The sequence below is a fragment of the Bifidobacterium vespertilionis genome (genome assembly GCF_008698145.1).
GTDB classification, from domain to species: domain Bacteria; phylum Actinomycetota; class Actinomycetes; order Actinomycetales; family Bifidobacteriaceae; genus Bifidobacterium; species Bifidobacterium vespertilionis.
This window is the reverse complement of the sequence record NZ_RZNZ01000003.1, coordinates 1-115,343: the sequence shown is the minus strand read 5'-3', so window position 1 is coordinate 115,343 and position 115,343 is coordinate 1. Positions and strand designations below refer to the sequence as shown.

Here is a 115,343-nt window from a genome sequence, read left to right as displayed (position 1 = left end):
CTGCAAGCCTTGTTAACACGCTGGAGGGTGAACGGATGGTGAGGGAGGGCAATCCTCCGCAGGAACGGCACAACCTGATGCCCGGTGGTGGCGGGAAGCTTCGATGTATACCACACATTGGCCATGCATGGCGGCATTGACACGAAAAATAATTTGACAAATCTCAAGTTTCGCGTGTGTAATCTATTACGGCATTTGTTTTGGCAACAAGGAGGACAGCATGTGGGATCTCTTCGACGAGTCCGACGATGACGCGCTGTCCCAGCTGTGGGGACTGTTCCGACCGGACGGGGATTTGTCCTGGCAGCACAAGGCGTTGTGCGCCCAGACCGACCCGGAGGCGTTCTTCCCCGAGAAGGGCGGCTCCACGCGCGACGCCAAGCGCATCTGCGCGCAGTGCGAGGTGCGTGAGCAGTGCCTCCAGTGGGCCATCGACCATGACGAGCGGTTCGGCATCTGGGGTGGCATGAGCGAGCGCGAACGACGGCGCTACAAGAAGGCGCAGGCCGGGCGCACCGCGTGAGGCGCGCGTCGTGACGCGCCGTGGGGCGGGACGCGCTGCGACCACGGGCTGTGCTTAGACTGGAACCATGACTTTTGAGACCTCCCCGGACGTAAGTGTGCAGCAGATCCTGACGAATGCGCTTGCGGCCCGGCCCCGCGGCGTGCGTCAGGACGTCGACGAGACGGTGGCCGCCATCGTGACCGTGGAATCGGACCGACGCTATCTTGCGGCTACCATCGGCGCGCTGCTGGCCGGGCGCATGCTGCCGGGCGTCATCGTTGTGGCCGACTGCTCCGGCGATACCCCGAACCCCGTGTATTCCACCATGGAGGTCGTGCGCCCCGGATCCGGACGCGTGGATCATTTCCCGGACGTCGCCACCGTGCAGGTCCAGCTTGTGCCGGTCGAATCGGCCTCGTCCTTCGGCGACGCCGTCGGCAAGTCGCTGCGCTATGCCCGTCTGTCCGAGCGGACCGAATGCCTGTGGCTGCTGCACGACGACTCCCGGCCCAAGGACGAGGGCTGCCTCGAAACGCTGGTGGAGGCGCATCGCAACGTGCCCACCGCATCGGTGATCGGAGCCAAGCAGGTCGGCTGGGACGGCGTCGCACTGCACAACGTGGGCTACTACGCCGCCCCGCATCATCATGTGGCCAGCCTCGTCGTGGACGGCGAACCCGATCAGGAGCAGTACGACGGCCGCCAGGACGTGTTCGCCGTGTCCCTCGCGGGCGCGCTGGTTTCGCTGGAGACATGGAAGGCGTTGGGAGGAACGGACGGATGGTTCACCTCCCTGGGGGAGTCCAAGGACTTCTGCCGTCGCGTCTGCCTGTCGGGCGGGCGCGTGATCGTGGTTCCCAAGGCGGTCATCGCGCATCGGCGCGCCCGGCTCGACGGCATCCGCACCCGCGTGGGCGATCCCGTGGACGGTGACGACGCCGCCAACACCTACCCCGCGCGCATCCTCGCCGCCCAGCGGTACGCGGCCACCGGCCGGCACCGGGTGGTTTGGCCCCTTGACTGGCTGTGGCTCCTCATCGCCGCGTTCGGCCGGTTCTTCATCCTGCTGTTCGGCAAAAAGCCGTACGAGGCCTTCTGCGAGCTCGCTTTGCCGTGGCGCGCGCTGGCCGGTCTGCCCCGCGCGTTCAGGGCGCGCGGCCGCGTGTCCCGCCAGACCACCACCGCGATCGGTAAGCTCGGCGTGCTTGTGGCCAACCGCCAGCAGATGGCCCGATGGCGCGAGCGCACGAGGGCATTCGAATCGCAGCGTTTCGTCACGCTGCTCAGCCCGCTCGCCAAGGCGCATCTGACCCGCCAGTGGCGTGTGCGCGCCACATGGGCGGCGGTCATGGCCCTGGCGCTCGCCGTGGGCATGATCATCCTGCGCTGGGACGTGCTGCGCGGCCTGTTCGCCGGCGGTGTTCTGGCGTCGCCCCAGCTGCTGCCCACTGGAGCATCCTTCCGCCAGCTGATCGATGCGGCCACCATCCCCTATACATACGCGTTGGGCACCGGGGTCGCCGGACCGCCCACGCCGTTCCTGCTCGTGCTCGCCGGCGTCAGCGTGCTAACCGGCGGCCATGTGGCGGCCGCCATGGCCCTGATCTACCTGATGGCGGCCCCGCTGTCCGCGCTGTCGTTCTGGGCCCTTGCCGGCGTCTTCACGCGCTCCAACCCCGTGCGCGTGGTGTGCGGCGTGCTGTGGGGCGTGCTGGCCGGTGCCATGGGCCTGTACCATTCCGGCAACCTGGCCATGCTCGTGGTCATGATCTTCCTGCCGGCCGCCTTCGCCTTCACATTCCGCGCAACGGCCATGTACCTCACCGAGGATCCGATCAGGCCCGTGCCGTCCGTGCAGCGGGCCGCGCTGGCCTCCCTGTGCTTCATTCCCGTGGTGGATGCCGAGCCGCAGATGCTGCTGCCGCTGGTACTGGTGTTCCTCGCCTTCCTGATCCTGGTGCGCCGGCACCGGCCCACGTTGCTGCTCATCCCCGTGCCCGCCGCGTTCACGCTGGCGCCCACGCTCGTCAATGTGGCGCACCGGGCCGTTGAGGGCCAGTGGCGCGAGCTGTTCGCGGACGTGATGCTGCCGAGTTCGGACCTGACCGGGGAGCCGGCGGCGCTCAGCCTTGCGGATGTGACGGCCCGCTCGATGGGGCTGGAATCCGCCGCGGGCTGGGAGGGCATCACCGACCCGACGCGCATGGTGGCCGCACTCGCCGTCGCCTGCGCGCTCGTGCTCGCCGTGGTGTCCGTGATCGCGCTGTTCATGCCCTCCTCGCTGCGCATGTCGCGCATGATGTGGGTCGTCATGGTGGCCGGCGCCGCCCTGTCGCTGACCTCGACGCGCGTGGCCGTGGGACTCGATGCCGATGGCGCTGTGGCCGGCTCGGCGCTGCCCGGGTTCGCGATGATGATGATGGGCGTGATCTCCTGCGTGTGCCAGGTGGCGGGCGCGGCCGTCAAGCGGTTCAATCCGCTCGCCGGCATGCCCATGTCCCGCCGACTGGCGGGCGGCGAGGCGAACCATGCGAACGTCACCACCGTGCATGCCGCCTCCCTGCCCCGGGTGGGCCGCATGCTGCTGACCCTGCTGCTGGTGTGCTGCGCCGGCATCTGGGGCGTGCTGGGCGTGCAGCGCACGGTGGCGGATGGGGGAGTCTCGGCCACCAGCGCCTCCCTGCCCATGGTCGCGGTCGATTATCTGGAACAGGATCCCTCGCATCGCATTCTGGCGATCAGCGCGCAGTCGTCCGCCACGGTCGATTTCACGGTGATGCGCACCGAGCGCGGGGACATCGTCGACGCCAGCCCCGCCGCATGGGCCATGCGCGTCTCCGGCCGGCAGGACGACGCCACGAACGCCATGGCCAAGGCCGCCGCCCAGCTGCTGGCCAATGGGGACACCGACGCGATCCAAACCCTGAGCGGGCTTGGATTGGGCGGCGTGTTCGTCGTCCCCGCCTCCGGCGATGTGACGAACGATCAGGCGTACGATGCGCTGGTGTCCAATCTGACGGCCAGCGAGGGCACGCAGAACGTGGTGAGCAATCCGACCGGCACCTATTTCCGACTGACCGTCAGCGACGTCGCCTCGCAGGGCGTGAACCTTGACGGCGAAGCACATGCGCGGGCCAACACCTGGCGATGGGTGTGGCTGTGGAGCGTGGGCGTGATCGTGGTGCTGTACTGTCTGGTGGCCATTCCCAGTATCCGCAGGCGAGAGCAGGAGCAGGCATGAACATGAACGAGAGACCAGTCAATTCCGGCCTGACCGCCGGCAAGATCGCAACGGGCGCCATCACGCTGGTGGCGCTTGTGGCGCTGCTCGTGGGCATGATCGTGGTGCGGCCGCTGCCGTCGGGCGTGGATGCGGCCGCGGCCGATTCATCGGTCATCCGCCAGAGCGTCGGCCAGCGCGTGAGCGTGAACTACTGCCCTGCCCGCATGACGCTGGCGGACAACACGCAGTACGGTGACAGCGCCTACCAGACCAGCGAGGGCGACATCGCCTCGTCGTCGCGCTATGCGGCCTTCGGATCGGTCTACAGTTCCGTGCTCACCGGTCTGACCGGCGACGACAAGGGCGAGCTGGAGGATAAGGATCCCGCCGACGACGCCGCGGTCCATCTGCTTGCCGGCAACGCCGATGGCGGCGCGATCGTGCAGACCACGCAGCTGCTCGACGCCAACAACGGCACCGGCGTCTCCTCGGCCACCGCGTCGTGGGCATCCAGCGGCGATCTGCGCGGCATCGCGGCATCCGGATGCGTGGATGCGGGATTGGATCACTCCTTCCTGCTGCCCGCCACGCAGACCGGCTGGACGCAGCGTCTGGTGATCGCCAATGCCACCGCCAAGGCCACCACCGTGAACGTGCAGGCGTGGGGCACCTCGTCCTCCGACCGTCTGTCCCTGGCCGTCGCCGGGACGGTTTCCGTGGCGGCGAACGGTGAGTCCACCGTGGATCTGTCCGCCGCCGCCCCCGGGCAGGACGCCCTGTTCGTCACGGTGTCCAGCCGTGACACCCCGGTCAGCGCCGTGGTGCGCGTCGTCGCCATGAACGGGCTCAATCCCCAGGGCAACGATTACGTGACCGCATCCGGTCAGGCCGACCAGCGCATCGCCCTTCCCGGCGTCAAGGGGGCGCAGGGCGTGAAGGCGCTGCTGTTCGGCCGCTCGGACGCATCCGTCACGCTTTCGTGGATCACGCCCACGGGCTTGGCCACCGCGCAGGAGACGAGGATCGATGCCAACAAGGTGCAGTCCGTGGATGCGGGGGCGCCGCCGGCCGACGCGATCGGTCTCGCCGTCACCGCCGATCAGGCCGTGAACGCCTCTCTGGTGGTGACGATGAACGGCGACGGCGGCCAGTCCGATTTCGCCGTCGTACCGGGGATCGCCCGTGCCGTCTCCAGTGCGGTCGCCGTGCCCGATCAGGTGGACGCCACGGTGAATCTGGTCAACTGGAACCGCGAGGCGTCCTCCGTGAAGGTCTCGGCCTTCGATGCCGACGGCAAGCTGCTAGGGACCAAGCAGGTGGATCTGACGGTCAACGGCGCCGCATCCCTGTCCGCCGAGGATCTGGGTCAGGGCGTGGCGGCGATCAAGGTGGACGACGAGGGCCAGTCCGTCAGCTGGAATGTCACGTTGGGTCGCAAGGACCTCGCGGACAGGAAGGTGGGGGCGATCGCCGCGCTTGGACCGAGGGCACTGACGCCGCTGCGTGCCACGATCGGCGCCGATCCCGCGCTGGGCGTCATCGGCTGAAGCGGGATCGGCCCGAACTGATCTGGGATCGGTCCGGGATCGGCTCAGAATCGATTCGGGCCCAGCGTGCAGGGGTCACAGCCCCCAGTCGGGGTCGATCTCCTCGGGACGACGTCCGTAATGCTCGGCGATGCAGGACACCAGCTCGTCGCGGATGATGAACTGCAATTCGGTGCGGTCGCGCGTCTGCATCTGAATGGGCAGACGGTAGAGCACGATGCGCGGCGGGATGCCGTGCTCGGCGGGGAACACCTTGCTCAGGAGCCTGGGCTCGTCCTCCCAGGGCAGCGGATCCGATGGCGGCACGTCCTCCACCGCGAACTGGACCGGCTTGAGCAGCTCGGGCCAGGCCTGCCCCAGACGCTTGAGCTGGGAGGCCACCAGATCGTCGAACATGCCCGAACGGGTGCGATACCGCGGCAGACGCGTGCCGAACATCGGCCTGCGCGGGCCCCTGCCATGGCGGTTGCGGTACACGCCGCCCATCCAGGGCGGCTTCGGTGACGTTATCCTCATGGGCCTTACCCTAGCCGCGAGGGGAAACAAGGGGCCGTGCCTTGCGGATGGTACGATCATCTCAGATACAACGCAAACGTACGCCATCCGTTCAGGGAGGTTCAATGGCCGCCGTCATCGCCGATTCATGGACAGAGCTCGATCTGGATGCCATGGGGCGGTGCGCGCGTGCCGTCGGCTTCGATCTGGACAACACGCTGGCCCGCTCGAAGATGCCCATGCACAATGACATGGCCGCAGCGCTGGCCGAGCTCACCAACCTGACGCAGGTGGCCGTGATCTCGGGCGGTCGCTACGAGTTGTTCGTCCGTCAGATCCTCACCGTTGAGGCGTTCACCGATCGGGCCCATTTTCCCAATCTGCACCTCATGCCCACCAGCGGCACGCGGTACTACCGGTACCGCGACGGCGCGTGGCACTGCGAGTACGAGCACGATCTGAGCGAGGAGGACCGCCGGGCCGCCATGGAGTCCCTGGAACGCCATGCCCGCGAGCTTGGCGTGTGGGAGGAGCACACGTGGGGCGAGCGGATCGAGGATCGCGGCAGCCAGATCACGTTCTCCGCACTGGGGCAGCAGGCCCCGGTGGATGCCAAGGAGGCGTGGGATCCGGACAATGCCAAGAAGAACGCGCTGCGCGTGGCCGTGGCCGCGGACCTGCCCCATCTGTTCGTGCGTTCGGGCGGCGCGACCAGCGTGGACGTGTCCGCCCGTGGCATCGACAAGGGATACGCGGTGCGCGAACTGGCTGCGATGCTGGGCATGGATGTGGGGGAGATGATCTTCGTGGGGGACCGCATGGATCCCGATGGCAACGATTACCCGGCCGCGCAGGCGGGCGTGATGCCGGTCCGCGTGAAGGGTCCGGAGGAGACGCTTGAGGTGGTCAGGCGGCTGATCGGCGTCATGCGCGGCATGGCTGCGGACGGGGGCGTGACCCCGGATTCGGCGGCGTAGGCCATGTCCGGCGGGGAGGATGCCAGCGGGCTGCTGGGGGCGGTCCGTGCGTGGGGCCGCGAGGCGATTGATCTTCTCCTGCCGCGTGGGTGCGCCGGCTGCGACGCGCCGGATGAGACGCTGTGCCCCTCCTGCCGTGCGCTGTTCGGCGATTATCGACGATGGACGCTGTCCGGCCAAGGTGTGCCCTGCTTCGCCTGCGCGGACTACCGCGCGGCGGCACGGGCCGCGATTCTGGGTTGGAAGGACCACGACGATGTGGAGTTGGACCGCGTATTCGCCCCCTGCATGGCCGATCTGGTCCGTGTGAGCGGCGTGGCGGGCATGCTGCGTGCCCCGGATGCCCGCGTGCTGGTGGTGCCGGCCCCGTCATCCGCATCGTCGCTGCGCAGACGCGGCAGGGCACATGTGAGGCCGTTGACGGACGCCGTTGTGGCCGAACTGACGGGCGAAGGCGTGCGGGTCCGGTCAGCGGATGCCCTGCGAGTCAAAGGCGTGCGATCGAAATCCGTGGAAACGAGAGGCATCCGGGGCCGTATGAACCGATTGGACGGGCGCATCGGCGTATCCCCGCGCGCGGGCGTGGCTGGGACGACCGTGCTGCTGGTCGACGACATCGTGACCACCGGAGCCACCCTGTCCCGCTGCGTGGACGCGATCCGGACGGCCGGCGGACGGGTGGCGGCCGCCTTCGCGCTCGCGCACACCCCTCCGCCCGGGCTCGGGGTCAGTGGTATTTCGGCAGCGTGATCTCGAAATCGGCGCCGCGCACGTCGTCCACCACCTTCACCGTGCCGCCGTGCAGCTGAGCGGCCCAGCGCGAGATGGACAGACCAAGCCCGGTGCCGCCCGATTCGGTCCCCGGGCCGGTCTTGCCCTTCACGAAGCGGCGGAAGATGTCCGATCGGGCTTCGGGCTCGATCTGCGAGCCGAAGTTCACCACGTTGGTTACCACCGTGCCGTTGTCCTCGTCCTCGCGCGCCTCGATCAGCACCGCGGTGCCGTCGGGGGAGTGCTTGAGCGCGTTGCCGATGATGTTCGTGAACAGCTGGCGCAAACGGTCCTGATCGCCCTCCATGATGATGCCCTGCGGGATGTTCATGTGGATGGTGTGCGCGTGGCCCGCGTCCGCGATCTCCAACGGTTCCACGGTCTCGTCGATGAAATCCGCGAAGTCGAACGATTCGATGTTGAGGCTCGCCGCGCCCGCCTCCATGCGGCTCAGATCCAGCAGGAAGGCGATGAGGTCGCTCAGACGGTGGGTCTGGTTGAGGATGCCCTCCAGATTGGCGGGCGTGGGCTCGGTCACCCCGTCGGCCATGTTCTCCACCATGGCCTGCAGAGCGGAGACCGGGGTGCGCAGTTCGTGGCTCACGTTGGCCACCATGTCCCGTCGCATCTGATCGGCGTGCTGCAGCTCGCCGGCCATTTCGTTGAATGATCGCGCGAGCTGGCCGATCTCGTCGTTGCGCGCGGTCGCGGCGTCGTCCACGCGGACCGTGTAGTCGCCGTCCGCCATGACCTTCGCCACATCGCGGATCTGGCGCAGCGGGGCGGTCATGCCCCGGGAGAAGAGGTAGGTGATGCCCAGAGCCACCAGCAGCGTCAGCGGCATGGCAAGCCAGCCGCTCCAGCCCACCTTGAGCAGGATCCACGCCATGATGAAGGCGATGGCGGTGGCGATGACGATGAGCAGGCTCAATTCGGTCTTGAGCGAAGAAAACCTCCCGATCGGACGCTCGTCGCGATGACGGGTGCCTGATCGGGAGGCTGCATGCTGATTGGGGGTTTCGTTCGACATGCTCACGATGTTCGCTCGAGACCCCGACGGAGGTTTGCCTGGCGGAGGGCTACCTGTCCGTATCCACCGGGGGTTCGAACGCATAACCCACGCCGTGCACGGTGCGGATCATCTCCGAGCCGAGCTTGTGACGCAGTGCTTTGACGTGCGAATCGACCGTGCGCGTGCCGGAGGCGTCCACCCAGTCCCACACCTCCTCGAGGAGCTTCTCGCGGGTGAGCACCGACTTGGGCTTGCGCGCCAGCGTGGCGAGCAGATCGAACTCGGTGGGGGTGAGGTGCACCTCCTCGCCGTTGACCGTGACCAGACGCTGGGCCGGATCGATCACCAGGGACCCGAAGTCGAGCAGCTTCTCGTTCTCCGCGTTCTTGGCGATCATCTTGGCGCGCTCCACGCGGCGCAGCAGCGCCTTGCAGCGGGCGATGAGCTCGCGCATGGAGAACGGCTTGGTCATGTAGTCGTCCGCGCCGGCGCCAAGGCCGATCACCTTGTCCGCTTCGTCGTCGCGGGCGGTGAGGATCAACACCGGCACCGGGCGTTCGGCCACGATGCGCTTGGTCGCCTCCAGCCCATCCATCACCGGCAGCATGATGTCCATGATGACCAGATCCGGTTTGAGCTGCGAGGCCGCCTGGACCGCGCTGGCCCCATCGGAGGCCACGCGCGCGGTCCAGCCCTCGGCGGTGAGACGCTGGGCGACGGCGGTCGCCAGCGTCGGTTCGTCCTCCACCACGAGCACGGTATGCGACTCGTGGTGGGCGTTCGCGTTATTGATCATTCCTGAATGCCTTATCTGTCCGGGCGCCCCAACGGGGCGTCGTGTCACTTCGCTGGCTTCAAGAATAGTGCTCCCAGCGCGGGAACCGTGAGTTTCACCGACCAATCGCGCGAATGATACTCACCCTTGACCGCTTCGATGTCCGCATTGTGGATGCCGGAGCCGCCATACTTGGCGTCATCCGTGTTGAACGCCTCAACCCACTTGCCGCCGCTGGGCAGCGGGACCTGATAGTCCTGCCACGCGGTGCCGGCGAAGTTGACCACCGCCACGAGCTGCTCGCCGCCCTTGCCGATGCGCAGGAAGCTCAGCGTGTCGTGCTCGTTGTCGTCGGAGGTGAGCCACTGGAATCCGGCGGGATCAAAGTCCTGGCTCCACAGGGCCGGGTTGTTGCGGTAGAACTCGTTGAGATCGGCCACCAGACGCTGCACGCCCTTGTGGTCGTCCCAGTCCAGGCAATCCCAGTCGATGGACGTGCTGTAGTTCCATTCTCCCCACTGGGCGAGCTCGTTGCCCATGAACGTGAGCTTCTTGCCCGGATGCGCCCACTGGTAGGCGAACAGGTTGCGCACGCCGGCGTACTTCTGCCATCCGTCGCCCGGCATCTTGCCATAGACCGAGCCCTTGCCGTAGACGACCTCGTCGTGGCTGATCGGCAGGACGTAGTGCTCGGAGTAGGCGTACACCATGGAGAAGGTGATCTCGTTGTGGTGGTACTGGCGGTTGATCGGCGTCTCGTGCAGGTACTCGAGCGTGTCGTGCATCCATCCCATGTTCCACTTGAGGCCGAAGCCCAGGCCGCCGGCGTCGGTGGGGGCGGTGACGCCCTGCCATGCGGTGGACTCCTCGGCGATCATCATGATGCCCGGGTTGTTCTTGTAGGCGGTGGCGGTGGCCTCCTTGAGGAAGGCGATCGCCTCCAGGTTCTCGCGGCCGCCGTAGATGTTCGGATGCCACTGGCCCGGTTCGCGGCTGTAGTCCAGATACAGCATGGAGGAGACCGCGTCCACGCGCAGGGCGTCGATGTGGTACTCGTCCAGCCAGAAGCTGGCGTTGGCGACCAGGAAGTTGCGCACCTCGTTGCGGCCGAAGTTGAACACGTACGTGCCCCAGTCCGGGTGCTCGCCGCGCTGCGGATCCGGGTCCTCGTACAGCGGGGTGCCATCGAAGCGGCCCAGCGCGAAGTCGTCCTTGGGGAAGTGTGCGGGCACCCAGTCCATGATCACGCCGATGCCGGCCTGATGGAAGGCGTCCACGAGGGTCTTGAAGTCGTCCGGGGTGCCGAAGCGGGAGTCCGCGGCGTAATAGCCTGTGACCTGGTAACCCCACGAGCCGGTGAACGGGTGCTCCTCGAGCGGCATGAACTCCACGTGCGTGAAGCCCATTTTCTTGACGTACGCGACGAGCTCGTCGGCCATGTCCAGATAGGTCAGTCCCTGCTTCCAGCTGCCCGCGTGCACCTCGTAGATCGAGACGGGGCCGGCATGCGGGTCGGTGGCCCGGCGGTGATCCATCCAGGCGTCGTCCTTCCATTCGTGCGTGGACTCCACCACCACGGAGGCGGTTGCCGGCGGGATCTCGTGGGACCGCTCCATCGGATCGGCCTTCTGCTTCCACTCGTTGTTGGCGTTGAGGATCTCGTACTTGTAACGCGCGCCGTTGCCCACGCCGGGGACGAACAGCTCCCAGATGCCGGACGAGCCCAGCTCGCGCATGGCGTGGCGGCGACCGTTCCAGTCGTTGAAGTCGCCCACCACGCGCACGGCCTTGGCGTTGGGCGCCCACACGGAGAAGGCCGTGCCGGTCACGTCGCCCATCGGGTCGCTGATGTGGCGCACATGCGCGCCCAGCGCCTCCCACAGGCGCTCGTGGCGGCCTTCGCCGAACAGATACATGTCCAGGTCGCCCACCGTGGGCAGGTAGCGGTACGGATCGTCCTCGGTGGTGCTCTTGCCGTCGCCGTAGTCGGCGAAGACGCGATAGTCGGGGACGGCCCAGCCGCCGTCGGTCTTCTTGGCGGGAAGGACCGTGGAGAAGATGCCGTTGTACTCGTGGTAGGTGGCGTAGTCGCCGTCGGGGGTCACGATGATCACCGACTTGGCGAGGGGACGGAGGACCCTGACGGTCACCTGGCCGGCATCGTTGCCGTCCATAAGGTGTCCGCCCAGCACCTCGTGCGGGTTGTAGTGTTTCGCGTTGCTCACCTGATCGAGGACGGCGTAGTCCACGGCGAGCGGATTGGTGTTGGCAGGATGAATTGTTGTGCTCATATGTTGAGTCTACAACGTCCACGCCTGTGATCAGACCACCTCGCGAGCCGTGTCCGGCTGTTTTTTGCACCTGCCGCGCGTTCCCCGGAGGTCCCCTCGAAAGTCCCCGCGAAAGTCCAAGGGGAATGGCATAATTATTCGAGTTTTTGCGTGCATTGCTATACCGGCGTGACTTACATTTAGCGGAGGGCTCATGGATTACAAAGTCGGCGATATGGTCGTCTATCCTCGACACGGCGCGGCGAAGGTGGAGGCCATCACCGAGCGGACGGTCAAGGGGGTGACCAGGGAGTACCTGCAGCTGTCGGTGCTCTCGTCCGACGGTCTGGTGATCAACGTGCCCGTCGAGAACGCCAAGAAGGTGGGCGTCAGGGACATCGTGGACGCCAACGAGGTGGCCAAGGTCTTCGAGATCCTGCGCACCCCCATCGTCGAGAAGGAAATGAACTGGTCCCGCCGCTACAAGCTGAACGTCGAGAAGATCGCCACCGGTGACGTCAACAAGATCGCCGAGGTGGTGCGCGATCTGGCCCAGCGCGATGTGGACGAGCACGGCCTGTCCGCCGGCGAGAAGCGCATGCTCACCAAGGCCCGCAGCATCCTGACCTCCGAGATCGCCCTGTCCGAGAATCTGGACGAGGAGACCGCCCAGCGCCTGCTGGACGTGAATCTGGGATATGAGGAGCCTCAGCCCGGCGATGAGAAGCACCATACGGCCGCTCCGGAGGAGCCTGCGGCCGAAACGCTGGCGCGCATCGCGAGCTCCAAGAAGAAGAAATGAGCATGGACGGCGTGCGCGTTGGGCAGGGGTTCGACGCGCATCGCTTCGCCTCGCCCGGATCCGGGCGAGAACTGTGGCTGGCCGGTCTTGAGTGGCCCGGCCAGGGTGAAGGCGTCGAGGGGGATTCTGATGGCGATGTGGCCGTCCACGCCCTGATCGACGCGCTGCTGTCCGCCGCCGGATTGGGGGACATCGGCGGCCTGTTCGGCGTGGGGAAGAGTTCCCAGGGGGCGGGCCAGCATGGCATTCCCATGCTGGAACGGACCGTCGCGCATGTGCGTGCGAATGGGTTCGAGCCGCAGTCGGCATCCGTGGTAATCATCGGCAACCGTCCCAAGATCGGGCCGCATCGTGCCCAGGCGCAGGAGTCGCTGTCCCGGGCCGCCGGCTGTCCGGTGACCGTCACGGCCACCACCACCGATGGCATGGGCTTCACCGGTGCGGGGGAGGGCATCGCCGCCATCGCCAATGCCTTGGTGCTCATGCGATCTGATCGCTGATCTTCCTCGCGCGTTTTTCTCGCGCGACAAACTGGGCGGATCTGGTCATCCGTGTCTCAAACCACCACCGTTTCGGCAATTGGCGGCGATTCGAGACATGATCGGGCATCTCTGCGTCTCAAATCGCATCCATAACCAAGAATGGTGGCGATTCGAGACACAGGAGCACGCCTGCAAGTCTCAAATCACCCCCAATACTCAATATGGTGGCGATTCGAGACACGGGCAGTCGGAATGCTGTCTCGAATCGCCCCCAATTCGGTAATTGGTAGCGGATTGAGACACAGAGGCCGACACGGAGGCCGTCCACGAGTCTCAAACCACCCCCAAAACTCAATATGGTGGCGACTTGAGACGCACGCGGACCGTATGCGTCTCAAATCGCCACCATAAATCGGCCGCCATCAGTCACGGTCACTCGGTGGGCGCGGGCCGGGGCGGATCAGCGCCGCAGGGCCGCCACACCCCGGGCCACCGCCCAGAACAGCGTGGAGATCGTCACGATCACGAAGCTCGGGGGAGCGGGGAACATCGCGGACAGCACCAAGCCTCCCCAGATCGAGGCCAGGCAGATGAGCGTGGCCGTAACCATCGCGGCGAACGGCGAGGCTGTCACGATGTTCGCCGTCGCGGCGGGCGTGATCACCAGCGCGAAGATGAGCAGGGTGCCCACCGCGGGCACGGCGATCGTGATCACACCGGCCATCATCGCCATGAACACCAGATTCATCGCGCCCACCGGCACGCCCTTTGCCCGTGCCACCTGCTCGTCGAGCGAGCTGAACAGCAGCGGGCGGTAGACGATGGCGAGCACGGCGATCAGCATCAGATCGAAGATCGCGAACCCCTTGATCTGCGCGTCGGTGATGGTCAGGATGGACCCGAACAGGATCGACTGCATCTGCTGCGAGGCCTGCGAGGACAGGCGGGCGAAGAACAGACCCATGCCGGTGGCGAAGGCGAGCACGGTGCCCGTGGCGATCTCGCGCTGCGAGGCCCGCTTGCCCAGTGCGCCGATGATCAGCGCGCCGCCGAGGGCGAAGGCGCCAAGACCCGCGGAGACGGGCAGGCCGAGCAGGACCGCTCCGGTTGCGCCGGGCAGTCCGATGTGGGCCAGCGCGTGGGCGGCGAATGTGGAATGCCGCGCGATGGTGAAATACCCCATCACGCCGGCCGCCAGGGCGATGCATACGCCGGCGACGAACGCGTTGACCATAAACGGGGCCGTGACGGTCTCCATCCATTCGGGATCGAAAGCGAAGTGGATCATGCGCGGGCCTCCTTGGCGTTCGGGTTGCTGTTCGCGGCGTTCGTGGCGCCCGCGGCGTTCTGGGCGGACTGCGTGCCGTGATGGTGCGCGTGGTCGTGGAATTCGGCCACTTCGGCCGCGTCGTGCGTGTCCGGTACCACGCCGTCGCGCTCGTCCATGGCGTTCGGGGTGACGAACATGTCGCCCTGCGGCGTGGTGACCACCTGGACCTTCGTGCCGTACAGATGGGTGAGCAGCGTCGAGTCGAGCACGGCGTCCATGGCCGCGTAGTGCGGGTGCCCGTCGAGCAGGTAGACCGCGCCGGTGAGGATGGGCAGCAGCATGTTGAGGTCGTGGGCCACCACCTGGATGGTCATGCCCAGTTCGCGGTTGAGCCGGGCAAGCACGTGGACCACCGAACGCTGGCTGGCCAGATCGAGGTTGGCGAGCGGCTCGTCCAGCATGAGCAGTTCGGGGTCGCAGGCGAGGGCCTGTGCGATCGCTACACGCTGCCTCTGGCCGCCGGACAGCTGGCTCAGCCGCTGCGAGGCCCTGTCCGCCACGCCCACGAATTCAAGCGCCTCGTGCGCCTTGGCCCGCTGCGCCTTGGTGATCGGATGGATGCCGAAGCGCGTGCCGGTGATCCCCAGCAGCACGGACTGCTCGGCCGTCAGGTTGGAATCGATGTCGTCGGTGTAGCTCTGCGGCACGTAGCCGATGCGCGCGTTCGCCTTGCCCGCCGGCTCTCCCAGCACGGTCACGCTGCCTTCGGCGAGGGGCAGCAGCCCCAGCTCCACCTGCATCATGGTGGTTTTTCCGGTGCCGTTGGTGCCCACGATGGCCGTGACGGTCCCCTTGCTGATGGTGAACGTGCCGTTGCGCCATATGGTCCGTCCGCCGCGTGCGACCGCCGCATGGTCGAACACGATGCCTGCCGTCATTGCGATGCTCCTTACGTCCTGCGTGTCGATGTCCTGCATGTCGTGCCGGCATATCCTCATGCCGGTTTCTCTGACGGGGATTGTGGCAGATGGTGATGACAACCGTTATCAGTTATGAACGACTAATGAGAATGCGCGCGCCGGATGCAAAAAGCCCGCCCCGAAGGCGGGACGGGCTGGATAGCATGCAGCGAGGTTTTGCTGCGTGGCTTGGCTGCGCGGTCTTACTGCGCGCTCGAGGAGGACGGCGACTCTGATGCCGTGGCGGAGCTGCGCGGGCCCGGATCGGGCGGGGTGTCCTGCGTGCCCTTGGTCTGCTCGACCTGATCCATCGTCTCGTCGAAGGTCTTGACCAGCGCGGTGATCCAATCGGTCAGCGTGGCGTAGTCCTCCGGCATCTGCTCGGTCACGTCCACCACGGCCACGTCGGACTTGTGGGCCACGCCGGTGATCATGTTCGTGGCATCGGAAGACTCCTGCGGGTTGTTGACCAGCAGGCTGGCCTCCTGCGACTCCAGGACCTTCTGCATTTCGGTCAGATCGGACGGCGCGGGCTCGCTGCCGTTGGCCGCGGCCTGAGCGAATCCCTTCGGCGTCACGTCCTTCATGCCCAGATCCGCAAGCAGGTAGTAGGCCACGGATTCGGTGGCCGCATAGGTGGCGCCCTTATGGGCGGTCGAAAAGTCTCCCATCGCCGTTTCCAGCGCCTTCTCCTGGGTCTGCCACTTGGACAGCTGCTCGTCGAAGTAGTCGCGATGGTCGGGCCGCAGCTTGGAGAAGGTGTCCGCGAGGTCCTGCGCCACGGCGTTGCGCGCGTCCTTGGAGAACCACAGATGCGGATTGTCGCCGTCGGCGGCGCCCACGTTGCCGGCCGCGGTCACCAGGGCGGTCTGCTTGGTCACGGATTTGGTGGCCCAAGCGTCGTAGCCGGCGCCGTTGGCCACCACCACCTGCGCCTTGGACAGCTTGGCGATGTCCGATCCCTGCGCCTCGAAGTCATGCGCCTCCACGTTGCTCGAGGAGAGGATGGAGGTCACGTCCACGTAGTCGCCGCCGATCTGCTTGGCCAGCGATCCCCACTGGTTGATGGAGGCGACCACGCTGATCGGTTCGCTGGACGCGCTCGTCTCTCCCGCGGACGACGTGGACGGCTCCGTGGTGGGCGATGCGGTCGATCCGCCGGTCCCGCATCCGGCCACAAGACCCAAGGCGATGATGCCGGCGAGTGCGGCGGCATGCCGGCCGATGCGACGCAGTGCTGTCTTCATATGCGGTTCCTTTGCGATGGTCCCTATGGAACGGGGATGTCCGGCGTTCCTCATTGACTGTATTTCACGATAGCCTAAGACGCACGGCAACGCGAATGGGAGATGCAGCATGTCTTTGAAACTCGACGGCAAACTGACGGCGGCGAAGATCAAATCCGATCTTGCCGAACGTGTGGAGCGGCTCAAGGCCAAGGGCATGACGCCCGGTCTGGGCACCCTGCTCGTGGGCGCCGATCCGGGTTCCATGAAGTACGTGGCCGGCAAGCACGCCGACTGCGGTGAGGTGGGCATCGCCTCGATCCGCCGCGAGCTGCCCGCGGACGCGAGCTTCGCGGACATCGCCGCCGCCGTGCGCGATCTCAACGAGGATCCGGCCTGCACCGGGTACATCGTGCAGCTGCCGCTGCCCGAGGGCATCGATGAGAACGCGATCATCGATCTGATCGATCCGAGGAAGGACGCCGACGGCATGCACCCGTACAACCTCGGCGAGCTGGTGCTGCACCCGCATGGCGAGATCACGACTCCGCTGCCGTGCACGCCGAACGGCATCCTCACATTGCTGGACCACTACGACATCGATCTGGCGGGCAAGGAGGTGTGCGTGCTGGGCCGTGGCATCACCGTGGGCCGCACGATCGGCCTGCTGCTTTCGCGCAGGGAGGTCAACGCCACGGTCACGCTGTGCCATACGCGCACGGTGAACATCGAGGAGCACATGCGCCGCGCCGATGTGATCGTGGCCGCCATGGGGTCCGCCGGGTTCGTCAAGCCAGAATTCGTCAAGCCGGGCGCCGTGCTGGTGGATGTGGGTGTCAGCCGCGTGTGGGACGAGGAGGCCGGCCGGTGCCGGATCAAGGGCGACGTGGACAAGGCCTGCTACGAGGTGGCTTCCGCGTACACCCCGAACCCCGGCGGCGTGGGGCCGATGACCCGCGCGATGCTGCTGAGCAACGTGGTGGGCATCGCCGAGCGCCAGGCGGCCTGACGGCGTCCCATAAGCCCTGACACGCCCATCCGCAACGCCCGTCGCATTCCGGGCGTGTCGCGCAGGAACGTTTGGGCACGCCCTCGGGTAATCTTGAATTTTGCATGCGCGAAGGCGTATGCGCATAACTGAATATCGAGTAATATCCATCCAACTATTGAGAAACCATATATCTACATGGCAGAGAACAACACTGAGGTCACCAAGGTCGCGATCAACGATATCGGCACCGAAGAGGACTTCATCAAGGCAGTCGATTCCACCATCAAGAACTTCGATGATGGTGATCTGGTCGAGGGTACCGTCGTCAAGATCGATCACGACGAGGTCCTCCTGGATATCGGCTACAAGACCGAGGGTGTGATCCCCTCCCGCGAGCTTTCCATCAAGAAGGACGTCGATCCGGACGAGGTCGTCGAGGTCGGCGACACCATCGAGGCCCTTGTCGTCACCAAGGAGGACAAGGAAGGCCGTCTGATTCTTTCCAAGAAGCGTGCTCAGTACGAGCGTGCCTGGGGCGAGATCGAGAAGATCAAGGACGCCGACGGCGTTGTTGAGGGCACCGTCATCGAAGCCGTCAAGGGCGGCCTCATCGTCGACATCGGCCTGCGCGGCTTCCTGCCGGCCTCCCTCGTGGAGATGCGTCGTGTCCGCGACCTGTCCCCGTACATCGGCCAGAAGATCAAGGCCAAGATCCTGGAGCTGGACAAGAACCGCAACAACGTGGTCCTGTCCCGCCGCCAGTACCTCGAGGAGACCCAGTCCGAGGTCCGCGAGACCTTCCTGTCCCAGCTCAAGAAGGGCCAGATCCGTGAGGGCGTGGTGTCCTCCATCGTCAACTTCGGCGCCTTCGTCGATCTTGGCGGCGTTGACGGCCTGATCCACGTCTCCGAGCTGTCTTGGAAGCACATCGACCACCCGTCCGAGGTCGTCAAGGTTGGCGACAAGGTCACCGTCGAGGTGCTGGACGTCGATCTGGACCGCGAGCGCATCTCCCTGTCGCTCAAGGCCACCCAGGAGGATCCGTGGCAGCGCTTCGCCCGCACCCACGTCCCCGGCCAGATCGTCAAGGGCAAGGTCACCAAGATCGTGCAGTTCGGCGTGTTCATCTCCGTCGAGGACGGCATCGAGGGCCTGGTGCACATCTCCGAGCTCGCCAACCGTCACGTCGAGAACCCGGAGACCGTCGTCAAGCCGGGCGAAGAGGTGTTCGTCAAGGTGATCGACGTCGATCTCGATCGTCGCCGTATCTCCCTGTCCCTCAAGCAGGCCAACGACTCCGTCGACCCGAACTCCGAGGACTTCGATCCGGCCATCTACGGCATGCCGGCCGAGTACGACGAGCAGGGCAACTACAAGTACCCCGAAGGCTTCGACCCGGAGACCAACGAGTGGATCCCCGGCTTCGAGAAGCAGCGCGAGGAGTGGGAGTCCCAGTACGCCGCGGCCCACGATCTGTGGGAGCAGCACAAGGCCTTCGTGGCCAAGGAGCTGGAGAACGCCGCCGCCTCCGCCGCCGAGGATGGCCAGGCTCCGAAGGAAGAGAAGGTCGAGGAGGTTTCCTCCAACTACTCTTCCGAGAACACCTCCACCGGCACCCTCGCCGATTCCGATCAGCTCGCCGCCCTGCGCGACCAGCTGCTCGGCCAGAACAAGTGAGTCCTACTCGCTGACTGACTGAAATGGGGGCTCCGATCCATTGGGTCGGAGCCCCCATTCGTATTGTGTGATCCGTCATCCTGAGCGCTGAGCCGTGAAGCGAACGCCGGCGACGGTCCGGCACAGCCGGACATAGCGGAGTCGGTCCCGTCATCCTGAGCGCAGCGCGTAGCGCGGAGTCGAAGGATCCTTAACCTTCTGCACTATGACTATATGTGTAATGGCCAAGGATCCTTCGCTTCGCCCTGCCAGGCTTCGCTCAGGATGACGGTGTGATTGCATTGTCATCCTGAGCGAAGCACCGTGTCCCCAGGCGGCCTTCCCCGCCAAACTGGGCACGTTGGGACACGATGCGAGATGCAACTACTCACAGACTTACGGCGACGGTCCGCGAATCCGAAGATACGGGCTGCGCAGACCGATTCCTGCTCTTCACAGCGCTATCGGGCCGAAATTCGCCCAAAAATCGGTCCGATAGCGCTGCGAATCGCGAATTTCGGTCCGTACAGCCCATAATGTTGCGCTCATGTCACCGAAGCGTGCCACCGGAATGCATCAGAGTGCGACGCCTGCACCCGCAAAATGGACAATCCGATGAGGGCGGATCTAAACAAGACTCAGATGGATCCAGGAGGAGCCCAAACAGGCACATGTTGGAACGCACGGGCCAACGGCAGCTGGCGTGGGTCGGATAATGGCATGATCGTTCCAACCTGTACCGTGGTTTTCTCAGCTTGGAAGAAATCTGCAGATTGGAAGCCCAATCGAGGCTGGTAGATGCAGATTTCTTCCAATCGGCGATTGTAAGGGCGCAGGTTGGAACGCATACGAATGGTCAATGCGTAATGGCCAAGGATCCTTCGGCTTCGCTCAGGATGAGAGAGAATAAGCTCAGGACGAGGAAGAATCGACGATCACTCCTCATTCGTGTGCAACTGCGCGAGATATTCATCCCAATGGTCGGCTGCGGGAATCCGTCGCAGCGATCGCGAGGATGCTAGGGAAACCAATGCCAGCAGGATGAATGCGGCGCTCGTCATCATGGCGCCGATCACGCCCGTCCCGGTCAAAAGCCCGCTGGCCATGGCCGGTGTGACCACCGATGCCAATGAGATCGACACGTTGAGGGCGCCGAAGATGCGGCCCTGCATGTTCTCCGGCGTCATCGCGGACAGGAAGCTCTGCAGGCCGGTGACCAATACCGGTGACAGCATGGCCATGAGCAGCAGCATCGCCACGTAGCCCTGCCATTGGTTCACCAGCCCAGCCACGAACACCGCCGCGGCGAGCACAAGCGTGACAAGCATGATCGATCTGCCCAGCGGCAGATGCAGACGTTCCACCAGTGGGTTGATGAGCATCGCACCCGACAGTCCTCCGAGGCCGGTGGCCATGGACAGGGATGCGATGATGACCGCAGGGGCATGGGCAAGGGTCATTCCGTACGTGAGCGAGGGGAAAATGACACCCGATCCGAGCGAGACCAGTAGCAGGAATAGGGCAGTGGCCCTGTAGGTGCCGTCCACAATGATCAGGCTGAAGCCCTTCCATGATTCCCGCAGGATGTTATCCGAGTCATCATCCGAATCTGAATCATCATTTGCATTCTCATCCTCGTCATCACGATACCTTGCGTCGGACGGTTTCAGCGCGAGGCACAGTAGTAGGAAGGCGGATCCTTCGCCCATCACGCCGAGCAGAAACGGGACCGAAGCCACGGAGAACTGCAGAATCACGCCGCCGATCGCCGGTCCGAGCAATACGGTCGCATACCGCAGCCCCTGCATGACGGTCATGGCCCGGTACATGCGGTTCGTCGAGACGATGGAGCGGATGAAGGCGCCCTCTGCGTTCATCGAAACCGTGGAGAACGTTGCGCTGACAATGGCCAGCGCCATCCAGACGGGAACGGCTGTGATGTTGAAGACGACCAGCAGGAACAGCAGCAGATCGTTGAGCGTTTCCTCCAACTGGCTGATGCGCATGATCCGCAGTCGGTCGAACCGGTCGACGATGGGACCGGAGACGAACATGACGATCATGCCGACCAGCGCCTCCGCCGTCGCGATCGCCGTCATCGAGGCGAGTGAGTCGGTCATGTTCAGATACACGACCGGCAGCGCGAAGACAACCACCGACGATCCAAGCGACGAAAGCCCGGACGCAGTGGCCAGCGTGGCGAACGGTCGATTGACGCGCAGGGATTGCATGAGTTTGCGCAGCATCGTTATTCCTTAATCAAAGATAGTTTTTCAGCATAAAATTTAATTGCTTGATTAATTCTGAATTGTCCATTTTTTCAAAAGTAATTTTATCATCATGAGATAGCCCACAATCCCTGTAATTCCAATGGTTTTAGATATGATTAAGGGCATGCCCGCCACAATCGACGTATATTCGCGTATCTGAGTAACGGTCAATGGAGGTCAAGCTCATGGCCATCGCCGTGGACTCGTGACCGGGTTGACCAATCAGGCTTCCACCGATGGGGCGTTCGGCAGCAGCGGGCATAACGGCGAGACAGCCGAGCGGTTTCTTGCATGGTGGGGAGACGAGCAGATGGCCTTCTACGGGAAGGAAGCCTTTCGATAACATCGATAACAGGATCCGGGCAAATCATCCGGATAAAAGAGAACCCCCAGTGCATCACGGCTCAGTCGAAGACCGTCCGGAGAGGCCCTTTGGGGGATTTCATGGAATATGATAACGGGTTATGAGCCGACAGTCAAACCCAGCAGCCGATTTCCTCTCACAGACTCCCCGGAAGGGCAGTCCACAGGAGAGGGCGTTACGCTCGTGCATCACCGACGAACGGCTCTCATCCTATGACTCCGAAGCACGGAGACGTTCATGCCCGGCTTTGCGACTGTACCTGTGGGATCATGACATGGCCAGCGCGTGCATGGGCGACATCGCCATCCTTGAAGTCGCCTTGCGCAACCACATGGATCGGCAGCTGTCCCTCATCGCCTTGGAGCAGGCCGGCACCGAGGACTGGTACATGGCGGGGCTGCGTTTCGACGACCGTACTCAGCGTCAGATCCGTGAGGCATGGGGCCATCTCACCATCCAGCAGAAGAAATGGCACACGCATGGCCATCTCGTCGCGGCGTTGACGTTCGGGTTCTGGCGCAATCTGCTGGAGAACGGCGGCGCAATCCATGCTCGTTGGCCGGACGAGGGCAGCGCCGATTACGAGAACGACCTCTGGCGCAAAGGCATCGTCAAGTCCTTCCCCGGCGGCCGTCGGCACGCAGCGGACGCGAACGCCAAGTGGACAAGAAACTACGCGCTGAACATTGTCAAGACCGTGCATGCCCTGCGCAACCGGGTCGCCCACCACGAGCCGCTCGTCAACGGCGTCCCGCTGCCGGGCGAGAACCGGCGCATCACACTGGCGGACGCGGTGCGGGCCTGTTTCGACCTGGCGATGATTCTGGACCTGAACCTGTACTCGTGGCTGATGGACAACAGCAAGATGAAACTCGTGCTCGAACACGAGCCACGGTCTATCGAGTAGACGGCGGATGTCACCAATCCCGCAAGCCAGGAGCCGGAAGACAAAGGCCCAAGGATCATGAATGAGGTAGTGCACGGGATTCGCCAGTAAGGCCGGATAGTGCGGCGATGCGGGAGATAAACGTGCGAATTGCCGGGATGGCATCGAGCGGATAGAGCAGCCCGTAGTGCATGATGACCGGTTCGGGCCAGTCCACGGCTACGTTGACGAGCTGTGGGTGAATGCCGGCCCACATCGGTTTGGAGATGAGCAGGTCGCCGGATTCGGCGCAGTCGTTGAACGTGTCAAGGTCGTAGTGGTCGATGTCGATCAGATCGATGGCAGGGCATTGTTCCAACAAGTCCCGAGCCGTGTCGTTGGCGCCGCGATGGCGCTTGAGGATGCGGATGCGCGTGCCTTCGAGGTCTTTCAATGTGAGTCGTGCGCGTCTCGCCAGCGTGTGGTTGCGTGGCACGGCCACGCACAGCGGCTCGGAATCGAGGGCGAGGGTGCTGTATGTGTCGTTCCAATAGCCGGTGTCGAACGCCGTGGAGATCAGGTCGATGTTTTCGCCGAGATGGGTGATGATGTCGTTGATGGCTTCGGAGTCGTCGGGTATCGACACCAGTTCCAGGCGGATGTCGGTGTGCTTGCCGGCGTCGCGTTGCCATAGGTCGAGGATACGGCGGCCGGGACGCAGGATGGAAACGCCAAGACGAACGGTGGCGATGCCGTCGGTGCCGCGTTGCTGCGCACGGCGCAGGATCTCCTCGCATTGGCGCACAATCATCCGCGCGTCCTCGACGAACTCTCGGCCGGCTTTGGTGAGTTGCACGCCGCTGCGCGATCGGTCGAACAGCGTCAGGCCGTATTCCCTTTCGAACGTATTGACCTGTTTGGCCACCGCCGGCGTGGAAATATGCAGGCGATGGCCGGTCTTGGCGAAGCTGCCGGTCTGCGCGGCGGCGATCACCGCGTCCAGTCTTCTGTCGTACATTGCGACCTCCATAAACCAAAGGTTTATAGGATGTAAACCATAAGTATTTATAAACCGCTGTTTTACTGTTGTCTTGAAGAATACCATAGCTACTGCAATAACCAAACGGAAACATGTAAACAATGGGATATAGGTGAGTATGACATCAATCAACGAATCCGCAGCCCTCGGCCTCGTGTGCGAAGACGAAAGCCTCGAGCGTGAAACCCGTCGCGCATCGCGTCGCTCGGCCCGCTACAGCGCCGGGCTGACCACTTTCGCCACTTCGCTGGCGTTCTTCCTGACCGGTATGGACACCATGATTGTCAACGTGGCACTGCCGACCATCACCGCCGACCTTGGCGGCAATATGGCGTTGCAGCAGTGGATGATCGACGGGTACACGCTGCTGTTCGCCTCGCTGCTGCTGCTCGCCGGCAGTCTGTCTGACAAGTTCGGTGCCAAGCGCATGTTCTTCTTCGGCACGGCATTGTTCGGAGCGGCGTCCCTGCTGAGCACCTTCGCGTGGACCATGCTGGTGCTCATCGTCGGCCGTTGCCTGATGGGCGTGGCCGCAGCCCTGATCCTGCCGGCGTCGATGGCCTTGATTAACGAGGCCAATCCCGATCCGCGCCGCCGTGCGTTCGCCCTCGGCCTGTGGGGCGCCGGCTCGGCTTCGGCATCCGCGTTCGGCCCACTGTTCGGCGGTTTGCTCACACCAATCCACTGGAACCTGATTTTCGCGGTCAACGTGCCGTTCTGCCTGATTGTGCTCGCTCTTGCACCGAAGGTTGCACCATCGCCCACCCGTGCCATCTCGTTCGACTGGCTCGGCCAGACGCTCGCGCTGATTGGCCTCGCCTCGCTGGTGGCCGGCGTCATCGAAATCGGTTCCCTGGGCATCTCCTCGCCGGTGACGCTCGCGCTGCTGTCTGTCGGCGTCGCCGCACTCGTGCTGTTCGTGATCGCACAAGCCAAGGTCGGGCATCCGATGGTGCCGCTGAACCTGTTCCGCAACGACGGCATGCGCATCTCGCTGATCGTGGGCTTCATCATGATCTTCAACTGGTTCGGCATGGTCTTCATCTCCACCCTGTTCCTGCAAAGCGAGCAGGGCATGAGCCCGTTCGCCGCCGGGCTGGTGTTCATTCCCTCCGCGGTGGTCATGGTGGTCACCAACGTGTTCAGCGGGCAGGTCATCAACTCGATGGGCACCCGGTTCACCGTGTCCATTGGACTGATTGCCATGGCCGTTGGGTTCCTTGCCGCGGTGCTGGTGCCGGCTCCAATGCCCGCATGGGTGATCGCCGTCGCCCTGAGCGTCGTCGGCCTTGGCGGCGCACTGGTCACGCCGGCACTGTCCGGACTGGTGCTGGTGAGCGTGGAGCAGAAGCAGGCGGGTATAGCCAGCGCGGTGTTCAACACGTTCCGTCAGGTCGGTGGCGCGATCGGCGTGGCCGTGTTCGGTGTGGTCGCCACCTTCACACCCTCGCTTGACAGCTCCCTGCGCGCCGTGTTCATCGCGGCCGCCCTGCTGCTCATCTGCGCATTCGCCTACGCTCGGCTGCGCTGGGCTGAGCGCTGACTTCGGGTGTCCCGTTCATGGCGATATCCGCCACACTTGAACGACAGTCGTTGGAGACGGGTCGATTATTCCGCATTCGGCTCCAATTAGGGTGAATGGGGAGAGCGGGTCAAGTTCTCTTCAATCACCTGTTCGGAGAAGATCGTCATCATGAAGGGCGGTGATGCTAACAGAGCATCTGGAGCAGTGTTTCGACGCGCCGAGTGTTTAAGCTGTTTCGATGGTCTGGGACGCTAACATTTTGCTAACAATGACCGTCACGATTTACCAATCCGGGTGGTCTGAACAAAGAAACTCAAAACTCAAGAACGGCATAATTCCAACGGTTTCAAGGTGAGCCAAGACCGGCGGCCCGAGCCAAGAACCCCCGATCCTAACAGGATGTCGCAGGTTCAAATCCTGTCAGCCCGACCGAAAGCCCTACTCCCGCTTGGAAAGCAGGGCTTTTTTAGATATTATGATGCCACTCCTACCGTTTAGAAGTGAGTGCGGCATACATGCTGACGTATGCGAATGGCGGAATTCAGCCATTCCCAGACCGGCATCGGAAAGCGGTTCGGGTTGGCGTGGTTCGCAATGGCCCCTGATTATGTTAATAGATCCTCGCAGGAGTTCGAAAATGCCTCTGATTGCGCAGTTAGGCGCAGGGATCGCCATCCTGAATGCAGCGGAAGGATCCTTCGCCATTTCATATGGAGCCATGGTGAGGAAGGTTTAGGATCAGAGGAACGGAAATACGGGCTGGGTGGGCCGAAATCCACGATTCGCAGCACTACTGGGCCGTTTTTCGGCCGATTTGCGGCCCGATAGTGCTGTGAAGAGCCGGAATCGGTCTGTCCAGCCCGTATTTTGCAGTTCAGGCGGGGTGGGAAGCGGGGTGGGGCCCTTCCATCCCTTGATCCTGGGCACAGCCGGGCCAACGAGTTGAAGAATTCTTAACCATAAGCGCGAATGGTCAATGCGCAATGATGAAGGATCCTTCGACTTCGCCCTGACGGGCTCCGCTCAGGATGACGTAGATTGCTTTGTCATCCTGAGCGGAGCGTAGCGGAGTCGAAGGATCCTTCGCCCTCCGCTCAGGATGACAAATGGGGGACTCAGGATGACGAAGGACGGCAGAGGAAGTGGCACAATGGCCGTGTGATGATGATTCGAATCGGACTGACGGGCGGCATCGCCGCGGGCAAGAGCACGGTGGCGGCACGGCTGAGGGAGCTTGGCGCCGCGCACATCGATTATGATGCGATCGCGCATCGGATCACCGCGCCCGGGGGAACGGCGCTGCCGGCGATCGCGCGGGCGTTCGGCCCGGAAGCCCTCAATGCCGACGGTTCGCTCAATCGCGCGTGGATGGCCGAGCATGTGTTCGGCGCCGGGGCCGCGCCGGATGCGCGCGAACGGCTGGATGCGATCGAGCATCCGCTGATCTACGATGAGGCGCGTTGGGATGAGGCCAATGCCGTGGCCGGCGCGGAACGCAACGATGGTGAGGCGGACAAGGAGCGTCCCCTGGTGGTGGTGCACGACGTGCCTCTGCTGGCCGAGGTGATGGAGACGCTGCCGTTCGACTTCGACCATGTGGTGACCGTGGAGGCCCCGGAGGATGTGCGCGTGGCCCGCATGGAGGACAGCCGCGGCATGACGCGGCAGGAGGCGCTTGATCGGATCCGCCACCAGTCCAGCCGCGAGGAGCGCGAGGAGATCGCCGATGAGGTGATCGACTCGACACAGCCTCTCGAACAAATGTTCGCACAGGTTGATAGGCTGTACGCATCGTGGATCAACGAATGCGTCAGGGAGGCGTGATGGGCTTCAACATCGAGCGTACGAACAAGCCGTTCGTCGTCAAGTCGCCGTACAAGCCGTCGGGCGACCAGCCGCAGGCCATCGAGGAGCTGGCCACCAGGCTGGAGAACGGCGAGAACGACGTGGTGCTCATGGGTGCCACCGGCACCGGCAAGACGGCCACCACCGCATGGCTCATCGAGCGACTGCAGCGACCCACGCTCATCATCGAGCCCAACAAAACGCTGGCCGCCCAGCTGTGCGCCGAGTTCCGCGAGCTCATGCCGGACAACGCCGTGAGCTACTTCGTGTCCTACTACGACTACTACCAGCCCGAGGCCTACATCCCGCAGACGGACACGTACATCGAGAAGGACTCGAACATCAACGACGACGTGGAGCGCCTGCGCCACGCCGCCACCGCCAACCTGCTCACCCGTCGCGACTGCGTGGTGGTGGCCACCGTCTCGTGCATCTACGGCCTGGGCACACCGGAGGAGTACGCCGGGCGCATGCTGCTGCTCAGGGAGGGCATGCAGATCGACCGCGACCAGCTGCTGCGCAAGTTCATCAGCATGCAGTACAAGCGCAACGACATCGCCTTCACGCGCGGCACGTTCCGCGTGCGCGGGGACACCGTGGAGATCATCCCGGTGTACGAGGAGCTTGCCGTGCGCATCGAGTTCTTCGGCGACGAGATCGACCGCATCTCCACGCTGCATCCGCTGACCGGCGACGAGATCGCGCACGAAAGCCAGGTGCACATCTTCCCCGCCTCGCACTATGTGGCCGGACCCGAGCGCATGGAACGGGCCCTGAAGACCATCAAGGAGGAACTGGATCAGCGCACGGCCGAACTGCGCAAGCAGGGCAAGGAGCTGGAGGCCCAGAGACTCACCATGCGCACCACATACGACCTCGAGATGCTCACGCAGGTGGGCGTGTGCTCGGGCGTGGAGAACTATTCGCGGCATTTCGACGGCCGTGCGCCCGGCACCCCGCCGCACACGCTGCTGGACTTCTTCCCGGACGACTTCCTGCTGGTCATCGACGAGTCGCACGTCACCGTCCCGCAGATCGGCGCCATGTACGAGGGTGACGCATCCCGCAAGCGCACGCTGGTGGAGCACGGCTTCCGTCTTCCGTCCGCCATGGACAACCGCCCGCTCAAATGGCCGGAGTTCCTTGATCGCGTGGGACAGACCGTCTACCTGTCCGCCACGCCCGGCGACTACGAGCTGGGACTGTCGGACGGGGTGGTGGAGCAGATCATCCGCCCCACCGGCCTGCTGGACCCGAAGGTGGAGGTCCGTCCGGTGGAGGGGCAGATCGACGATCTGCTCGCGGAGATCAAGGACCGCGTGGCCAGGAACGAGCGCGCACTGGTCACCACGCTCACCAAGAAGATGGCCGAGGATCTCACGGCCTATCTGGTGGAGCGGGACATCAAGGTGGAGTATCTGCATTCGGATGTGGACACTCTGCGGCGCGTGGAGCTGCTGCGCGAACTGCGCGAGGGCAAGATCGACGTGATCGTGGGCATCAACCTGCTGCGCGAGGGTCTGGATCTGCCCGAGGTTTCGCTGGTGGCGATCCTCGACGCGGACAAGGAGGGCTTCCTGCGCTCCTACCGCTCGCTCATCCAGACCATCGGCCGCGCGGCCCGAAACGTGTCCGGAACCGTGATCATGTACGCGGACGAGGTCACCGACGCCATGCACAAGGCCATCGACGAGACCGAGCGACGCCGTGCCAAGCAGATCGCCTACAACAAAGAGCACGGCATCGATCCCAAGCCGCTCATCAAGAAGATCAGCGACGTCAACGACATGCTCGCCAAGGAGGATGTGGACACCCAGACGCTGCTCGCCGGCGGCTACCGCAATGCGGGCAAGGCCGGCAACACGCATCTGGGCGTGCCCGCGGCCAATGCGGCCGAGGCGGACAAGCGCCATGAGGAGATCCTCAAGGCCGGTCTGCCCGCGCAGGATCTGGCGGATCTGATCCGCCAGCTGAGCGAGCAGATGCACACCGCCGCCGAGCAGCTCCAGTTCGAGCTCGCCGCGCGTCTGAGGGACGAGATCCGCGATCTCAAGAAGGAGCTGCGTCAGATGGCCAAGGCGCAGGAGTAGGCAAGGGGCCGTCCGCCATTCGCCGAGGATGCCGGAGCGTTCGGACGTCGCAACGCCGGGGATGGTCCGCAAATCCACGGCGGATGGCCCGAAACAATGGCGTCATCGCCTTTTCCTATGCTGGTGCATATGGCTGAAACCCCCCTTGCATTTGAAATCGGCACCTTTGTGGTGCTTGGCATATTTTTTGTGGTCGATTTGCTGATCATCGGCCGCCGTCCGCACATCCCCTCCACGAAGGAGTGCGTGCAGCACATCGGCTTCTTCGTGGTGATGGCGCTCATCTTCGGCGGCTGCATCTGGTTCTTCGCCGGCTCCAAGCCGGCCATCGAGTTCTACTCCGGATGGCTGACCGAATACTCGCTGAGCATCGACAACCTGTTCGTGTTCGTCATCATCATGTCCAACTTCGCCGTTCCGAAGATCTACCAGAAGTACGTGCTGTCCGTGGGCATCACCGTCGCGCTGATCCTGCGCGGCTGCTTCATCCTTGTGGGCGCGGCCATCATCGAGCGCTTCACCTGGGTGTTCTTCCTGTTCGGCGCCTTCCTCATCTACACCGCCATCGGTCTGGTCAAGGGCGATGACGAGGACGAGGAATACAAGGAGAACGGCGTGATCCGCGCGCTGCGCAAGGTCGTCAAGATCTCCGACGAGTACGATGGCGAGAAGCTCAGGACCACGAAGGGCGGCGTGCGCTACTGGACGCCGATGCTGATCGTGTTCCTGGCCATCGGCACCACCGACGTGATGTTCGCCTTCGACTCCATCCCGGCCATTTTCGGCCTGACCAAGGATCCGTTCCTGGTGTTCACGTCGAACGTGTTCGCCCTGCTGGGCCTGCAGCAGCTCTACTTCCTCCTCGGCGCCCTGCTGGACAAGCTCGTCTACCTGCCTCTGGGACTTGCGGTGGTGCTTGGCTTCATCGGCGTCAAGCTGATCATGGAGGCCCTGCACGCCAACTCGCTGCCGTTCATCAACGGCGGCCAGCCCGTCACCGCCGTGCCGGAGATCCCCACGTGGCTTTCCCTTGCGGTGATCGTGGTGGCGATCGGCTCCGCGGCCATCGCATCCGTCCTTAAGATGAAATCCATGGAAACGAAGGATGACGCGAAGGCGCAGGTCGAGGCCAAGTAGCCCGACTACGTTGTCGCATCGGGGCGTCCCAGCCTAGGCGGGACGCCCTTTTTCATGTCCCGCTTGGAATGTGAGCGCTCACAACACGCTTGTGGGGCGGATCTCGACCACGTCCCCTAAAACTAGTACACTGTCCCTTGGCAATTGAGAGGGTTGTGAAAACCCGATATCAACCAACTACAAGATAGGCAGGCATTCATGCGCAAAGCCAAGATCGTAGATACCATCGGTCCCGCTACCGAATCGCTCGAAGGCATCACCAAGCTCGTTAAGGCCGGTATGGACGTCGCTCGTCTGAACCGCTCCCACGGTACGCCGGAGGACCACCTGCGCGTCTACAACAACGTGCGCGAGGCCTCCAAGGCCGAGGGTCGCAACGTGGCCGTGCTGGTCGATCTGCAGGGCCCGAAGATCCGCTGCGGCTGGTTCAAGAAGAACGCCGAGGGCGAGGACAAGGTCCAGCTTCAGGAGGGCCAGGAGTTCATCATCACCACCGATGACATCGAGGGCGACGAGCACATCACCTCCACCACCTTCAAGGGCCTGCCCGGCGATTGCCACCCCGGCGACCCGATCCTGATCGACGACGGCAAGGTCCGCCTGGAGGTCACCAAGGTCGAGGGCAACAACGTGCACACCAAGGTCGTCGTGGCCGGCCCGGTCTCCTCCCACAAGGGCATCAACCTGCCCGGCGTGGCCGTGAGCCTGCCCGCCCTGACCGAGAAGGACGAGAACGATCTGCGCTGGGCCATCCGCACCGGCGCCGACATCATCGCCATGTCCTTCGTCCGCTTCGCGACCGACATCGACCGCGCCCACGAGATCATGGACGAGGAAGGCCGTCGCATCCCGATCGTCGCCAAGATCGAGAAGCCGCAGGCCCTCGCCAACCTCGAGGACATCGTCAAGGCCTTCGACGGCATCATGGCCGCCCGTGGCGACATGGCCGTCGAGTGCCCGCTCGAGGAGGTCCCGCTGGCCACCAAGCGCATCATCGAGCTGTCCCGTCACTACGCCAAGCCGGTGATCGTGGCCACCGAGGTGCTCGGCTCCATGGTTCACTCCCCGGTGCCCACCCGCGCCGAGGCCTCCGACTGCGCCAACGCCGTGCTTGACGGCGCCGACGCCACCATGACCTCCAACGAGACCGCTGTCGGCGAGTACCCGGACGTCACCGTCGCCACCATGTCCCGCATCTCCAACTTCGCCACTGAGCACGGCTTCGAGCGCATCCCGGAGCTGAAGAACCTCGACATGTCCTCCACCGGCGCCGTTTCCTCCGCCGCCGTGGACCTGGCCGAGAAGCTCAACGCCAAGGCCATCGTCGCCTTCACCCAGACCGGTTCCACCGTGCACCGCGTCTCCCGTGAGCGTCCGGCCGCCCCGATCTACGCCCTGACCACCAACGAGCACACCTACCACTGGCTGGCTCTGAGCTGGGGCACCGAGGCCTTCCTGCTGGACAAGGACTACCACGAGCTGTCCCGCAAGGACCTCATGGCCTTCACCGACCAGACCCTGAAGGCCGCTGGCAAGGTCGAGGACGGCGACAAGATCGTGATCCTGAGCTCTGCCCAGGGCGATCACGAGCCCGGCCGCACCGACTCCATCTACGTGCACACCGTCGGCACCGCCGAGTGAGCCCAAGGCTCGTAGATTGAGCGTGTAGCGTCGAATACGCTTAGCGCGAAGAAGAACCCCGCTTGGAGCGATCTCCGAGCGGGGTTCTTCTGTATGCGCGGTATATGCGATGTTCGATGCGCGATCTATGCGACGCGCGATATGCGCGCGGGGAATAACGGGGTCGTCACTCGCCGAGCGTGCGCAGGCCTGCATGGGCGCGCAGGATGGCAATCATCGACTTGGCGTCGCAGATTGTGCCGTTGAGCACCATCTGGTAGGCGTCATCCATCGGCACCAGCCGCACGTTGAAACGCGGGCTTTCGGGACCGATGGAATTCTCCCCGACAACGGGCGTGAGGCCGGAGGCGTAGAACAGGCAGGTGTGCTGCGTGGAGTATCCGGGCGTGTTGAAGAAGCGGGAGAACTGCGCGTAGTGCTTCGCCTCGAAGCCGGCCTCCTCGCGCAACTTGCGGATCGCCACGTCCAGCGGACGCTCGCTCGGCGTGTTGGCATGGCCCGCCGGCAGTTCGAGCGTCCAGCGGTGGTTGGCGATGCGGTACTGCTCGATCAGCGGCACCTTGCCGTCGTCGGTGACGGCGAGAATCGCGACCGTGTCCCCGTTGTTCTCGTGGATGAAATAGCGCTCGAAGGCCCCCACCTGAGCGGATTCGAAGGCGACGTGATCGACATTGAAATAGTGGGTTTCCACAATCTGGTCCCGCGAGACCTCCTTGACGGGGGAGGGACGCCACGGATCGAAGGGGCGGAAAGTCTTGTCTGCCATGAGAAACTCCTTTGGTTGGACAGAGAGCATTGGAGTACAACGCTTACTTCATTGTAAGCCGCATTGGAACAAACCGCCGTGTCGCGGTGGAAGCGGTCTGAACGGTATGGTATATTCTCACGGAGCACCGAAAAGGCCCTCGTATCCCAATTGGTAGAGGAAGCAGCCTCAAAATCTGCGTAGTGTGGGTTCGAGTCCCACCGAGGGCACTTCGTGATCCACGCTGTAGGCGACGGCGGTGCATGCCAGCGCCAGTGGATCCCCGGAAACAGGAAAGGGGCAGTCGTGGCAGACAATATGAACGACTATGAGGATGATTCCACCCGTCGCAAGGTTGTGGTGGCCGAGGACGAGGCGCTGATCCGCATGGACATCGTCGAGGCGCTCAACGATTCCGGCTATGACGTTGTGGGACAGGCGGCCAACGGCGACGAGGCGGTCGACCTCGCCCGCGAGCTCAAGCCCGATGTGGTGGTCATGGATGTCAAGATGCCCGGCAAGGACGGCATCACCGCCGCCACGGAGATCGCCAAGGAGAACATCGCCCCCGTGGTGATGCTCACCGCGTTCTCCCAGCGCAGCCTCGCCGAGAAGGCCGCGGACGCCGGCGCCATGGCGTACGTCGTCAAGCCCTTCGTGCCGGAAAAGCTGCTGCCCGCCCTTGAGGTGGCCATCTCCCGCTTCGATCAGATCAACGCCCTGAAGGACGAGGTCACGGACATGAAGGCCCGCTTCGAGGCCCGCAAGCGCGTGGACCGCGCCAAGGGCCTGCTCATGGAGAACATGGGCCTGACCGAATCCGAGGCGTTCCGCTGGATCCAGAAGACCTCCATGGATCGTCGTCTGACCATGCAGGAAGTGGCGGACGCCGTCATCGCCCAGGTCGAGGGCGATCGCTGACGCATATGACCAACGAATCGGCCGATCGCGGAACCCTACTGGTCGTCGACGGCCATTCGTTGGCGTTCCGCGCATTTTATGCGCTTCCCGTGGAGAACTTCTCCACATCATCCGGTCAGGCCACCAACGCGGTGTGGGGCTTCGCGACCATGCTCATGCAGGTCATCGGCGCGGAGCATCCCACCCATCTGGCCGTGGCCTTCGACGTCAAGGGCGGCACCTTCCGCAACGAGCTGCTGCCCCAGTACAAGGGCACCCGCGACGCCGCGCCCGAGGAGCTGCTCACTCAGCTGCCTCTGATCCAGCGCATGCTTACGGCCTTGGGCGTCACCTACATTGAAAAGCCCGGCTATGAGGGCGATGACGTCATCGGCACCTTGGCCCGCATGGGGGATGCGGCCGGGTTCCGCACCTTCGTACTCTCCGGCGATCGCGACGCCTTCCAGCTCATCGATGACAACGTGACCGTGCTGTACCCCGGCCACCATTTCAAGGACCTCAAGCATATGACCGCCGAGGCCATCGAGGAGAAGTACCACGTCAGCCCCAGACAGTACCCCGATCTGGCGGCCCTGCGCGGTGAGACCGCGGACAACATCCCCGGCGTTCCCGGCGTGGGCGACGGCTTCGCGGCCAAGTGGATCAACCTGTACGGCTCCCTGGACGGCGTGATCGAGCACGCCGAGGACATCGGCGGCAAGAAGGGCGAGGCCCTGCGCGCCAATCTGGATCAGGTGCGCCTGAACCGCCGCGTCAACGCGCTCGTCACCGATCTCGATCTGGGCGTGACGGTGGGCGATCTCACCTTCGGCAGGCCTGATGCGAACGCCGTGGACGCCCTGTTCCGCGAGCTTGAATTCGGCGAACGCACCCGCACCCGCGTGCTCAAGGCGTTCAACAACGGCGAAATGCCGGCGTTGGATGCCACTGCGGAGCAGTCGGCGGACGAGGATGAGACCGTCATCGAACCCGAACTGGACGGGGGAGTGGATTCCCCGGAGGCGCTGTCCGTTTGGCTGGACGGGCATATGGCCGGGTTGCATGAGCCGGCCGGCGCGGACCTTGCCGCCGAGGGCGACGACGCCACGTTCACCGTGCCCGCAGACGCCCGTTGCGCAGGAAGCATCGCGCAGGCGTGGACCTTGGCTGCGATCGGATCGGCCAAGCCGGGGCGTGAGACGCTGGACGAGGTGGCGGTCATGGCCCCGGACGGCCATGCGATCGTCGCCGGCCGGGATCTGCTCACGGATCACGCCTTCGCCAAAGCCCTGTTCGACTTCATCGATGGCCACATCGGCTCGGCCATCGTGCACGGCTACAAGGAGCACCGGCACATGCTCGCCGCGGCGGGCGTGGCCGATCTGCCGGCCCCGCTGTTCGATACCAAGCTCGCCGGCTATCTGATCCACCCCGACTTCCACGCCGATACGATCGAACAGGCCGCCGAGCACTTCTTGGACCTTCAGGTGGAAGCCGACGAAGCCGAGCAGGGCGAACTGGATCTGGGCGCCTCCGGGGCCGATCAGGGCGATGCGGACGGCGAACGGGACGGCCGGAACGCGGCGATCACGCGTGCCCTTGGCCTCACCCGCCGGCTTGCCGCCCATCTGGCCCCGATCATCGACCAGCGCAGCCAGTACGGCCTGCTCACGGCCATCGAACTGCCCATCTCGCAGGTGCTGCAGCGCATGGAATCCGTGGGTGCGGCCATCGATCTGGGACGTCTCACCGGCATGCGCGACACCTTCGCCGCGGACGCCCTGCAGGCTCAGGAGATCGCCTGGAACGCCGCCGGCAGGCAGGTCAACCTGCAGAGCCCCAAGCAGCTGCAGCAGGTGCTGTTCGAGGACATGGGCCTCAAACCCACCAAACGCACCAAATCCGGCTCGTACACCACGAACGCGGCCACCCTGCAGGACCTGTACGCCAAGTCCGTGAACAATGATCGCGCGAACGACTTTCTGGGCGCGCTTCTGAGGCACCGGGAGACGAACAAGCTCAAGCAGATCGTCACCTCGCTCATCGACACGGTCAATCCGGCCGACCAGCGCATCCACACCACGTTCGAGCAGACCGTGGCTGCCACCGGACGTCTGAGCTCGGTGGACCCGAACCTGCAGAACATCCCCAACCGCAACGCGGCCGGACGCGAGATCCGGTCGGCATTCGTGCCGGGCGAGGGCTTCGAGGCGCTGCTGAGCTCCGACTACTCGCAGGTGGAGCTGCGCATCATGGCCGATCTGTCCGGCGACGAGGCGCTGATCGAGGCGTTCAAGTCCGGCATGGATTTCCACAAGTACGTGGCGAGCCTGGTCTACCAGCAGCCCATCGGGGAGATCACGCCGGACCAGCGCAGCCACGTCAAGGCGATGAGCTACGGACTGGCCTACGGCCTGAGCACCTATGGGCTCGCCCAGCAGCTCAAGATCAGTCCGGCAGCCGCGGACGTGCTCAAGGACAAGTACTTCGCCACGTTCGGCAAGGTGCACGACTACCTCGAGTCGCTGGTTGCCCAGGCCCGGCGCGATGGCTACACCGAGACGATGTTCGGCCGCCGCCGCTACTTCCCGGGGCTCAAGTCCCCGAACCGCAACGTGCGCGACGCGGCCGAGCGCGGCGCCCTCAACGCGCCCATCCAGGGCTCCGCGGCGGACATCATGAAGATCGCCATGATCCGCGCCGACCAGGCCCTGCGCGAGGCCGGCGTGAGGAGCCGGATCATCCTGCAGATCCACGACGAACTCGTGGTCGAGGTGGCCCATGGCGAGGCCGAGCAGGTCACCGAACTCGTGCGCGACGCCATGGAGCACGCGGTCACGCTCGCCGTGCCGCTGGATGTGTCCACGGGCATCGGATCGGACTGGCAGCTCGCCGCGCACTGAGCTGCGGTCGGATGCGCTCGCCGGGTCCGCCGCTACACTGGGATCAGTGATCGCCTGCCGAACAAGGAGGAATCGATGCCGAATCTCAAACGCGTGGTGGACACGCTCGAACGTCTATATCCGCTGCGCTATGCCGAATCGTGGGACGAGCCCGGACTGATCGTGGGCGCATTGGACGCGCCCGTGAGTCGCATCTGCTGCGCGGTGGACCCCACGTCCGCCGTCGTGGACGAGGCGATCGAACGCGGGGCCGACCTGCTGATCTGCCATCATCCGCTGTTCTTCCGGTCCGTCCATCAGGTCAGCGGCCTTGGCTTCCGCGGTGACATCGTCAACCGTCTGGCCGAGCACCGCTGCGCGCTGTGGGTGGGGCACACCAACGCCGATTCGGCCTACCGTGGCGTGGCATGGGCTGCGGCCGACCTGTTCGGACTTCTGGACCATCATCCGCTCGAACCCATCGCCGATCCCGCCGCCGAGCACGAGGTGGGGCTGGGCCGCGTGGGCGAGTTGCCCGAGCCGATGCCGCTCATCGACTTCGCCCGCCGTGTGGGCCGCGTATTGCCCCATACCGAGCTTGGCGTGCAGGTGTGCGGCGATCTGGGCGCGCCGGTCCGCCGCGTGGCCCTGCTGCCCGGTTCCGGCGATTCGATGTTCGATCAGGTGCGTGCGGCGGGGGCCGACGTGTACGTGACCAGCGACCTGCGGCACCACCCGGTCACCGACGCGATCGAGCAGGCCAAATATGAGGCCCGCATGCGCGCGGCCGGCATCGCCTTGGGCGGCGAATCCGGCGAAGCGGTTGTCCGCCCCGCATTCATCAACACCCCGCATTCCGCCATCGAATCCCTCTGGTTCCGCTATGCCGTGGAGGACATCCCGGCCGCCGTGCTGGCGGACACGGGCGAGACCGTTTCAATCGAGCGCATCGAGCGCAACACCGATCCGTGGACGGTGAGCATCCATGAGTGAGTCCAACATGCATGAATCCGATATGACCGCCTCCTTCGCACTCAGCGCCAGTTCCGACGGCATCGACATGAACGCCCCTGCGCGCATCGTTGAACGCGAGACCGTGTGGCGCGGCGTGGTGTTCGACGTGGAGGACATGCAGATCGACCTCAAGCGCAACGACGGCGGGGCGACGCGCGTCCGCCGCCAGGTGACCCGGCACAGGCCGTGCGTTGTCATGCTCGTGCACGACGTGCCGCGCGATCTCTACCTCATGGAGCGCGAATACCGCGCCGGCTCCGACATGTTCGCCTACGGGCTGCCGGCCGGGCTGATGGACGCGGGGGAAGGCGTGGAGCAGGCCGCCCTGCGCGAGCTCGCCGAGGAGACCGGCGTGGTGCCGGACGGTCCCGACGACCTGCGCATCGACCATGTGGGGGCGTTTTACTCCTCGGAGGGCATGAGCGACGAGCTCGCCAACATCATGGTGCTCCACCTGTCCCGCTGGCACGAGGTGGACCGCCATTTCGACCCGGACGAGCATGTGGAATCCGCGTGGGTGACGTTCGACGACCTCATGGCAGTGGGGGTCACTTCGTCGAACTCGCAGGTGGCCATGCTGCACGAGGCGCTTCGCCGCGCGAGGAACGCCTGAAGTTCCGGTACGGTAATCGTTTGATTCAATCAATGTTAACCGGAAGTGACCCGGACGACCTAGGACGGTGAGATACTTAAATTATGCAGATCAGACCTGGATCGATGTATCCGCTCGGTTCCAACTACGATGGCGCCGGCGTGAATTTCGCTCTCTTCTCGCAGGTTGCGGAGAAGGTTGAGCTGTGCCTCTTCGACGATGACGGCGGCAACGAGCGCCGCATCCAAATGACCGAGCAGAACTCTTACGTGTGGCACAACTATGTGCCCGGGCTGCAGCCGGGACAGCTGTACGGCTACCGCGTGTACGGACCCTACGATCCAGACCGCGGCCTGAGGTGCAACCCGAACAAGCTCCTGCTCGATCCCTACGCCAAGGCCATCTCCGGCATGACCGACGGCGACGAAAGCCTGTTCTCCTACTGGTTCAAGAGTCCCGACGACACGCATGCCATGAACAATCTGGACTCGGCGGCCCACATGATGAAGTCGGCGGTCATCAACCCCTACTTCGACTGGGGCAACGACCAGCACCCGCACATCCCGTACCACGATTCGGTGATCTACGAGGCGCACGTGCGCGGCATGACCAACCTCAACGACCGCGTGCCCCCGGAGATCCGCGGCACCTACGCGGGCCTCGCGTACCCCACCGTGATCGAATACCTCAAGAAGCTGGGCGTCACCGCCATCGAGCTCATGCCCATCCACCAGTTCGTCAACGACTCCTTCCTGCAGGAAAAGGGACTGAGCAACTACTGGGGATACAACACCATCGGCTTCTTCGCCCCGCACAACGGCTACTCCAGCTCCGGCGAACACGGCGAGCAGGTCAACGAGTTCAAGTCCATGGTCAAGGCCTACCATCAGGCTGGCATGGAGGTCATCCTCGACGTGGTGTACAACCACACCGCCGAGGGCAACCACATGGGCCCCACGCTGAGCTTCAAGGGCATCGACAACCAGCAGTACTACCGTCTAGTGGACAACAGCCCCCGCCACTACTTCGACACCACCGGCACCGGCAACTCGCTGCTCATGCGCTCGCCGCACGCCCTGCAGCTCATCACCGACTCCCTGCGCTACTGGGTCACGGAGATGCACGTGGATGGCTTCCGATTCGATCTGGCCGCCACGCTGGCCCGCCAGTTCCAGGAGGTCGACAAGCTGTCCGCGTTCTTCGACATCGTGGAGCAGGACCCGGTCATCAGCCGCGTCAAGCTGATCGCCGAGCCGTGGGATCTGGGCTCCGGCGGCTACCAGGTGGGCGGCTTCCCGTCCAGCTGGTCCGAATGGAATGGCCGCTACCGCGACTGCGTGCGCGACTTCTGGCGTTCCCAGCCGTCCACGCTGCCCGAATTCGCCAGCCGTCTGCTCGGCAGCTCCGACCTGTATCAGGTCAACGGCCGCCGCCCGGTCGCGTCGGTGAACTTCATCACCGCGCACGACGGCTTTACGCTCAACGATCTGGTGAGCTACAACGACAAGCACAACGACGCCAACGGCGAGGGCAACCGCGACGGCGAAAGCCACAACCGCTCTTGGAACTGCGGCGTGGAAGGCCCCACCAAGATCCACGACGTGACCGAGCTGCGCGCCCGCCAATGCCGCAACTTCATGGCCACGCTGCTCCTGAGCCAGGGCATCCCCATGATCTGCGGCGGCGACGAGATCCGGCGCACCCAGCAGGGCAACAACAACGCCTACTGCCAGGACAACGAGATCTCGTGGACGAACTGGAACATGAGTCCCGAGCAGTCGCAGATGTGGGACTTCACGCAGAAGCTCATCCACCTGCGCCTGAAGCACCCTGTGCTGCACCGCCGCCGGTTCTTCACCGGCCGCGAGGCGGGCGACACGTCCGACTTCGTGCCCCAGGTGGAGTGGTTCGACCACACCGGCTCGATCATGGACCGCACCGACTGGGCGAACACCCACGCCCTGACCGTGATGGTCTACCTCAACGGCCAGGACATCCCCGAAAAGGACTGGTTCGGCACGTCGATGGTGGACAACAACTTCCTGCTCATCTTCAACGCGTACTACGAGCCGATCATCTTCACGCTGCCGGAAGAGCGCTACGGGCGCAAGTGGCAGCTGGTGGTGGACACGTACAACCCGGATGGCCCGGAGCTGCGTTATGAGGCCGGATTCGCCATCACCGCCCAGCCGCGCAGCCTGCTGCTGCTCATGAGCGCCGAGAAGCCGGAGCGTCCGAAGGACTTCTGATCCCTTCGAGTCTCGCCTCGGATTCGGACTTTGGATTTGAGATGAATGGGGGCCGGTTTGGTTATTCGCCAAACCGGCCCCCATTCACGTTGCGGCCACTGTAACCGCTGTGGTCGCCGTGATCAGGCCAGCGCCTTCTCGATGGCGTCCACAAAATAGTCTAGGTCGTCCGGCTTGCGGGAGGTGATGAGCTTCCAGCCGTTCGCGTCGTCCACGGTCAGCGGCTTGTCCTCGTAGTGGCCGCCGGCGTTCTCGATGTCGGCCTGGATGTAGCGGCACGGGGAGGCGGTCTTGCCGGCCATGAGCCCGGCGTTCACCAGCAGCCAGGCGCCGTGGCAGATCGCGGCGATCGGCTTGCCTTCGTGCGCGAACTCCTGCGTCAGGGCGATCGCGTCCTCGTTCACGCGGATGCGATCCACGTTGCAGGTGCCGCCGGGCACCACGAGCAGGTCGTAGTCGGCCGCCTGCACGTCCGCCAGACGCGCGTCCGGCGTCAGGGTCTCGCCCTCGTAGCGGTCGTGCGACACGGTCTCGCATGGGTCGAGCGTGGTGGCGGCGAGCGTCACCTGCGCGCCCGTGGCCTTCAGATCACGCAGCGGACGGGTTAGCTCCGTCTCCTCGATGCCCCAGTTGTTCACGATGATCAGCACCTTGGCGTTTTCGACGGCCATGGATTGCTCCTTCCGATGTCGTTGAACGTCGCATAATTGCGTTCGCTACCATTATGCGCGCAGTATGGGAAGACCGTTCAGGCCACGAAACGCAGGTAGGTCCTGTCGTCGAACGAATCCAAACCGTTTGAGAATCCCTTGGTGGAAGGGTATTCACGGATCAATTCGGGATCATCCCTGCGCAGCCGTTCCAGCTCCTGCTCCGACTCGGCCAGCGTGGGGCGCAGCAGGGGATAGCCGTCCGAGGCGAGCACAATCTCGTCCCCGGGCTTGACCGGTACCGTGCGGACCGGATATGTGGGGTCGGTGAACCCGTCGAACACGAAGTAGCCGTATGCGCCGCGCCGATTGGCGAACTGCGATTGCAGGCGCAGGAATGGCAGGATCATCGCGCGCGACGGGTCCGTGCCGGGCTCGCTTGGGCCTTTACCGTCCAGGCTACCGTTGTTGTCGCCGTTGCCGGTGCCATCGCCAGCCCGCAGACGAAGGGCCTGCGCCGTGAACGATCGCAGCTCGCCCAGCAGCTCGTCCACGCGCTTGACCGTGGGCGTTTGCACGCCGTTGACCATGATCTGGCAATCGCCGAACAACCATGCCTCGCCATGGGCGGCGCTGAGCACCACCGCATTAGCCTGCAACCGTTCCAGCGGATTGTGCGCGAAAAAACTCTCTCCCAGCGAATGCGCGCTATATGCGGCCCGGAACCGCGCATCCACCGCGCGCTGGACATCCCGCATGCCCGAGTCGGGGGCTAGGCCGGCCAGCGTTCCGATCAGCAGATCCTTCGCCACCACGCCTGTGGACGGCTGCCACGGATGTCGCTCGCTCTTGCTGGTCACCCCATCCACAACGGCCACGAAGCCATCCGTGACCAGCAGCCCGTCCTCGTTCAACGACTGGTCCGAGCGCTTGCCGCGGCAGTATTGCTCGATGATTTGCATGGTGCGCCTCCTGCGGTTCGACTGTTCCCATGGTATTGCCATTCTTCGCGCGGGGTTGGAAATACCGTCGGCTGGAACATGGGATGGAGTTACGGGCTGCGCGGTCCGAATTCGACGATTCGCAGCACTATCGGGTCGTTTTTCGGCGGTTTGGTTGATCGGGCTGGGATTGGTTCATCGTGACGGTCATCGTTACCATCTCGTTACTGTCCTTGTCGCATGCGGGAGGGGAGGAGCGTCGGCGTGTCGCAAAAAAAACGAATTGCACCGACAACAGTGTTCCCGACCAAAATGCAGTTGGGACTCTGGAGAAACCATAACTATGGACGCCTTGCACGAAGCGCCTTCACTCTTGACTGGCTGCGAATCCAGTCGGCGGCTTTCGGGTCGATGACGCGGGCGATCTAATCGAGATTCGCGCACTGCCCGTCGAGATATCGGTTCTCGTCCGTGAGGTTGTCGAGCACCGTATGCTCTTGGTGCGATAGCCGGTTGCGCAGGTCGTGCATTGTCTTGACGTGATTTTCGAATACGGCGCGCTTGTGCGATGGGTAGTTCGGCATGCCGCCGTTCGCCGGATCCCGCAAAGCTCTCCACACGGTCTGTTCCAGTCTGGAGGAGAGCAGGAAACACCATGAGCCGAGCGACATGTCGGCGATCACGCGTCCGGGCGTGACCGGTTTGCCTGAATGCCGTATCTGCCGCTCGATCTCCGTAACCGAGGTTTCGAACCGTCTTGTCTTGGGCGAGTTGAACCGGAACCTTGTGTCGTCCTTGTACCATTTCTCGTGCCCGCAGGCTCTGGCGAGGCGCTCGGACATGAAATTGCGCAGTAGCACCTCCACGTGAGCGATGTCTTCGAGCAAGGCCTTGGAGATCCGTCCGTTCCATACGTACAGGTCGATCACGTCGCAATCGGTCGTCTGAGCGGAGTGCACGTACGTGCTCATGCGTTCGGTCGAGAACCATCGTTGCAGGTTTTCAAGCGTGACGGGTTGACTTTCAGGACTCATGGCGGCTACACTGCTAGCGAATGCCCCGGAACGTCACTCATGCGAAGCATCATGAAACCCCGGGGATTTTTCTTTTCTGCACGGCCAATTGAGGTTAAAGTCAGCGGTCATCGTTACCGAATCGTTACCACAGCGGCCTTCCGTCTCGAACGGTGAAACCCAAATTCCATGCGGGAGTAGGGTTCTCTGTCGGGCTAGCCGGATTTGAACCGGCGACATCCTTTTTGATAATTGTTGCTGTTTCTTTTATTCAGATTCTCAAGAGTTTCCTCTTTATTTAAAATCCATGGAAACAACAACTTTCCCTTGTGCGTGAGAAGATACAATATAACGAATGGCTTCTTTTGTGTCCTTGACGGAATAGATTTTGTCTATATAAGGTAACAATTTGCCGGTTTCTGCCAGCTCTTTTGCATAAGACAAATAATCTTTTTGAGGCATAATAGGTCCAGCAAAATAAGAAAAATTCCTTGATATAAAGGAAAGGAGGAATGCTTTGCTTACTTGTTTCACATTTCCTCCCACACCTACGAAAATCCCGTTTGGTTTTAAAAGTCGTTTATAGTCTTTCATGGAATTGCAACCATTCACTCCTATAATTGCATCAAACTTTGTCTGCACTTTCGTAAAATCTTCTTTTTTGTAGTCGATTACGTAATCGCACCCCATCTGTTTGGCTAGTTCAAGATTGCGGGTGCTGCATACACCAGTTACGTTTGCGCCCATACTTTTGGCTAATTGCACCGCATATAAACCGACGCCGCCCGAAGAGCCGTAAATCATAACTTGCTGGCCTGCTCTTACATTCCCTTTGCGAAGTGCGCCTAACGCGGTTTCAAAAGAAATGGAAATAGCAGATGCCTGTTCAAAAGTCATATTTTGAGGTTTTACGCAAACATGGTCTTTATCCATAAGAGCATATTCCGCAAAACCGCCTTTAGGGAATGCGCCTGCCGTTTTTCCGTATACACTATCTCCAACTTTCACATGGGTGATATTTTCCCCGACTTCGACAACTACGCCTGCAATCTCTGCGCCGATTGGAGAACCTGCGAAGCCCATTAGAGCGGAAATTATTTGCGTTGAGAAAGAAACTTTTGAACTTAATGTTTTAAACCGTTCATAATCTGTGATACTTAAAGCGCAAGCCTTTACAGAAATAAGAACTTGATTGTCCTTTGGAGTAGGTTTATCTATTTCTTTTATTTGCAGTACATCCAAATCTCCGGTCTTCGTATAAATTAATGCCTTCATTTTTTACTTCTTTCTGAAATACATGTTCAATCGTGTGGCATCCTGTGATCAAGACAGGCGCGTACTGAGCCGCCCAATGTCCGGCGCCATGCCGGTGCGGCATATCCTTGCGATTGATCGTGCCGCTCGGAATATGCCGTCCTATGGCAGCGGCTCCTCATACGTGCTTGCTGAAATCTTCGGTACCGGGATACATGAACTCATAGATGAGCGCTCCGTCACGGTGCAAGGTCTCTTTGCCGCCTTCGGTGACGGTCAGGTCTCCGGTCGCCTCGTAACGGACATAGCTGGGGTCCAGCCCCTTGAGCTTCAGCATCAGCACGGCCGGTGCCGGCATCTTGCGCGCCTTGGCGTTCTGGGATTCCAGCACCTTGCGCTCCTCGAGCTCATATTCAATGTGCTTGCCGTTCACGTCGAACGTGTATTTGGAGCGCCTGGGATAGTATTTGCCGCTGTCCGGATCCCGGTACTTCTCGATGAGCTGGTAATTGACATCCTTGGTGTTTTCGAAGACGATGTTGCCGTCCTTGTCTTGCAGGAACGCAATCGGGAAACGCTGGTAGCCGTATTTCTTGCTGGCCACCATGTCGAAGACCAGCAGCGAATGGTCCTCGAAGTTGTGACGGGCCCAGAGCCAGTTGTTCCACAAGCTCCAGAACAGCGCGCTGCCCCACTGATGGTCGTGGTAGCCGCGCCCATGCACCTCATGCGGCACGCCATCCAACGTAACGGTGCCGGTCACCTCTCCCCGGGGGACGACGCAGAGCCACGTGTAATAATCGTCGCCGAACTCGAAGTAGGAGGTTCCGGGACGATACGGCTTGGACTGGCTTTTCAATGTGATGTCCACGCCGAATCCGTCATCCGACGAATCGACAAGGATCCGATAGGTTTCCATGTCACCTTGGAAAAGATTGCTCCCCAGCCGCACGTCGCAGGCCTCCTTGGCGAAACGGCACTGTTCCGGCCGGAACGCCGGATGCTTCTCGTAAGTCCTACCGTCCTTGGTCACCACCCTGGCCGTAAGGTGCGGACTATCCACACTCTCCTTGGTCCTCATGTTGTCTTTAGGGAAGAACTGGACGACCACGGAACTGCCATCGTCCAGAATCGCGTCGAAATACCACCATTCCCAATGGCCACGAGCGCTGGTATCACGTCGCCCATCCTCCCATTGCTCGACCTTGTCCGGGTTGATACCAAGCTTCACGAAGTCTTCCTTGGTGTCCATCAGTCGCACATCCGTCATGTCAGTCGTACCTTTCATCGATATTGTCCGTCGGTTTCCGGCGTCGCGTCCACCGCCGTATGCGAGCGGTCTCATGCCTATAAGTGAGACGATTCATATCGTCCACTATCAAGGCTATGGTCCGGCGATCGTGCCGACGTCACAGTGACTGAGCCAATAATCGGCGATCTGACTCACTGGTGAAGATATCCCATCGGCGATTCATGGAATACTGGTTGAGACGATATGTTTCATACGATTCTCAACGAAGGGAGACATCGTGAGCCGGGGCTCTATGGAAAATGATCGCGTGCGCAGGCAGATCACCGAAGCCCTGTTCGCCCTGATGGAACGCAGACGATTTTCCGCCATCACCGTCACCGACATTGTCGCGGAGGCCGGGGTCGCCCGCGCTTCCTACTACCGCAATTTCAAATCAAAGGAGGACGTCATCAACGCATGGATGAGCGACCTGCACGACAGCATCCAGCCCTCCGACACCAAACCGAGGGAATACGACGTATTCGCCCGCGCCAACATCGCCAACGGGTTCGAGCGCTCGCTCACCCGATTCCTGACCGCCAAATCCTACATTCTCACACTGTATCGCAACGGGTTCGCCAGCCTAATCCAGGACACGATTAACGGATACGTACGAGGGATGGCCGGACGGGCACCCATGGGATCCATCGGCCAATACCGACTCTACTTTGTCGCCGGCGCCATGTTCAACATCCTCATCAAGTGGCTCGAGGGAGGTGCCGTCGAATCTCCGCGCGCCATCGCCCAAGCCTGCGCCGACTGGCTAGCGCTCGGTGTCTCCGACAAACCGTTCTGACTGCATTCCGTAAGCCGAACGTCATAACCGGCGATGGTCTGTGGTCATTGTTATCCAGTGTTACCATCAGCCTGTTCGAGGAAATATGACAAAGCCCCACATCCCAAGCGGGAGTAGGGCTTTTGGTCGGGCTAGCCGGATTTGAACCCGCGACATCCTGTTTGGGCGGGCGTTCGATTGGCTTGTCCGGCTGGATTTGAGTGGGCTGATTTTCGTTGGAATCAAGCCGATTCCGGGTTTTGGGAAGTTTGGTTGACCGGACTGGGATTGGTTCATCGTGACGGTCGTCGTTACCATCTCGTTACCGTCCTTGTCGCATGCGGGAGGGAAGGGGTGTCGGCGTGTCGCAAATGACTTGGATCGCATCCGACAAGGAAGTGGTATGTTCGATGCCGCATGTCAGTACAGCTGGTCGTGCGATCCGGTGCGAGTCAGCACAAGTTGCAGCTCATTGCGTTCGATGCGGTAGATGAGCAACCAGTCTCCCTCGATGTGGATCTCCCGATATCCTTTCCAGTTGTTGACCAACGCATGATCACGATACTTGGTCGACAGCAGGTCACGGTCCTCGGTCATCAACGCTTCGACGGCGCGTCGTAGTTTGTCCGGGTCGTAGTGCTTCTTCAACAGTCCTTTGAAGTCCTTCTTGAACTGCGTGGTGCGGAAGACGGATCTAAGCATCCATCAGATCCTTCATCAGAGTATCCACGTCTGGGAACGCGGAGCCCTCCCGGTCGTCGGCCTGACGACGTGCCTCCATGTTCAACGGGTTCTCCCTCGTGGCGCGGAACGGCATGCCATTGTCGGTCAATGATTGACGCAGGAACATATTTAACGCTGTCGACAGGTCCAAGCCCATCGACTCATATAGTTCCTTCGCCTGCTGTTTGACCTGCGGGTCCGTGCGGAAACTGATTGTCGCGGTATCGGCCATCGCAAGACTCCTTACCAAAACAATGCTGATGTATGAACATTGTAACACATATAGTATGTGTGAATCACATTGCGGATTGATTTCCGGGACATGCGGCGGCTAGACTGCTAGCGAATGCCCCGGAACGTCACTCATGCGAAACATCATGAAACCCCGGGGATTGTTCTTTCCTGCACAACCAATTGCGGCCTAGGTCTGCGGTCATCGTTACCGAATCGTTACCACAGCGGCCTTTCGCCTCGAACGGCGAAGCCGCAAATCCCAAGCGGGAGTAAGGTTTTGTGGTCGGGACAGCGGGATTTGAACCCGCGACATCCTGCTCCCAAAGCAGGCGCGCTACCAAGCTGCGCTATGTCCCGTATGCGCCACCGCAGTGGATTGGAATCCACTGCTGACAAGAGCACAAATAAATAATCTAACATCGGGCCCGGACGTGCGATGGTGACCGGAGTGGTTGGCATCCGTACGCCGTCATGTGCATCGCCGTCGCGCGCGGATAGAATGGGGCCGACGTCGAAGAGCGACATGCGATGACGACAATAAGGCAATGCACAACAGGGAAGCGGCGGTTATGGAGATCAGCGACGAGCGCATAGATGAGGGCGCGCCCTTTGACTGGGGCAGAACGTCGGAGGATTATGCGAAGTACCGGGACATCTATCCACCAGAATTCTATGGGTGGATCCTTGCGCGCGGGCTGTGCCGCGACGGTCAGGATGTGCTCGATCTTGGAACCGGGACGGGCGTGCTGCCGCGGAACATGTACCGCTATGGCGCGCACTGGACCGGCGCCGATATCTCCGAGAACCAGATCGAGCAGGCGAGGAGGCTGTCCAAGGGCATGGACATCAGGTATCTGGCCGCGCCCGCGGAACGCCTGGATTTCCCGGACGGGTCGTTCGACGTGATCACGGCGTGCCAGTGCTTCTGGTATTTCGATCATGACGCCATCCATGAGAACCTGCATCGGATGCTCAGGCCGGGCGGACGGATTCTGGTGCTCTACATGGCCTGGCTGCCGGATGCGGATCCGATCGCCGGGGCGAGCGAGCGGCTTGTGCTCAAGTACAGTCCGCACTGGAGCGGCGAGGGGGAGCGCATGAGGCCGATCGAGATTCCCGAGTGCTACGGGGAGGGGTTCAGTCTGACCTACCATGACGAACGTCTGGTGAAGGTGCCGTTCACGCGTGAAAGCTGGAACGGGCGGGTGAAGACGTGCCGGGGCATCGGAGCCTCGCTTCCGGCGGATCGGATCGCCGCATGGGAGCGCGAGCACAGGCGGCTGCTGAAGGACATCGCCCCCGAGTCGTTCGACGTGCTCCACTACATGGCCATGGCGGAGCTGAGCAGGCGCTGATCGCCCGTACTCAAACTCGTGGCATAAAACAGTCCCTCCGCCGCCAATCCGGTATAGAATCGGGGTGCCGCAGCCGTCCATGTACCGCAGGCCGGCATGCGAAACCGGAGGGAGGAGCCGAATCATGGGACGTCATCAGCGGGCGGAGACCTCCGGGCTCATTTCCTTCCTGGTGTGCGCGGTGGTGTGCGCCATCGCCATGAAGCTGTATGTGGAGTATGCGCCGGCCATCTGGCAGGTGTCCCGGCGGCTGCTCACCGTGTCGTCCGGCATGGTGACGGCATGCGGCGTGGTGTCGTTCGCCATCGGATACGCCCGCCATTCGCGTTCGTGGAATCTGGATCACGGCTGGCTGGTGCCGGTGCGCCGCGCGGTGGAGGTGCTGGCGCTGTCAGTGGTGTACGCCTCCACCATCTTCCTGTGCGATTTCGCGATCATGGGCGTCATCAGCTCCATGATGGGATCGTTCAACGACTACTTGCCATGGATCACCGCGGGCATCGCCGGCGTGGTGGGCTATTTCACCTTTGTGCAGGCCGATCTCATGAACGCGAAGACCATCGCCTCGCTGCTGCCGTTCTTCGTGCTCTCCGGCGTCACCACGGCGGGTCTGACCACGGACGATCCATACTGGTACAACAACAACTTTTCGCAGCTGGGGGACCGCACCACCTTCGCGGCGCGCATGTTCAACTCCACACTCATTCTGGCGGGCGTGTGCATCATCATCGTGAGCTACTTCGCGGTCTCCGAGCTCATCACCACGCACCGGCTGCGCGTGCGCTGGCAGCAGGACCATGTGGACGCGCTGCCCGATGTGGGCCGGGCGGGGGATCGGGAGGCGCGCGCCGGCCGGCCCGTGGACGACATCAGCCATTTCCGGCTGCGGATGGTGCTGCTCATGGGCTTCCTCACGCTCGCCGGGCTGTTTTTCATCGGCATCGGCACGTTCCGGTACACGCCGCATCCCCACACGCACGATTTCTTCGCGCGCGGCCTGCCGCCGATCATGTGCGTGCTGCTGATCGTGCTGCCGTGGCTCGCCCCGCAGCTGTCCAAGGCCATGTTCGTGATCGGCGATCTGGCGATCGGCGTGTGCGGTGTGGCCGGGCTGATCTGGCTCAAAGGCGACAACACGCTCACCAACGTGGAGGCGCTGTCCGGCCTGGTGTTCCTGGGATGGTTCATCGTCTTCGCCCGTCAGATCGCGGCGATCGAGGCCGATCGTGTGGCCGCCCAGCTCGTGTACGCGCAGCTGCATGCCAACGTGGGCGTGGGGGCTGCCGTTCCAAAGATGGCGACGGCGGCCGCGGCTGATGTCGACAAGGTCACGGGACTGGAGTCCCGTTTGCCGGCGGACCGGTGATGTGGTCCATGCCGCTGATGATGTGAACGCAAACGTTTTGATCAGTACATGATCAACATGGTCTCTGGCATCGTTTGCGCCGCCTGAAATGTGGTATTCGTAACAAAAATCAGATTATTGTCCAATGTGAATCGATTTACATCATGTTGCCCCGCCTGTAAGGTGTATTCTCTTAAACGCCATAATGTTTGCGCAAACATCCGGATCGTCGCTCAAGAGACAACGCCGTCCCCGGAATGCGCAGGAGGAAGGAAGAAACATGACCGCACAAACGGTGATGGACAGGAAGGCTGCCGGGACGACCGCCGTCTCCACCGCATCCGCACCTGAGACGAAGGAACCCACCTACGGCGTGAACAACGCCGATCAGCCCAAGCTGCCGCTGCGCCTGGGCTTCGGACTGCTCGTGGGACCGGCCTGCTGGATGCTCGCCTACGTGGGCGTCTCCGCCACGCTGCTGCCCGCCAAGCTGCAGTTCTTCGCGCCCGACCAGAAGGTGGCGCTCATCCCGCTGTTCTCCACCATCGCCATGGTGGCCGCCACGATCTCCAACATCATCGCCGGCGCCCTGTCCGACATCACCCGCACCCGCTTCGGCAGCCGCACCCCGTGGATCGTGTGCGCCTCCTTCGCCTGCGCGATCATGTTCGTCTGGCTGGCCTTCTCCTCCACGTGGCCCATGCTGCTGGTCACCTGGACCCTGTACAACGTGGCCCTCAACTGCGTCACCGCCCCCATGATCGCCCAGCTGTCCGACCGCATCGCCCCGCGTTGGCGCGGTACGATCTCCTCCTTCTGGGGCATCGGCATGGCCATCGGCAACTACGGCTCCGGCCTGATCGCCGCCCGCTTCATCGCCAGCAACGACGCGGCCACCACCGGCGTACTCATCTTCGCCGTGATCGCCGCCGTGGGTGGCGTCATCTCCCCGATCATCATGCGCGAGCCCGGCAACAAGGACGTCGTCCGCGCCAAGTTCGACCACGACGCCATCAAGCAGTACTTCATGTTCCCCACGCGCAACTGCCGCGACTACTACCTCGCCCTCGCCGGCAAGATGCTCATGGTCACCGGCCAGTACGTGATCGTGGGCTACCAGCTGTACATCTTCTCCGACTACATGAAGCTTGATTCCGATGCCCAGACCGCCGCGATCTCCACCATGTCGCTCATCCTCATGATCACCGGCATCGTGTTCTGCGTGATCGCCGGCCCGCTGTCCGACCGCTTCCACCGCATCAAGGCCCCCGTGGCCATCACCACGATCATGCTGGGCGTGGGCGCGTTCTTCCCGTTCTTCGACGCCGAACCGTGGACCATGTTCGCCTACGCGCTGATCGCCGGCATCGGCATGGGCGCCTACAACGCCGTCGACCAGGCGCTCAACGTGGCTGTGCTGCCCGATCCGAAGACCGCCGCCAAGGACCTCGGCATCATCAACATGGCCAATACGCTCGGCCAGGTGTTCGGCCCGGCCATCGCCGGCCTGGTGATCTCCACCATCGGCTACCGCGCGATGTTCCCGGTCGAGACCGCGATCTGCGTGATCGGCGGCCTGCTGATTCTCGCCGTCAAGCGCGTGAAGTGATCTGCTCGCGCTAGTGCGAGAAAGCCCTCGGAGACGATTGTTTCCGAGGGCTTTGCTATGCGATCACGCCGGCCAGTTCGAGTGCCGTGCGCACGAACAGGATCACCAGCACCAGCACGATAACCGGCCGCACGATCCGCGTGCCGTCCTTGAGCACCAATCCGGCGCCCACGTAATGGCCCGCCATGCCGAATACGCCGGCCACGCAGCCCACCAGCCACCACATCTGCCCGCTGAGCGCGAAGGTGATGATGGATGCGATGTTGGCGGACAGATTCCAGATCTTCATGTCCCCGGAGGCGTCCTTCAGACCCATGCCGGCGACCGTAGTGAACGCAAGCAGGGTGAACGTGCCCGACCCGGGGCCGTAGAAGCCGTTGTACAAGCCGCACGCCAGCGAGCATGCCGCCACCAGCAGCCACCGGCGGTTCCATGGCATTTCGCGCTCCTTGGCGGCGAGGTTCTTGCGCCGCATCACCACCACGGCCACAACGGGCAACAGCACCAGCAGCACGTACCGTAGCACGCCCTCCGGCACCAGCAGCGTGATGCGCGCACCGCCCACACTGCCCAGAAAGCCGAACAGCGCGGCCGGCAGGGCCAGAGCCACATTGACGAAGCCGTTGCGCCAAAGCCTCACCGTGGAGGCGGTGGAGCCGATCGCCGCGGACAGCTGGTTCGTGGCGATGGCCAGATGCGGCGGCACGCCGGCGATCAGATACGAGGGCAGCGTGATGAGCCCGCCTCCGCCGGCAACGGCGTCCACCACACCGCCGAGCAGCACCAGCGGACAGACGATGGCCAAGGTCATCCATAGAGAAGGCAACGTAGTCAAATCCATGCGCCTCAGGGTATGAATGCCGTGTTACATGCCATCGGCCCCGTCCGCATGGCGGTTTTCGGGGGAAGGCGTGGGCTCAGATCCGCTCGCCGCGGGCGGCCCAATGGCGTTCCTGCGCGGCCTGCGGATCCTCGCGCATGAGTTCAGCCGGATACTTGCGCTTGGTCTTCTCCAACTTGGCGAGGATGATCTCGTCCATGTCCACGCCCAGGCTGTCCGCCATCATGATGCAGTAGGTGAGTACGTCCGCCAGCTCCTCCTGCACATGCCCGCTGTCCAGTGCGGGGGCCTGCGGCGTCCACTGGTAGCATTCCAGCAGCTCCGCGCCTTCGATGATGATGGATTTGGCCAGATTCTCCGGGGTGTGGAACCGGTCCCAGTCCCGTTGCGCGCTGAAATCCCTCACCGCTTGGATCGTCGATTCGCTGATCATTGTGAAATGCCCTCCCCGCGAAGGAATGTGTCGATGAGACGCCTTACGGAATCACTATATGGCCTTCCTAGGGCGGATGTGACCGGTCTTGCAAAGCTACTTGACCTTCCGAGGGCGGATGCATATGGGCATAAGCGCTGTATTGCCCCATATTTCCCCAGTAAATGTATGTTTTCGCGTGTTTTTGTCATGATGCGATGCCCTCGGAAGGCCAATTAGGTTCCCGCAGGAGCCTGAATCCGCCCTCGGAAGGCCAACAAGCATGCGGAAGTGGCCTGTTCGGCTCCGTCTTCATGTGAAATGTCCTGCGCGCGGGGCCGGGCGGGACTGTACCATGCTGAATATGACTACAACGAGTAATGCGAATGAACCCCTGTGGGACGCGCCGGTGGCGGCTGGCCCCCTCAATGCCACGGTCATGATTCCCGGCAGCAAATCCCTATCCAACCGGTATCTCATCCTCGCCGCGCTCGGCTCGCAGCCGGTCACGTTGGTGGGTCTGCTCCGTTCGCGCGACACCGAGCTCATGATGGGCGCGCTCAATGCCTTGGGCGTGCGTTGTGCGGAAGACCCTTCTACGCCCACCACGGTGACCGTGACCCCGCCGGCAAGCGGCAGGTTCCACGGCGATGTGGACGTCTACTGCGGTCTGGCCGGAACGGTGATGCGCTTCGTGCCCGGACTGGCCTTGTTCGCGGACGGTCCGGTGCGCTTCGACGGTGATGAGCAGGCCTACGCCCGGCCGATGAAGCCGGTGCTCGACGGTCTTGAGCAGCTGGGCGCACGCGTGGACTACCACGGAGAGGTGGGCAAGCTGCCGTTTACCATCACGCCGCCCGCCGCGCTGTCCGAGGTTTCGCAGGCAGGTTCCGCGGGTGAGGGCTCGGCGACGGTGTCCATCGATTCGTCCGGATCCTCCCAGTTCATCTCCGGTCTGCTGCTTGTGGGCTCCAGACTTCCGCATGGCCTCGAACTGCATCACACGGGGGAGAAGACCCCTAGTCTACCGCACATCCGCATGACCGTCGCCGATCTCAATGCGGCGGGCGCACATGCGCGGGCCGATGAGGCGGCTCGTGTGTGGCGTGTGGCTCCGGGGGCTGTGCAGCTGCCCGATCGCGTGGTGGTGGAGCCCGATCTGTCCAACGCGGCCCCGTTCCTGGGCGCGGCTCTGATCGCCGGCGGCACAGTGCGCGTGCCCCACTGGCCGGTGACGACCACCCAGCCCGGCGGCCTGCTGCCCGGTTATCTGGAGCGCATGGGGGCCACCGTGACCTTCCCGGAGGAGGACGGCATCCGCTATTGCGAGGTGGCCTCCGACGGTCATGTCAAGGGCCTTGGAGACTTTGATCTGACCGCTGCGGGGGAGATCGCCCCTTCGCTGGCCGCCGTGCTGGTCTTCGGCGATGTCCCCACGGACCTTGTTGGCATCGGCCATCTGCGCGGGCATGAGACCAATCGACTTCAGGCGCTGGTCACCGAGATCACGCGCGTGGGCGGCAAGGCGTCCGAACTGCCCGACGGCCTACGCATCGAGCCCGTGCCGGCCGGGACGCTGCATAGCGCCGATATGGAAACCTATGCCGATCACCGCATGGCCACCTTCGCAGCCATGCTGGGCCTGAAGATTCCGGGCATCCGCGTGCGCAACGTGGCCACCACGCGAAAGACACTGCCGGACTTCACCGGCATGTGGACCACGTTGCTCGGCTGAAAGACGCCGCTGCGCCCATACAAACGCACAGGGACCCGGATCCGATTCGGATCCGGGCCCCTGTGCTATGCCGTCTCAGGCGATTCGATCGATCGGACCGAATCAGGCCTCGTCAATGGGCTCGACCACGTTGCCGTAGGAGTCCTTGCCGGCAACAGCGATCTCGGCGGACTTGCGGGCGATGGCCAGCTCCTCGTTGGTCGGGTAGATGGCGATGATCACGGAGGAATCCGGGGTGGAGATGATACGCGGCTCCTTGGAGCGGGTGGCGTTCTTCTCCTCGTCGATCTTGACGCCGAACGGGGCGAGCTTGTCGCACACCATCTTGCGCACGATGTCGTCGTTCTCGCCCACACCGGCGGTGAAGGTGATCACGTCCACGCCACCCATCTGGGCGGTGTAGTTGCCGATGTAGCCGACGATGCGGTGCACGTAGACGTCCAGAGCCAGCTTGGCATCGGCGTTGCCCTCGGCCACCAGGCGGTGGACCTCGCGCATGTCGCCGTAGCCGGTCATGCCGGCCAGACCGGACTTCTTGTTGAACAGGGTGTCCAGCTCGTCCACGTTCATGTGGGCGTTACGGATCAGGTGGAAGACCACGGCCGGGTCGATGTCGCCGGTGCGGCCGCCCATGACCAGACCCTCAAGCGGGGTGAGGCCCATGGAGGTGTCGACGGGCTTGCCGGAGATCTGGGCGGAGGCGGAGGCGCCGTTGCCGATGTGCAGGACGATCTGCTTGAGGCCCTCGGCCGGCTTGCCGATGAGCTCCGGGACGACGGAGCCGACGAACTCGTGGGAGGTGCCGTGGGCGCCGTAGCGGCGGATGTGGTACTGGTCGGCGATCTGCTTGTTCAGCGCGTAGGTGCTGGCCTCGGCCGGCAGCTGGAAGAAGAAGGAAGAGTCGAAGACGAAGATCTGCGGCACGTCCGGCAGCAGGGCGGTCATGACCTCGGCGCCCTTGGCCTCCGGGCCGTTGTGCAGCGGGGCGAGCACGGCGAGGTCCTTGACCTGGCCGATGGTCTTGGCGTTGACCAGAGCCGGCTTCGGGAAGATGGAGCCACCCTGCACCACGCGGTGGCCGACGGCGACGATGCCGGCCTCGTCCAGATTCGGGCCGTACTCCTTGAAGAAACCGAGGACGCGCTTGAGGCCCTGCTCGTGATCGTGGATCGGCTCGGTGAGCTCGTGCTTCTCACCCTTGTACTCGTGCTTGTAGTGGCCGTCGATCGGCTCGCCGATCTTCTCGACGAGGCCGGAGGCGAGACCCTCGCCGGACTCGAGGTCCACCAGCTGGTACTTGATCGAGCTGGAACCGGAATTGATGACAAGGACGGTTTTCGCCATTTGGGCTTCCTCCATGTGTTGCTGATTGGTGCCGCGCTAAGCGGCCGACATTGTTTAGATTACTCGCTGCTTGCTACAAACAGCGCCGTTGCAGGGTTGGCTGCAACGGCAAAGGAAACGGGACGTCCCCGCATTTGCGAAGGACGTCCCGCATGGGCTCACTGGGCTTCGATGGCGGTCAGCGCGACGGTGTTGATGATGTCCTGGACGAGGGCGCCGCGGGACAGATCGTTCACCGGCTTGTTGAGGCCCTGCAGCACCGGGCCGACGGCCACGGCGCCGGAGGAGCGCTGGACGGCCTTGTAGCCGATGTTGCCGGCGCACAGATCCGGGAACACGAACACGTTGACGTGGCCGGCCACGTCGTTGCCCTTGGCCTTGGTGGAGGCCACGACCGGGGACCAGGCGGCGTCGAACTGGATGGAGCCGACGACCGGCAGCTCCGGATCCTGCTCCTTGACGAGCTTGGTGGCCTCCTCGACCAGATCCACGTCCGGGCCCTTGCCGGAGCCGAGGGTGGAGTAGGACAGCATGCCGACCTTCGGGTCGATGCCGAAGGCCTTGGCGGTCTCGGCGGACTGGATGGCGATCTCGGCGAGCTGCTCGGAGGTGGGGTTCAGGTTGATGGCGCAGTCGGCGAAGACGGCCACGTGATCCTTGAAGCACATGAGGAAGGCGCCGGAGACGAGCTTCTGGCCGGGCTTGGTCTTGATGACCTGCAGGGCCGGGCGCACGGTGTTGGCGGTGGAGTGGATGGAGCCGGAGACCAGACCGTCGGCCTTGCCGAGCACCACGAGCATGGTGCCGAAGTAGGACGGATCCTCCAGCTGCTTGCGGGCCTGCTCCGGGGTCATGCCCTTCTTGGCGCGCAGCTCGCACAGCTTCTCGGTCATCGGGGCGAGGACCTCCTCGTCGTCCATGGCCTGGAAGGTGGCCTTCTCGAGGTTCTCGAGGCCGAGCTCCTTGCCGCGGGCCAGGATGGCGTCCTTGTCGCCCACGATGATCAGGTCGACGATGTCACGGGCCAGCAGGTAATCGGCGGCCTTGATGATGCGGTCCTCGTTGCCCTCCGGCAGGACAATGGTCTTCTTGTTGGCCTTGGCCTTGCCCAGCAGGCTGTACTGGAAGGCGTAGGGGGTGACGGGGGCGGTGAAGTCGGCGTCAAGGGCGTTGAGCACCTCTTCGGCCGGGACGTTCTCCACGAAGGCCTCGGCGGCGGCTTCGGCACCGCCTTCGGCGGCCACGTCCACCTTCGGCAGGACCCACACCGGCACGCCGGCGTCGGCCAGGGCCTCCTTGTCGGCGGCGACCTGCTCATCCTCGGCGCCGGTGACGAACACGCCAAGAACCTTGGTGCCGGCGGCCTCGACGACGGCGGTGGAGGCCTTGACGGTGGCGGCGACCTGCTCCGGGGTGCGGTTGATCGTGCAAACGGCCAGGAAGACGGGGGAGGCGAGATCGGCGGCCACGTCGGCGTTGAAGGCGAAGGCGGCCGGGTCGTTCACGGCGGACTTGTCCGTGCCGACGATGACCATGGCCTCGGCGTCGGAGGCGGCGACGGCCTCCTGATAGGCGGCGACGATGTCGGCGCGGGCGCCGGCCTTGTCCTCACGGGCGCGCTTCGGGCACACGCCCACGGACTGCTCACGGGTCAGACCGGCGTTGGCGGCGTCGACGAGCACGTCGGTGAAGGTATCCTTCTTGCACACGGCCGGACGGAAGACGCCTGTCTTCTTCGCGGTGGCGAGGGCGTTGACGACGCCGAGGGCGACGACGTTGCGTCCATTGGCTGCTTCGGGGCTGATGATGGTGACACTGGTAAGACTCACGGGTCTCTCCTGTTCGTAACTATCCAATGACGTGACTGCCTTGTTCACATCCAAGGTCCAGTCTAGTGAACGCTCACGAAATTGTGTATTTGTTTGCCCCAAGTTGCCGCAACGCAAAATGTGATGTAGCGCACATATATGGCAGAAGGCCCCTTGGCGAACCAAGGGGCCTTCTTGCTAGGCGATCAATCGATCAGACGATCAGCGATTGACGAAAAACGTCACTCATTGTCGCCGCCGGTCGCGGCGGTGGCGTCGACGGCAGCGGCGTCCTCGCCCTTGACCTCCGGCCACACCCAGTCGGTGTAGTCCGGGTGATCGTAGCCGTTGTCGACCGCGAACTGGAAGGCTTCCAGACGGAAGTCGTTCAGCTTCTTGATCTCGTCGGCGTACTTGGCGGCGTCGATGATCTCAAGGGCGGAAGCGGTCAGGCAGTAGCGATCCATGTCGTTGACGCGAACCATGTCGAACGGCGTGGTGGTGGAGCCCTGCTCCTTGTAGCCGTGGACGCGGAAGTTGTCGTGGTTCGGACGGCCGTGGATCAGGCGGTAGATGGAGCCCGGGTACGCGTGGAAGGCGAACAGGACCGGCTTGTCGGCGGAGAAGAGCTTGGTGAACTCCTCGTCGGACAGAGCCTCGTCGTTTTCCTCGGCGTCCTGGATCTTCAGCAGGTCAACGACGTTGACGAACTGGACCTTCAGGCCCATCTTCTGCAGCTTGTCGTTGGCGGCCAGAGCCTCCATGGTCGGGACGTCACCGCAGGAGGCGATGACGATGTCGGCATCCTCAGCGTCCTTGGCGTTGGAAGCCCAATCCCAGCGGGCGGCACCCTTCTCGAGCTCGGCGGCGGCCTCGTCGATGGTCTGGTACGTGGCGGCCGGCTGCTTGCCGGAGAAGATGGCGTTGATGCAGTTCTTGGACTTGTAGCAACGCTCGGCCACGGTCAGCAGGGAGTTGGCATCGGCCGGGAAGTAGATGTTCACAACGTGGTCGTTGTTGAAGTTCTTGTTGAGCAGGATGTCAACGAAGCCCGGGTCCTGGTGCGAGAAGCCGTTGTGGTCCTGGCGCCACACGTGGGAGGAGATCAGGACGTTCAGACCGGCGATCGGCTTGCGCCACGGGATCTCGCGGACGGTGGCCTCGAGCCACTTGGCGTGCTGGTTGATCATGGAGTCGATCACGTGGGCGAAGGACTCGTAGGTGCTCCAGATGCCGTGGCGGCCGGTGAGCAGGTAGCCCTCGAGGAAGCCTTCCATCTGGTGCTCGGAAAGCTGCTCGACGACCTGGCCGGTGACGGCCATGTGCTCGTCGGTGAGCTCGGACAGGTAGCCCGCATCCCACTGCTTGTTGGTGACCTCGTAGGCGGCGGCGAGACGGTTGGAGGCGGTCTCGTCCGGTCCGAAGATGCGGAAGTCGGTGGGGTTCTTGCGGATGATGTCGCGGGTGTAGTAGCCCAGGACGCGGGTGGCCTCGGTGGCGCCCCAGCCGTGGCCGTGGTCCTTGATGTCCACCTCGTAGTCGCGGATATCCGGCAGGTCCAGCTCCTTGAGCAGACGGCCGCCGTTGGCGTTCGGGTTCTCACCGATGCGCAGCTCGCCGGTCGGCATGAAGGCGGTGACCTCAGGACGGACGGCACCGTTCTCGTCGAACAGCTCCTCCGGCTTGTAAGACTCCAGCCAGTTCTTCAGGACCTCGAAGTGGGCCTCGGTGTCGCGGGCGGAAGCCAGCGGGACCTGGTGGGAACGCCAGGAGCCCTCGGTCTTCTTGCCGTCGATGTACTTCGGGCAGGTCCAGCCCTTCGGGGTGCGGAAGATGATCATCGGGTAGAACGGGCGGTGCACGTCATCCGTCTGAGCGGTGGCCTTGATGTCGCAGATCTCGTCGAAGACGGTCTCGAACAGCTCGGCGAAGCGACGGTGGATGGACATGTGGTCCTCATCGTCGAAGCCGGCGACGAACTCGTAGGGCTCGTAACCCATGCCGTGGAAGAACTCATGCAGCTCCTCGTCGGAGATGCGGGAGAGGATGGTCGGGTTGGCGATCTTGTAGCCGTTGAGGTGCAGGATCGGCAGCACGATGCCGTCGGTGCGCGGGTTCACGAGCTTGTTGGACTGCCAGCCGGTGGCCAGCGGGCCGGTCTCGGCCTCGCCGTCGCCGACGATGCAGGGCACGAACAGGCTCGGGTTGTTCATCACGGCGCCGTAGGCGTGGGACAGGGCGTAGCCCAGCTCGCCACCCTCGTGGATGGAGCCCGGGGTCTCCGGAGCGTAGTGGGACGGAATGCCGCCCGGGTAGGAGAACTGGCGGAAGAACTTCTGCAGGCCAGCCTCATCCTTGGTGATGTTCGGGAAGTACTCGGTGTAGGTGCCGTCCAGGTAGGACTGGGAGGTGCCGGCGGGGCCGCCGTGGCCGGGGCCCATGATGAACACGGTGTTCTGGCCGTGGTCGGCGATGAGACGGTTGATGTGGCCGATCAGGAAGTTCAGACCAGGAGTGGTGCCCCAGTGGCCCACGAGACGGTGCTTGACGTCGTCACGGGTGAAGGGCTCCTTCATCAGCGGGTTGCTGCGGAGGTAGATCTGACCGATGGAGAGGTAGTTCGCGGCGCGCCAGTACTTGTCGACGCCTTCGAGCGCTTCCTCGGAAACGGGAGCGTTCAGCTTCTTCCAAGGGGTGCCAATAACAGGATTCGTCATGTGTACTCCTGTACTCCTGCACATTACGTGCGATTGATTATTTCCATGTGGCCATGGGTCCCGAGGGCTCGGTTGAATCCGCGGTTTTCCCACGTCCAGTCATCATTCATGGTAAGGGAGGCTTACGACTTTCTGACCGGTATTGTTACAGGATGTTCTGTTTTGTGCGTTTTCATTGAAGAGAAAGTTTGCCACCGTTTGCCTCGAATTAACCTTCAAATCAACGTAGAAAAGTCCATAAATCCCGGTATTTCAACGGTTTTGACGTGGCGGTGCATTTAAGTACGTTGTCGAAGCGGTTCGACTACGGAAGAATCGTCGTTCGGCGTGTTGTGCGTTTTCACGGCTTGTCTGATTCGCCGGTCATAATCGACCTATTCCAATATGGCGGATTTTCCGCCTGCAACGCCAACAGCAATGTAAGGGAGATCATGGCACAAGGACCCGTTCTCGTCGTTGATTTCGGCGCGCAGTACGCCCAGTTGATCGCACGCAGGGTGCGAGAGGCGCATGTCTATTCTGAGCTCGTGCCCCATTCCATGCCGGTCGATGAGATCCTCGCGAAGGACCCCAAGGCCATCATCCTGTCCGGCGGCCCGGCCTCCGTGTTCGAACCCGGCGCCCCCCGCGTCGACCCCAAGCTCTTCGACGCCGGCGTCCCCGTGCTCGGCATCTGCTACGGCTTCCAGGCCATGGCCTACGCCCTCGGCGCGGACGTGGACAAGGCCGCCCTGGGCGAGTACGGCAAGACCGAAACCGCCATCGACCACGCCGACGGCCTGCTCGCCGGCTCCCCGGCCGAGCAGAACACATGGATGAGCCACGGCGTCGCCGTCAAGACCGCCCCCGCCGGCTTCGAGGTCCTCGCCCACACCGAGGGCGCCCCCGTCGCCGCCATGCAGGACGAATCCCGCAAGCTCTACGGCGTCCAATGGCACCCCGAGGTCAAGCACACCCCGCTCGGCCAGCAGTTCATCGAAACGTTCCTCCACAAGTGCGCGGGCCTGCCGAACGACTGGGACGCCTCCGGCATCATCGAGGACCAGGTCGCCAAGATCCGCGAGAAGGTTGGCGACGCCGAAGTCATCTGCGGCCTGTCCGGCGGCGTGGACTCCGCCGTCGCCGCCGCCCTCGTCCACAAGGCCATCGGCGACCAGCTCACCTGCGTCTTCGTTGACCACGGCCTGCTGCGCAAGGGCGAGGTCGAGCAGGTCAAGCACGATTTCGTCAAGGCCACCGGCATCCGCCTCATCTCCGTCGACGCGGCCGACGACTTCCTCACCGCCCTCAAGGGCGTCTCCGAGCCCGAGCGCAAGCGCAAGATCATCGGCGAGAAGTTCATCCGTACCTTCGAGAAGGCCCAGCGCCAGGTGCTCGAGGAGGCCGGCGCCCGCGGCAAGGAAGTCAAGTTCCTCGTGCAGGGCACCCTCTACCCGGACGTCGTCGAATCCGGCGGCGGCGACGGCGCGGCCAACATCAAGAGCCACCACAACGTCGGCGGCCTGCCCAAGGACATCAAGTTCCAGCTCATCGAGCCCCTGCGCACCCTGTTCAAGGACGAGGTCCGCGCCATCGGCACCGAACTCGGCCTTCCCGACGAGATCGTATGGCGCCAGCCCTTCCCGGGCCCCGGCCTCGGCATCCGCATCGTCGGCGAGATCACCAAGGAGCGCCTCGACGTCCTTCGCGAGGCCGACGCCATCGCCCGCGAGGAGCTTTCCAAGGCCGGTCTCGACCGCGAGATCTGGCAGTGCCCCGTCGTCCTCCTGGCCGACGTCCACTCCGTCGGCGTCCAGGGCGACGAGCGCACCTACGGCTCGCCCATCGTCCTTCGCCCCGTCTCCTCCGAGGACGCCATGACCGCCGACTGGTCCCGCGTCCCCTACGACGTCCTCGCCACCATCTCCACCCGCATCACCAACGAGTGCCGCCAGATCAACCGCGTGGTGCTGGATTGCACTTCGAAGCCCCCGGCAACCATCGAATGGGAGTGAATTGAATTGACGGAGCGCCTTCCGCGTTGCGGCGGGTTCGACGTACCTTCGTACGCCTTCGCCCGCCGCGCCTTGAAGTCGCACGCGTCAATTCAATTCACTGTGTGAGACTGTTCCGATGGAGCGTTAGCTGCGTTGCTCCTCGGTCGGCGTACCTTTGTACGCCTTCCCTCAGTGCGCCTTGCTACCGCACGCATCGGACGGATTTCACGGGGTGATCGAATAGCGGAGCGCCTTCCGCGTTGCGGATGGCCCTTCCCGTCATCCTGAGGCGGAGCCGAAGGATCCTTAACTGTATGCACAAATCAAGGATCCTTCGCTCCGCTCAGGATGACGAGGGGGTGCGGCTTCGCTCCGCTCAGGATGACGAGGGGGTGTGGCTTCGCTTCGTTCGGGACGGCGAAGCGGATGTCCTGTTTCGTCGCTTAGCGCTCAGGCCGTCTTGAGGCGGTAGCGCTTGGTGGGGTCGTCGTGCAGGCGCACCGTGGCGACACGGCCCTCCTTGAGTAGCTCGCGAAGGCCTGACGTGGCGGCCAGCGGGGTCAGCTGCAGCTCCCGGATGATCTCCTTGACGCTCATGGCCGAATGCCGTTCCAGCAGCGTCATGATCGACTTCGACACATCGCTCGGCGAGCTTTTCGCGGCCGTGCGGTGCCGCGTGATCGTCATCGTGAACGTGTTGATGTCGTTGCGCGTCGTCGCCGGCTCGATGCCGTATTCGCGCAAGGAAGCCGCGATCCGCTGGTAGCCGTCGCCGCCCTCCGGGTTCACGAAGCCGCCTCCCGGATATGGCGTCGATTCCAGCAGCGTGAACAGGAACTGGTTTCGCGTCGAATTGAGCGGCGCCCCGCGCACCGCCCTCGGATTCGCCAGCACATCGTGCGTGACCGTGCCGTACAGGCCTCCCGGGTTGACGATCTCGATGCGGTTCGTGAACACATTCACATGCACCTGCGTGCCGCGCGCGTCGGGGGAGTAGTCGCGGTGCGTCAGCGCATTCGCGATCGCCTCGCGCAGCACCGCGGGCGGATAATCCGGCGTCTTCGCGCCGATCCAGCGCATCAGGGCGTTCACCGCATCGTCGATCATCACCGGAATCGAACCCACCACGGTCTGAGAGGACACCAATCGCTCGTCGCCGCGGAACACCTCGTCCCTGCCCGTGCCCGGAAACACCGCGATCGCGATGTTCAGCCGGGGATAGTACTTCTGCGGGTAGCGGCCCAGGGCCATCAGCCCGGCCAGCGTGGGCCGCAGCACGCCGCCCACGCTGGATTCGTCCGAGTCGTCATGCCGCAGCACCTGAAGATCCAGCAGCGCGTCCGTGTCCGAACGGCCCGCGAACACATGCGGATGCTGACCGCGCACCCGTTCCAGCAGGCCGGCGACCAGACCCGGATCCAGATCATCGCGCGTGGCCCCCGGCACGATGTCCAGATCGTATGTGGGCTGCAGGTGCTCCTCGGTAAGACGGTCCACCTCGTACGAGGTCATATGCCGGTCGCCGTCGCCAGTGCGGATGTACGAGCCGCCATACGGGCCGCGTTCGGTGATGAAGCAGGGCTTGTCGCGCGGGAGCATCTCATCCACCCGTGCGAACACCAGATTTGATCCTTCGAACGGGCACGTCACGATCACCGGGCGGACCACGGGCGTCATCTTCTCGCACGCCTGGCTGAGCGCCTCCTGCATGGCCCGAGCGTCGAAGTCCTCCACTGGCGTGAACCCGTTCTTCTCGGACAGTCCCAGAATGATCCACCCGCCCGAACCGTTGGAGAACGCGGACAGCGTGTCCGTGATGGTCGAGGAGATGCGACGCTTGCACTCCTTGACCTCGCACTGCTGCGTGTCGTTGCCGATCATCCGCATCAGTTCGATCAGTTCGGTCATCTTCGCGGTGTAATCATCCACCATGGCGGGCCTCCTTACGACAATCATGCCGCAGTCGAAGGTCCAAGGCGGTGGAATTCATCAAGAGTTCACGCGCCGGTCCGCAAGGTGGCCGGGTGGATTTCAGCCGGATGAGTTGCAACCAGATGGGCTGCGGCGAGTCCAGCCGCAATACCATCTGGCTACAGGATGCGATAGCTGTCACCGCGCTGCGTGATGAAGAAACCGAGTTTGCGCAGTTTGCGGGTGAGCGAGTACAGCACGTTGTCCATGATGTCGTGGTAGCCGAAGAACCCGTTGCCGCACACGGCCTTGCCCAGCTCGTCGAAGGTCAGGAACGTGCCGTCCGCCTCGATCAGGGTTCTGAGCGTGGCGAATTCGCGCGGGGACAGGGGGAGCGGACGGCGGCTTTCGCCGTAGTAGGCGCGGCCGTCCGCGAGATCCAGCGTCAGATCGCCGTGGATGAGCAGGCGGGGGGAGCTTCCGTCCGGGCGCAGGGTTTCCACATGGGCGAGCAGTTCGGCGTTGGAGAACGGCATGCGCAGGGTGCCGTCCGGCGTGAGCATGTCCTCATCAGAAGGAGTGGAGGTCGTGTCGACGGCCGATTGGGTGAGCAGCAGCGAACGGGCCCCGGGGTAGTGGGCCATGAAGGTGTCGAACCGTTCGGAGGTCCAGCCCCGCGATGAATCGTCCACGATGACAATGTCCGGTTTCGCCTCGCCCGGTTCCTCGGGTCTGGGATCCGCCGTATCTCCTGCATCGCCGTTGTCGTACACCTCGTCATGGAGGATGCGGCCGTCGCCGGTCATCAGCGTGCAGGCGAACCCGTTCGACTCGAGCGTGCGCCGGACGGCCTGCGACAGCGGCAGATCGTCGGACACGAAAAGCACTTCCATCATGTCTCCCACGCTAGTGCGTTCGGCAGACGCCCGTCGTGGAGGTCTCTGTGGGTGACCATCTGCGGAATCAGGGGTAGTTTTCGCCTGTTGCAGACATCTATCTGCGGAATCGGGGACGTGCGACACCGTCAAAATCACCTTTCTGATGGTTCGGGACATCGTTCAAACGTTTCAATTCGCGATGGGCGGGGACCGATGCTCCCTGATTATGCAGATAGGTGTCCGCAAACCCGGAAAACAACCCCCGAATATGCAGATGGCCGGCCAACCGTGCAGGTTGACCGGCCATCCAGGGCGGTATCCGGGATGGTGTGCCGATTACTTGCCGTCACCCGGCGCCGCCGCGAGGAAGTGATCCTCGCCGGGCAGCACCGCATTGAGGATCACCGCCACCACGAAGGACACGGCGATGCAGTTCGACGCGAAGATGGACTGGAACAGCGCGGGGAAGTTCGCGAAGATGGTACCCACCTCGGTGAAACCGATGCCGATGGTCAGGCTCAGCGCCGCGATGGTGATGTTGCGCTGCGTGTAGCCGGCTTCGGAGATCATCTGGAAGCCGGAGAGGATGATGTTGCCGAACATCATGATCGTGCAGCCGCCCAGCACCGCCTGCGGCAGGGAGTTGAACACCTCGGAGACCGCCGGCACGAAGCTCGCGAGGATGAGGATCAGGCCGCCGGACAGAATCACCTTGCGGTTGACGACCTTGGTCATGGCCACCAGACCGATGTTCTGCGCGAAGGAGGTCAGCGGCAGGCATCCGAACAGGCCGGAGACCGAGGAGATCAGGCCGTCGCCGGCGATGGCGCCAGCGGTCTCCTTCTCGGTGGGCTGACGGTTCAGGCCCACTTTGGTCAGTGCCGCGGTGTCGCCTAGCACCTCCACGGAGGAGACCACGTAGAGCAGCGCGAAGGAGATGATCGCGCCCCAGTCGAACTCCGGCTTGAACGGCATGAAGTGCGGCACGGAGACGATCTGCAGACCGGAGAATCCGGAGAAATCGACCTTGCCCATGAAGATCGCGACCACATAGCCCACCACGAGGCCGAACAGCACGGACAGCTGCTTGGCGGTGCCCTTCATGAGCAGCTGGAACGCAAGGCAGGCGACCAGCGAGATCAGACCCAGGGTCAGGTTCTGCCAGCTGCCGAAGTCGGCCGCGCCCTGTCCGCCGCCGAAGCTGTTCGCACCCACGGACAGCAGCGAGAAGCCGATCGACGTGACCACGATGGCGGAGACGATCGGCGGCACGAAGCGGCGCCACCACTGCGCGGTCAGACCCAGCACCACCTCGAGCAGGCCGCCCACGATCACCGCGCCCACCACGGCGCCGTAGCCCTTGTCAGCCACGATCGCGATGGCCGCGGCCACATAGGTGAAGGAGATGCCGGTGACCATCGGCAGCCTCGAGCCGATGCGCCAGATGCCGTACAGCTGCAGGCAGGTGCCCAGACCGGCGACCAGCAGGCCGGACTGGATCACCATGGCCGACTCGGCGGGGCTCATCTTCGCGGCCGCGGCCACGAGGAAGATCGGCGCGAGATTGGCCACGAACATGGCCATGACGTGCTGCAGACCGAACGGGATGCCGCGCCAGAAGGACACGGGCGCGTCGAGGCTGCTCAGCGCCTCGAAGGAGACGGATGCGGATTTGGCCTTGTTAGGCTTCTTCTCGCTCATGGTTGGTTGGATTCCTCTCTTCTGTTTCTCTCTGTTGCCTAGTTACCTACTCCGTGTTGCCGGTTCCGTCGCCGGCTCCGGCGGTTCACGATTCCCGATCAGTGGCGGAACGTGATCTCGCCGGTCTGGGCGTCCATCGCTTCCACGATCGCCAGCGAGTCGACGTCGTATCCCTCGTCGCGCAGCAGCTTGCCGCCGTCCTGGAAGCCCTTCTCCACGGCGATGCCGATGCCCTCGATCACCGCGCCGGCGTCCTTGCACAGGGAGATGAGGCCCTGCATGGCCTTGCCGTTGGCCAGGAAGTCGTCGATGAGCAGCACGTGATCGCCGGCGTTGAGGTACTTCTTGGAGACGATGACAGGGAATTCCTTCTGCTTGGTGAAGGAGTACACGGTGGTGGAATACTGCTCGCCGTCGAGGTTGATGGACTGGGCCTTCTTGGCGAACACCACCGGCACGTTGCCGAAATGGCGGGCCGCGAGGCAGGCGATGCCGATGCCGGAGGCCTCGATGGTGAGGATCTTGTCGACGCGCTTGCCGGCGAAGTGCTTGGCCCATGCGGCGCCCATGTGGTCGAACAGCGCAACATCGCACTGGTGGTTCAGGAAGGCGTCCACCTTGAGCACATTGCCGGGCTTGACCGTTCCGTCCTTGGCGATGCGATCCTCGAGTTCCTGCATAGACATGCTGACATCCCCTTTGCGAAGGTTGTTTGGATTCGGTTAGGACAGTTAATCTACCACCGGGCGCGGAACTGGTAGGCGCCCATCGGCCCGTTCCCGCGCTGCCCGGTCCGGGGCTCGCCTAGCATTGACGGCGTAGAAAAAAGGATTGACGCGGCATTTGGCCGACGACGCCGGCAACGAAGGAGCGCGATACGTGAACAACATGCACACCCCCAGGCTGCGCGGCATGCAGGGCATCGCGGGATTGGCCCTCATGGCCGTGATCGCGTACGACCTTGCGCCCGCATCCATGTCCGGCGGATTCGTCGGCTTCGACGTGCTGTTCACGCTCGCCGGCTTTCTGGCCGCGCGCTCGCTGCTCGCCCGGTATGCGGATGACGGCGCTCCCGATGTTCGTCTGTATCTGAAGACGTCCCTGCTCAAAACCCTGCGCATGCTGTGGCCGGCCTTGGCGTTCATGGTGGCCGGTTCCGGGACGCTGGCGGCATTGGCGGCGCTCATGGGTCTTGGTGGCGTTGAAGGTCTGCGCGTCGATGCGCCCGCCGGACTGACCTTCGCCGAGAACTGGACCGGGGTTGTGCTCGGCGGCGGATATCCGCCCGATCTGCCTGCGGGCGGCCCGCGGCTGCTCGGCCACCTGTGGGCCGTGGCTCTGCTGGCGCAATATTGTCTGCTTGCCCCCTTTGCGGTGCTGCTGCTCAAGCGGCTGTTGCCGCAGCGGCAGTCGGTCGCTGTGCTGCTGGCCTTGGCCGCCGTGTCCGCGCTGCTCATGGGCGTGCTGTACAAGGATGGCATAGGCGGATCGGGCCTCACCCGCGTGCTGTACGGCACCGACACGCACGGCTTTGGGTTCCTGATAGGCATGGCGCTCGCGTGGGCCATGCAGCGGGGAAGAAGCGCGGGCGGCGACGGGCGGGTGGGGCTGCCGGACGGGTCCGCTTTGGTTGGTTCGGAGCGTCCCATGGGCTTCGCCGCCGATTGGCGTCTGGTGCGCGACACCGCCCTGCCGTGGGTCTCCTGCGCGGCTCTGGTGGGTCTCGCGGTGCTGGCGTTCCAATTGCGCGCCGATGCGACCGCCTTCCACGGCGGGCTCGCGCTCGCAGCCGTGCTCACCGTGCCGCTGTTGCTGGGCGCGCTGGATGACCGCTCCTGGATGCTCGACCTGTTCGAATGGCGTCCGCTTGCGCTGATCGGCAAGTACGGCTACGGCATCTACCTGTGGCACTGGCCCCTCTGGCTGATCGCACGATCCGCCGCAGCCGATCTTGGACTGCGGCCGGGTTGGGCATGGGTGCCGGTGTGCGTCTCATTGCTGCTGACCGCCGTGATGGCCGGTGTCTCCTACCGCCTCGTGCAGAAGCCGTTCGCCGGACCCGTGCCGGACTGGCCGCTGAGGCGCCCGGGCACGATCATGTGCGGCGTGATTGCGGCTCTGCTGGTTGTTGGACTCGTGTGCGCGATCGTTGTAAGCTGACGGCAGTCCGATCGAATCGGCCAATGAAGGAAGGGGTCCCATGCGTGCGAATCTGCGCAATCTCTCCATTGCCCTGCTTGTGGCGGGCTTCGCGTATGCGGTCGCGGCCGTCGTCATGTTCGCGGTGATCCCGGGCTCAGGCATGTCCGCGCGGTTGAGTTTCAACACCCCAAGCGCCATGGTCAACGGTCCATCGGCCGCGTTTCTGTACGGAATCTGCTTCGTCGTCACAGCCATTTTCCTGAACGCCGACGGTGTGATCGGTCTGCTCGCCCTGCGCCGTGAGAGGACCGATGCCATCGCCCCGATCACGCTGTTTCAGGTGATCGGCTGGATCGCCATGATCCTGCTGTTCGTGCTGGTCATCCTGAACCTGCTCGCCGCCAGCACCCTGTGGCTGCTGGTGTTCCTTGCCACGGCCGGTCTGTTCGGCGGTTCCGGCCACGTTGCCCAGCGCGTCAAGCAGGAGATCCGCGCCGAGGAGGGACGTAGGTACAAGGGCAGGGGAGCGCGGTAGCTCACCATTTCGGCGCGCCGATGATGCCGTCCGCCTTGTGCAGGGGGTCGTAGCCGCATTCGCGGATTTGTTGGGCTTGACTGTTGCTCGGATCGGTGTCCTGCAGGGCGTCGAGCGTCGCATAGGGGCCGGTACGGTTGCGCGAGTCCATCACGTACTCGTCCAGCGTGTACCCCTGCGGGGCCGCGCCGATGTCGATCATGCACTGGACCACGTAGGGACCGAGATCCACGTCATCCGGATTGCGTACGGCATTGCTGTACAACGTCCGGATGACATCGTATCCGGTGACCGTCTGGCACTCGTCCAGCGCCTGTGTTGAATCTGTTGTGCCATCCGACTCGTTCAGACGCTTCATGCTGAAGGTCCCGTTGGCATCGTATTGACCGTCATACCCGAGTTTGGATAGGCATGCGGCCATCGTGCGATCGAACTCGTTCATCTCGTCCACGGTGATGGTTCCATCCGCGATGATGGCCTTGGCCCGATCGGCATTGGGGTAGTCGTCCAACGCACGCTTGGTTTCATTGATTCGTGCAACCGAAAGCCGGACGTCGCCGGGGTAGGCGTAGACGGGTTGTGATTTCTGCTGGGTCTCCGTAGGCGACTGGTCGGCGCATCCTGCAGGAAGCAGTGAAAGGACACAGATGATCATTAATGGGAATATGATGTTCTTTCTCAAGAGAATCCCTACCTTACAATCAACTGAGACGTTCACTTCTTCGTTTAAATAACGACTTTGATGTTAATGAGGGCAATCCAGCTTTGACAAATGTGCTGTAGTCATTTGTTGACGGCAATTCACCGCAGGATATTCAATGTTGTGCAATGGCCGCGTGAAGCACCCAGCAGCCGTTTTCGGCACTGATGTTGATACTGCCGCCTCCATCGGTGATGGCATTGCGGTAATGGGCAAGACCGTGTCCGGCAACAAGATTGTGATCGGCATCATCTTGCCGACGAATGGCATTGACCTGGGTGATGGTGATTCGGCCATCACCGAAGACGATGTCCAGCGCATACCCGGGATTGCCTTCGGACAGATCGGCATGGCGGACCATGTTAGCGAACAGCTCGTCCACGAATCCCGTGAGGAGACGCCGATCCTGCGCGGCCAGGTCCGGTATCTCGCCGCGGATGCCGACGGAGCCGTGCAATCCCAATTGCTCCATACGCCGTTGGTGCGCGTCCAAGGATTCCCTGAATTGCTTCGCGAATGATGCAGTTGCCGAGCGATCCCGACTTTGAAGCATGGGCGATGCGGATGGGGCTGAATCGTCCAGCGCGCGAACGATGTTCCGTATGCCCGTTAGGCCATGAATTGCCCGTTCGCGCACGGTCCGCCATGCTGGATCGCCATCCAATCTCGATTCACCAACCATGGCGATGTAGGACAAATCGCCCGTCACCGAGTCATGGATCGCCCGTGCAAGTTCAAGGTCACGACGCAGCCGTTTTGTTTCCAACACCTCGCGCTGGGCATCCTGCGCGATGCGGCGCCAGCGGAATCCCATGCCGATGATCGCCGCCACCGCATATGTGGCGATGATCAGCATAATGCCCGGGACGTTCACACTCAGCACGTCATGATGCAGTGCGATGTCGATGACGGAGATTGCCGCGAATCCACATGCGGCGGATGCGGACCACGCCGGTCTGCGCTCGTATCCCAGTATGGCCAATGAGCAATAGGCGCCCAAGCCCAGCCATTGGTATCCGATGAGCATCGGATCGAACAGGTCGGCTGCGCTCACTGCGAGCAGCGCTGCGCCTCCCACGCTTGGCAGGAACGCCGACAGTATGATTCCAGCGCACTGCATGACCAGAAGCCAGCCGAATGGCGACAATCCCCGGCCCGACGTCTCGGGGTTGAATGCGACGGATATCATCGGCCACCAGTTCAGCATGCTGCCTGCCAGGGCTGCCACGCAGACCGTGAGCCTAATCCAATGAGGCCGTCCGTCTTCCATTGGCTTACTCATATCGGTGTTCCATAACCATCATCACCGCCTGCGCCAATGTTTTGGCGCCCAACTTCTCCTTGACGCGACGTACATGCGTGCGCACCGTCGACGCCGCCACACCCAGACGGCCCGCGATTTCTTCCAACGTGAGTCCCTGCATGCACAGATCCATCACTGAACGCTCCTGATCGCTCAATCGTCCGACGCCCTCGGCCGGGGTTTTGCGCAATCTGCGGAATGCAGCCTCCGAATCTTCGAAGGATACGCTTGGACTGCATGCGTTGAAGGTACCCCCAGTTAGCACCACGCCGATCGCGCGTCTAATCAGCGCCGGCGAATCCTTGACGACCAGACCCTGTGCGCCGGCCCGGGCCGCCTTAGCCGCATAGACTCCCGGCTCGAAGGACGTGATCGCGAGAATCCGGGGAAGAGCGCCATGTCTGCGGATCTCCCGGCAGATCGAAGGCCCGGACATCTCGCCCATTGACATGTCCAACAACAGCAGGGCTGGGCGCTGTGCGGCATCGAGACATCTTGCCACGGCGTCCTCGCCATGCGTGGCCGTCCACGTCACATCCAGTGCCTTGTGCCTTCTGCCCAGTATGTCCCGCAGCGCGGCGAGCGTGATGGCGTCGTTGTCCGCGATGGCAAGTCGAATGCGTCCCTCCATGTCATCCAGCCTACCGCTTCACGCCCGGTCATGCGCGCCCGCTATGATGTGACGGCGCTTTTCATTACGAAGCGGACGATACACAACGGCAAGGGGCGACAATTCGATGCAGGAACGGCAGGATCAGGACGTCATCGCACGCGGCGCGCAGGAGTTGGTGGGGGATCTGAACCCCCAGCAGTCCGAAGCCGTGCAATACCGCGGACCGGCGCTGCTCATCGGCGCGGGCGCGGGCTCGGGCAAGACGCGCGTGCTCACCCGGCGCATCGCGTGGATTCTCAGCCAGTTCGGCGCGTGGCCCAGCCAGGTTCTGGCCATCACGTTCACCAACAAGGCCGCGGCGGAGATGCGCGAGCGACTCGCCACGCTGATCGGACCGGTGGCAGAGCGCATGTGGGTGTCCACCTTCCATTCCGCCTGCGTGAGGATCCTGCGCCGCGACGGCAAGGCGATCGGCCTCGGCTCCGGATTCTCCATCTACGACACCGCCGACTGCGAGCGTCTCATCAAGCTCATCGGCGCGGACCTCAACGTGGACATGAAGCGCTACACGCCGCGCACCATCCTGGGGCGCATCTCCGACTATAAGAACAACCTCACGGATTGGCGGACCCAGCTCAGCGCCTACGCGGCCGACTACAAGCCCGGCATGCGCGGCTACCAGCTGGGGCGATTCGGCAACGTGGAGGAGCTGTACGCGGTCATGTACGCCGAGTACCAGCACCGCCTCGCGCTCGCCAACGCCGTGGACTTCGACGATCTGATCATGCGCACGGTCGAGCTGCTGCGCACGCAGCCCGACGTGGCCGCCTATTACCGCCACAAGTTCCGCTACATCCTGGTGGACGAGTACCAGGACACCAACCACGCCCAGTACGTGCTCGTGCGCGAGCTGGCCGGTGTGGACGCGGGAGGCCAGGGGGCGCAGGGGCCGGCGTGGATCACCGTGGTGGGCGATTCCGACCAGTCGATCTACGCCTTCCGCGGCGCCGACATCCGCAACATCCAGGACTTCGAGAAGGACTTCCCGAACGCGCGCACGATCATGCTCGAGCAGAACTACCGCTCCACACAGACGATCCTCGACGCCGCCAACGCCGTCATCTCCCACAACGAGGGACGCAAGCCCAAGAAGCTGTGGACCGCGCTGGGCAAGGGCGAGCCGATCGTGGGCTACGCGGCGGACAACGCCCAGCAGGAGGCGCAGTGGATCGCCACCGAGATCGCCCGTCTCCACGGCGAGGAGGGCATCGCCTACTCGGACATGGCGGTCATGTACCGCGCCAACGCCCAGTCCCGCTCCCTCGAGGAGGCGCTGATCAACGCCGGCATGCCCTACCAGCTCGTGGGCGGCACCAAGTTCTACGAGCGGCGCGAGGTCAAGGACGCGCTCGCCTATCTGCAGGCCATCGTCAACCCGGCGGACAGCGTGAACATGCGCCGCATACTCAACGTGCCCAAGCGCGGGCTCGGCGCCCGTGCGGAGGCGCTGGTGGCCGGGTACGCCGACGAGCATGGCACCGGATTCTGGCAGGGTGTGGCGAACCTCGAGCAAATCGAGGGCATGCCCACGCGCACGGCCACCAAACTCGGCGAATTCCGCGACCTGATGACCGGGCTCGCATCCTTCGCGGCCGCGCACGCCAACAAGCCCAGCGAAGTGGTGGCGGAGGTGCTTTCCAAGTCCGGCCTGCTGGAGGAGCTGCAGCGCAGCGAGGACCCGCAGGATGCCTCGCGCGTGGAGAACCTCTCCCAGCTGCAGTCCGTGGCTGCCGAATTCGAGCAGAACACGCCGGACGCCACGCTGGCCGGATTCCTCGAGACCACCGCGCTCGTGGCCGACTCCGACCAGTTGCCCGGCGAGAACGAGGATTCCGGCAAGGTCACGCTCATGACCCTGCACACCGCCAAGGGCCTTGAATACCCGGTGGTGTTCCTCACTGGCATGGAGCAGGGCACGTTCCCGCATTCGCGCTCGCTGGAGGACACCACCGAACTGGCCGAGGAGCGCCGACTCGCCTATGTGGGCATCACGCGCGCCAAGCGCAGACTGTATGTGACGCGCGCGGCCGTGCGTGCGCAGTGGGGGCAGGCGGCGGAGATGATGCCGAGCCAGTTCCTCGACGAGATTCCGGACGAGTTGATCGATTGGAAGCGCCGCGAGACGTCCTCCGAGAACCTTCGCGGCGGCTGGGGGAGCGGCTCGGACGACGAGTTCGGCGGTTTTGAGGACTCCGATGACGACTTCGGCGGATTCTCCTTCGGCGGATCGTCCTCGTACGGGTCCGGCTCCCGGTCGCGGTCGTCGTCCTATGGCGGCTCTTCGTATGGCGGTTCGTCGTATGGATCGTCCTCGTCGCGGGGGTCACGCTCGCGCAGTGGATCGTCGTCGTCCTCGTCCTACGGCCGTTCCTATGGTTCCGGATCGTCCTATGGCGGCGGCTCCTCCTATGGCTCCGGTTCCGGGTCGCGCGACTGGTCACGCGGCGGCACCCGCGGGGGCAAGGTGACCACACGCCGCGTCGCGCCGAAGAAAAGCGCATCGTCGGCCGCGCAGCCGGCGTCGTCGCTCAAGAAGGACAACAACCTCAACATCGCCGATTTCGCGATCGGCGACAAGGTGCTGCATGACCAGTACGGCCTCGGCACCGTGCAGGACACGCAGGACAAGGGCCGCAACTCGGTCATCACCGTGGACTTCGGCTCGCAGGGCGTCAAGCGGCTGATGCTGAGGGTTGCTCCCATTGAGAAGCTGTAGCTTCTCAATGGGAGCCTTCGCCGGCTTGGCGGCGGCTCACCTCGCCTTCGGACAGCCCACTGGGCTGTCCGTTTGACGGCTCGGCCATTGAGAAGCTATAGAGGCTAAGCGTGTGTGGCGCTCCGAGCGTCGTCCGGTCCATGGGTTGTGTGTAATATTGTCGATTGGTGTCTGCCGCCCGGCAGCACTTATCTGGAGTCTTAGCCCATCAACGGGTCGGAGGCGCGGAACCGCAAGGTTCCAAGCCGCTCGTGCAGTGCACGGTGAAGCGTTGGAGAGGCCGACTCAGCACCGGATGCAAGTCCGGTGTTCCGTTCAGATAACGACAGAAACAGAAAAGGTTCAAAGAACATGACCAATGTTCAGCGTTCCCGCCGTCAGGTGCGTCTTTCCCGCGCCCTCGGCATCGCTCTGACCCCGAAGGCCCAGCGCATCTTCGAGAAGCGCCCGTACGCCCCCGGCGAGCACGGCCGCGACCGTCGCCGCACCGAGTCCGATTACGCGGTGCGTCTGCGCGAGAAGCAGCGTCTGCGCGCCCAGTACGGCCTGTCCGAGAAGCAGATGCGCGCCGCCTACGAGACCGGTACGCACACCCCCGGCCAGACCGGCAACGCCATGCTGATCGACCTTGAGACCCGCCTCGACAACCTGGTCCTGCGCGCCGGCTTCGCCCGCACCACCGCCCAGGCCCGTCAGTTCGTGGTCCACCGTCACATCCTCGTCGACGGCAACATCGTGGATCGTCCGTCCTACCGCGTCAAGCCCGGCCAGACCATCCAGGTGAAGGCCAAGAGCCAGACCATGGTGCCGTTCCAGATCGCCGCCGAAGGCGTGCATCGTGACGTGCTGCCCGCGGTTCCCGGCTACCTCGACGTGAACCTGGCCTCCCTGAAGGCCACCCTCACCCGCAAGCCGGAGGTCGAGCAGATCCCGGTGCAGGTCAACATCCAGTACGTCGTCGAGTTCTACGCTCGCTGATCTGGATCTTCATTTAGGACATACCGAAGAAACCCCCGCAGCCAATGGTTGCGGGGGTTTCCTCGTTTTTGGGCGATTCGTCTGCAGAACCTCAGTCGATGATCGACGAGACCACGCCGGAGACGATCGCCATGATGATCGAGCCGAGCACCGACCACCAGAAGCCGTCGATGTACACGCCCACGCCGAACACGCTGACCGCCAGCCAGGACGCGAGCCTCATGAACAGCCAGTTCAGGATCAGCGAGAAGATGCCGAACGTGAGGATCGTCAGCGGCAGGGACACCATCTTGATAACCGGCTTGAGCGAGGCGTCCAGCAATGCCATGAACAAGGCGAACGCGACCACACCCCACAGGGCGGGCTCGCCGACCGGCTGCATGCCGGGCAGCAGCCACACCATCACCCCGGCCGCGACGGCCAGGGCCAACCAACGGGAAAGAAAACCACTCATGCCCACCATTATCCCCAAATCGTCGTCACGCATACGTCCGGACTCCGAATCGCCATACAAGATCAACAAAACGGTGGATTCGGTGAAGCCAGGACGTAGCGGGCGTGGAATAATCGAATCATGATCCTTCATCTGCATCTGGTCCGCCACGGGCAGACCTATTTCAACCGCTACAACCGTCTTCAAGGCTGGTCCAACTCGCCGCTGACCGAATCCGGCCTCGCCGACGCGGACAAGGCCGGCGCAAAGCTGCGCGACATGGATTTCGCCGCCGCGTACTGCTCGGACACCACCCGCGCCCGTCAGACCGCCGATCGCATTCTGGACATCAACGAGTCGGCCGGCCATCCGCGTCCGCGCTTGGTGGAGGACATGCACTTCCGCGAGCAGTTCTACGGCTACTACGAGGGACTGGACATGGGCATGGCCTGGTACGCGGCCGGCGCGCCCCACGGCGTGAAGACCTACAACCAGATCGTGGAGAAGTTCGGCTTGTCCGCCTCGCGCGATTTCCTCAAGGAGGCCGATCCGTTCCACGACGCCGAGTCGGACGACGAGTACTGGACCCGCGTTCAGGGCGCTTTTGCGCTGATCGCCGCCAATCCGGACCTCAGGGACGGCGACGACGTGCTGCAGATCTCCCACGGCAACACCCTGCTGAGCCTGGCACACCGCTTCGGCGGCGACGATCTGGATCTGAGCGAGCGCCCGGCCAACGGGTCCGTGACCGTGCTTGAATACGACACCAGCAAGCCCTTCGCGGAGGCCGTGAAGATCGTTTCGTACAACCAGTGAGCAGCCGGCGAGCAGCCGGCGGGTAGTCGGCGAACAGCCAGCGGGCAGCCGGCGAATCGTGGTCCGGCGTCCGATCGTGACGGCCGGACGCCAAGTCTTATATCCCGTCCGGTCCGGTGCGTTGGCTACGCTTGTGCAGGTATTGTGCGCATGGAAGTGCGCCATCAACGGAAAAGAGGTTCAGGATGGATGTAGGGCAGATCGCGGGTTTGATCGCGGCCATCGCCTTCGCCGTGCTCGCGGGCTTTACGATTTATCCGCTGATTCGTCTCGGCAAGATGTTCGATCAGATCGCCGAAACGGTCAAGGACACCGGCGACCACGCCCTGCCCGCGCTCGATGAGTCGGTGACCACGGTCAAGCAGGTCAACAAGTCGCTGGAGGACGTCAACAAGATATCCGCCGCGGCTTCGACCACCGCCAACAACGTGGGCGCCCTGACGGACCTGTACGGTTCGTTCCTCGGCAAGCCGGTCATCAAGGCCCAGTCCGCCATTTACGCGGCCAAGACCACCATCCAGTCCTTCCTCAACAAGCGCGCCTCCGAAGGCGGCGCCGAAACCGCGTCCGAATCCAAGGAGCAGTGATGTTCAAGCGACTCTTCTGGCTCGGCGCGGGCATTGCGACCGGCTTGGTGCTGGCCGCCAAGGCGCAGTCGTACGTCAAGGCGCACACCCCGGACGGGGCGAGGCAGTTCGTCCTCGGCCCGGATCAGGACAATGTGACCATCCGCACGCTCGCGGCCCTGTGGGAGGACTTCAACGCCGCCCGCGAGGCGCGTGAGCGCGAGCTCACCGGCCGCTATCTCAACGGCAGGTAGCCGATCGGGTCACGCCGTATGGCGAAGGGGCGGGCATGGCGCCCCCGAACTTCCATGCCATGCCACGAACAAACAATCAAGGAGTCTTCACGTTGCGCACGTCTGAAATCGCCAAGCGCTATCTGGACTATTTCGCAAAGCACGACCACCTCGTGGTGCCGTCGGCCTCGCTGATCTCGCCCAACCCCACCACCCTGTTCACCATCGCGGGCATGGTGCCGTTCATCCCGTACCTCATGGGCGAGCAGACCCCGCCGAAGCACCGCATGGCCTCCAACCAGAAGTGCGTGCGCACCCTGGACATCGACGAGGTCGGCAAGACCACCCGTCACGGCACCTTCTTCCAGATGCTCGGCAACTTCTCCTTCGGCGACTACTTCAAGGAGGAGGCCATCCACTACGCGTGGGAGCTGCTGACCACCCCGCAGGACAAGGGCGGCTACGGCTTCGATCCGGAGAAGCTGTGGATGACCACCTTCACCGACGACGAGGAAGCCCGCTCGATGTGGCGGAACGAGGGCGTCGACCCCGAGCACATCCAGATCATGGGCATGGAGGACAACTTCTGGACCACCGGCGGCCCCGGCCCCGGCGGCCCCTGCTCCGAGATCTACGTGGACCGCGGCCCTGCATACGGCGTCGAGGGCGGCCCGATCGCGGACGAGAACCGCTACATCGAGATCTGGGACCTCGTGTTCGAGAACTACGAGGTGGACAACGTCAAGTCCAAGACCGATCTGCACATCGTGGGCGAGCTCGAGCACAAGAACATCGATACCGGCGCCGGCCTTGAGCGTCTGGCGTACCTGATGCAGGGCAAGCAGAACATCTACGAGACCGACGAGGTCTTCCCGGTCATCGAGGCCGCCGAGCGCCTCTCCGGCCTCAAGTACGGCGAGGACGCGGCCGCGGACGTCAAGTTCCGCGTCGTGGCCGACCACGTGCGCTCCGCCCTCATGATCATGTCCGACGGTGTGCGTCCGAGCAACGTGGGCCGCGGCTACGTGCTGCGCCGCCTGCTGCGCCGCACCGTGCAGGCCATGCGCGTGCTGGGCGTGACCGATCCGGTCATCCCCACCCTGCTGCCTGTCTCCAAGGAGGCCATGGTCGCCAGCTACCCGGAGCTCAACGACACGTTCCACGACGTCTCCGAGGCCGCCTACGGCGAGGAGGACGCCTTCCGCCGCACGCTGGAGAACGGCATCCAGATCCTCGACGTGGCCGTGCAGAAGGCCAAGGAGACCAAGGATCCGATCGTCTCCGGCACCGACGCGTTCACGCTGCACGACACCTACGGCTTCCCAATCGAGCTCACCCTCGAGATGGCCGCCGACCAGGGCGTCAAGGTGGACGAGGCCAAGTTCCGCGAGCTCATGAACGAGCAGAAGTCCCGCGCCCGCGCCGACGCGCTGAAGAAGCGCCACAATGTGGACCTCAACGTCTACGACGACTTCAAGAAGACCCTCGCCAAGCCGATCGACTTCCTGGGCTACACGGATATGTCCGCCCGCGCCCGCGTGATCGGCATCATGCAGGAGGGCAAGGGATCCGTCCCGGCCGTCACCGGCCCGGCGAACATCGAGGTCATCCTCGATCGCACCCCGTTCTACGCGGAGGCCGGCGGTCAGCTCGCCGATCAGGGCGAGATCCTGTCCGACGACGGTGCCGTGCTCGAGGTGGACGACGTGCAGAAGCCCATCAAGGACCTCATCGTCCACCAGTGCCGCCTGACCGAGGGCACCCTGGTGGTGGGCGCCGAAGTCAACGCCAACATCGATCTGGACCGCCGCGGCGCCATCGCCCGCTCCCACACCGCCACGCACATGGTGCACAAGGCGCTGCGCGAGGAGCTTGGCCCGCAGGCCACCCAGCGCGGCTCCGAGGACGCCCCGAACCGCCTGCGCTTCGACTTCCAGTGGTCCTCCGCGCCGAGCAAGGACGCGATGAACGCCGTCGAGGCGCGCGTCAACGACCGTCTGCGCGACAACCTTGCCGTGACCACCAGGGAGATGAAGTTCGACGACGCCATCGCCCTGGGCGCCATGCACCTGTTCGGCGAGAAGTACGGCGACATCGTGCGCGTGGTCTCCATCGGCGAGGACGGCTGGAGCCGCGAGCTGTGCGGCGGCACCCATGTGGACCACGTCGGCAAGATCGGCGCGATCAACATCATGTCCGAGGCCTCCATCGGCTCCGGCGTGCGCCGTGTGGACGCGGTCGTGGGCCAGGGCGCCTACGAGTTCAACGCCCGCGAGCACGCGCTGGTCTCCCAGCTGTCGGACAAGCTCAACGCCCGTCCGGATGAGCTCGCCGAGCGCATCAACACGCTGCTCGCCAAGCTCAAGGAATCGGACCGCAAGCTCGCCGCCATGTACGAGGGGCAGCTCGCCGCGTCCATCCCGCAGCTCGTGGCCGACGCCAAGGCCTCCGCGGCCCCGGTGAAGGTCGCCGCCCGCAACGTGGGCAACTTCGGTTCCTTCGACGCCCTGCGCAAGGCCGTCACCGACGTGCGCGCCCAGCTGGGCGACGAGTCCCCGGTGGTCGTGGCCCTGGCCGGCGTGAACGAGGACGGCAAGCCCATGGTCGTGGCCGCTACCAACGAGGCCGCCCGCAAGAACGGCATCAAGGCCGGCGATCTGGTCCGCGGCGCCTCCAAGATCCTCGGCGGTGGCGGCGGCGGCAAGCCGGACTTCGCCCAGGGCGGCGGCCAGGACGCCGCCAAGATCGATCAGGCGCTCACGGCGCTGGTCAACGAGGCGCAGAAGGGCTGAGCTCCGCGTGTCGGTTTGGCTCGGCGTTGATCTGGGTGATGCCAGGGTCGGACTTGCACTGTCCGACCCTGAGCTCACCCTCGCTCACCCCGCTGGCAACATCCAGGCCTGGGGTGATTCATTCCACACCATCGATGAGGTGATAGACGTCATCGAGGACGAGGGTGTGTCCCATGTGGTGGTCGGACTGCCATTGCAGCTCGACGGCACGGAAGGCAAAAGCGCGAAGAAGGCCCGACGATGGGCCGCCAATCTGGTCAAGCGCATGGCTTCGGACGACGAAGGCCGCCAATTTGTTGATGGAACCGCGCCTACGGTATCATTGCTCGACGAACGTTTGACGACCGTCAGCGCGCATCGTCAGCTGCTGGAGGCGCAGATCTCCACCAAGGGCCATCGGCCCAAGGTCGATCAGCAATCCGCGGTCAACATTCTGCAGTCGGCATTGGATCGACACACACCGAGTGAAGGAGTATACGGTGGCTGAGGACTTCCACGATTTCTTTGCCGAGAATTCGCAGTGGGTGGACCAGAACGGTCAGCCCGCACCCCAGCCAACGGATCAGCAGCAGTCGACGGGCACGGTGCCGCCACCGCCCGCACCCCCCAAATCACGCAAGGACATGCGTCGTCGTCGCAGGCGCGCCAAACGCAGCGGACTGACCAAGATCCTGCTTGTGGTGGCGGCTCTGGCTCTGGTCGCGGTGTGCATTTGGACCACCATCTCCCTGGTCAAATCAGGCAAGGGCCTGTTCAGCACGCAGGACACCAGCTCGAGCGTGGTCAACGACTATGCGGGCCCCGGTGAGGGCAGCGTCGAATTCACGGTGAGCGAGGGCGAAAGCGCTACGGAGATCGCGCAGAAGCTCGTCGAGGCGGACATCGTCAAGACCGCCGGCGCCTTCACACAGGCCGTGGCCAATGCGGGCGCCCCGAACCTGTATCCGGGTACCTTCCAGCTGCAGACCAAGATGAAGGCGTCCGACGTGGTGACCATCCTTTCGGACAACACCAAGGCCGGCGGCTACCTGCAGGTCAAGGCGGGGGAGCGCGTCTCCGACGTGATCGCCAATGCGGCCAGCCTCTCCGGCATTGCGGAGGCCGATTTCAAGGCCGTGATCGATGCGGGCGGCGACGGCATCCTGCCCGCGGAGGCCAACGGCAAATTCGAAGGCTGGTTCGAGCCGGGATCGTACAACGTCAAGGGCCAGACCAGCGCGAAGGACGTGCTCAAGACCATGGTCGACAAGCGCGTCGCCAAGCTGGACAGTCTGGGCGTGCCCACCGGCGCGGAACGCGAGCGTCTGCTGATCATCGCGTCCATCGCGGAGGCGGAGGTCAACAGGGCCGAGTACTACGGCAAGGTCTCGCGCGTCATCCTCAACCGTCTGGACAAGGGCATGACCCTGGGCATGGACACCACCGTGGCGTACGGACTCGGCATCAAGGCCAGCCAGCTGACCAACGCGCAGCTCAACGACGCCTCGAACCCGTACAACACCAGGCTCATCAAGGGACTGACGCCCACGCCCATCAGCAATCCGGGAGACAACGCCATCCAGGCGGCCATGAACCCGGAGTCCGGCGACTGGCTGTTCTTCGTGACCACCAACCTGTCCACCGGAGAAACCAAGTTCACCACCGGCTCGGAGGCCGATCAGAAGGCCCAGTTCGAGCAGTACGTGCAGGAGTACAAGACCGCGAATCCCGGCGCGAACTGATCGTGTTGAGTGCCTGTCATCCTGAGCGCAGCAGGGCCACCTCAACGTCATCCTGAGCGGGGGCCGGGATTCCCCTTTCGTCATCCTGAGCGGAGCGCAGCGGAGTCGAAGGATCCTTCGTCATTTCGCGTTGGTCATTCGTGCGCAGTACCAAGGATCCTTCGCTCCGTTCAGGATGACGAAAGGACAACTTCCTTATAGATACGCCAGCGCCACGGCGATGATTCCCGCCAGCACGATCACCGGCGCATAGGGCATGTCCGACTTGCCCATGCGCCGGCCCAGAGCGATGAGCGCCAACCCGAGCAGCCCCATCGCCACCCACCAGTACAGCACGGCGATCCATCCCATCGCACCCACCGCCAGACCCACGAGCAGCGTGGTCGTCACATCGCCGAAGCCCATCGACCCCGGCACGATCAGACTCAGCAGCAATTGCAGCAGGGCCGCGCCAACGGAGATCACCACGGCGATCATCACCGTGAACAGCTGATTGGCCAATACGGCCCAGACCAGCAGAGCGATCAATTGGACGACGTAGCCGCCGGCCACCCACGTGCGGGGCACGCGACGGGATCTCACATCGCTGATGGAAATGGCCGCGCCACATAGCAGACTCGGCAACAGCACAAGGCATGGCATACCGCTAGACTATACCGGAGTCGTGTACGGAAATCTGAGAGGAGTTCGCATGTTGCGTTGGCAGACGGCGGGGGAGTCCCATGGCGAGGCCCTGGTGGCCATGATCGAGGGACTGCCCGCGGGGGTGCAGATCACCACGCAGGAGATCGTGGATGCGCTGGCCCGCCGCAGGCTTGGATACGGCCGCGGCGCCCGCATGAAGTTCGAGCAGGACAAGGTGCGTATGCTCACGGGCGTGCGTCACGGCTCCACGCTGGGCTCGCCCATCGCCATCGAGATCGCGAACACCGAATGGCCCAAGTGGACCGAGGTCATGTCCGCCGATCCGCTCGACCATGAACTTCCCGCCGAGGGCCGCAACGCCCCGCTGAGCCGTCCCCGCCCCGGCCACGCCGATCTGACCGGCATGCGCAAGTACGGCTTCACCGACGCGCGCCCGGTCCTTGAGCGTTCGAGCGCCCGCGAAACCGCCTCGCGTGTGGCTCTGGGCGCCGTGGCCAAGAACTTCCTGGAGCAGGCGCTCGGCATTCGCACGGTGGCGCATGTGATCTCGATCGGCGGCGTGGGCGTGGACGAGGATTCCCCGCTGCCCACCCCGGACGATCTGGAGGCGCTGGACGCCTCACCGGTGCGCACGCTGGACAAGCAGGCTGAGGCCCGCATGATGGAACGCATCGACGAGGCCAAGGCCGCGGGCGACACCCTGGGTGGTGTGATCGAGGTCATCGCCTACAACGTGCCGGCCGGTCTGGGCACCTATGTCGAGTCCGATCGTCGTCTGGACGCCGCTCTGGCCTCCGCCTTCATGGGCATCCAGGCCATCAAGGGCGTGGAGATCGGCGACGGCTTCCTCGAGGCCCAGCGCCCCGGCTCCCAGGCGCAGGACGAGATCGTGGTCAATGCCGACGGCCGCATCAGCCGCCTGTCCAACCGCGCGGGCGGCCTGGAGGGTTCCATGTCCAACGGACAGCCCATCCGCGTGCGCGCCGCCATGAAGCCCATCTCCTCGCTGCCCCGCGCCCTGAAGACCGTGGACGTGCTCACGGGCGAGGCCTCCACCGCCATCAACCAGCGTTCCGACGCCACCGCCGTCCCGGCCGCCTCCGTGGTCGGCGAGGCCATGATGCGTCTGGTGCTGGCCCAGTTCGCGCTGGAGAAGTTCGGCGGCGACTCCCTGGAGGAGACCCGTCGCAACGCCCAGGCCTACGTGGCTTCGTGGCCCGAGCACCTGCGCTGATCGGCGGTGCTGCGCGAATGAGCGACAACAATCACATTGCCGGCATCGTCAACGGGGGAGTGTTCCCCCGCGTGGTGATCATCGGCATGCCGGGCGCCGGCAAGACCCGCATCGGCAAGGAGGTGGCGGGTCTGCTGGACCTGCCGTTCGCTGACTCCGACGTGGAGATCGAGCATGAGGTGGGCACCCGCATCCCGCAGTACTTCGAAGAGCACGGCGAGCCGGCGTTCCGCGAGGTGGAGTGCCGGGTCATCTCCGATCTGCTGGAATCCTTCTCCGGCGTGCTGTCCCTGGGCGGCGGCGCCCCCATGTTCGAGGACACGCACGAGGCGCTCGAATCGTACATCGAGCACGGCGGACAGGTGGTCTATCTGGAGGCATCGCCCGAGGAGGCCATGGAGCGCGCCCGTCGCGCCGGAGGCCGTCCCATGCTCGCCGGCGATTCGGACAAGCGCTGGATGACCCTGTTCGAACAGCGCGACCCGGTGTTCGCCGCCTTGGCGACGACCCGCGTCGTGACGCATGGTTTCACCCCGATCGGGGCCGCACGAAAGCTGGTGGATATGATCAACGAACATCGCGTGCATGTTGGCGGAGCGGATCCGTACGATGTGGTGATCGGCGAGGGTGTGATGAATCATCTCGCCGAGGTGCTGGGCGACAAGCCCGTCCGTGTGGCGCTGATCCACACGGCCACGGTGCAGCGCCATTCCGATCGAGCCCGCACCCTGCTGCGCCAGGGCGGCTACGAGGTGAGCGACATTGTGATCCCCGACGCCGAACGCGGCAAGACCATCGAGGTCGCCAACGGCATCTGGCAGCGTCTGGGCGAGGAAGGTTTCACCCGCTCGGACGCGGTGGTGGGACTGGGTGGCGGCGCGGCCACCGATCTGGCCGGCTTCGTGGCGGCCACGTGGATGCGCGGCATCCGGTACGTCAACTGCCCCACCTCGCTGCTGGCCATGGTGGACGCCTCCACCGGCGGCAAGACCGGCATCAACACGCCGCAGGGCAAGAATCTGGTGGGGTCCTTCTACACGCCGGCCGGTGTGCTGGCCGATTTGAAGACGCTGGGTACGCTGCCCAACGACATCTTCACCGAGGGCCTTGGCGAGGTGGCGAAGTCCGGTTTCATCAAGGATCAGGCCATTCTGAGCATTCTGGAGGCTCATGCGGACGATCTGCGCCGCTTCGACGGATCCACATTCGCGGCCGCGGGAGCCGATGATGCTACGGGCACGGATGCGGGCTTCTCCGGCTCCGGCGATCTGGAGGACATCGTCGCGCAGCTGATCGAGCGCACGGTGAGCGTCAAGGCCTATCACGTCTCGGCCGATCTCAAGGAATCCGGCCTGCGCGAGTTCCTCAACTACGGCCACACGCTGGGACATGCGATCGAAAAACTCGAGCACTTCCGCTGGCGTCACGGCAACGCGGTGGCCGTCGGCATGGTCTACGCGGCCGAGCTGGCGCATCTGCTGGGCTATATCGACGAGGATCTGGTGGAATACCACCGCTCGCTGCTCGGCTCTCTGGGTCTGCCCACCTCGTGGAACGGCGGCTCCTTCGAGGACGTGCTCGCGCTCATGCACCGCGACAAGAAGGCGCGCGGCAACAAGCTGCGCTTCGTGGTGCTCGAAGGCGTGGGCCATCCGGTCCATCTCGACGATCCGCCGGCGGACGCGGTCGAGGAGGCCTTCCGCCGCATCCAGCAATAACCGATCGCTTACGGACAAGGAGATTCATATGACCAAAGTCATCGTCGTCAACGGCCCGAACCTTGGCCGCCTTGGCGTCCGCCAGCCCGACGTCTACGGCCGCCAGGATCTTGAGACCCTGCGCAGGCTGTGCGCCGAATGGGGTGCCGAGCTTGGTCTGGACGTCGAGGTGCGGCAGACCGACGACGAGGCGGAGATGGTGCACTGGATGCATCAGGCGGCCGACGAGAAGACGCCGGTCGTCATGAACCCGGCGGCCTTCACGCACTACTCGTACGCGCTGGCCGATGCGGCCCATATGGTCGGCGACGCTGGCCTGCCCCTCATGGAGGTGCACATCTCCAACCCGTCCGCGCGCGACGAGTTCCGCAAGCGCTCGGTCATCAGCCCCGTCGCCACCGGCACCATCACCGGCATGGGCTTCTACGGGTACAAGCTGGCCCTCGACGCCATCGCCCATCTGGTTGGTGCGGGGGCCGGGCAGACCGCCTGATCAACCATCCAAACGGTCAATTTGGACCATAGCGGTGCGTTTTGTGGTGCGAACTGTAACACAATTACAGAACGGACCGTGAAGAGGACTCTATCTGGTGCGAACTGTAATTCCGTTACAGTTCGCACCTTTTACCGGTCCCAAAAGGTATGTTCTGTAACGGATTTACAGAAAGTGCATTGAAGGGGTGTCCCCGCGGTACGTTCTGTAAATCCGTTACAAAACGAACGGTTACAAAACAAACGGTCGGCTTGCCCGGGGAATCCCCGCTGCGGTCAGTTTGCCGATCAGACGTTCCGGATTGACGATGTCATCGAAGTCCAGCCGAATGATCAGAGAAACACCCTGAGCCATCAGATTGGTTTCCCGGGCGCGCTCAGCCTGAACCGCCGCTTGGATGGTGTGTCGTTTCATTCCCTCCTGCGCGACGTATTTCGCCATACCGTCGTACTCCGCGACGATGATACGGTCACCGGGCAATCGCCATGTCAGATCCGCACGGTAAGGGGCGTTGGGATTGTTGGGATTGGCGAAGGGGCGTTGCACTTCCGGCGGCAGAAAGCCGTTGCTGATGATCAGCGCCCGTATTGTCGATTCTCCGCCGTTATCGCTCAATGCCGATGCATGTGCGCATAAAAGGCGGATGTTGCCGGAATCCAATCCAAGTGTATTGCACAGAATGTTCACCTTGCCGATCTGCACGCCTTGTCTGGCCGCAGAATCGAACAGAGGCAGGGCTTCGACGAACGAGTACTCGCCTCCGCAGTCCAGAAGCGTGCGTATGGGATCGGTGACCAACAGCCCGTTCACACGGATGCCACCGAAATCACGGATATATATGCGATGCAGGCGCCGCTCATCGCCTGGCTGATTCGGACGCGGGCTGGCGATGCTGATGACCCCGTCGCCGTGCAGGGACCAGGAATGGTCGTAGCTGTGGATGCAGGCGGCGGTCAGGCCCGCGAAGACCCATGCGGGATGCTGCAGGGCCAGGGCGCGCACGGTGTGGAGGGTGCGATCGATGGGATTGAGGGCGTCCCAGTAATCGCGCCGGGCGTACAGGCCGCGGTAGGGCGTGACGATCGAACCGCCGTGCACGCGTGAGGCAAGGGCTCGACGGTCCGCGGACGTGGCTCCGATCGCGCAGCGGCGATCGGCCTGCGCCTGGTCGAGAAGATGTTCGATGCTGGGGTTCGCTCTCATGATCGCACGGTAGGCATGAAGGCGACGCCGGGGGAAGCCGGACGGACCGATGTGGTCGAACGTGCCCCACTTGCATGGGGTTTCGGGCGTGTCGGCGCGCCGATTGTGGACAGACGTGTGGATGACCGTTCGTTGCAGGCCGGGAATAGCGGGGGAACACGCCGTGTCACACACGGCTGATAGTCTGAAGTTCCATGGTTAGAAGACAACATGGCAATTCGCAGGAGCACATCACCAAGCACATTTTCGTCACCGGTGGCGTGGTCTCCTCTCTCGGCAAGGGCCTGACCGCATCCTCCCTCGGTCGTCTGCTGCGCAGCCGTGGCCTGCACGTCCTGCAGCAGAAGCTCGATCCCTACATCAACGTCGACCCCGGCACCATGAACCCGTTCCAGCACGGTGAGGTGTACGTGACCGAGGACGGCGCCGAGACCGATCTGGACATCGGCCACTACGAGCGTTTCCTCGACGTCTTCCTGTCCCAGAAGGCGAACGTCACCACCGGCCAGATCTACCAGTCCGTGCTGCGCAAGGAGCGCGCCGGCGAGTATCTGGGCCAGTGCGTGCAGGTCATCCCGCACATCACCAACGAGATCAAGTCCCGCATGCGCGCCCAGGCGAGTGAAGACGTGGACGTGATCATCACCGAGATCGGCGGCACGGTGGGCGACATCGAGTCCCAGCCGTTCCTGGAGGCCGCCCGCGAGGTGCGCCGCGATCTGGGCAGCGAGAACTGCATGTTCGTGCACGTCTCCCTGGTGCCGTACATCTCCGCCGCGCACGAGCTGAAGACCAAGCCCACCCAGCACTCCGTCATGATGCTGCGCCAGCTCGGCATCGCCCCCGACGCGCTGGTCCTGCGCTCCGATCGCCCGCTCAACAAGTCCATCAAGGACAAGATCTCCCTGATGTGCGACGTGGACGAGGAGGGCGTGGTCAATTGCGTGGACGCCCCGAGCATCTACGACGTGCCGAGGATCCTGTTCGACGAAGGTCTGGACGCCTACGTGGTCCGCGAGCTGGGCCTGCCCTTCCATGACGTGGATTGGGACGAGTGGGCCGATCTGCTCGAGCGCGTGCACCACCCCAAGCACGAGGTGAACGTGGCGATCGTGGGCAAGTACATCGATCTGCCGGACGCCTACCTGTCCGTCACCGAGGCCATTAAGGCCGGCGGCTTCGCCAACTGGGCCAAGGTCAACGTCAAGTGGGTCAAGGCCGACACGTGCGAGACCGAGGAGGGCGCCGCCGCGGCGCTCGATCGGATCGACGGCATCGTGGTCCCTGGAGGCTTTGGCATCCGCGGCGTGGACGGCAAGATCGGCGCCCTTCGCTACGCCCGCGAGCATGGTCTGCCGGCGCTCGGCCTGTGCCTGGGCCTGCAGTGCATGGTGATCGAATACGCTCGCCACGTGCTGGAGCTTGAGGATGCGAACTCCTCCGAGTTCGAGCAGGACTGCGCCAACCCGGTCATCGCCACCATGGAGGAGCAGAAGGACATCGTGGCCGGCAAGGGCGACATGGGCCACACCATGCGCCTCGGCTCCTACCCGGCCGAGCTCGAGGAGGGCTCGCTGGTCGCCGAGCTGTACGGCACCACGCACGTCACCGAGCGCCACCGCCACCGCTACGAGGTCAACGTGGCGTACAAGGACCGCCTGCGCGAGGGTGGCCTGAGGATCTCCGGCCAGAGCCCGGACGGCGAGCTCACCGAGTTCGTGGAGCTGCCGCAGGACGTTCACCCGTTCTACGTGGGCACCCAGGCGCACCCGGAGTTCAAGTCCCGCCCGACCAAGCCGCACCCGCTGTTCGCCGGCCTCGTCAAGGCCGCGCTGGATCATCAGGCCGCGCGCTGAGTCCGTTGCATGGAACGGACGTGCGCTGACGTGATCCGCTGATTCGCGAAACCCAACTCCCTCCCCATACCGCAAGGCGCGGAAAGCGCCGGGCGCCCGGGGGAGGGAGTTTTGTTATGTGCGCCACATTGTTATGTGCGCCACATTGCGGCGGGGCGTTATCGCCCTCGGCAAAGAAGCGGTTCATATGCTTGCCCGTGGGGTGGCGTCTAGTGAGGGGTTCTGTTAGTTTTGCGTAGGACCGTGTGTGACATTGAATGGAGGCAGTACGCAGGTGAGTGACGAAACGACGTCCAACGCCGCGTCCGACGTGGAGATGAGCCAGTACGTGGCCGATCGCTCCCGCGTGAACGAGGACAAAATCAAAAAGGATGACGAGATCATCCAGCAATTCGGCGACTACAACTACGGCTGGCATGATTCCGATGCGGCCGGCGAGGCCGCCAAGAAGGGCATCGACGAGAACGTGGTGCGCGCGATCAGCGCGGACAAGCACGAGCCCCAGTGGATGCTCGACATGAGGCTCAGGGGCTACAAGGCCTTCCTCGAAAAGCCCATGCCCACGTGGGGTGTGGACCTGTCCGGCTTCAACGCCGACGATTTCAAGTACTACGTCAAGCCGGTGGACAAGCAGGCGAAGACCTGGGACGAGCTGCCGGACGACATTCGCAAGACCTACGACAGGCTCGGCATCCCCGAGGCGGAGAAGAACCGTCTGGTCTCCGGCGTGGCCGCCCAGTACGAGTCCGAGGTGATCTACAACTCCATCCAGGAGGATCTGGCCAAGCAGGGCGTGATCTTCGTGGACACGGACACCGCCGTGCGCGAGTATCCGGATCTGGTCCGCAAGTATTTCGGCACCGTGGTGAGCCCGGAGGACAACAAGTTCGGCGCCCTGAACACCGCCGCATGGTCCGGCGGCTCGTTCGTCTACGTGCCGAAGGGCGTGCACGTGGACATCCCGCTGCAGGCGTACTTCCGCATCAACACCCCGAACATGGGGCAGTTCGAGCGCACCCTGATCATCGCCGACGAAGGCTCCTACGTGCACTACGTGGAGGGCTGCACGGCCCCGATCTACTCCACCGACTCGCTGCACGCGGCCATCGTGGAGATCATCGTGGAGAAGCACGCCCGTGTGCGCTACACCACCGTGCAGAACTGGTCGAACAACGTGTACAACCTGGTCACCCAGCGCGCCTACGTGCGCGAGGGCGGCACCATGGAGTGGGTCGACGGCAACATCGGATCCAAGGCCACCATGAAGTACCCGGCTTGCATCCTCGCCGAGCCGTACGCCAAGGCCAGCACCATGTCGCTCGGCTTCGCCGGCAAGGGCCAGTACCAGGACACCGGCGCGAAGATGATCCATCTCGCCCCGCACACCAGCTCCACGATCGTCGCCAAGTCGATCTCCCGCGGCGGCGGCCGTTCCGCGTACCGCGGTCTGGTCAAGATCGTCAAGGGCGCCTACGGCTCCTCCAACTCCACGGTGTGCGACGCGCTGCTCGTGGACGATTTCTCCCGTTCGGACACGTACCCGCATGTGGATGTGCGCGAGGACGACGTCTCCATGGCCCACGAGGCCACGGTCTCCAAGGTCTCCGAGGATCAGCTGTTCTACCTCATGAGCCGAGGGCTCACGGAGGAGGAGGCCATGGGCATGATCGTGCGCGGCTTCGTGGAGCCGATCTCGCGCGAGCTGCCGATGGAGTACGCGCTTGAATTGAACCGATTGGTCGAACTGCAGATGGAAGGATCGGTGGGCTGATCCATGGCGGACAACAAGGAAATCAACATTCCGGTGGCGGATCCGAACGATCCGTACGCGGTGCCGGCGGCCATGCCGTCCAGCGCCGATCGCGCGCCGCGCTCCTTCGACGTGGCCGCGTTCCCCACTCCGGAGAAGAAGCAGGACGAGTGGCGCTACACGCCGCTTGAGCGCATCGAGGAGTTCTTCGACGTGTTCGAGCCGAGCGGCGAGACCGAGGTAACGGTGTCCATGATCGATGGGTCCGAGCCGGTCGACGGCGTCCGTGTGCGCCGCGTGCCGATGGGCGAGGCCCCCTCGGGAACCGTGTCCAAGCCGAACGATCGCGTTTCGGCCGTCGAGTGGAATTCCGCAAGGGAGGCGGTCGTCGTTGAGCTGAAGGGCGAGATCGCCCAGCCCGTGCTCGTCAAGGTGCACGGCAACGGCATGGATCTCGATGCCCTGCATCTGGTGGTCAGCGCCGCGGACAAGACGCACGCGGACGTGGTGGTGGAGCATGACGGCTCCGCGCGCCTCGCCGAGGGCGTGGAGATCGTCACGGGCACGGACAGCCACGTGTCCTTCACCTCCATCCAGGAATGGGACAAGGACGCCAAGCACGTGGGCAACCACCGCATCCATCTGGGCGCGGGCGCGTCCCTGCGCCACTCCGTGGTCACGCTCGGCGGCGATGCGGTGCGCATCCGCATGGATCAGGACTTCGGCGGCGAACAGGGCGAGCTCAACATGCTCGGCATCTACTTCGTCGATCCGGGCGAACACATCGAACACCGCACGATGGTGGTCCACAACCACCCCGACTGCAAGTCCCGCGTGGTCTACAAGGGCGCGCTGGACGGCAAGGGCGCCCACTCCACCTGGGTGGGCAACGCGCTGATCGAACCGACCGCCCCCGGCACCGACTCGTATGAGCTCAACCGCAACCTGGTGCTCACCCCGGGCGCCATCGCCGATTCCGAGCCGAACCTCGAGATCGAGAACGGCAACATCATCGGCGCCGGCCACGCGTCCTCCGTGGGCCGCTTCGACGACGAGGAGCTGTTCTACCTCGAGTCCCGCGGCATTCCGGAGACCGAGGCCCGCAAGCTTGTGGTCCGCGGCTTCTTCGGCGAACTCGTGGAGGAGATAGGCATCCCCGCCATCTCCGAGCACCTCATGAACGTGATCGACCGTCGTCTGGCCCGCGGTGAAAGCGACGCCATGGCGCAGGTCCTCGAAGACAAGTAAACATCCGTAAGTTTCTAGGAGCATTCCAAATGGCAACACTCGAAATCAAGGACCTCCGCGCCCACGTCGAGACGAAGGAGGGCATCAAGGAGATCCTCAAGGGCGTGAACCTCACCGTGCATTCCGGCGAGACCCACGCGATCATGGGCCCCAACGGCTCCGGCAAGTCCACGCTGGCCTACACGCTGGCCGGCCACCCCAAGTACATCGTCGATGGCGGTCAGGTGCTGCTCGACGGCGTCGACATCCTCAACCAGACGCCGGACGAGCGCGCCAAGGAAGGCCTGTTCCTGGCCATGCAGTACCCGGTCGAGGTGCCGGGCGTGTCCATGACCAACTTCCTGCGCACGGCGAAGACCGAGGTGGACGGCAAGGCCCCGTCCATCCGCACGTGGACCAAGGAGCTCACCGAGGCCATGAAGCGCCTCAAGATGGATCCGAAGTTCGCCACCCGTTCCGTGAACGAGGGCTTCTCCGGCGGTGAGAAGAAGCGCGCCGAGGTGCTGCAGCTCGAGCTGCTCAAGCCGAAGTTCGCCATCCTCGACGAGACCGACTCCGGTCTGGACGTGGACGCCCTGCGCATCGTCTCCGAGGGCGTCAACCGCGCCAAGGAGGCCAACCAGTTCGGCATCCTGATGGTCACGCACTACACACGCATCCTCAAGTACATCAAGCCGGACATCGTGCACGTGTTCGCGGACGGCCACTTCGTCAAGACCGGCGGTCCGGAGCTGGCGGACGAGCTGGAGGAGAACGGGTACGACCAGTACCTGCCGGAAGGTTCCGATTCGGAGTCCGCGCTGGCGTAGCGCAACAATGACCAGCGCCGTGGATTGGCACATACGATGTTGGACACACTCGAGGCCGTTCGGCCAAGCTGACGGTCCAACATCGTATGTGCCAATCCACGGCTCCGCGAGATGACTGCGGCAGGTCGTCGTACAAGCCGTTTGAAGCGCAAAACGCAAAGCGCAAAGCGCAAATAAGGGGGCAATAATGGTGGATTTCAGCGATATTCGGGGGCAGTTCCCGATTTTGGACCAGCAGGTGCACGGCCATCCGCTGGTGTATTTGGATTCGGCGGCCACGTCGCAGAAGCCGCAGTGCGTGATCGACGCGGAGGCGGAGTTCTACCGGACGATCAACGCCGGCGTGCACCGCGGGGCGCATGAGCTCGCCGCGCGCAGCACCGAGGCCTTCGAGCAGGCCCGCGCCAAGGTCGCCAGGCTCGTGGGTGCGAACGCGGCCGAGGGCGAGGAGGAGATCGTCGTCACCGGCGGCGCCACGGCGGGCCTGAATCTGCTGGCCACCGCGTTCGGCAACGCCTCGCTGGGCCGCGGGGGAGAAGCCGCCAAGCGCTTCGCCCTGAAGCCCGGCGACGAGATCGTGGTCTCCAAGGCTGAGCACCATTCGGTGCTGCTGCCCTTCCAGGAACTTGCCTATCGCACCGGCGCCACGCTCAAGTGGTTCGATCTGACGGAGGACGGCCGCATCCGCTCCGACACCGCCGATGAGGTGATCACCGAGCGCACCAAGGTGGTCGCCGTCACCCACGTGGCCAATGTGACCGGCGCGATCACGGACCTCGCCCCGATCATCCGCCGTGCGCATCAGGTGGGCGCGGTCTTCGTGCTCGACGCATGCCAGTCAGTGCCGCATCTGAAGATCGACTTCCATGCCCTTGACGTGGACTTCGCCGCTTGGAGCGCGCACAAGATGTACGGCCCCACCGGCGTCGGCTTCCTCTACGGCAAGCGCGAGATGCTCGAGGCCCTGCCGCCGGCCAACTTCGGCGGCTCGATGGTGGAGCTCGCATGGATGGACCAGCCGGCCCAGTACATGGCCCCGCCGGCCCGCTTCGAGGCCGGTACGCAGCCGGTCGCCCAGGTGGTGGCCGCGGGCGTGGCCGCCGACTGGCTCATGGCGATCGGCATGGAGAACGTGGAGGCCCATGAGCGCACGATCGCCGCCGAGCTGCTCAAGCTGGGCGATCTGGATGGCTTCCGCATTCTGGGACCGCGCGAGAACGCGGACCGCATCGGCACCGTGGCCTTCGACGTGGCCGGCGTGCATCCGCACGATGTGGGCCAGTACATCGACGCGCAGGGCATCGCCATCCGCGTGGGCCACCACTGCGCCCAGCCGGTGCACCGCCACTTCGGCCTGTACGCCTCCAACCGCGCCTCCACCGGCGTGTACAACACCGTCGAGGACGCCCAGGCGCTCATCGAGGCGGCCAAGGGCGTCAGGAAGTTCTTCGGCGTCGAATAAACCCAAGACAAGCAAACAGGAGCAATATGAGTGATTTTGGCATGAGCGGCGACGACCTTGAGCAGATGTACCAGGAGGTCATCCTCGAGGCCGCGCGCGACCCGCACGGCAAGGAGCATTTCGCTCCCGACGCGGCCGTCGAGGGTTCCGCCGCCGGCACGGGCGACACGGTGATCCGCGCGAGCCATGAATACTGCACGCCGGGCGAGTCCCACCAGTTCAACCCCACGTGCGGCGACGAGGCGACCGTCCATGTGGAGGTTTCGGACGCCGAGCCGCACACCATTGCGCGGCTGGTCTGGGACGGCCACGGCTGCTCGATCTCGCAGGCCAGCCTGTCCGTCATGGTGGATCTGGTTCAGGGACGGACCGTGGACGAGGCCATGGATCTCTTCCGCGACTTCCACGAGCTCATGGAATCGCGCGGCCATGGCCTGGACGACGAGGCCAAGGAGGACAAGCTCGGCGATGCCGTGGTCTTCCAAGGCGTGTCCAAATACCCGATGCGCATCAAGTGCGCGCTGCTGGGATGGGAGGGCATGCGCGATTCGGTCGCCAAGGCCCTCGCCGCCAAGTGAGTGCCTTGCCGCGCCTTGCGAAACCTCTTGTGACTGCATGGCGAGCCGTTTTGGGCCGAGGGCGCACCCGGTCCGCAACGGCCACCATGACGTGTACGCTGGTAATGACGTGTTGACGCGTCTGATTGACTGGAGCAACGATGAACGACAATCTTGTACCCGAACCCACCCCGTCCGTTTTCGATGCGGTCAACGGCGTCCTGAAGGATGAGGAGGCCGCCCGCCGTGTGATGGCGAACCCGAGCCTGGCGGCCGGATTCCCCGGCGGCCACCCGGCTCCGCAGACCGCTGCCGACGCCAAGGATGGCGCCGACCACGCCTGCGGTTGCGGCGGCGATCATGCCAAGTGTGGCTGCCAGAGCGAGCAGTCCGATCCGGACATCCCGCTCAAGGCCGTGGACGACATCGGCCGCGCCACCGCGCAGGACGTCAAGGAGGCCCTGCATCAGGTCATCGACCCGGAGCTCGGCATCGACGTGATCGATCTTGGCTTGGTCTACGGCATCGAGATCGACGAACTGGGCCGCGCGATCATCACCATGACCCTCACCACGCCCGCCTGCCCGCTGACCGACCTCATCGAGGACGAGTGCGCGAGTGTGCTGGCCGGCCTTGTGGAGGAATTCCGCATCGACTGGACGTGGACGCCCCGCTGGACCATGGCGAAGATCACCCCGGAGGGCCGCGAGCAGCTGGCCGCGCTGGGCTTCAACTTCGACGCCATGCCCTACCAGCAGTGAGATGGTCTCCTGAGCGATTCGTCATCCTGAGCGGAGCGCAGCGTAGTCGAAGGATCCTTAATCGTGCACTAATCGGAACTGTGATTGGTGTGTAATGGCCAAGGATCCTTCGACTACGCCCCTTTGGGACTCCGCTCAGGATGACGGCATAAAAAGAACCCCCGCCGCTTGGCGGGGGTTCTTTTTATGCCGTCAGTCCTCGACGATCGTGCCCTTGGGCACCACGGTGATGCCCTCGGGGGTGACCGTGAAGCCGCGCTCGATGTCGTGCTCGGTGTCGATGCCGACGGTCGAGTTCTCCGTGAGTACGACGTTCTTGTCCAGAATCGCCTTGTACACGCGGGCGCGACGGTTGATCGTCACGTTGTCGAACAGGATGGAGTCGACGATCTGCGACCACGAGTGGATGCGCACGTTGGGGGAGAGCACCGAGTGGTGCACCTCGCCGCCGGAGACGATCACGCCGGGGGAGACGATGGAGTCGGTGGCGTGGCCCAGGCGGTCGCGGCCGGCGTGCACGAACTTGGCCGGCGGAAGGTTGCCGGACATCGTGTAGATCGGCCAGTCGAAGTTGTACAGGTTGAACTCCGGCACATAGGCGATCAGATCCATGTGCGCGTCGTAGAACTGCTTGATCGTACCCACATCGCGCCAGTAGGCGTGGTCGGTGGCCGTGGCGCCCGGGATCTCGTTGGTGGTGAAGTCGTAGACGCCGGCCTCGTGGCGGGCCGCAAAGTACGGGGCGATGTCGCCGCCCATGTCGTGCTTGGTGTCCTGCGCCTTCTCATCCTTGGCCAGCGCGTCGAACAGCGCGTCGGTGTTGGCCACGTAGTTGCCCATGGAGGCGAGGATGGAGTTCGGATCGTCCGGCAGGCCAACGGTATGCTGGGGCTTCTCGTGGAAGTCCTTGATCATGTTCGGGTGCTGGGGGTCGACCTCGATCACGCCGAAGGACTTGGACGCCTCGATGGGCTGGCGGATACCGGCCACGGTGAATTCGGCACCGGAGTCGATGTGGGCCTGCACCATCTGCTGGAAGTCCATGCGGTAGACGTGGTCGGCGCCCACGATGACGACGATGTCCGGCTGCACATCCTCGATGATGTTGATGGTCTGGTAGATGGCATCCGCGGAACCCAGGTACCAGTGCTTGCCCAGTCGCTGCTGCGCGGGCACGGGGGACACGTAGTTGCCCAGCAGCGGGGAGAATCGCCAGACCTGCGAGATGTGGCGGTCCAGCGAGTGGGACTTGTACTGCGTCAGCACGATGATGTGCTGGTAACCGGAGTTCACCAGATTGCTCAACGGGAAATCAACAAGACGGAACACACCGCCGAACGGCACGGCCGGCTTCGCACGGTCGCGGGTCAACGGCATCAGGCGCGTTCCTTCGCCGCCAGCCAGTACGATGGACAGAATTTTCGGATTCTTAGCCATCAGACACCTTCCTTTGATTCAGTTGTGCATCGCTTTCGCGATTGTGGTCACGGTCACAGCCCCACCGCATCCTTGCAGCGGGGTGCTGTTACAAATCATCATTGCATGGATTATTGACGGCTCGCCGATTGCTGTGTCTTATTCGAGATGGCGTGTCGCCCAGAAGGCCACGGCGCTGGAAGCCGCCACATTCAGGCTGTCCACGTTGTGGCTCATGGGAATCTTCACGGTCAGATCGGCGTTGGCGATGGTATGGCGGGACAGGCCGTCCCCCTCCGTGCCGAAAATTAACGCAAGCTTTTCAATGTGGTCGGGTTCCATTTGCCCATTGTTCAGCCGTCGAACCAGCTCGTCCATGGAAATCGAGTCGTCGGTGAGGGCCATGGCCACCGTGGTGAACCCGAGCCCCTTCAGTTCCTCGAGCCCCTTCCAGGGCCAGTAGTGGACGTCATCGCCGCCGATGCGCGTCCACGGCACTTGGAAGACCGTGCCCATGGATACGCGGGCCGCGCGGCGGTACAGCGGGTCTCCGCAGGAGGGCGTCACCAGCACGGCGTCCACGTCCAGGGCCGCCGCCGAGCGCATGAGCGCGCCCACGTTGGTGTGGTCCACGATGTTCTCCATCACGGCCACGCGGCTTGCGCCACGGCACACTTCCTCCACGCTGGGCAGGGGCCAGCGCCGCATGGCGCTCAGGGCGCCGCGGTGCAGACGGTAGCCGGTCAGGGACTTGAGCTGTTCGGGGCTGGCCACATACACCGGCACGTCCGGGCCCCAGTGCTCGTCGATGAACGCGAACTCGTCCGCCATGCCTTCAATCCACGGCTCCTCGACCAGCAGGGAGATGGGCTCCCGGCCGGCCGCCAGCGCGCGGTCGATGACCTTGGGGGACTCCGCGATGAACAATCCCTTCGCCGGCTCCAGCCGGTTGCGCAATTGCATTTCGGTGAGGTTGACGTACGCGGCGACGCGCTCGTCGTCCACGGAGTCGATGGTGATGAATCGCATGCCCGGCCTTTCCGATGTTGTTCGATGCGGTTGCTGTTTGCGTTGTTTGCGTTGCTCGGCTTGAAGCGGAAAAACAAAAAGACCCTTGGAAATCCAAGGGTCTTGTCTGTGCCCGAGACGGGACTTGAACCCGTACGGTCGTATAAAATAACCACTAGCACCTCAAGCTAGCGCGTCTACCATTCCGCCACCCGGGCAGGTGTCGTTTGGACAACGAGATAGAACTATACACGAGCATGACGATCATGCAACTTACGGCGTGTTGCCTGTATTTCCAACGGTTTTGCGGTCGGTTGGGACTCATCGGTAGGCTGGGATGCATGACGAATGCCCTGTTTCTTTTTGATCCCGCGTCCGATGGCGTGCCCGTGAACGCCGATGAGCTGCACACCGGATGGACGCTGACCCTTCCCGCGGATGTGAAGCGCCACGCGCTCAAATCCATGCGCATCGGTGTGGGGGAGGAGCTGCAGCTGTCCGACGGCCGCGGCCTGCGCATCGAAGCAGAGGTGGACGATGCGGACAACGGCGTGGTCCATGTCAAGTCCGTGGGCCGCGAGCCGGCGCCCGTGACCCGTCTCGCGCTCATCCAGGCCCTTGCCAAGCAGGGGCGCGACGAGGAGGCCATCGACGCCTCCACGCAGATCGGCGTGGACGAGGTGATCCCGTGGCAGGCCGACCGGTCCATCGTCAAATGGAAGGACGGCAAGACCGATCGCAAGTGGGGCGCCGTGCTCGACGCCGCCACCGAGCAGTCCCGCCGGTCGTGGCGGCCCGAGCTCGCCGACTGCGTGAACACCAAGGGCGTGGTGGCGATCTGCCGTCGCGCGTGCGTGCACGGCGACATGGTGGTGGTGCTCCATCAGGACGCCAACGAGACATGGGACGGCGTGGAGCGCGCCGTGCGCGAGCTGGCCGACCGCACTCTGGACGACGGCCGCGCACGCACGATCCATGTGGTCGTGGGGCCCGAAGGCGGCATCAGCGACGACGAGATCGCCGCGTTCAAGGCCGCCGGCGCCTATGTGTGCGTGCTCGGGCGCAACATCCTGCGCGCGGCGACGGCCGGCCCCGTGGCCCTGACGCTGCTCGCCCGCGCGCTGGGACGATTCTGAGGGACGGTTCTGCGGGACGGCTTCGACGAAACATCGCGTGGGGGCAATAGCATGGAGGCGTACGCACAACATCGAAGGAGCGTTATGAGCGAAGCCAACGACTGCCTGTTCTGCAAGATCATCGCCGGGGACATCCCCAGCAGCAAGGTCTATGAGGACGAGACCACCTATGCATTCAAGGACATCAACCCCAAGGCCAAGGTCCATGTGCTGGTGGTGCCGAAGAAGCACTACGCCAATGTGTCCGAGCTCGCCAAGGATGATCCGGCCGAGCTCGCGCACATCGCCGAAGTGGCGCAGTCCATCGCCAACGACGCCTACAACGGATCGTTCCGTCTGGTGTTCAACACCGGCCTGGATGCGGGCCAGACCGTGTTTCATGTCCACGCACACGTCCTGACCGGCGAAAAGTTCGACGAGTAGGGGCGTCCGTTCGTGGCTACGACGACACGCACCATCACCCTGCCGCCGGAGCTTGACCCGGTGGCCGTGCTCGGTCCGGTTGATCAGGTGATCCGTGAGGTGGAACGGGCGTTCCCGGACCTCACGATCATCGTGCGGGGCAACCGCATCGCGATCATGAACCGTTCCAAATCCACCGAAGCCCAGGCCTCGCAGGCCGAGGACGTGATCGAGACGATCATCCAGGCCGCCTACGACGCCCCGATGGACGCGGACACGGTCCGGCGCATGCTGGACAAGAACGCGCTGCGCAACAGCCAGCACCACCGCGTCCAGACCGCGGCCAAGGGATCGGGCCGTGCCTCGCGCGCAACCTTCCACACCGTGGGCGCGTCCGCGGGGGACCCGTCGCAGGGTTCCGGAAAGCCTGCCACCGCGGGCGAGTTCGCGGACATGCGCGACCAGCGGCGCAAGCCCCAGGTCCCCGGCGTGATCACCTACGCGCTCGGCGTGCCCGTGCGCGCCAAGACCGCCGGTCAGGTCGCCTATCTCAACGCGATCGAGCAGCACACCATCACGTTCGCGATCGGTCCGGCGGGCACGGGCAAGACCTATCTGGCCGTGGCCAAGGCGGTCGCCGCCTTCCAGGACCGTCGCATCCGGCGCATCATCCTCACACGTCCCGCGGTGGAGGCCGGCGAGAATCTGGGCTTCCTGCCTGGCACGCTCAACGAGAAGGTGGACCCCTACCTGCGCCCGCTGTACGATGCCCTCTCGGACATGCTCGGCGCGGACCAGCTGCACCGGTTCATGGAGGACGGGACCATCGAGGTGGCCCCGCTCGCCTACATGCGAGGCCGCACCCTCAACGACGCCTTCGTGATCCTCGACGAGGCACAGAACACCACCGAGCAGCAGATGAAGATGTTCCTGACGCGTCTGGGCTTCAACACGAAGATGATCATCACCGGAGACGTCTCGCAGGTGGATCTGACCGTCACGCGTTCGGGCCTTGCCACGATCGAGGGCATCTTGGGCGGGATCGACGACATCGCCTTCGCCCATCTGGGCGCCGACGACGTGGTGCGCCACAAGCTCGTGGGACGCATCGTCGAGGCGTACGACCGTCACGCGGCGATCGCCGGCGACCACAGCCGGGATGCCCGGCGGAGGGGCCGTGGCGCTTCGCGCGGCGATGCGGGGGACAACGGCTTTAGGGATAACAGCACAAGGGAAGACGCAAAGGAAACGGATGAGCGTTGAAGTAACCAATGAAACCGTCTGGAACATCGATCCCAAGGTGTTCTCGGATCTGGGCGTGTGGGTCATGGACCAGATGCGCGTCAGCACCCAGTCGGACCTGACGATCATCTTCACCGATCCGGAGCCGATCGCCCAGCTGCACATGCGCTGGATGAGCCTCGAGGGCCCCACCGACGTGATGAGCTTCCCGATGGACGAACTGCGCCCCGGCGACGGTAACACCGTCATGGAGGGCGTGCTCGGCGACATCGTGATCTGCCCGTACGTGGCCGCCCAGCAGGCGGCGGCGGCCGGCCACTCCACCATGGAGGAGATGATGCTGCTCACCATCCACGGCATTCTCCATCTGCTCGGCTACGACCACGTCACCGCCGATCAGGAGCGACAGATGTTCGGCCTGCAGCGCCAGCTGCTGCTCACGTTCCTAGCCCTGAGGTCCGGTCCGCTGCCGCAGGCCGTGCTGCCGGCCGGCGATCCCGACCTGATGGCTCAATATGACAAGAGCGGCCGCTAATCTGGTGCGCGTGCGGTAGGGCGGTTCGCCGATGCGGCCAACCATGCGCATGCGGTGAACACCGCCCGCCGGACAAATCGAGCAAGACTATTTTGGAGTTGACGAACCACTTGATAGACATAGAACCTTCGATATTGGCTCTGGTTATTGTCCTGATCATCATCGCCGGGCTGCTGGTGTGGCTGTCGCTGACCATGGCGTCCGCCGAAGGGGCCGTCGCCCGCGTCACGCGCGCGAGCCTGAACAACCTGACGCTTGAACTGCAGACCGATTCGGAGCTCTCGCAGTTCAACCGCATGAAGAAGATCGACGCGATCCACAGGGTTCAGCGCTACATCGTCGATCGTTCGGCCACGGCCGGATCCTGCGCGTTCTTCCGCATCGTATGCAACGTGATGGACGGCGTGCTGGTCTCCAGCATCGTGACACTGCTCGGCGGCCCGCTGTGGGCGGAGATCCTGTCCGGTTTCCTGTTCGCTTTGGTGGTGGGCGTGCTGTCCGTGCTGCTGCGGCCGCGCATGAGCGGGTCCTTCAAGCCGCTGGACGCCATGATGCGTCATCATCGGATCGTTGGCGTGGCCGTGGCCCTCACCCCCTTTGCGCGCATCGGCTCCGACGCCGTGAACAAGCGCGTGGCGCGCGAGGCCGAGCTCTCCGATGACGAGGAGCTCGAAAAGCTGCAGCGCGAGCAGGGGCGCGCGGTGATCGACCGGCTCGCCGAAAGCCGCGAGGTGGATCCGGAAGTCTCCGAGATGCTGCGCAACGTGCTCACGCTGTCCGAGACGCTGACGCGCGAGATCATGGTGCCGCGCACGGACATGATCTGCATCGAGAAGGGGGAGACCCTCTCCGCCATGCTCAAGCTGTGCTCGCGCTCCGGCTTCTCCCGCGTGCCGGTGATCGGAGACAGCGTGGACGATCTGATCGGCGTGGCCTATCTCAAGGACGCCGTGCGGGCCACCGCGTTCAACGCCCAGGCCATTTCGCGCCCGGTCGAGTCGATCGTGCGCGATCCGCTGCTCGTGCCCGAATCCAAGCCGGTGGACGATCTGTTCCATCAGATGCAGAAGCAACGCCAGCACGTGGCCATCGTCGTGGACGAATATGGCGGCATCGCGGGTCTGGTGACCATCGAGGACACCCTTGAACAGATCGTCGGCGAGCTTGAGGACGAGCATGACCGCACCCAGCACGCCGAACCCGTCAAGGTGGGCGACCACAAGTGGAAGCTGCCTGCCCGAACGCCCATCGCCGATCTCGAGGAGATGTTCGAGATCGACATGGACGAGGACGACGTGGATACGGTCTACGGCCTGCTCACCAAGGCGCTCGGCCGCGTGCCGATCGTGGGCGCGTCCGCCGTCACCCGTGGTCTCAAGCTCACGGCGGTGGATTCCGCCGGCCGCCGTAAGAAGGTGTCGACGATCCTCGTCGAGCCCGCAGGCTTGAATGATGGTTCCATCCCCATCGAACCGTCCGGCGATGACGAGGAATCGGACGAGCGCGCGCATGAGTCGCGCAAGGACGGCCACAAAGACAAACACAAGGAGAACAATGACCGATAACGATCTCGCGTCCACCCCATACCGCTCCGGCTTCGTCGCCGTGGTGGGCCGTCCGAACGTGGGCAAATCCACGCTGATCAACGCGCTCATCGGCACGCAGATCGCCATCGCATCCTCCCGGCCCGAAACCACCCGAAAGGCCATCCGCGGCATCCTCACCACGCCCGACGCGCAGCTTGTGCTGGTGGATACCCCCGGCATCCACCGTCCGCGCACGCTGCTCGGCCAGAGGCTCAACGACGTGGTGGACGAGTCGCTGTCCGACGTGGACGTGGTCGCGTTCCTCCTGCCCGGCGACCAGAAGATCGGCCCCGGCGACAAGCGCATCCTGTCGCGCCTGCGCTCCGATTTCGCCACCAAGCGCGAGGACGGCACGTGGAACTGGAAGGTCCCGCTGATCGCCATCGTCACCAAGATCGACACGCTCAGCCGCGAGGAGCTGGTCTCCAAGCTCATCGAGATCAATGAATTCGCCGATTTCGCGGACATCGTGCCGGTCAGCGCGCTGGAGCACGACAACCTCGACGAGGTGCGCAAGGTGCTGATCGAGCACACGCCCGAAGGCCCGCAGATGTACCCCGACGATCAGGTGACCGAGGAACGCCCGGAGGACACGATCGCCGAGCTCATCCGCGGCGCGTTCCTGGAGACGCTGGACGACGAGCTGCCGCACTCGCTGGCCGTGGTGGTCGATTCCATCGAGTACCCGCAGGACAACGAGACCGGAGAGGCGTTCAACGGCAAGGCGCTGGTGAGCGTGTCCATCTACGTGGAGCGCGACTCGCAGAAGCCGATCATCATCGGCAAGGGCGCGGCCAACCTCGTGGCCGTCAAGAAGAAGCTGCGCACGCCGGTCAACCGCATCGTGGGGCAGAAGGCCAAGCTCGACCTGCACGTCAAGGTCGCCAAGGGGTGGCAGTCCGATCCCAAGCAGCTGGAGAAGCTCGGCTTTTAGCCTCGCCTCTTCAGCTGCTTGGGATCGCTTCGCGGCCTTGGCGGATTTGGGTGCGATTTGAGACAAAATGGGTCCCCGCTGCGTCTCAAATCGCATCCATTTTCAGAATTGGCGGCGAATTGAGACAGAAAGAAGGGCGAACGTGTCTCGAAACGCCACCAAAAATGAGAACGGGGGCGATTCGAGACACATGGATGTGCCGACAGGCGCGCATGAGCGCGGGGCCGTTGACGTCTGCATCCCCTCAACCCCAGATGTCTGTGCCGAGGTTGCATTGGATCGCTTTGTTCATCGGCACCCGATGCTCGTACAAAGTCCGCCGGACGTCACCCAGTGCATCAAGCTCGTTATAGAACAAGCGAAATACGTCCACGCCCTGACGCTCCAAGCAACGCTGGCGATCGCGCTCCTTCTCCACCACCTGCTGCAGCGTTTGCGTTCCGACCATCGTCGGATCGACGTACTTGCGTGTGCCGTCGAGTTCACACGCAACCTTTGATCCATCCGCCCGATTCCAAACCATGTCCAGACGATGGGATTTCCTCGGATCGTCCAGACACCTGACCGTCTGCTGCAATTGCGGTACATCGGCGCCGCACTCATGCAGGATTCCCTGGCATTTGGACTCCCCGCCGTTCTCGCTCAGTCCGTTGGCGAGATCAATCGTCTGGGATGCCTTGGTCCAATGCCGGTCATGGCGGTGGTTCATCGCGTGATCGTGCAATGCGGTGTTGGTGGTTTTTCCCAGGCGCAATGCGGAATCGGCGAATCCCAATGCGCGGCTGGTCAGGAACGTCGCCGCGCAATCGTATACGGTCGTTTCCACGGACGTGACCAATATGCCGTCGGCCCGTAGTGTGGCGGTTTGATCGGACATCGGGATCGCCCTGATGCCGTTGGCGCAGGCCGTGCGTTCCGGCCGCCGAACGGCTCGATATATGGTTTTCGACAGTTCATATAGGCAATCCAACCCCAGCACCAGCGCGGCCGAAGGGCCCGCGAAGGTCCAGTCCGGATGCATCAGTGCCAACGCGCGTATGATGTGCAGCGCCTGTTCGTTGGGATTCAGCGATTGCCAATAGGAGCGCTCCGCATATAGACCGCGAAAGGGTCTGACCAGAACGCCTTGGAGTACACGTCTGCTGAGTGTTCGTCGGGCTGTGGCATCCGGGGGAATGATGCAACGGCGCTGTGTGCGGGCCTGCGTGTAGAGAGCGGCGATGGATGCGATTTCGGGCATGATGGGATGGCCTTTCGTTTTTGCGGGCATCCCTCAACCCGATATCAGTTTATCGTCGAGCGGCTTAAGGCGCAATGCGGTGGTGGGTTGCGTACGGCGGGTTGCTGTTGTGTCCTGTTGCGTCCTAAATCGCATCCGATCGTGGGAATGGTGGCGATTCGAGACACAGGGGAAGGCGGATTTGTCTCAAATCGCAGCCAGTTCTGGAAACGGTGGTGGTTTGAGACGCAGCGGGGTGGGGCAGTGTCTCAAACCACCACCAAAAATGGAAATGGTGGCGATTCGAGACGCGGGGGAAGCGTTATGTGTCTCGAATCGCCACCAAATAGCATCGGATCGGCGGCACCACGGCGGCACCCGCCGGCGGCCGAGCCGCGCCGAGCTGCGGCTACTTGCGCTTGGTGTACATCTGGGTGTTGAGCAGCTGCGTGTAGCGCGCGATCACCTTCGGGCGGATCACCTTCAGGGAGGCGGTCATGAGGCCGTTCTCCTGCGTGAACTCCTCGGGCAGGATGATGAACTTGCGCACGGACTCGGCGCGGGAGACGCCCTCGTTCGCCATATCCACGTACTTCTGCACCTCGGCGCGCACGGCTGCGTTGGTCGCGGCCTCCTCGAGAGGCATGTTGCGGTCGAGGCCCTTGGCTTCGAGCCACGGGCGCAGGGTCTCCTCATCCAAGGTGATGAGCGCGGAGATGAACGGGCGCTTGTCGCCGAGCACCAGCGCCTGCGAGACGATTTCGCAGCGCTGGATGACCTCCTCGATGGGTCCGGGGGAGACGTTCTTACCGCCGGCCGTGATGATCAGGTCCTTCTTGCGACCGGTGATGTACAGGAAGCCGTCCTCGTCGAGTCGGCCCAGATCGCCGGTGGCATGCCAGCCGTCCGGGGTGAAGGCGTTTTCCGTGGCCTCCTCGTTCTTGTGATAGCGATGGAAGACGATCGGGCCGCCCACCTGGATCTCGCCGTCCTCGCCGATGCGCAGCTTGAAACCGGGGAACGCGACGCCCACGGAGCCCTGATGGTAGGGCACGCCGATCGGGTTGAACGCGCAGGGGGCGGTGGTCTCGGTAAGGCCATAGCCCTCGTAGACGGGGATGTTCGCGCCGCGGAAGAACGCCATGAGCTCCGGATCCAGCGGTGCGCCGCCGCACACGATCCAGCGGGTCCTGCCGCCCAGCGCCTGACGCAGCGACTGGTAGACGACCGGATCGAACGCGGCGCGCTTGGCCGTGGCGACCAGACCGGCCTTGCCCTTCTCGCTGATCTCCGCCATGTAGTCCTGCGCGGCCACCACGGCGGCGGCGAACGCGACGCCCTTGGGGCCGTGACCGGCTTTCTGGGAGGCGGCGTTGTAGACCTTTTCGAGCACGCGGGGCACCACGATCATGACGGTGGGCTTGGCCACCTGAAGATCGGCGAGCAGCGTCTTGATGCCGGTGGCGATGTAGATGCGCATATCGGTGGCCACCACGATGTAGTTGATCGCGCGCGCGAAGGTGTGGGCCTGCGGCAGGAACAGGAGGATGGAGCCCTTCTTGTCCTTGAGGAGATCGGGCATGTAGTCGCGCAGGTTGAAGGCGTCCGTGCAGTAGTTTTCGTGGGTCATCTCGACGCCCTTGGGGGCGGAGGTGGAACCGGAGGTGTAGATGATCGAGCACAGGTCGGTCTTGCGCAGGGAGTCGATGCGCGCGTCCAGTTCCTCGTCGGTCACCGCGCTGCCATATGCGGCGATCTCCTCAAGGCCGCCGGTCTCGATGCAGATGATGTGCTCCAGCGACGGGCAGTCCTCGATGGCCCCGTTGGCCTTCTCGCGCATGTCCGTGTCCTGCACGATGAGCAGACGGGCGTCGGAATTGTTCACGATGTTGCGGATCTGCTCGGCCGAATCGGTGTCGTAGATGGTGGCGAGCACGCCGCCGCACGCCATGACCGCGCAGTCCGTGAGATCCCATTCGTAGGAGGTGCGGCACATGAGCGCCACGGCATCGCCCTTCTTCAGGCCGTAGTGCAGCAGTCCCTTGGCCACGCGGCGGGCTTCGGCGAGGAATTCGTTGGCGGTCTTGGTGACCCACTGGTCGCCAACCTTGAACGTGTAGAGCGGATCGTCGCCCATGCGCTCGGCGCGATCCTTGTAGACGCTGTAGATGGTGATGTGGTCGTCCAGCGGGGGATTGCCGGCCGTCTCCGTGGTGAGCAGTCCGGTGGCCTGGTCGATGAACGTGGTGGTGGGGTAGCCGGGACCCCATTCGTCGGTGTGGGGCAGCGCGACGGCCTCATCGCCGGCCGCTGCTTGGGCATCCGTTACGTAGTCGGGCTGATCGCTCGAGTCGTCGCTCACCGGGTGGGCGAAATCGTCCTCCAGGTTCAGGGCCCTTCGAGTGATCTCGACGGCCTGGTTCTTGAGCGAATTGATGATTGACACGGCTGGTCTCCTTCAACGTGTTTGGTCAACGTGTTTGCGCGGGGAATGGCGTCTTCTTCGGTTCGAGTGTAGCCGTTCGGACCCGGCTCGTCACCTTACGGTGGCGTAGGTAAAGGGTTTGCGGGGTTGGGCGGGGCTGTTATTCTCATCCTGAAGCGTAGCGGAGTCGAAGGATCCTTAACCTTGTGCGCAAATTAAGGATCCTTCGCCTCCGGCCTACGGCCTGTGCTCAGGATGACGGCGACCGGGCTTCGCTCAGGATGACGTTAGGGCAGTTTGTCCGCGGGCTGTGTATAATCGATTTCTGTTGCTTTGGCGAGGGAACCGTGCAGCCATGGGCTGCGCGAGTTCCGTTATCGACTCGGCGTGAATCACCCTTCCCTTGGGGTGCTCTGCGGTGCGTCGTGGCGCCGAAGGCAGAAGACAGTAACAACTCCAAGGAGAAATATCATGGCACACACCATCGTGCTTGAGGGCGAGACCCGCAACGAGTTCGGCAAGGGCGCTGCCCGCCGCATGCGCGTCGCCAACCAGATCCCGGCGACCATCTACGCCGGCGGCGCCGAGCCGGTCTTCATCAAGCTCCCGGCCAAGGAGACCACCTACCAGCTGCGCAACCGCAACGCCCTGTTCAACGTCAAGTTCGACGGCCAGAGCAAGATGGCCATCGTCAAGGAAGTCCAGCACAACCCGGTCAAGCGCAACATCGAGCACATCGACTTCTACGAGGTCCGCGCCGGCGAGAAGGTCAACGTGACCGTGCCGGTGTTCGTCGAGGGCCTGCCGAAGGGCGCCGCCGTGGCGTTCGTGGACATGCAGCACCTTGAGGTCCGCGCCGATGTGGCCAACCTGCCCGAGAAGATCGTCATCGACGTCAACGGCCTGGCCGACGGCGAGAAGGTCCTCGCCAAGGACGTCAAGCTGCCCGAGGGCGCCGAGCTGCTCGTGGACGATCCGGAGGAGTCCGTCGTGACCGTCGAGGTCCCGGAGGATGCCGCCCCGGAGACCCCGGCCGCCGCCCCTGCCGCCGACGCCGCCGCCGCTCCGGCCGCCGACGCCGCCAAGGCCTGATTGTTCCCCGATCGCTTCGATCGGTCAGACGGGGAGTCCGCGAATCGTGCGGGCTCCCCGTCTTGCGTAATCGGCCCGCCCGATGGCCGGTCATAGGTTTTCAGAATGTGAACCAGATCACCACAGGGCCCGTCCGATGTGCCATAGTGCAAGCTAGGCCCGGCGCCACAAGCGCTAGGCATACGATCATCAAGCGCCACCCGCGGATGCGCATCGCGTCCCGTCCGGGCGGCGTCTACAAAAGAAGCAAAGAATATGACTGAAGCATCTCATCACGATCCGGCGGCGCTGGACAAACTCACCGAAGCGTTCACCGTCCTGCCCAACGACAACCCGGCCTCCGACGCCAAGCGTCAGGAGCTCATCGACAAGCCGGCGTTCGGTCAGGTTTTCTCCGACAACATGACCCACATGACCTGGACCAAGGGCGAAGGCTGGTCCGATCGCCGCATCGAGCCGTACGCGCCGCTCAAGCTGGACCCGGGCGCCTCTGTGCTGCACTACGCGCAGGAGGTCTTCGAGGGCCTGAAGGCGTACCGTCACGCCGACGGCTCCACTTGGCTGTTCCGCCCGGACGCGAACGCCGAGCGCTTCCAGAACTCCGCCAAGCGCCTGTACCTGCCCGAGCTGTCCATCGACGACTTCCTGGGCTCCGTGGCCGCACTGGTCAAGCGCGACGCCAACTGGGTGCCGTCCCGCCGCGAGTACACGCTGTACATGCGCCCGTTCATGTTCGCCTCCGAGCCGTTCCTGGGCGTGCGCGCCCCGCAGGAGGTGGACTACTGCGTGATCGCCTCCCCGTCCGGCCCGTACTTCCCCGGCGGCGTCAAGCCGGTGAGCATCTGGGTTGAGGACAAGTGGTTCCGCACCGGCCCCGGCGGTACCGGCTTCGCCAAGTGCGGCGGCAACTACGCGGCCTCCCTGCTCGGCGAGTACACGGGCATCGAGAACGGCTGCCAGCAGGTGTGCTTCGTCGACGCGGCCACCAAGACCTACCTTGAGGAGCTTGGCGGCATGAACATGATGGTCGTGCACAAGGACGGCCACGTGGAGACCCCGTCCCTGACCGGTAACATCCTGCCGGGCGTCACCCGTCGCTCCCTGATCCAGCTCATGCAGGACCGCGGCATCGACGTGGTCGAGACCATGATCAAGCTGAGCGATCTGCTGGACGACATCAAGTCCGGCGAGGTCACCGAGGTGTTCGCCTGCGGCACCGCCGCCATCATCACCCCGATCGGCCGCTTCAAGTCCAAGGACTTCGACGTGACCGTGGCCGACGGTGAGTCCGGCGAGCTCACGCTGGATCTGCGCAACGAGCTGCTGGGCATCCAGCTGGGCGAGCGCGAGGATCCGCACAACTGGATGTGGAAGGTGTGCTGAGCTTTTAGCTGGCTGAATGGGCCCCTTGCGAACCACCGTGTTTGCAAGGGGCCCATTGTTTGCCTGCCGCAGTGAGGTATGCTGGTGTTACGCGATGAAACGGGGTGAGGCAAATGAGCAGATTGGCATTGAGGCAGCGACCGACACTGGATTTTAATCCCGAGCGCTATGCGAGGGCCATGCGCGGAGCGGCGATTGAAGGCACCGATCTTGAGACGGAAGTCAGGCGCCTGATTGATCGTTATGCGGGATACGCCGATGATGACTATAAAAGTTCCAACGTTCTGCCCGGCGAGTCGGTGTACCGTACGCCTGATGAAACCAAAGCGCACTTCATGGGTCTGCTGGAGCGCTTGTAATGTTTGAGATCCGTTCCAAGGGCAGGGAGTTTGATAGACGGTTGGAGCGCTTGGGACGGTACGATCGTTCGCTCGCCATGGAGCTTGTGCACCTGATGTATGAGGAATTGCAGGTGAATGGATGTGTGCCGTCCGTGTATCGGCCCCATGTGCTGGACAACCCAGGCGGCCGGTACAACGGATGCGTGGAATTCCATCTTGCCGATGATGTGTTGGTCATATATTGGCCGCCCAAACCGGATCAATTCATACGCATGCTGGACATATGCACCCATGAGGAGCTGAGAACCGGGCGCTATTCGTCGCAATGGCCTTACGGATAGCGCCCATTCATTATGCCGTGGTCGTAGTGACCGCAACGGCCGCAGCGCGCACAGCCCCTACCGCGTCTTGAAGAGGCGGAAGAGCTGGGACTCGCGGATGAGCAGGGTGGCGGCCAGCGAGGCGATCATCGTGCCGGCGAACACGGACAGAGGCGTGCGCAGGGCGGTCAGAAGCACCAGATCGGGGGAGGATGGCGCCCATCGCCAGCAGTAGGCGGTGAGCAGCCCGGCGGAGGCCAAGGCGCCCAGTCCCGCCCAGATGAGCGTCTCCACGCCCACCTCGAACAGCTGATCGGTCTTGCGCTGACCGGAATGCAGGGCGCCCGCGTACTCCAGTCGGCGCCGGCGCACCGAAACGGCGCCGATCAGCAGACCCACCGCAAGCCCGATGACGGGCATGAACCGCGTCACGCGCGCGAAGTAGAGGGCGGTGGCGTCGTAGCGCTGGCCGAAGCTCTTGTTGAGCTGCATCACGCCGCTGGTGGGGCCCGCGGAATCCGCCGATCCGCCCGAGATCACCGTGGTGTACAGCAGCGCGGTGAGCGAGGATCCACCCGGCCACTGCTTGGCCCAGCATTCCTGATAGGTGCGGCTGGCATCGGTGGAGGAGGGGGTGAGGACCGCGTAGGCGAAGCGGGTGTCTCGGCCGTCGTTGGGCCAGTCGAACACGCCGGCCACGCGCACGGTGCCGTTGGTGGTTTGCAGGCTGCCGCCGGTCACCAGACCGAAGTCGTTCGCCACGTCTCGCGACACCCAGATGCCGTTCGCATCGGCCTTGAGCCGGCGCGTCTGGTCGCCCATGGCGATGAGTCCCAGCATGCCGGGCGTGACCTCGTAGCTGGACAGGGATTTGCCGGGGGTGGATGCGGGCGCCACGGTGGGGCCGGTGCGCATCGCGCCGGCCGCCTGCGGTCCGTTCACGGAAGTGACGAGACGATCGCACGCGCCGCCGTCGATGGGAGCGCCGCCCAGGATCATGCTCACGTCCGCATAGGAGTTGATGCGCGTGACCGCCTCGGTTTCCTGCGCGATCACGGTGTTCGCCTCGTAGCCGCCGAGCAGTGTGGCGGACACCATCACGGCGATGAGGAAGGCGATGGCCTTGGCCGTCCCCGAACCGATGTTGCGCAGGGCCTCGCCGACGAGTTCAGACAGTCGCATGATCGGCCCCTTTCGCCGGAATGGACGCCATGGCCGGGGTAGACGCCATGGCCGGTGCAGCCTGATCGTCTCCGGGCTCGCCGGACAAAGCCCCGCCCGGTGCATAGTCGGCCAGATCGATGATCCGCTGACAGGCGTCGCGCGTGTCCGGATCGTGCGTGGCGACCACAACGATCATGCCCTGACCCGCCAGATTGCCCAGCACATGGCTCACGCTGTGCGCCGTGCGGGTATCCAGCTGCGCGGTCGGTTCGTCCACCAGAAGCATGTCCGGCCGGGAGCACACCGCGCGGGCCAGCATGAGCCGCTGCGCCTCGCCGCCCGAAAGCGCGGAGAACGGGCGGTCGGCCGCGTATTTCAGATCGAACAGACCCATCGCGTCCAACGCCTCACGCTCGGCGGTTCCGCGTCGCTCGCCCTTGGCCAGCAGCGGGAAGACCACATGGTCCAGCGCGGTGCGCTCGGGCACGCCGTACGGGTTTTGAAACACCCATCCCACGCGCGCGATGCCGTGGCGCTCCACGGTGCCGGCCGCGGGCTTCTCCCAGCCGGCCAGAATGGACAGCAGCGTCGATTTGCCGCATCCGGAGGGGCCGCACACGGCCACGGTTTCGCCTGGCAGCAATGTGCAGGTCAGATGCTCGAACAACGTGTCCGTGCCGGGGAATCGATGGGCCAGATCGGTGACCACCACCGCCACGGGCGGAAGGGAGACCGGGGGAGCGGGCGGAATGTTTGGCGCGCCCGCGTTCACTGGCATGTCACACCGTCCAACGCGCTGCCCAGAGCCACCTGCGTGGGCGCGGAGCCATCGCCGTCCACCTGCACCAGGCTCACGCCCAGTTCGGAGCCGACGATCGACACGGGCACGGCCTTGCGGTCCACGCCCGCCACGCACGCCTTGGTCTGGTCGCCGCCGCGTCCCACGCCGAACACGCCGGCCGCGGGCACGCGCAGCACCTCCACGGGTTCGCTCAGGGAGAGCGTGGCGTCGAGGCCCTGGGAGAAATCCACCTGGGACTGGCTCGCGTACTGCTGGAACATCTCATTGTCCGTGATTCGTTTGCAGTATTCCGCGTCGTCCACGGACACCTGCCCGGCCGGCAGCGTGGTGGTTTCCCCGAACAGTTCCAGCGTGCGGTCGCGGTCGGAGGGCTGCCCGGCCTTGATGGTGAGGCGCGTCACGCCGCCCGGAATCTCGCCGATCGGCGATCCCGCACTCACCGGGATACCCGCCACGCCCTGCCATGCGGCCGGCACCACGTGCTGCTGCGGCATCCACAGCACATCGGCCAGCATGAGCGATCCGTCATCCGCGGGGGTGTTGCCTGCGGACTTCTGAAGCGCTTTGACCGCGTTGGCGGTGGCCCGCGTGTATGTGGAGGAGTCGGCGGGGGCGCCGTAGCCCAGTCGGGCGAGTTCGGCGTTGAGTGACTTGACGTCGTCGCCCTTCGCGTTCACCGCAAGGTCGCGGTACAGTGGCGTTGCGGTGCTGAGCGCCACGATCACGCGTCCGTTGACCGCAAGCGCGCCCTTGCCGGATTCCAGTCCGCCGCTGGACAGGTCCGCGGTGACCGTGCCCGACGTGTTGAGCAGCAGCTGCCGTTTGGTGGACACCGTGGGCACCACGCTCACCGACTGGCGTCCCTCATAGTTCTGCGTGCTCACGGGGGCGCTGGTCACCTCACCGGGGGCGGACAGCACCGCCGGGGCGCGATCGGGCAGCCACAACGCGCACGCGCCGGCCGTCAAAGCCACCGCCACGATCATCGCAAGCAGCAGCCACGTCACCGATACGCGTCGCGCACCGGAGTTCCCCTTCGTTCTTGGTTTCGCCACGATCGCTCCTTTCCTAGCGTTGCGTGTGATTCTTCCGCTGATGGTCGGTGGTGGGTCTATCCCACGTCGTGGAACGTGTCCTGCTGGGCGTCGACGCCGAACAGGCCGTTGGCGACCATGCAGGCGCGCACGTCCGGGTTGTTGCGGTCGAAGGTGAACTCCCAGTTGTTCTGGTTCTTCTCGCGGTCGAAGTCGTTCGCGGTGTAGTCCTTGGACACCAGGTTGTGCCGGTGCAGGCAGTCCACGATGCCCACCGATGACTCCTGATAGAGGTTCGGGTTGTCCTGCTGCACGGAGTAGACGGCGTCAACGTAGGCGGCGAATTTGAACTGGCAGTCGGCCGAATCGGCGCGGAATTTCTCACCCTTTGCCGGATCGTCGGCGTGAACCGCAGAGGGATGGTACATGCCGTTGGTGTACTTGATGAGCAACGGCTCCACATTGCCCTTGTCGACGACGCACTGCTTGAAATTTGACCACACCGTTTCGTACTCGCCCGGGGAGATGTGTCCGGTCTGTATGGCCTTGTTCAGAATGTCGATCTGCGTCTGGTCGACATTATTGGAATGGGCCATGTCAAGCACTTGTTGGGCGTATGCGGTGAAGGAATCCGCGAGTTTCTTCGTATTGGCCGGGCGTTCGGACGTGGATGATTGCGCGGTGGCCGAGGGCGACGGGGCGGCCGACGTGGGGCTGCACGCGCCCATGAACAGTACGCCGCTTACGCATGCGAGGGCCGCAAGCCGGCTGCCCCATCTACCTGACATGGCGAAACCCTCTTTCAGCGACGGCCCAAGCCGGCTGCGGCATAGTCGTATTCGGTGGACGCCCAGTTGCCATTCCATACCGAGGCCTCAGCATGCATCCCGCCGATCTTGTTGTCAACTGTGAAGTTAGTTGGGGTGTCTTGCCTCGCATAGGCGTAATGTTCGTATTTTGCGCTGTAGGAGCTGGCGTCGGAACGGGTGCCGTTCCAGTTCCATGCGGCGATGATGTTGGCGTTGTTGAGCTGTCCAGAGTCGGCCTGCGCGGTTTGCACGCCGACGGCGAGCGTGAGGCTCACGGCCAGTGCCGCGGCGGTTGCGGATACAGCTTTCCTGCTCATGTTATTCCCCTTCTGTTGTACTGCTTTGTATTCCGTGGGAGAGATTCGCCCCCCCCCTTGTTCCATTAAACCACGGGCGGGCTCTAGTGATCGTTGCAACACCTGACCGACCGACGGGAGGATCAGATGGAGACGGACACGAAGAGCGCGGCCAGATGGGTGTTCGAGGACGTGGAATACGCCACGCGCGGCGAGATGTGCG

General features: G+C 63.8%; 97 protein-coding genes and 3 tRNA genes. 57 read left to right on the top strand and 43 right to left on the bottom strand.

Annotated elements, in window-relative coordinates; translation table 11 throughout:
• Positions 1-220 precede the first annotated feature (220 nt).
• The 3 genes from EMO90_RS03200 (at position 221) to EMO90_RS03190 (ending at position 5,275) form a co-directional block, all read left to right on the top strand.
• Positions 221-523 (top strand): WhiB family transcriptional regulator, encoded by a 303-nt coding sequence (locus EMO90_RS03200; RefSeq protein ID WP_150353050.1) that lies wholly within the window; start codon positions 221-223, stop codon positions 521-523.
• A gap of 67 nt (positions 524-590) precedes the next feature.
• The gene (locus EMO90_RS03195; protein ID WP_150353049.1) at positions 591-3,746 is read left to right on the top strand and encodes a glycosyltransferase family 2 protein; all 3,156 of its coding nucleotides are present in this window, start codon (positions 591-593) and stop codon (positions 3,744-3,746) included.
• Positions 3,747-3,748: 2 nt separating this feature from the next.
• Positions 3,749-5,275 carry a DUF5719 family protein gene (locus tag EMO90_RS03190; RefSeq protein WP_150353048.1) on the top strand — a complete coding sequence of 509 codons (1,527 nt, stop codon included), beginning with the start codon at positions 3,749-3,751 and terminating at the stop codon, positions 5,273-5,275.
• 75 nt (positions 5,276-5,350) lie between these two features.
• Here the strand turns inward: EMO90_RS03190 and EMO90_RS03185 are convergent, their stop codons facing one another.
• Complete coding sequence (locus EMO90_RS03185) at positions 5,351-5,791, bottom strand: metallopeptidase family protein (protein WP_150353047.1); 441 nt, start codon at positions 5,789-5,791, stop codon at positions 5,351-5,353.
• Between the two features lie 104 nt (positions 5,792-5,895).
• Here EMO90_RS03185 and EMO90_RS03180 point away from each other — a divergent pair, with 104 nt between their 5' ends.
• The gene (locus tag EMO90_RS03180) at positions 5,896-6,747 is read left to right on the top strand and encodes an HAD-IIB family hydrolase (protein WP_150353046.1); all 852 of its coding nucleotides are present in this window, start codon (positions 5,896-5,898) and stop codon (positions 6,745-6,747) included.
• A 3-nt stretch (positions 6,748-6,750) separates the two neighbouring features.
• A complete protein-coding gene (locus EMO90_RS03175; protein ID WP_150353045.1) occupies positions 6,751-7,497 on the top strand; it encodes a ComF family protein in 747 nt (248 codons plus the stop codon).
• Here the strand turns inward: EMO90_RS03175 and EMO90_RS03170 are convergent.
• The 3 genes from EMO90_RS03170 to glgB are packed head-to-tail and all read right to left on the bottom strand — an operon-like array spanning position 7,475 to position 11,596.
• Positions 7,475-8,548, bottom strand: a complete 1,074-nt coding sequence (locus EMO90_RS03170) for a sensor histidine kinase (protein WP_150353044.1) — start codon at positions 8,546-8,548, stop codon at positions 7,475-7,477. The genes EMO90_RS03175 and EMO90_RS03170 overlap by 23 nt on opposite strands.
• Before the next feature lie 49 nt (positions 8,549-8,597).
• Positions 8,598-9,326, bottom strand: coding sequence for a response regulator transcription factor (locus tag EMO90_RS03165; RefSeq protein WP_150353043.1), 729 nt, complete (start codon positions 9,324-9,326; stop codon positions 8,598-8,600).
• A gap of 44 nt (positions 9,327-9,370) precedes the next feature.
• Positions 9,371-11,596, bottom strand: a complete 2,226-nt coding sequence (gene glgB / locus EMO90_RS03160; protein WP_150353042.1) for a 1,4-alpha-glucan branching protein GlgB — start codon at positions 11,594-11,596, stop codon at positions 9,371-9,373.
• Between the two features lie 193 nt (positions 11,597-11,789).
• Here glgB and EMO90_RS03155 point away from each other — a divergent pair, with 193 nt between their 5' ends.
• Positions 11,790-12,377, top strand: a complete 588-nt coding sequence (locus tag EMO90_RS03155; protein WP_150353041.1) for a CarD family transcriptional regulator — start codon at positions 11,790-11,792, stop codon at positions 12,375-12,377.
• Positions 12,374-12,877: a 2-C-methyl-D-erythritol 2,4-cyclodiphosphate synthase gene (ispF, locus tag EMO90_RS03150; protein ID WP_150353040.1), complete on the top strand. Its 504-nt coding sequence runs from the start codon at positions 12,374-12,376 to the stop codon at positions 12,875-12,877. The genes EMO90_RS03155 and ispF overlap by 4 nt, the downstream gene beginning before the upstream one ends.
• Positions 12,878-13,319: 442 nt before the next feature.
• On the opposite strand, the gene EMO90_RS03145 is transcribed toward ispF, so the two are convergent.
• The 3 genes from EMO90_RS03145 to EMO90_RS03135 form a co-directional block, all read right to left on the bottom strand.
• Positions 13,320-14,147, bottom strand: a complete 828-nt coding sequence (locus EMO90_RS03145) for a metal ABC transporter permease (RefSeq protein WP_150353039.1) — start codon at positions 14,145-14,147, stop codon at positions 13,320-13,322.
• Complete coding sequence (locus EMO90_RS03140; RefSeq protein WP_395952725.1) at positions 14,144-15,067, bottom strand: ABC transporter ATP-binding protein; 924 nt, start codon at positions 15,065-15,067, stop codon at positions 14,144-14,146. The genes EMO90_RS03145 and EMO90_RS03140 overlap by 4 nt, the downstream gene beginning before the upstream one ends.
• A 224-nt stretch (positions 15,068-15,291) precedes the next feature.
• On the bottom strand, positions 15,292-16,335 hold the full coding sequence (locus EMO90_RS03135) for a metal ABC transporter solute-binding protein, Zn/Mn family (RefSeq protein WP_150353037.1): 1,044 nt from the start codon (positions 16,333-16,335) through the stop codon (positions 15,292-15,294).
• Between the two features lie 109 nt (positions 16,336-16,444).
• Here EMO90_RS03135 and EMO90_RS03130 point away from each other — a divergent pair, with 109 nt between their 5' ends.
• Positions 16,445-17,323, top strand: a complete 879-nt coding sequence (locus tag EMO90_RS03130) for a bifunctional methylenetetrahydrofolate dehydrogenase/methenyltetrahydrofolate cyclohydrolase (protein WP_150353036.1) — start codon at positions 16,445-16,447, stop codon at positions 17,321-17,323.
• A 177-nt stretch (positions 17,324-17,500) separates the two neighbouring features.
• Complete coding sequence (gene rpsA / locus EMO90_RS03125; RefSeq protein ID WP_150353035.1) at positions 17,501-18,982, top strand: 30S ribosomal protein S1; 1,482 nt, start codon at positions 17,501-17,503, stop codon at positions 18,980-18,982.
• 914 nt (positions 18,983-19,896) lie between these two features.
• Here rpsA and EMO90_RS03120 read toward each other — a convergent pair.
• Positions 19,897-21,207, bottom strand: coding sequence for an MFS transporter (locus tag EMO90_RS03120; RefSeq protein WP_150353034.1), 1,311 nt, complete (start codon positions 21,205-21,207; stop codon positions 19,897-19,899).
• 677 nt (positions 21,208-21,884) lie between these two features.
• Between EMO90_RS03120 and EMO90_RS03115 the strand changes: the two genes are divergently transcribed.
• Positions 21,885-22,502 (top strand): DNA-binding protein, encoded by a 618-nt coding sequence (locus EMO90_RS03115; protein WP_223849636.1) that lies wholly within the window; start codon positions 21,885-21,887, stop codon positions 22,500-22,502.
• 55 nt (positions 22,503-22,557) lie between these two features.
• Here EMO90_RS03115 and EMO90_RS03110 read toward each other — a convergent pair whose 3' ends face one another.
• Positions 22,558-23,478, bottom strand: a complete 921-nt coding sequence (locus EMO90_RS03110) for a LysR family transcriptional regulator (RefSeq protein WP_150353032.1) — start codon at positions 23,476-23,478, stop codon at positions 22,558-22,560.
• 139 nt (positions 23,479-23,617) lie between these two features.
• Here EMO90_RS03110 and EMO90_RS03105 point away from each other — a divergent pair, with 139 nt between their 5' ends.
• From EMO90_RS03105 to pyk, 5 genes are all read left to right on the top strand, one after another.
• Positions 23,618-25,042: an MFS transporter gene (locus tag EMO90_RS03105; protein ID WP_150353031.1), complete on the top strand. Its 1,425-nt coding sequence runs from the start codon at positions 23,618-23,620 to the stop codon at positions 25,040-25,042.
• Between the two features lie 1,143 nt (positions 25,043-26,185).
• Entirely contained in the window at positions 26,186-26,848 is a 663-nt protein-coding gene (gene coaE, locus EMO90_RS03100; protein WP_150353147.1) for a dephospho-CoA kinase, read from the top strand.
• Entirely contained in the window at positions 26,848-28,959 is a 2,112-nt protein-coding gene (uvrB, locus tag EMO90_RS03095; protein WP_150353030.1) for an excinuclease ABC subunit UvrB, read from the top strand. Before coaE ends, uvrB begins: the two co-directional genes overlap by 1 nt.
• Before the next feature lie 129 nt (positions 28,960-29,088).
• The gene (locus EMO90_RS03090; RefSeq protein WP_150353029.1) at positions 29,089-30,096 is read left to right on the top strand and encodes a TerC family protein; all 1,008 of its coding nucleotides are present in this window, start codon (positions 29,089-29,091) and stop codon (positions 30,094-30,096) included.
• A gap of 198 nt (positions 30,097-30,294) precedes the next feature.
• Positions 30,295-31,737: a pyruvate kinase gene (gene pyk / locus EMO90_RS03085; protein WP_150353028.1), complete on the top strand. Its 1,443-nt coding sequence runs from the start codon at positions 30,295-30,297 to the stop codon at positions 31,735-31,737.
• Between the two features lie 166 nt (positions 31,738-31,903).
• Here pyk and EMO90_RS03080 read toward each other — a convergent pair whose 3' ends face one another.
• On the bottom strand, positions 31,904-32,503 hold the full coding sequence (locus EMO90_RS03080) for an NUDIX domain-containing protein (RefSeq protein ID WP_150353027.1): 600 nt from the start codon (positions 32,501-32,503) through the stop codon (positions 31,904-31,906).
• A 135-nt stretch (positions 32,504-32,638) separates the two neighbouring features.
• On the opposite strand from EMO90_RS03080, the gene EMO90_RS03075 reads away from it, so the two are divergent.
• From EMO90_RS03075 to glgX, 6 genes are all read left to right on the top strand, one after another.
• A tRNA-Leu gene (locus tag EMO90_RS03075) sits at positions 32,639-32,712 on the top strand.
• A gap of 88 nt (positions 32,713-32,800) precedes the next feature.
• Positions 32,801-33,403 carry an ANTAR domain-containing response regulator gene (locus EMO90_RS03070; protein ID WP_150353146.1) on the top strand — a complete coding sequence of 201 codons (603 nt, stop codon included), beginning with the start codon at positions 32,801-32,803 and terminating at the stop codon, positions 33,401-33,403.
• A 5-nt stretch (positions 33,404-33,408) separates the two neighbouring features.
• A complete protein-coding gene (gene polA, locus EMO90_RS03065; RefSeq protein WP_150353026.1) occupies positions 33,409-36,285 on the top strand; it encodes a DNA polymerase I in 2,877 nt (958 codons plus the stop codon).
• A 75-nt stretch (positions 36,286-36,360) separates the two neighbouring features.
• Entirely contained in the window at positions 36,361-37,257 is an 897-nt protein-coding gene (locus tag EMO90_RS03060) for a Nif3-like dinuclear metal center hexameric protein (RefSeq protein ID WP_150353025.1), read from the top strand.
• The gene (locus tag EMO90_RS03055) at positions 37,250-37,891 is read left to right on the top strand and encodes an NUDIX hydrolase (protein ID WP_150353024.1); all 642 of its coding nucleotides are present in this window, start codon (positions 37,250-37,252) and stop codon (positions 37,889-37,891) included. The genes EMO90_RS03060 and EMO90_RS03055 overlap by 8 nt, the downstream gene beginning before the upstream one ends.
• A 104-nt stretch (positions 37,892-37,995) precedes the next feature.
• On the top strand, positions 37,996-40,119 hold the full coding sequence (gene glgX / locus EMO90_RS03050; RefSeq protein ID WP_190971916.1) for a glycogen debranching protein GlgX: 2,124 nt from the start codon (positions 37,996-37,998) through the stop codon (positions 40,117-40,119).
• Positions 40,120-40,241: 122 nt separating this feature from the next.
• Here glgX and EMO90_RS03045 read toward each other — a convergent pair whose 3' ends face one another.
• From EMO90_RS03045 to EMO90_RS03025, 5 genes are all read right to left on the bottom strand, one after another.
• Entirely contained in the window at positions 40,242-40,790 is a 549-nt protein-coding gene (locus tag EMO90_RS03045) for a type 1 glutamine amidotransferase domain-containing protein (protein WP_150353022.1), read from the bottom strand.
• A gap of 77 nt (positions 40,791-40,867) precedes the next feature.
• Positions 40,868-41,731: a hypothetical protein gene (locus EMO90_RS03040; protein ID WP_150353021.1), complete on the bottom strand. Its 864-nt coding sequence runs from the start codon at positions 41,729-41,731 to the stop codon at positions 40,868-40,870.
• A 404-nt stretch (positions 41,732-42,135) separates the two neighbouring features.
• Positions 42,136-42,744: an Abi family protein gene (locus EMO90_RS03035; RefSeq protein WP_150353020.1), complete on the bottom strand. Its 609-nt coding sequence runs from the start codon at positions 42,742-42,744 to the stop codon at positions 42,136-42,138.
• A gap of 273 nt (positions 42,745-43,017) precedes the next feature.
• Entirely contained in the window at positions 43,018-43,998 is a 981-nt protein-coding gene (locus EMO90_RS03030) for an NAD(P)-dependent alcohol dehydrogenase (RefSeq protein WP_150353019.1), read from the bottom strand.
• Between the two features lie 157 nt (positions 43,999-44,155).
• A complete protein-coding gene (locus EMO90_RS03025) occupies positions 44,156-45,247 on the bottom strand; it encodes a lipocalin-like domain-containing protein (protein ID WP_190971898.1) in 1,092 nt (363 codons plus the stop codon).
• 289 nt (positions 45,248-45,536) lie between these two features.
• Between EMO90_RS03025 and EMO90_RS03020 the strand changes: the two genes are divergently transcribed.
• Positions 45,537-46,064 (top strand): TetR/AcrR family transcriptional regulator, encoded by a 528-nt coding sequence (locus EMO90_RS03020; protein WP_190971897.1) that lies wholly within the window; start codon positions 45,537-45,539, stop codon positions 46,062-46,064.
• Between the two features lie 399 nt (positions 46,065-46,463).
• Here the strand turns inward: EMO90_RS03020 and EMO90_RS03015 are convergent, their stop codons facing one another.
• From EMO90_RS03015 to EMO90_RS03005, 3 genes are all read right to left on the bottom strand, one after another.
• Entirely contained in the window at positions 46,464-46,745 is a 282-nt protein-coding gene (locus EMO90_RS03015) for a type II toxin-antitoxin system RelE/ParE family toxin (RefSeq protein ID WP_150353016.1), read from the bottom strand.
• The gene (locus tag EMO90_RS03010; RefSeq protein ID WP_150353015.1) at positions 46,738-46,998 is read right to left on the bottom strand and encodes a type II toxin-antitoxin system RelB/DinJ family antitoxin; all 261 of its coding nucleotides are present in this window, start codon (positions 46,996-46,998) and stop codon (positions 46,738-46,740) included. Before EMO90_RS03010 ends, EMO90_RS03015 begins: the two co-directional genes overlap by 8 nt.
• A gap of 282 nt (positions 46,999-47,280) precedes the next feature.
• Positions 47,281-47,357: transfer RNA gene (locus EMO90_RS03005), tRNA-Pro, on the bottom strand.
• 188 nt (positions 47,358-47,545) lie between these two features.
• On the opposite strand from EMO90_RS03005, the gene EMO90_RS03000 reads away from it, so the two are divergent.
• From EMO90_RS03000 to EMO90_RS02990, 3 genes are all read left to right on the top strand, one after another.
• On the top strand, positions 47,546-48,355 hold the full coding sequence (locus tag EMO90_RS03000) for a class I SAM-dependent methyltransferase (RefSeq protein WP_223849635.1): 810 nt from the start codon (positions 47,546-47,548) through the stop codon (positions 48,353-48,355).
• 124 nt (positions 48,356-48,479) lie between these two features.
• Positions 48,480-49,721, top strand: a complete 1,242-nt coding sequence (locus tag EMO90_RS02995; protein ID WP_150353014.1) for an ABC transporter permease — start codon at positions 48,480-48,482, stop codon at positions 49,719-49,721.
• A gap of 259 nt (positions 49,722-49,980) precedes the next feature.
• The gene (locus tag EMO90_RS02990) at positions 49,981-51,309 is read left to right on the top strand and encodes an MFS transporter (protein ID WP_223849634.1); all 1,329 of its coding nucleotides are present in this window, start codon (positions 49,981-49,983) and stop codon (positions 51,307-51,309) included.
• A gap of 55 nt (positions 51,310-51,364) precedes the next feature.
• Here the strand turns inward: EMO90_RS02990 and EMO90_RS02985 are convergent, their stop codons facing one another.
• Complete coding sequence (locus tag EMO90_RS02985) at positions 51,365-52,150, bottom strand: TSUP family transporter (protein ID WP_223849633.1); 786 nt, start codon at positions 52,148-52,150, stop codon at positions 51,365-51,367.
• A gap of 76 nt (positions 52,151-52,226) precedes the next feature.
• Positions 52,227-52,583, bottom strand: coding sequence for a nucleotide pyrophosphohydrolase (locus EMO90_RS02980; protein WP_150353013.1), 357 nt, complete (start codon positions 52,581-52,583; stop codon positions 52,227-52,229).
• Between the two features lie 343 nt (positions 52,584-52,926).
• Here EMO90_RS02980 and aroA point away from each other — a divergent pair, with 343 nt between their 5' ends.
• The gene (gene aroA / locus EMO90_RS02975) at positions 52,927-54,297 is read left to right on the top strand and encodes a 3-phosphoshikimate 1-carboxyvinyltransferase (protein WP_190971896.1); all 1,371 of its coding nucleotides are present in this window, start codon (positions 52,927-52,929) and stop codon (positions 54,295-54,297) included.
• A gap of 102 nt (positions 54,298-54,399) precedes the next feature.
• Here aroA and EMO90_RS02970 read toward each other — a convergent pair whose 3' ends face one another.
• The 3 genes from EMO90_RS02970 to EMO90_RS02960 form a co-directional block, all read right to left on the bottom strand.
• Positions 54,400-55,641: an acetate/propionate family kinase gene (locus tag EMO90_RS02970; RefSeq protein WP_150353011.1), complete on the bottom strand. Its 1,242-nt coding sequence runs from the start codon at positions 55,639-55,641 to the stop codon at positions 54,400-54,402.
• Positions 55,642-55,799: 158 nt separating this feature from the next.
• Positions 55,800-57,470 (bottom strand): phosphate acetyltransferase, encoded by a 1,671-nt coding sequence (gene pta, locus EMO90_RS02965; RefSeq protein WP_150353010.1) that lies wholly within the window; start codon positions 57,468-57,470, stop codon positions 55,800-55,802.
• A gap of 221 nt (positions 57,471-57,691) precedes the next feature.
• The gene (locus EMO90_RS02960) at positions 57,692-60,166 is read right to left on the bottom strand and encodes a phosphoketolase (protein ID WP_150353009.1); all 2,475 of its coding nucleotides are present in this window, start codon (positions 60,164-60,166) and stop codon (positions 57,692-57,694) included.
• A 431-nt stretch (positions 60,167-60,597) separates the two neighbouring features.
• Between EMO90_RS02960 and guaA the strand changes: the two genes are divergently transcribed.
• The gene (guaA, locus tag EMO90_RS02955) at positions 60,598-62,160 is read left to right on the top strand and encodes a glutamine-hydrolyzing GMP synthase (protein WP_150353008.1); all 1,563 of its coding nucleotides are present in this window, start codon (positions 60,598-60,600) and stop codon (positions 62,158-62,160) included.
• 432 nt (positions 62,161-62,592) lie between these two features.
• On the opposite strand, the gene EMO90_RS02950 is transcribed toward guaA, so the two are convergent.
• The 4 genes from EMO90_RS02950 to EMO90_RS02935 all read right to left on the bottom strand — a co-directional run bounded on the left by EMO90_RS02950 (position 62,593) and on the right by EMO90_RS02935 (position 67,312).
• Positions 62,593-64,074: an ATP-binding protein gene (locus EMO90_RS02950; RefSeq protein ID WP_150353007.1), complete on the bottom strand. Its 1,482-nt coding sequence runs from the start codon at positions 64,072-64,074 to the stop codon at positions 62,593-62,595.
• Positions 64,075-64,232: 158 nt separating this feature from the next.
• A complete protein-coding gene (locus EMO90_RS02945) occupies positions 64,233-64,949 on the bottom strand; it encodes a winged helix-turn-helix domain-containing protein (protein WP_190971895.1) in 717 nt (238 codons plus the stop codon).
• 318 nt (positions 64,950-65,267) lie between these two features.
• Positions 65,268-66,632, bottom strand: a complete 1,365-nt coding sequence (locus EMO90_RS02940) for a nucleobase:cation symporter-2 family protein (RefSeq protein ID WP_150353005.1) — start codon at positions 66,630-66,632, stop codon at positions 65,268-65,270.
• A 98-nt stretch (positions 66,633-66,730) separates the two neighbouring features.
• Positions 66,731-67,312, bottom strand: coding sequence for a xanthine phosphoribosyltransferase (locus tag EMO90_RS02935; RefSeq protein ID WP_150353142.1), 582 nt, complete (start codon positions 67,310-67,312; stop codon positions 66,731-66,733).
• Between the two features lie 208 nt (positions 67,313-67,520).
• On the opposite strand from EMO90_RS02935, the gene EMO90_RS02930 reads away from it, so the two are divergent.
• Positions 67,521-68,792, top strand: coding sequence for an acyltransferase family protein (locus EMO90_RS02930; protein ID WP_223849646.1), 1,272 nt, complete (start codon positions 67,521-67,523; stop codon positions 68,790-68,792).
• Between the two features lie 40 nt (positions 68,793-68,832).
• Positions 68,833-69,309, top strand: coding sequence for a hypothetical protein (locus tag EMO90_RS02925; protein WP_150353003.1), 477 nt, complete (start codon positions 68,833-68,835; stop codon positions 69,307-69,309).
• Position 69,310: 1 nt separating this feature from the next.
• Here the strand turns inward: EMO90_RS02925 and EMO90_RS02920 are convergent, their stop codons facing one another.
• The 3 genes from EMO90_RS02920 to EMO90_RS02910 form a co-directional block, all read right to left on the bottom strand.
• Positions 69,311-69,964: a hypothetical protein gene (locus tag EMO90_RS02920; protein WP_150353002.1), complete on the bottom strand. Its 654-nt coding sequence runs from the start codon at positions 69,962-69,964 to the stop codon at positions 69,311-69,313.
• Between the two features lie 160 nt (positions 69,965-70,124).
• The gene (locus EMO90_RS02915) at positions 70,125-71,237 is read right to left on the bottom strand and encodes a sensor histidine kinase (protein WP_150353001.1); all 1,113 of its coding nucleotides are present in this window, start codon (positions 71,235-71,237) and stop codon (positions 70,125-70,127) included.
• Positions 71,238-71,283: 46 nt separating this feature from the next.
• Entirely contained in the window at positions 71,284-71,943 is a 660-nt protein-coding gene (locus EMO90_RS02910) for a response regulator transcription factor (protein ID WP_150353000.1), read from the bottom strand.
• A 106-nt stretch (positions 71,944-72,049) separates the two neighbouring features.
• Between EMO90_RS02910 and EMO90_RS02905 the strand changes: the two genes are divergently transcribed.
• Positions 72,050-74,701: an ATP-dependent helicase gene (locus EMO90_RS02905; protein WP_150352999.1), complete on the top strand. Its 2,652-nt coding sequence runs from the start codon at positions 72,050-72,052 to the stop codon at positions 74,699-74,701.
• A 351-nt stretch (positions 74,702-75,052) separates the two neighbouring features.
• Entirely contained in the window at positions 75,053-75,679 is a 627-nt protein-coding gene (rpsD, locus tag EMO90_RS02900; protein WP_150352998.1) for a 30S ribosomal protein S4, read from the top strand.
• 91 nt (positions 75,680-75,770) lie between these two features.
• On the opposite strand, the gene EMO90_RS02895 is transcribed toward rpsD, so the two are convergent.
• Positions 75,771-76,133 carry a phage holin family protein gene (locus EMO90_RS02895; RefSeq protein ID WP_150352997.1) on the bottom strand — a complete coding sequence of 121 codons (363 nt, stop codon included), beginning with the start codon at positions 76,131-76,133 and terminating at the stop codon, positions 75,771-75,773.
• 120 nt (positions 76,134-76,253) lie between these two features.
• Here EMO90_RS02895 and EMO90_RS02890 point away from each other — a divergent pair, with 120 nt between their 5' ends.
• The 6 genes from EMO90_RS02890 (at position 76,254) to mltG (ending at position 82,240) form a co-directional block, all read left to right on the top strand.
• Positions 76,254-76,928 (top strand): histidine phosphatase family protein, encoded by a 675-nt coding sequence (locus EMO90_RS02890; RefSeq protein WP_150352996.1) that lies wholly within the window; start codon positions 76,254-76,256, stop codon positions 76,926-76,928.
• A gap of 185 nt (positions 76,929-77,113) precedes the next feature.
• Positions 77,114-77,515: a DUF948 domain-containing protein gene (locus EMO90_RS02885; RefSeq protein WP_150352995.1), complete on the top strand. Its 402-nt coding sequence runs from the start codon at positions 77,114-77,116 to the stop codon at positions 77,513-77,515.
• Positions 77,515-77,748 carry a hypothetical protein gene (locus EMO90_RS02880; RefSeq protein ID WP_150352994.1) on the top strand — a complete coding sequence of 78 codons (234 nt, stop codon included), beginning with the start codon at positions 77,515-77,517 and terminating at the stop codon, positions 77,746-77,748. The genes EMO90_RS02885 and EMO90_RS02880 overlap by 1 nt, the downstream gene beginning before the upstream one ends.
• Before the next feature lie 92 nt (positions 77,749-77,840).
• The gene (alaS, locus tag EMO90_RS02875; protein ID WP_150352993.1) at positions 77,841-80,519 is read left to right on the top strand and encodes an alanine--tRNA ligase; all 2,679 of its coding nucleotides are present in this window, start codon (positions 77,841-77,843) and stop codon (positions 80,517-80,519) included.
• Between the two features lie 7 nt (positions 80,520-80,526).
• Positions 80,527-81,006 (top strand): Holliday junction resolvase RuvX, encoded by a 480-nt coding sequence (gene ruvX / locus EMO90_RS02870; RefSeq protein ID WP_150352992.1) that lies wholly within the window; start codon positions 80,527-80,529, stop codon positions 81,004-81,006.
• Entirely contained in the window at positions 80,999-82,240 is a 1,242-nt protein-coding gene (mltG, locus tag EMO90_RS02865) for an endolytic transglycosylase MltG (RefSeq protein WP_150352991.1), read from the top strand. The genes ruvX and mltG overlap by 8 nt, the downstream gene beginning before the upstream one ends.
• A gap of 195 nt (positions 82,241-82,435) precedes the next feature.
• Here mltG and EMO90_RS02860 read toward each other — a convergent pair whose 3' ends face one another.
• Positions 82,436-82,822 carry a peptidase A24 gene (locus EMO90_RS02860; protein WP_223851257.1) on the bottom strand — a complete coding sequence of 129 codons (387 nt, stop codon included), beginning with the start codon at positions 82,820-82,822 and terminating at the stop codon, positions 82,436-82,438.
• 109 nt (positions 82,823-82,931) lie between these two features.
• Between EMO90_RS02860 and aroC the strand changes: the two genes are divergently transcribed.
• The 3 genes from aroC to aroQ are packed head-to-tail and all read left to right on the top strand — an operon-like array spanning position 82,932 to position 86,330.
• Complete coding sequence (aroC, locus tag EMO90_RS02855; RefSeq protein WP_150352989.1) at positions 82,932-84,119, top strand: chorismate synthase; 1,188 nt, start codon at positions 82,932-82,934, stop codon at positions 84,117-84,119.
• 17 nt (positions 84,120-84,136) lie between these two features.
• Positions 84,137-85,837, top strand: coding sequence for a bifunctional shikimate kinase/3-dehydroquinate synthase (locus EMO90_RS02850; protein WP_150352988.1), 1,701 nt, complete (start codon positions 84,137-84,139; stop codon positions 85,835-85,837).
• 28 nt (positions 85,838-85,865) lie between these two features.
• A complete protein-coding gene (aroQ, locus tag EMO90_RS02845; RefSeq protein WP_150352987.1) occupies positions 85,866-86,330 on the top strand; it encodes a type II 3-dehydroquinate dehydratase in 465 nt (154 codons plus the stop codon).
• A 231-nt stretch (positions 86,331-86,561) separates the two neighbouring features.
• On the opposite strand, the gene EMO90_RS02840 is transcribed toward aroQ, so the two are convergent.
• On the bottom strand, positions 86,562-87,533 hold the full coding sequence (locus EMO90_RS02840) for a hypothetical protein (protein ID WP_150352986.1): 972 nt from the start codon (positions 87,531-87,533) through the stop codon (positions 86,562-86,564).
• A 194-nt stretch (positions 87,534-87,727) separates the two neighbouring features.
• Here EMO90_RS02840 and EMO90_RS02835 point away from each other — a divergent pair, with 194 nt between their 5' ends.
• From EMO90_RS02835 to EMO90_RS02805, 7 genes are all read left to right on the top strand, one after another.
• Positions 87,728-89,389: a CTP synthase gene (locus EMO90_RS02835; protein ID WP_150352985.1), complete on the top strand. Its 1,662-nt coding sequence runs from the start codon at positions 87,728-87,730 to the stop codon at positions 89,387-89,389.
• A 316-nt stretch (positions 89,390-89,705) separates the two neighbouring features.
• Positions 89,706-91,160: a Fe-S cluster assembly protein SufB gene (sufB, locus tag EMO90_RS02830; protein WP_217624955.1), complete on the top strand. Its 1,455-nt coding sequence runs from the start codon at positions 89,706-89,708 to the stop codon at positions 91,158-91,160.
• Between the two features lie 3 nt (positions 91,161-91,163).
• On the top strand, positions 91,164-92,387 hold the full coding sequence (sufD, locus tag EMO90_RS02825) for a Fe-S cluster assembly protein SufD (protein ID WP_150352983.1): 1,224 nt from the start codon (positions 91,164-91,166) through the stop codon (positions 92,385-92,387).
• Positions 92,388-92,416: 29 nt separating this feature from the next.
• Positions 92,417-93,196, top strand: coding sequence for a Fe-S cluster assembly ATPase SufC (gene sufC / locus EMO90_RS02820; RefSeq protein ID WP_150352982.1), 780 nt, complete (start codon positions 92,417-92,419; stop codon positions 93,194-93,196).
• 187 nt (positions 93,197-93,383) lie between these two features.
• Positions 93,384-94,658, top strand: a complete 1,275-nt coding sequence (locus tag EMO90_RS02815) for a cysteine desulfurase (protein WP_150352981.1) — start codon at positions 93,384-93,386, stop codon at positions 94,656-94,658.
• Between the two features lie 26 nt (positions 94,659-94,684).
• The gene (gene sufU / locus EMO90_RS02810; RefSeq protein WP_150352980.1) at positions 94,685-95,236 is read left to right on the top strand and encodes a Fe-S cluster assembly sulfur transfer protein SufU; all 552 of its coding nucleotides are present in this window, start codon (positions 94,685-94,687) and stop codon (positions 95,234-95,236) included.
• A 140-nt stretch (positions 95,237-95,376) separates the two neighbouring features.
• On the top strand, positions 95,377-95,976 hold the full coding sequence (locus EMO90_RS02805) for a metal-sulfur cluster assembly factor (RefSeq protein WP_150352979.1): 600 nt from the start codon (positions 95,377-95,379) through the stop codon (positions 95,974-95,976).
• Between the two features lie 192 nt (positions 95,977-96,168).
• Here EMO90_RS02805 and glgC read toward each other — a convergent pair whose 3' ends face one another.
• The 3 genes from glgC to EMO90_RS02790 all read right to left on the bottom strand — a co-directional run bounded on the left by glgC (position 96,169) and on the right by EMO90_RS02790 (position 98,618).
• On the bottom strand, positions 96,169-97,413 hold the full coding sequence (gene glgC, locus EMO90_RS02800; RefSeq protein WP_150352978.1) for a glucose-1-phosphate adenylyltransferase: 1,245 nt from the start codon (positions 97,411-97,413) through the stop codon (positions 96,169-96,171).
• A gap of 138 nt (positions 97,414-97,551) precedes the next feature.
• On the bottom strand, positions 97,552-98,421 hold the full coding sequence (locus tag EMO90_RS02795) for a TrmH family RNA methyltransferase (RefSeq protein WP_150352977.1): 870 nt from the start codon (positions 98,419-98,421) through the stop codon (positions 97,552-97,554).
• Between the two features lie 109 nt (positions 98,422-98,530).
• Positions 98,531-98,618: transfer RNA gene (locus EMO90_RS02790), tRNA-Leu, on the bottom strand.
• Between the two features lie 123 nt (positions 98,619-98,741).
• Between EMO90_RS02790 and EMO90_RS02785 the strand changes: the two genes are divergently transcribed.
• The 6 genes from EMO90_RS02785 (at position 98,742) to era (ending at position 104,235) form a co-directional block, all read left to right on the top strand.
• Entirely contained in the window at positions 98,742-99,536 is a 795-nt protein-coding gene (locus EMO90_RS02785; RefSeq protein WP_150352976.1) for a 16S rRNA (uracil(1498)-N(3))-methyltransferase, read from the top strand.
• An 84-nt stretch (positions 99,537-99,620) separates the two neighbouring features.
• Positions 99,621-99,959, top strand: a complete 339-nt coding sequence (locus tag EMO90_RS02780) for a histidine triad nucleotide-binding protein (protein WP_150352975.1) — start codon at positions 99,621-99,623, stop codon at positions 99,957-99,959.
• Positions 99,960-99,971: 12 nt separating this feature from the next.
• On the top strand, positions 99,972-101,201 hold the full coding sequence (locus EMO90_RS02775) for a PhoH family protein (RefSeq protein WP_150352974.1): 1,230 nt from the start codon (positions 99,972-99,974) through the stop codon (positions 101,199-101,201).
• Entirely contained in the window at positions 101,191-101,715 is a 525-nt protein-coding gene (ybeY, locus tag EMO90_RS02770; RefSeq protein WP_150352973.1) for an rRNA maturation RNase YbeY, read from the top strand. Before EMO90_RS02775 ends, ybeY begins: the two co-directional genes overlap by 11 nt.
• Positions 101,716-101,834: 119 nt before the next feature.
• A complete protein-coding gene (locus tag EMO90_RS02765) occupies positions 101,835-103,280 on the top strand; it encodes a hemolysin family protein (RefSeq protein ID WP_395952766.1) in 1,446 nt (481 codons plus the stop codon).
• Positions 103,270-104,235: a GTPase Era gene (gene era, locus EMO90_RS02760; protein ID WP_223849631.1), complete on the top strand. Its 966-nt coding sequence runs from the start codon at positions 103,270-103,272 to the stop codon at positions 104,233-104,235. Before EMO90_RS02765 ends, era begins: the two co-directional genes overlap by 11 nt.
• Before the next feature lie 244 nt (positions 104,236-104,479).
• Here era and EMO90_RS02755 read toward each other — a convergent pair whose 3' ends face one another.
• Both EMO90_RS02755 and EMO90_RS02750 read right to left on the bottom strand, forming a co-directional pair.
• The gene (locus tag EMO90_RS02755) at positions 104,480-105,475 is read right to left on the bottom strand and encodes a type IV toxin-antitoxin system AbiEi family antitoxin domain-containing protein (RefSeq protein WP_150352971.1); all 996 of its coding nucleotides are present in this window, start codon (positions 105,473-105,475) and stop codon (positions 104,480-104,482) included.
• Between the two features lie 388 nt (positions 105,476-105,863).
• Positions 105,864-107,900, bottom strand: coding sequence for an AMP-dependent synthetase/ligase (locus EMO90_RS02750; RefSeq protein WP_150352970.1), 2,037 nt, complete (start codon positions 107,898-107,900; stop codon positions 105,864-105,866).
• A gap of 450 nt (positions 107,901-108,350) precedes the next feature.
• On the opposite strand from EMO90_RS02750, the gene EMO90_RS02745 reads away from it, so the two are divergent.
• The 4 genes from EMO90_RS02745 to EMO90_RS12710 all read left to right on the top strand — a co-directional run bounded on the left by EMO90_RS02745 (position 108,351) and on the right by EMO90_RS12710 (position 111,036).
• Positions 108,351-108,971 carry a 50S ribosomal protein L25/general stress protein Ctc gene (locus EMO90_RS02745; RefSeq protein ID WP_150352969.1) on the top strand — a complete coding sequence of 207 codons (621 nt, stop codon included), beginning with the start codon at positions 108,351-108,353 and terminating at the stop codon, positions 108,969-108,971.
• Positions 108,972-109,226: 255 nt separating this feature from the next.
• Positions 109,227-110,354 (top strand): branched-chain amino acid aminotransferase, encoded by a 1,128-nt coding sequence (locus EMO90_RS02740; protein ID WP_150352968.1) that lies wholly within the window; start codon positions 109,227-109,229, stop codon positions 110,352-110,354.
• A 113-nt stretch (positions 110,355-110,467) separates the two neighbouring features.
• Positions 110,468-110,713 carry a hypothetical protein gene (locus tag EMO90_RS02735; protein ID WP_150352967.1) on the top strand — a complete coding sequence of 82 codons (246 nt, stop codon included), beginning with the start codon at positions 110,468-110,470 and terminating at the stop codon, positions 110,711-110,713.
• Positions 110,713-111,036, top strand: coding sequence for a type II toxin-antitoxin system YafQ family toxin (locus EMO90_RS12710; protein ID WP_150352966.1), 324 nt, complete (start codon positions 110,713-110,715; stop codon positions 111,034-111,036). Before EMO90_RS02735 ends, EMO90_RS12710 begins: the two co-directional genes overlap by 1 nt.
• Positions 111,037-111,093: 57 nt before the next feature.
• Here EMO90_RS12710 and EMO90_RS02725 read toward each other — a convergent pair whose 3' ends face one another.
• The 5 genes from EMO90_RS02725 to EMO90_RS02705 are packed head-to-tail and all read right to left on the bottom strand — an operon-like array spanning position 111,094 to position 115,141.
• Positions 111,094-112,197, bottom strand: a complete 1,104-nt coding sequence (locus tag EMO90_RS02725; protein WP_150352965.1) for a hypothetical protein — start codon at positions 112,195-112,197, stop codon at positions 111,094-111,096.
• Positions 112,184-112,957, bottom strand: coding sequence for an ATP-binding cassette domain-containing protein (locus EMO90_RS02720; RefSeq protein ID WP_150352964.1), 774 nt, complete (start codon positions 112,955-112,957; stop codon positions 112,184-112,186). Before EMO90_RS02720 ends, EMO90_RS02725 begins: the two co-directional genes overlap by 14 nt.
• On the bottom strand, positions 112,948-114,036 hold the full coding sequence (locus EMO90_RS02715; protein WP_223849630.1) for a peptidoglycan-binding domain-containing protein: 1,089 nt from the start codon (positions 114,034-114,036) through the stop codon (positions 112,948-112,950). The genes EMO90_RS02720 and EMO90_RS02715 overlap by 10 nt, the downstream gene beginning before the upstream one ends.
• Positions 114,037-114,092: 56 nt before the next feature.
• Positions 114,093-114,803, bottom strand: coding sequence for a hypothetical protein (locus EMO90_RS02710; RefSeq protein ID WP_150352962.1), 711 nt, complete (start codon positions 114,801-114,803; stop codon positions 114,093-114,095).
• Positions 114,804-114,817: 14 nt separating this feature from the next.
• On the bottom strand, positions 114,818-115,141 hold the full coding sequence (locus EMO90_RS02705; protein WP_150394983.1) for a hypothetical protein: 324 nt from the start codon (positions 115,139-115,141) through the stop codon (positions 114,818-114,820).
• Positions 115,142-115,343 lie beyond the last annotated feature (202 nt).

Coding starts and splice junctions, on each gene's coding strand:
- EMO90_RS02840 (WP_150352986.1), bottom strand. CDS start 87,533: ATGAGAGCGAACCCCAGCATCGAACATCTTCTCGACCAGGCGCAGGCC.
- glgB (WP_150353042.1), bottom strand. CDS start 11,596: ATGAGCACAACAATTCATCCTGCCAACACCAATCCGCTCGCCGTGGAC.
- EMO90_RS03070 (WP_150353146.1), top strand. CDS start 32,801: ATGAACGACTATGAGGATGATTCCACCCGTCGCAAGGTTGTGGTGGCC.
- aroC (WP_150352989.1), top strand. CDS start 82,932: ATGTTGCGTTGGCAGACGGCGGGGGAGTCCCATGGCGAGGCCCTGGTG.
- EMO90_RS03155 (WP_150353041.1), top strand. CDS start 11,790: ATGGATTACAAAGTCGGCGATATGGTCGTCTATCCTCGACACGGCGCG.
- EMO90_RS03045 (WP_150353022.1), bottom strand. CDS start 40,790: ATGGCCGTCGAAAACGCCAAGGTGCTGATCATCGTGAACAACTGGGGC.
- EMO90_RS03185 (WP_150353047.1), bottom strand. CDS start 5,791: ATGAGGATAACGTCACCGAAGCCGCCCTGGATGGGCGGCGTGTACCGC.
- EMO90_RS03010 (WP_150353015.1), bottom strand. CDS start 46,998: ATGGCCGATACCGCGACAATCAGTTTCCGCACGGACCCGCAGGTCAAA.
- EMO90_RS02710 (WP_150352962.1), bottom strand. CDS start 114,803: ATGTCAGGTAGATGGGGCAGCCGGCTTGCGGCCCTCGCATGCGTAAGC.
- EMO90_RS02795 (WP_150352977.1), bottom strand. CDS start 98,421: ATGCGATTCATCACCATCGACTCCGTGGACGACGAGCGCGTCGCCGCG.
- EMO90_RS02925 (WP_150353003.1), top strand. CDS start 68,833: ATGCGTGCGAATCTGCGCAATCTCTCCATTGCCCTGCTTGTGGCGGGC.
- EMO90_RS03135 (WP_150353037.1), bottom strand. CDS start 16,335: ATGAAGACAGCACTGCGTCGCATCGGCCGGCATGCCGCCGCACTCGCC.
- EMO90_RS02755 (WP_150352971.1), bottom strand. CDS start 105,475: ATGCCCGAAATCGCATCCATCGCCGCTCTCTACACGCAGGCCCGCACA.
- sufB (WP_217624955.1), top strand. CDS start 89,706: ATGAGCCAGTACGTGGCCGATCGCTCCCGCGTGAACGAGGACAAAATC.
- EMO90_RS03105 (WP_150353031.1), top strand. CDS start 23,618: ATGACATCAATCAACGAATCCGCAGCCCTCGGCCTCGTGTGCGAAGAC.
- EMO90_RS02740 (WP_150352968.1), top strand. CDS start 109,227: ATGACTGAAGCATCTCATCACGATCCGGCGGCGCTGGACAAACTCACC.
- EMO90_RS03090 (WP_150353029.1), top strand. CDS start 29,089: ATGGCTGAAACCCCCCTTGCATTTGAAATCGGCACCTTTGTGGTGCTT.
- EMO90_RS03110 (WP_150353032.1), bottom strand. CDS start 23,478: ATGTACGACAGAAGACTGGACGCGGTGATCGCCGCCGCGCAGACCGGC.
- glgX (WP_190971916.1), top strand. CDS start 37,996: ATGTATCCGCTCGGTTCCAACTACGATGGCGCCGGCGTGAATTTCGCT.
- EMO90_RS12710 (WP_150352966.1), top strand. CDS start 110,713: ATGTTTGAGATCCGTTCCAAGGGCAGGGAGTTTGATAGACGGTTGGAG.
- era (WP_223849631.1), top strand. CDS start 103,270: ATGACCGATAACGATCTCGCGTCCACCCCATACCGCTCCGGCTTCGTC.
- EMO90_RS03180 (WP_150353046.1), top strand. CDS start 5,896: ATGGCCGCCGTCATCGCCGATTCATGGACAGAGCTCGATCTGGATGCC.
- EMO90_RS02960 (WP_150353009.1), bottom strand. CDS start 60,166: ATGACGAATCCTGTTATTGGCACCCCTTGGAAGAAGCTGAACGCTCCC.
- EMO90_RS02890 (WP_150352996.1), top strand. CDS start 76,254: ATGATCCTTCATCTGCATCTGGTCCGCCACGGGCAGACCTATTTCAAC.
- ispF (WP_150353040.1), top strand. CDS start 12,374: ATGAGCATGGACGGCGTGCGCGTTGGGCAGGGGTTCGACGCGCATCGC.
- EMO90_RS03140 (WP_395952725.1), bottom strand. CDS start 15,067: ATGACGGCAGGCATCGTGTTCGACCATGCGGCGGTCGCACGCGGCGGA.
- EMO90_RS03060 (WP_150353025.1), top strand. CDS start 36,361: ATGCCGAATCTCAAACGCGTGGTGGACACGCTCGAACGTCTATATCCG.
- EMO90_RS02920 (WP_150353002.1), bottom strand. CDS start 69,964: ATGATCATCTGTGTCCTTTCACTGCTTCCTGCAGGATGCGCCGACCAG.
- guaA (WP_150353008.1), top strand. CDS start 60,598: ATGGCACAAGGACCCGTTCTCGTCGTTGATTTCGGCGCGCAGTACGCC.
- EMO90_RS02940 (WP_150353005.1), bottom strand. CDS start 66,632: ATGAGCGAGAAGAAGCCTAACAAGGCCAAATCCGCATCCGTCTCCTTC.
- EMO90_RS02720 (WP_150352964.1), bottom strand. CDS start 112,957: ATGCCAGTGAACGCGGGCGCGCCAAACATTCCGCCCGCTCCCCCGGTC.
- EMO90_RS03165 (WP_150353043.1), bottom strand. CDS start 9,326: ATGATCAATAACGCGAACGCCCACCACGAGTCGCATACCGTGCTCGTG.
- aroQ (WP_150352987.1), top strand. CDS start 85,866: ATGACCAAAGTCATCGTCGTCAACGGCCCGAACCTTGGCCGCCTTGGC.
- EMO90_RS02970 (WP_150353011.1), bottom strand. CDS start 55,641: ATGGCGAAAACCGTCCTTGTCATCAATTCCGGTTCCAGCTCGATCAAG.
- glgC (WP_150352978.1), bottom strand. CDS start 97,413: ATGGCTAAGAATCCGAAAATTCTGTCCATCGTACTGGCTGGCGGCGAA.
- EMO90_RS02705 (WP_150394983.1), bottom strand. CDS start 115,141: ATGAGCAGGAAAGCTGTATCCGCAACCGCCGCGGCACTGGCCGTGAGC.
- EMO90_RS02735 (WP_150352967.1), top strand. CDS start 110,468: ATGAGCAGATTGGCATTGAGGCAGCGACCGACACTGGATTTTAATCCC.
- EMO90_RS03145 (WP_150353039.1), bottom strand. CDS start 14,147: ATGATCCACTTCGCTTTCGATCCCGAATGGATGGAGACCGTCACGGCC.
- EMO90_RS02945 (WP_190971895.1), bottom strand. CDS start 64,949: ATGATGGAAGTGCTTTTCGTGTCCGACGATCTGCCGCTGTCGCAGGCC.
- EMO90_RS02930 (WP_223849646.1), top strand. CDS start 67,521: ATGCACACCCCCAGGCTGCGCGGCATGCAGGGCATCGCGGGATTGGCC.
- EMO90_RS02985 (WP_223849633.1), bottom strand. CDS start 52,150: ATGGATTTGACTACGTTGCCTTCTCTATGGATGACCTTGGCCATCGTC.
- EMO90_RS03190 (WP_150353048.1), top strand. CDS start 3,749: ATGAACGAGAGACCAGTCAATTCCGGCCTGACCGCCGGCAAGATCGCA.
- polA (WP_150353026.1), top strand. CDS start 33,409: ATGACCAACGAATCGGCCGATCGCGGAACCCTACTGGTCGTCGACGGC.
- EMO90_RS03170 (WP_150353044.1), bottom strand. CDS start 8,548: ATGTCGAACGAAACCCCCAATCAGCATGCAGCCTCCCGATCAGGCACC.
- EMO90_RS02850 (WP_150352988.1), top strand. CDS start 84,137: ATGAGCGACAACAATCACATTGCCGGCATCGTCAACGGGGGAGTGTTC.
- EMO90_RS02980 (WP_150353013.1), bottom strand. CDS start 52,583: ATGATCAGCGAATCGACGATCCAAGCGGTGAGGGATTTCAGCGCGCAA.
- EMO90_RS02995 (WP_150353014.1), top strand. CDS start 48,480: ATGGGACGTCATCAGCGGGCGGAGACCTCCGGGCTCATTTCCTTCCTG.
- EMO90_RS02950 (WP_150353007.1), bottom strand. CDS start 64,074: ATGGTGGATGATTACACCGCGAAGATGACCGAACTGATCGAACTGATG.
- pyk (WP_150353028.1), top strand. CDS start 30,295: ATGCGCAAAGCCAAGATCGTAGATACCATCGGTCCCGCTACCGAATCG.
- EMO90_RS03200 (WP_150353050.1), top strand. CDS start 221: ATGTGGGATCTCTTCGACGAGTCCGACGATGACGCGCTGTCCCAGCTG.
- EMO90_RS02745 (WP_150352969.1), top strand. CDS start 108,351: ATGGCACACACCATCGTGCTTGAGGGCGAGACCCGCAACGAGTTCGGC.
- uvrB (WP_150353030.1), top strand. CDS start 26,848: ATGGGCTTCAACATCGAGCGTACGAACAAGCCGTTCGTCGTCAAGTCG.
- EMO90_RS02885 (WP_150352995.1), top strand. CDS start 77,114: ATGGATGTAGGGCAGATCGCGGGTTTGATCGCGGCCATCGCCTTCGCC.
- EMO90_RS03035 (WP_150353020.1), bottom strand. CDS start 42,744: ATGAGTCCTGAAAGTCAACCCGTCACGCTTGAAAACCTGCAACGATGG.
- EMO90_RS02990 (WP_223849634.1), top strand. CDS start 49,981: ATGACCGCACAAACGGTGATGGACAGGAAGGCTGCCGGGACGACCGCC.
- EMO90_RS03175 (WP_150353045.1), top strand. CDS start 6,751: ATGTCCGGCGGGGAGGATGCCAGCGGGCTGCTGGGGGCGGTCCGTGCG.
- EMO90_RS02725 (WP_150352965.1), bottom strand. CDS start 112,197: ATGCGACTGTCTGAACTCGTCGGCGAGGCCCTGCGCAACATCGGTTCG.
- rpsA (WP_150353035.1), top strand. CDS start 17,501: ATGGCAGAGAACAACACTGAGGTCACCAAGGTCGCGATCAACGATATC.
- EMO90_RS03040 (WP_150353021.1), bottom strand. CDS start 41,731: ATGCAAATCATCGAGCAATACTGCCGCGGCAAGCGCTCGGACCAGTCG.
- EMO90_RS02910 (WP_150353000.1), bottom strand. CDS start 71,943: ATGGAGGGACGCATTCGACTTGCCATCGCGGACAACGACGCCATCACG.
- aroA (WP_190971896.1), top strand. CDS start 52,927: ATGACTACAACGAGTAATGCGAATGAACCCCTGTGGGACGCGCCGGTG.
- sufC (WP_150352982.1), top strand. CDS start 92,417: ATGGCAACACTCGAAATCAAGGACCTCCGCGCCCACGTCGAGACGAAG.
- EMO90_RS03120 (WP_150353034.1), bottom strand. CDS start 21,207: ATGCTGCGCAAACTCATGCAATCCCTGCGCGTCAATCGACCGTTCGCC.
- coaE (WP_150353147.1), top strand. CDS start 26,186: ATGATGATTCGAATCGGACTGACGGGCGGCATCGCCGCGGGCAAGAGC.
- EMO90_RS02895 (WP_150352997.1), bottom strand. CDS start 76,133: ATGAGTGGTTTTCTTTCCCGTTGGTTGGCCCTGGCCGTCGCGGCCGGG.
- sufU (WP_150352980.1), top strand. CDS start 94,685: ATGAGTGATTTTGGCATGAGCGGCGACGACCTTGAGCAGATGTACCAG.
- EMO90_RS03000 (WP_223849635.1), top strand. CDS start 47,546: ATGCACAACAGGGAAGCGGCGGTTATGGAGATCAGCGACGAGCGCATA.
- EMO90_RS03015 (WP_150353016.1), bottom strand. CDS start 46,745: ATGCTTAGATCCGTCTTCCGCACCACGCAGTTCAAGAAGGACTTCAAA.
- EMO90_RS02880 (WP_150352994.1), top strand. CDS start 77,515: ATGTTCAAGCGACTCTTCTGGCTCGGCGCGGGCATTGCGACCGGCTTG.
- EMO90_RS02935 (WP_150353142.1), bottom strand. CDS start 67,312: ATGCAGGAACTCGAGGATCGCATCGCCAAGGACGGAACGGTCAAGCCC.
- EMO90_RS02815 (WP_150352981.1), top strand. CDS start 93,384: ATGGTGGATTTCAGCGATATTCGGGGGCAGTTCCCGATTTTGGACCAG.
- sufD (WP_150352983.1), top strand. CDS start 91,164: ATGGCGGACAACAAGGAAATCAACATTCCGGTGGCGGATCCGAACGAT.
- EMO90_RS03115 (WP_223849636.1), top strand. CDS start 21,885: ATGGGCGACATCGCCATCCTTGAAGTCGCCTTGCGCAACCACATGGAT.
- EMO90_RS02785 (WP_150352976.1), top strand. CDS start 98,742: ATGACGAATGCCCTGTTTCTTTTTGATCCCGCGTCCGATGGCGTGCCC.
- rpsD (WP_150352998.1), top strand. CDS start 75,053: ATGACCAATGTTCAGCGTTCCCGCCGTCAGGTGCGTCTTTCCCGCGCC.
- EMO90_RS02805 (WP_150352979.1), top strand. CDS start 95,377: ATGAACGACAATCTTGTACCCGAACCCACCCCGTCCGTTTTCGATGCG.
- EMO90_RS02780 (WP_150352975.1), top strand. CDS start 99,621: ATGAGCGAAGCCAACGACTGCCTGTTCTGCAAGATCATCGCCGGGGAC.
- EMO90_RS03055 (WP_150353024.1), top strand. CDS start 37,250: ATGAGTGAGTCCAACATGCATGAATCCGATATGACCGCCTCCTTCGCA.
- ybeY (WP_150352973.1), top strand. CDS start 101,191: ATGAGCGTTGAAGTAACCAATGAAACCGTCTGGAACATCGATCCCAAG.
- EMO90_RS03025 (WP_190971898.1), bottom strand. CDS start 45,247: ATGACGGATGTGCGACTGATGGACACCAAGGAAGACTTCGTGAAGCTT.
- EMO90_RS03080 (WP_150353027.1), bottom strand. CDS start 32,503: ATGGCAGACAAGACTTTCCGCCCCTTCGATCCGTGGCGTCCCTCCCCC.
- EMO90_RS02835 (WP_150352985.1), top strand. CDS start 87,728: ATGGTTAGAAGACAACATGGCAATTCGCAGGAGCACATCACCAAGCAC.
- EMO90_RS03030 (WP_150353019.1), bottom strand. CDS start 43,998: ATGAAGGCATTAATTTATACGAAGACCGGAGATTTGGATGTACTGCAA.
- EMO90_RS03130 (WP_150353036.1), top strand. CDS start 16,445: ATGTCTTTGAAACTCGACGGCAAACTGACGGCGGCGAAGATCAAATCC.
- EMO90_RS03195 (WP_150353049.1), top strand. CDS start 591: ATGACTTTTGAGACCTCCCCGGACGTAAGTGTGCAGCAGATCCTGACG.
- EMO90_RS02905 (WP_150352999.1), top strand. CDS start 72,050: ATGCAGGAACGGCAGGATCAGGACGTCATCGCACGCGGCGCGCAGGAG.